Below are 111,987 nucleotides of genomic sequence, written 5' to 3'. Positions count from 1 at the left end.
GACGACGTGGTGAAGGGCCTTGAGCTCATCCGCGCCGGCAAGAAGATCAAGTTCGTCGGTGCCGGCGCCACCTGCGATTTCGACGCCCGGGGCGACCAGATCAACCGTTCCTTCCTCGTTCAGGAGATCAAGGGCGGAAAGAACGTCTCCCTCGGCATCATTACCTGACGCCCAGGCTCCCATCCCCCGGCCCGGCCGGGGGATGACCATCCAGTCAGAACACCAAGGTCTCATCATCAGCATGCGCAGGGCATCCGGCGCGTGAACCGGAAAGCCTTGCCCAGGATCGGGACAGGGAGGATCTACCATGTCGAAACACATGCATCTGTGCGGCTTCCTCATCGCCGGCCCGGTGGTGCACAGCCACGCCATCTGGCGCAATCCGGCGCACGAGACGCCGTTCCTCAGCCTCGACCACTACGTGCGCATCGCCCGCCTGCTGGAACAGGGCTGCTTCGACTTCCTGTTCTTCGCCGACCGCCTCGCCATCGCGGATCGCTACGGCGACAGCCATGCCGCCGGCCTCGCCCGTGGCGACCAGGACGCGACCCGCATGGACCCCATGCCGATCCTCGGCGCCATGGCGGCGGTGACGCGCCACATCGGCCTCGGCGCCACACGCTCCACCACCTATGACGCGCCCTACAACATCGCCCGCGAGTTCGCGACGCTGGACCACATCTCCGGCGGACGGGCGGCGTGGAACGTTGTCACCTCCATGAACGACGGCGAGGCGCTGAACTTCGGCACCGTGCCGCATCTCGGCCATGACGAGCGCTACGACCGCGCCGACGAGTTCATGGAACTCGCCTTCCGCCTCTGGGACAGCTGGGACGAAGATGCCCTCGTCCTCGATCGGGCGGCGGGCATCTATGCCGATCCCGCCAAGGTGCATTACGTGAACCATCGCGGGCCGTGGTTCCAGTCGCGCGGGCCGCTCAACATCCCGCGCAGCCCGCAGGGCCGGCCGGTGATCGTGCAGGCGGGCTCCTCCGGGCGCGGCAAGGCGTTCGCGGCGCGCTGGTCCGACGTGATTTTCGCGCTCCAGCCCAATATGGAGCGGATGCGCGCCTTCAAGGCCGATGTGGCGGGCGCGCTCGAAGCGGCGGGCCGTCCGCCGGGGGCGAGCAAGGTGCTGATGGCCATCATGCCCTTCATCGGCGCCACCCGCGCCGAGGCGGAGGCGAAGGAGGCCCTGCACGATTCCCTGGCTGATCCGGTCGCCGGCCTCTCCACACTGGCGGCACACGCCAACACCGACTTCTCCAGCCTGCCGATGGAGGCCACGGTGAAGGAGATCGCCGCCTCGGGCAGTCAGGGCAACCTCGCCGCGCTCCGCAGCATCACGCCCGATGGCGGCATGACCATCGCCGAGGCGGGCGGCGTCTATGCGCGCGGCGTCATGTGCCCGCGCGCGGTGGGCACGGCAGCGGAGGTGGCGGACCAGCTCATCGCCATCATCGACAGCGGGGCGGCGGACGGCTTCGTGGTGTCGCCCGCCTTCCTGCCCGACACGTTCGAGGACTTCGTGCGCGGGGTCGTGCCGCTCCTGCAGGCCCGCGGCTACCTGCGGCGCGGATATGCCGGGGGCCAGTTGCGCGACCTCCTCGCAGAGGGGGCGGCCTGATGAGCCGCGCCGCTCCCCTCGCGACGCAGCCCGTGGATGCGGCCGACTTCAAGGCCGCCATGCGCGTGCTGGCGGCGAGCGTCACGGTCATCACCTCGCGCCGCGGCGACCAGCTCAATGGCATGACGGCGACGGCGGTGTGCAGCGTCAGCACTGCCCCGCCGCAGATCCTCGCCGTGGTGAACCGCGAGACCACCTCCCACGGCCTGATCGCCGACAGCGGCGCCTTCGCGGTGAACATTCTCGCCGCACACCAGCAGGAATTGGCGGGCCGCTTCGCCCGCCGGCTCGACCGGCCATTCGAGGATGTGGCGCATGGACTGGGCGAGACCGGCTGTCCCCTCCTCGCCGAGGCGGTGGCCGTGATCGAGTGCCGGCTGCGCGAGCGCCACCACGCCGGCACGCACACCATCTTCGTCGGCGAGGTGGTCGGCGTCAGCTGCCGCGGTGCCGAGCCGCTGCTCTATTTCGACGGCAGCTATCGGCGGCTCGCGGCGGCGGATGGCGCCCCTCCGTCTTGGCGGTGAACGCACGCCGCGGGTTCAGGCGTGCGCCAACAATCTCAGGTCCCTTTGGCGCTCAGGGCTCGCGCCTGGCCAGGACGGCCGTGCGAGCCCTGAGACACGCCCGCCAAAGCTAGCGGTTCACGACGCGGCCGCTGAAGGTCAGGACCATCAACGCACCGATCACCAGAATTGCCGCCAGGGTGTGCAGGGCAACCATGCCACCATCAACGACGTGATCGCGCAGCCACCCGATCGCGAAAGGCGCGGCGAACCCGCCCAGCGCGAGGGCGGAATTGATGAGCGCGAGGCCGCCCGCCAATGCTGGGGCGCCGAGGACAAGGCCCGGCAGCGTCCAGAACGTGGCGATGGCCGAGCTTATTCCCGCCACACCCATCGTCAGCCCGATCAGCACCGTGGTGAGATCGCCGCTGGACTTGACGGCGATCACGATGCCCAGGGCTCCGACGAGGATGGGCACGACGAGGTGCAGGCGCCGCTCGCGAAAGCGATCCGAAGACCACCCCGCACCGATGATGACAACGATGGAGAACAGGTGCGGAATGGCAGACAGAAGGCCGATCATCGTATTCGACCCGGCTCCCGCCTCCTTGAGCAGGGTGGGCATCCAGAATGCAATTCCGAGGAAGCCGGCGCCCAGCGAAAAGTAGATGAAGGTCAGCTTCCACAGCGCCAGGGACGTCAGCGCGTCGCGGAATGAATGGCCCGGGGTCGCATGGGCTTCCTCCACCTTGATCTGCTTCAGCCGCCCCCGGTCGTCCGGCGAAAGCCATTCGGCATCATCAGGCCCGTCGCGCAGGATGAAAAGGCAGGCAATTCCCAGGAGAATGGACGGAAAGCCCTCGACCAGGAAGAGCCACTGCCACCCCTTCAGCCCACCGACCTGATGCAGCGCATCGAGGAGCCAACCGGAGACCGGGCCGCCGATCAGGCCGGAGATGGGAATGGCGCAGATCAGGGCCGCCATGATGCGCCCGCGCAGCCTGCTCGGGTACCATGTGGTCAGGAAGTAGATGATACCCGGAAAGAACCCGGCTTCCGCAACCCCGAGCAGGAAACGCAGGATGTAGAATGAGACCTCGCCCTGCACGAAAAGTGTCGCACAGCTGATGGCGCCCCAGCTGATCATGATGCGCGCCAGCCAGAGCCGGGCGCCGACGCGATCGAGGATGAGGTTGCTCGGCACCTCGAGGAAGAAGTATCCGATAAAGAAAATACTTGCGCCGAACCCGTACACGGAGTCGCTGAATTGCAGGTCCTTCGCCATGGATATCTTCGCGAACGACACGTTCACCCGGTCGATATAGGCGAACAGGTAGCACAGCATGATGAACGGGATGAATTTCCAGCTTATTCTTGCGAACAGGCTCCCGTCCTCGTCACTGGCGCCCGCGCTGGCGATTGCTGTTGTATCGGAGCTCATGTGGCTTCCCCCGAATTCATATTATCGTTGTTTGCACGTCACGCCGCGTATCTCGACTGCCGGCGCTCCAGCAGGCGCAGCAGAGCTTTCCAGTCGCGCTCGTCGATGAAGGGGTCGATATCCTCGAACTGCTTCGCCGTCCGCCGGGCGACGGCCTCGGACGGGAAGATGAGGGACGAGCCGGCAGACTGGGCGGCCACCTGGATCTTGCAGGCCGTCTCCAGGTAATACATGAGCTCGAACGCGTCCCGGACCGTCTTTCCGCACGTCAGAAGCCCGTGATTTTCAAGAATGAGTGCGTTGTGCGAGCCGATATCGCGCACGAGACGCGTCTGCTCGTCGAGATCGAGGGCGATGCCTTCGAACGGATGATAGCCGATCCGCTCGAAGAAGCGCAGGGCGTGCTGAGAGATGGGCAGCAGCCCCTCCTTCCGCGCGGAGACGGCGACGCCGGCGGCCGTGTGCGTGTGGAAGATGCATCGTGCGTCCGGTCGCGCGCGGTGTATGGCCGAGTGGATGACGAAGCCGGCGGGGCTGACATCCAGCGGGTCGTCATCCAGTTGGTTGCCGTCGATATCCACCTTCACCAGGTTCGATGCATTCACCTCCTCATAGAGCAGGCCGAAGGCATTGATGAGGAAATGCTCGTTCTCGCCGGGGATGCGCAGGGAGATATGATTGTAGATCATATCGGTCATCCCGTAGTGGGCGCACAGATGGTAGCATGCGGCAAGCTCGACGCGCGCCGCCCATTCCCCATCGCTGACCCGGTGGCGCAAGGTGGCGCGACGCAGCAGTGACTGCTGCATTTTATCGTTGTTCATCACCCAGGATGCTCCCTATCATCTCTTTCAGCCATGTTTGGGCGGGGGTGAAGCTGCAGCAGCCGTCCTGCGAAATCCAATGCCGTGTGAGCTAAGGACATAACCAAAAATCATGCCCCTGGATTCGAGATTGGTCACGGCGTTCCTCGCGGTCGCCGAGCAGGGCTCTCTCAGCCGCGCGGCTCAGGTGCTCAACCTGACCCAGCCCGCCCTGACCCGCACGATCAAGCGCCTGGAGGCCCAGGTGGGCGCGCCACTGTTCGAGCGCCAGCCGACCGGTATGACGCTGACCGCCTACGGCGAAGTGCTGCTGCGCCGCGCGCGCATCCTTGAAAGCGAGACCCAGACCACGCTCTCGGAGATCCGTGCGCTGCGGGGTATCGGGCAGGGCAGCGTCCGGCTCGGGGTTGTGTCCAGCGCAGCCGAAGTCCTTCTTCCGCCGTCGATCATGCGCATGGGGACCGCATTTCCGGAGACGGTGTTCTCCATCGTCGTCGGGCTCGAAGACGAATTGGCCGTGCGCCTCGTGCACGGCGAGCTGGATCTGGCGGTGGCCTTCCATTTGCCGGAGGGACAGGACATTCAGTGTCTTGTCCGCGGCCCCTCGCACGAGGGCTGCTGCTTCGTCTCCGGCAGGGGGCACGCGCTCGCATCGCGCGCCAACCTGTCGCTGGAGGATATCCGGGAGGCAAATTGGGTGCTTCCGCCCGAAGGCACTTCGGTGCGCTCCCAAGTCAGCGAGGTGTTCGCCCGCAACGGCGTTCCCGCCCCCGAGGTTCGCGTCGAGACGCAATCCCTGCTGGTCATGAAGGCCCTGGTGGAGCGGGCCGGCTTTTTGACCTGGCTACCACCGATGCTGTTTGAGGGGGTCGCTTCGCCTCTCGTCGCGCTGGATGTGAGACAGGCGCAGATGCAATCGAGCCGGAGCTTCTCGATCTATTGCCGGACCAACAGCTTGCTGACGGTCGCCGCATCCCGCGCGCTGCAGCAACTGCGGAAAGAGCTGGGATTGGGCCACCAGGCGGGGGGCGCCCGCGCTACGGCCTGACAGCGGCCGGCGTCGCCCGCTCCGTCGCCGCGCGCCTATCGCAGCGCGCGCATGGCGCGGACGATCCAGTCGATCTGCGGCGCATAGTGCGTGCGCACGTCCTGGCTGCGGCAGGCGAGGTGATAGGAGAAGATGCCGGGCACCGAGAGGTCGAACAGGCGCACGAGTTCGCCGGTCCTGAGATAGTCCCGCACCACGAGGGAGCGCGCCATGGCGATGCCCTGCCCGGCCAGCGCGCCGCGGATGGTGAGGGCGATGTCGTCCAGAAGCGTGGACTGGGTGGGGTAGACGATGGGCAGGTCCGCCTTTTCCAGCCACAGGTTCCACGTCACCTGGGAATGCAGCAGCAGCGGCACCTCGGGCATGCGCTCCAGCGACAGGTCCGGATAGCGCGCGAGGAAGGCGGGGCTGCAGACCGGAAACACCTCCTCGTCCGCGATCTTCTCCACGATCATGCCGGGCACGTCGCCGGTGCCGTAGACCAGCGCGATGTCGGTGTCATCCGGGCACTTTTCCTCAAGGTCCGCGAGGCTCGTCATGCGCAGCACGACGGGGCCGAGCACCTGCTTGAACTCATTGAGGCGCGGCAGCAGGAAATGCTCCGCCAGCGCCACCTGGAGCGACAGGTTCAGCATCTGCGGCCGCGGCACCGCCTGGGCGTGGGCCACCGCATAGGCCTGGCTGAGATAGTCGAGCGCACGCCTCGTCTCTGCCGCGAGGCTCCGGCCGACCACGGTGAGCGCCATGCGGTTGCCCTGCCGTGTGAACAGCGGCTGGCCAACGGCCTCCTCCATGGCGCGGATCTGGTGGCTCACGGCGCTGTGGGTGATGCACATCTCCTCGGCCGCCGACGTGAAGCTGCCAAGGCGCGCCGCCGCCTCGAAGCAGCGCAGCGTCTGGAGCGACGGCAGGGAGCGATAGAGTTGAGACATTCCAATTTCACACGCGGCCACGGACAAATGCCCTTGAGGCATGGGGCCCCGCCGCCCGCATGTCAATTCCGCTCACATCCCGCTTGAAAATTGACCAATTGCGGCGCGCACCCGCCATTCCTATCAAGGTCCAAAGCCCTGTTCGCCAAGGCATTTCGTGGCCGAGGCGGAAAGGCCCGCGCAAAAGGCGCGGCAAGCAATAATCGTGGAGGAATACCGATGAGCCTCGATGTCTCTGGCAGCCGCCCTGCGGCCGCCGGCGCGCGCTGGTATGTGGGCGCCACCAAGGCCCAATGGCAGTCGTTCTGGTCCGCCTATCTCGGCTGGGCCCTCGACATCATGGACCTGCTGCTGTTCGCGATGCTGATCAGCCACATCAGCGCGGACCTCGGCATGGAGCGGTCCACCGCCGGCATGATCGCCTCCGCGAGCCTCGTGGCCACCGCCTTCGGCGGCCTCGTCTTCGGCTTCCTGGCCGACCGCATCGGCCGCACCCGGTCCATGGTGCTCTCCATCCTGTGCTACTCGGTGGGCACCCTGCTGTGCGGCTTCTCCCAGAGCATCGCGCAGTTGCTGCTGTTCCGCGTTGTCGTCGGCCTCGGTGTCGGCGGCGAGTGGTCGGCCGGCGCGGCCCTCATCACCGAGACCTGGCCCGCCCAGCACCGCGGCAAGGTGATGGCCTGGGTGCAGAGCGCGTTTGCCTCGGGCTATGCGCTGGCGGCCATCGTCGCGGCGGTGCTGCTGCCGGTGATCGGCTGGCGCGGCGTGTTCTTCTTCGGCATCGCCCCGGCGATGCTCGCCTTCTGGATCCGCCGCCACACGCCGGAGCCGGAGATCTGGAAGCAGCAGACCCGCCGCCTGACCTTCATGGAAACCGTGCGGATGCTGAGCGGCGAGCATGGACGCAGCACGCTGGTGTGCTTCGCCTTCACCGCGGCGGCCATGTGCGGCTACTGGGGTCTGTTCACCTGGATTCCCACCTGGCTCGCGACCCCCGTGGCCAATGGCGGTCCCGGCCTCGATCTCGTGAAGTCCACCACCTGGATCGTGGTGATGCAGGTGGGCGCGGCGCTCGGCTTCATCTCCTTCGGCTACGTGGCGGATTCGCTGGGCCGCAAGGTGGCGTTCATCGTCTACTTCGTGCTGTCGGCTATCGCGGTGCCGGTCTACACGATGATCTCCACGCCCACGGCGCTGCTGGCCTTCGGCCCTATCGTCGCCTTCTTCGGCACCGGCTTCTATTCCGGCTTCGCCCCCACCTTCGCCGAGATGTTCCCCACCAACGTGCGGGCCACGGCGCAGGGCTTCATCTACAACGCGGGCCGCGCGGTGAGCGCCCTCGCCCCCATGATGGTGGGCTTCCTTGCGACAAGCTACGGCCTCTCCGGTGCCCTCGCCTTCACGGCCGGCTTCTTCCTGCTCGCCGGCCTCATCGTCCTCATCTTCCTGCCCGAGACGAAGGGAGCCAAGCTCCAATGAATGCCGTCACTTCCGCGCCGTCCCGCAGCTTCGATTTCGAGGACTGGCTGAAGGCCGCCGAGGCTGCCCGCAGCATCGACCTCAGCCACCCCATGCAGAAGGGAATGCCCATCCACCCGGCGCATCCCCCCTTCCACATCACCCTCAACAACCGGCACGGCGACGTGCTGCGCTCCTGCGGCCACTCCTCGTCCAACGAGCTGATGGTGACGAGCACCCACTCGTCCACCCACATCGATGCCCTGTGCCACGTCTCCGAGCATGGCGCGCTCTATGGCAAGTATGATGCGGGCAAGGAGCAGCAGGGCACCGGCCTGTTCAAGGTGCACGGGGCGGAGACCATCGCCCCCATCTTCCGGCGCGGCGTGCTGCTCGACGTGGCGCGCGCGCTTGGTGTCGAGGCGCTCGATCCCGCCCACGAGATCACCGTGGCGGAGCTGGAGGCGGCCGAGGCCGCATCCGGCTCCCGTGTGGGCGCGGGCGACGTGGTGCTGGTGCGCACCGGCTGGGCGGCCTACTGGCAAGATTCGCCGAAATATCTCGGCCTCGATTCCGCCGGCGCGCCGGGACCGGGCGTCGAGGGCGGGCGCTGGCTTGCGGCGCGCAAACCGTTCTCCGTGGGCTCCGACACGTCGGCGTTCGAGGTGATGAACCACCACAACATCACGTTGGAGGTGCACATGATCCTCATCGCCCAGAACGGCATCCACATCATCGAGAACCTCACCCTCGACGAGCTGGGCGCGGCGGGTCAGGGCTCCTTCGCCTTCGTCGCCCAGCCGCTGCGGATCACCGGCGCCACGGGCTCGCCGGTCCGCCCCCTCGCCCTCCTGTGACCCCGCGCCGGAACACGCACCCATGATGACCGAAGAGGAGCGCCGCCTCGGCGCAGAATCCATTCTCAAGGCCGAGCGCGAGGGCAAGCCCGTCGTCCAGCTCAGCCGCACCTTCCCACACATGGAGATCGAGGACGCCTACCGCGTGCAGGATCTGTGGGCGCAGGCGCGCATCGCCAACGGCGCCCGCGTGGCCGGGCACAAGATCGGCCTCACCTCCCGCGCCATGCAGATGGCCTCGAAGATGACCGAGCCGGACTATGGCCGCATCCTCGACGACGCGCTGTTCAATGACGGCGCCCAGATTCCCGCCGCGCGCTTCATCAAGCCGCGCCTGGAGGTAGAGCTGGCCTTCGTGATGGGTGAGGACCTCGAAGGGCCGGGCGTGCGCATCTATGACGTGATGCGCGCCACCGAGTTCGTCGTGCCGGCGCTGGAGATCATCGACTATCGCACCGAGGTGCCCCGCGCCATCGTGGACACCATCGCCGACAACGCCGCCTTCGCGGCCATCGTGGTGGGCGGCCGCGTCATCCGCCCCATGGACATCGACATCCGCTGGGTGGGCGCAACGCTCTCCAAGAACGGCATCATCGAGGAGAGCGGCGTCTCGGCCGCCATCATGGGCCATCCGGCGGCCGGTATCGCCTGGCTGGTGAACAAGCTTTCCGCCGTGGGCGCGAAGCTGGAGAAGGGGCAGATCGTACTGGCGGGCTCCTTCACCCGGCCCGTGGACATCGCCGCTGGCGACGTGATAACCGCCGATTATGGACCGGTGGGCGCCATCAGCGTCTCCTTCACCTGAGGCTTTCACCTGAGGCTTTCCCATGGACCTGCCCCGCAACGCCTTCAAGGCGGCCCTGATCGAGGGCCGCCAGCAGCTCGGCCTCTGGTGCACCCTCTCCAGCGCCTATGCCACCGAGGTGGTGGCCGGCGCCGGTTACGACTGGCTGCTCCTCGATACGGAACATTCCCCGGCCGAGCTGACGACGGTCCTCGCCCAGTTGCAGGCGGTCTCGGCCTATCCGGTGTCCCCGGTGGTGCGGCCGGCGGCCAATGACACCGTGCTCATCAAGCGCCTGCTCGACATCGGCGCGCAGAGCGTGCTGATCCCCTACGTCCAGAATGCCGAGGAGGCCCGCGCCGCGGTGGCCGCCACCCGGTATCCGCCCGATGGTATCCGGGGCGTATCCGCCCTCACCCGCGCCACCCGCTTCGGCCGGGTGAAGAACTATGCCCACGCTGCCGCGCAGGAATTGTGCCTGCTGGTTCAGGTGGAAACGCAGGAGGCGCTCGACCAGATCGACGCCATCGCCGCTGTCGAGGGTGTCGACGGCATCTTCATCGGCCCCGGCGACCTTGCCGCGAGCCTCGGCCATGTGGGCGACCTGAAGCATGCCCGCGTGGTGGATGCCGTGGAAAATGCCATCGTCCGCATCCGCGCCACCGGCAAGCCGGCGGGCATCCTCACGGGCGACCCCGCCTTCGCCAAGCGCTGCATCGATCTCGGCACCACCTTCACGGCCATCGGCGTCGACGCGGGCATCCTCGCGCGCCAGTCGGAGCAGGCGCTCGCGGCCTTCCGCTAGACCAGCGCTGGATTTAGGCCGGCGAGCCAATCACATCAGGCGCACCGGAAACGGCCGCCGCACGTCGGCCTTGGGTACGGGCCGTTTCGGGACCGGGCCGTCTCAGGCCCCAGCCGGCGGGCGGTTGTAGCCGGGCGGCTGGGCGCGCTCGAACGCCGCCGCCGCGCGCACCACATCGTCCTCGCAATAGGAACGGCCGACGATCTGAAGGCCGATGGGCATGCCCTGCGGCGAGAGGCCGGCGCAGACCGCCCCGGCGGGCTGGCCGGTGAGGTTGAAGGGGTAAGTGTAGAACACCCAGGACACAAGATTGCGGTCCTCCAGCCCCTCCGGCAGGTTCCGCCCGGCCTCAAGCGCGCTCACCGGGAGCACCGGGGAGATCAGCAGGTCGTAGCGCTCGAAGAACAGGCGCATTTTCTCGCGCAAGGCGTAGCGGGCGAAGACGCTGGCATAGTAGCTCTTCATCTCCTGGCGGAGGGCCGGCATCAGGATGTCCGCCACCGCCGGGTCCAGAAGCGCGCGGCGGTTTTCCAGCACATCGCGCAGGCGGGTGCCGACACCGGCATAGAATTCCGCGGTCCACAAATCGGCCGGGTCGGTGTCGAACACCGCATCCACCTGCTCCACATGGCAGCCCAGCGCCTCGAAGGTCTGGGCGGCACGGTCGGTCGCGGCAATCACCTCGGGCGCGGGGCGGGCGTAGCCGAAGGTGGGGCTGTAGGCGACGCGCATGCCGGCCACCGAGGCCTGCGCCGCGCCCATCACATCCGGCACCGGGCCGGCGACGGCGAAGGGATCGCGCCGGTCGTGCCCGGCCACGGCGGAAAACAGCAGCGCCGCATCGCTCATGGAGCGGGCGATGGGACCCACATGGGCCAGCGTCGGCGTCGCCGAGGTGGGCCAGACCGGCACCCGGCCGAACTGGCCCTTCAGCCCCGAAAGCCCGCTGAAGGCACAGGGAATGCGGATGGACCCGCCGCCGTCGGTGCCCAGCGCGAACGGGGTGATGCCGGCCGCCACCGAGGCCGCGGCCCCCGCGCTCGACCCGCCCGGCGTCATGGCGAGGTTCCACGGGTTGCGGGTGATGCCGGTGAGCGGGCTGTCGCCGATGGGCTTGCAGCCGAATTCGCTGGTGGTGGTCTTGCCGATGAGGATGCCGCCCTGCGCCTTCGCCCGCTCCACGGCGGGGGCGTCCACCTCAGCGATGTTGTCGGCCATGGCGCGGGAGCCGGAGGCATAGCGCACCCCCTTCACCGCCATCAGGTCCTTGGCGGAAAACGGCAGTCCGTGGATGAGGCCGAGCGGCGCGCCCTTCATCACCGCATCCTCGGCGACGCGGGCGGCGGCCATGGCCTCCTCCTCCAGGATGACGAAGAAGGCGTTGAGGGTCGGCTGGGTGGCGATGGCGCGATCAAGGGCGCGGCGCGTCAGCTCCACCGGTGAGACGTCGCGCCGGGCCACCAGCGTGCGCAGGACCGTCGCGCTCAGGGTGTCGAACTCCGCGGACATGGGGCTGCTCCGGCGCGGGATTGATCTTGGGTGAAGACCGCAAAATGAGCGCTGCTGGATGGTCGGCAGTGACCATCCAGCAGACCCATACGTCTAGTCAGGGCAGAAGAGACGTATTCGCAATGATCAGTTGAGGATGGCGAAGGCGCGCACTGGCGATCCGGAGCCGCCCTTGAACTTCAGCGGCACGCCGAAGAACTGGAATTCGCCCTTGCCCACCAGCTCTTCCAGATTCACCAACCATTCCCAGTGGCTCATGCCGAGGTCGCGGCACAGGCGGTGCTGGGCGAAGATGTTGTCGGAGGGCTTGTCGGTGGAGGGGCCTTCCACGCCCTGCATCTTCGAGCCGCGGTCATACAGCCACTTGGTGGCTTCCGCCGTGAGCAGCGGATTCTTCCACACGGAATCCAGGCTCGGATAGTTGCGGTTGTGGAAGCCCGTGCACAACAGCACGATGTGCCCGTCCACCTTCACGCCGGCGGCCGCCTCGGCCTTCTCCATATCCTCGACGGTGATCTCGCCGAGGTCCGGGATGTGGCGCAGGTCGAAGCACACGGCCTTGCCCATGAACATCTCCAGCGGCATCTCGTCGATGGGCGCGCCGTCCGGCTTCACATGGCGGAAGGCATCCACATGGGTGCCCACGTGGTCGAGCATGGCGATGAAATTCGTCTGGAAGGTCATGGCGTCGCCGGGCACGCCGAGGCCCAGCGCCTTCGAGCTTTCGTGGCTCATGTGGGTGGTGATGACCGGCCGCTGAAACAGCTTGTGGGCCGGCATGTTGTCTTCGATGAGCAGGCTGAGATCGACGATTCTGGACATGGGGGCTCCTTGGACTGGACGGACTTGCAAAATGATGAGGCTCAGGCCGCCGGTTTCTTGCGGCCGAGGAAGGCTTCCATCACCTCGGGATCGCGGGCGAGCACCTGGCTCGGCCCCTCCCGCGCGACGCGGCCGTTGGCGATGACATAGGCATGGTCGGCGATGGCCAGCGCATAGGAGGCGAGCTGTTCCACCAGAAGGATGGTGAGGCCGGCCTTGTTGAGGGTGGAGAGCACGCCCATGAGCTGGTCGACGATCTTGGGCGCGAGGCCGAGCGACAGCTCGTCGATGATGAGCAGCTCAGGCTCGGCCATCAGCCCGCGGGCGATGGCCAGCATCTGCTGTTCGCCGCCGGACATGGAGCCGGCCTGCTGGGTAAGGCGCTCCTTGAGGCGCGGGAACAGCTCCAGCACCTTGTCGCGGGTCTGTTTCGCCCGCGCGCCCTTCAGCCCGCCATGGACATAGGCGCCGAGGATGAGATTGTCCTCCACGCTCTGGTCGGGGAAGATCAGCCGGCCTTCCGGCACCATGACGATGCCTTGGCCCACCTTGGCGTTGGCGCTCATGCGGGTGGTATCGGCGCCGCGAAACAGCACCTTGCCGCCGGAGGGGGCGACGAGGCCGGTCGCGCCCTTCACCATGGACGACTTTCCGGCCCCGTTGTTGCCGATCACCGCCACCAATTGGCCGCGCTTCACCTTGAGGGAGATGTCGCGGACCGCCACCGCCGCGCCGTATCGCAATTCCATGGACTGGATGTCGAGCAGCACGTCCGCCGTGTGGGTATCGGGAGGGGTCATGCCGTCACCTCGGCCGGGTTCGCGTGGTCGAGGGAGGTGCCGAAATAGGCCTCGATGACGCGCGGGTTCTCCTGCACCACGGCGGGCGTGTCGCTGGCGATCACCTGGCCGTAGTCCAGCACAGTCACCGTGTCGGCCACCGCCATGATGAGCTCCACATGGTGCTCGATGAGCAGCACCGAGACCCCCAGCGCCGCGATGCGCCGGATCATGGCTTCCAGCTCGTCGATCTCCTGCGTGGTGAGCCCGGCGGCGGGCTCGTCCAGCAGCAGCAGGCGCGGCCGGGGGGCCAATGCGCGGGCGATCTCAAGGCGGCGCTGGAGGCCGAAGGGCAGGAAGCGCGCCTCCTCGTTGGCATAGTCCTCAAGCCCCACGAACACGAGCAGGCCGATGGCGGCGCGCCGGCATTCCTCGTCCTGCCGCCGCATGGCCCCGGTGCGGAGCACCGCGGCGAGGAGCCCGTAGCCGAGGCGCTGCTGGTAGCCCACCATCACGTTTTCCAGCACGGTCATCTCGCCGAACAATTCGGTGTTCTGGAAGGTGCGGGAGAGGCCGGCGCGGGCGATCTCGTGGGAGGCCTTGCCGGCAAGCTGGATGCCGTCCAGCTCGAAGGCGCCCTCGCTCGGCTGGTAGAAGCCGGAGATGGTGTTGACGAAGGTGGACTTGCCGGCGCCGTTCGGCCCGATGAGGGCATGCACCTCGCCCGGCTTCACCCGCAGCGAGGCTTTCGCCAGCGCCGTGAGCCCGCCGAACCGCACGGTGAGGTCGCGCGCCACCAGCTCGGATTTCTGCGCGCGGGGATCGAGCCGCAGCGTGTCCTCGGCGGGCAGGCCTTCGGACGCGGCGACCGCGCGCGGCACAGGCACCAGCCGCTTCAGGCCGGCGGCGAGCGAGCCCATGATGCCGCGCGGCATCACGAACATCACGATGAGCAGCAGCGCGCCATAGGCGAACTTCTGCCACACCGCGAACTCCTGCAGATATTCCGGCAGATAGGTGAGGATATAGGCGCCCAGCACCGGCCCGAAGGTGGAGGCGGCGCCGCCCAGGATCACCATGAGCAGGAAGCGCACGCTGTCCGAGAAGGTGAAGATGTCGGGCGAGATGTAGGAATTGAGGAAGGCGTAGAAGGTGCCGGCGAGGCCAGCCGTCACAGCCGCCGCAACGAAGGCCAGCGTGCGCATGGCGGTGGCGTCCACGCCCAGCGCCCGCGCCGCGATCTCGCTCTGGGACACCGCCAGCATGGCGCGGCCGTAGCGCGAGACCTTGAGATTGTGCGCGGCGGCGGTGGCGAGGAACAGCACCACGGCCAGCACGCCGTAGAAGGCATAGCCGGACAGCCGCACCCCGAACGCATTGGCCGAGGGAATGGAGGTGATGCCGGTGGTGCCGCCCGTGAGCGACTGCCATTCGATGGCGACATTCTCCACGATGAGGCCGAAGGCGATGGTGACCACGGCGAGATAGACCCCGCGCACCCGCACCGTGGGATAGGCGAGGAGCACGCCGAACCCGGCCGCCACGATCGCGGCGATGAGGCTCGACGAGATCATGTCGAAGCCCAGCCGCGTTGCCACGATGGCGCCGGTGTAGGAGCCGAGCGCGAACAGGCCCGCCTGTCCGAGGGAGACGAGGCCGGTCAGCCCCACCAGCACGTTCAGGCCCACGGCGATGATGCCGTAGATCAGGAACAGCATGAACAGGCGCAGCTCATACTCGTTGCCGGAGGTGAGCGGCACGATCACCAGGATGGCGGCGAGGGCCGCGAAACCCAGCAGGGTGAGATGGCGGGTGAGGTGTCTCATACCTTCATCACCTCCCGCTTGCCGAACAGGCCCTGGGGGAACACCAGCAAAGTGAGGATCATGAGGGAGAAGCCGATGATCTCGCGCGCGGCGGTGGAGATGTAGCCCTCGACGAACTTCTCCATCACCCCGTAGACGAGGCCGGTGATGACCACCCCCGGCGCCGAGGTGATGCCGCCGATGATGGCCACGGCGAAGCCCTTCAGGCCCGGCAGCACGCCCATGGCGGCGGAGGCCTGCACAACCGGAGCGACCAGCACACCGGCCGCCGCGCCCAGAAGCCCGGCAAGGGCGAAGGAGAAGGCGACCACCGCATTCACGTTGATGCCCATGAGGGCCGCGGCATTCTTGTTATGGGCCACCGCCCGCATGGCGCGGCCGACCAGGGTGTGGCGTTGGAGGGCCCGCAGGCCAAGCATGGCCACCACCGCCACCAGCGGGATCACCAATTCCTGCGGATAGATGCCGGCGCCGAGGATATGCACCGAGGAAGCCACGCCCGGCGAGGGCAGCGGCCGGGCGTAGCCCTGGGTCTGGATGGTGGCGAAGCTCTCCACCATGATGCCCACGGCGATGGTGGTGAGCATCCACCCCACCGAGCCCTGCTGGGACAGGAAGGGGCGCACCGCGATGCGCTCCAGCACCAGCCCGAACAGGCCGCCGGCCAGCACCGCCACGAGGCAGGCGAGGCCCAGCGGCAGGCCGGCCGCGAGCAGATAGACGGCCAGCAGGCCACCGATCATCAGCGTGTCGCCATGGGCGAAGTTCACGGCCTTGGCGGACGACCACATGATGTGGAAGCCGAGGGCCACCAGGGCGTAGATGCCGCCGATGGCAAGGCCGGACAGGATGTATTGCACCACTGTGGTCATTGCGGGCGACCTGTCGATGGGAGGGGGCCCGGCCGTGGCCGGTCGAGGCGCGGGGCGGCTGCGCGGGAGAGGCAGAAGCGGGAGGCGGCGAGGGAAACCGCCTCCCGCGCGGGCTCACTTGTCGTAGGGCGAGCCCTTGAGGGGGATCAGCTTGCCGTCGTGCCAGACGGTCAGCAGGTAGTATTGCGGCAGGATGGCGTCCTGGCGCTCGGGATCGGCCTTGTCGAAGGCGGGCTTGTAGGGGGCGACGAGGCCGTCGCGGCTCACCTGGTAGAGGGCCTGCTGCACCTTCTTCCAGTCGAAGGAGCCGGCGATCTTGATGGCGTCGGCCAGCACGTAGACCGCGTCATAGGAATTCGCGATGCCGGACGGCGCCTTGATGTCCTTCGGGTCCTTGATGCCGGTCTTGGCCTCGACGGCGGCAAGCAGCTTCTTGCCGGCCTCGCTCTGCGGGGTGAGGAAGGAGTAGGTCTGCATCACCCGCACGCCGTTGGCGAGAGGCCCGGCCAGCTCGCCGAGATTGCCGGAGATGCCCCAGGCGCCGATGATGGCCGGCTTCCAGCTCGCCTTGTCCATGGACCGCAGGATCTGGTTGGCCTCGCGGTCGAGGGACCACACGATGACCACGTCCGCCCCGGCGTCGCGGGCGCGGATCACCTGGGGCGACATGTCCTGGTCGTTCCAGTTGAAGGTCTCGGCGGCGACCAGCTCCTTGCCCTTGGCGGCAAGCGCGGCCTTCACGTCCGGCAAGGCGCCGTTGCCCCAGCCGGTGTTCTCGTAGAAGAACGCCACCTTGCCGGTCTTCGACGCCTTCAGGGCCTCGTCCACCAGGAAGCGGGCGACCCACTTGTCCTTGGCGGAGACGCGGAACATGAAGTTGGGATCGCGCCCGTTCTCGATGGCCTTGGTGTTGGCCGCCCACACGCCCATGTAGGGAATGCCGATCTCGTGGATCGGGTCCACCTGCGCCAGAGCGACGGTGGAATGGAAGCCGCCGAGCACGGCGATGCACTTGTCCGCCAGCGCGATGCGGCGGGTGTTGTCGACGCCGCGCGGCGGGGCACCGGCATCGTCATACTGCACCAGCCGCAGCTTCTTGCCGAGCACGCCGCCGGCCGCGTTGATCTCGTCGATGGCGATCTCGGCGCCCATCTTGATGGCGAGGCCCGAGAAGGCGGCCGGGCCGGTGACGGCGGCGGAATTGCCGATACAGGGTTCCTGATCGGCCAGCGCCGTGGCCGAGAGGCCGGTGCAAAGGCCGAGCGCCACCGTCGCGGCCAGGAGCTGGCCGCGCAAAATGCTCTGTGGAGGCATGTCTGTTTCTCCTGCCGTGTACAGGACGCGCCGGGCATGACCGCCCGAAAATCATCTGCGAGATGAGGCTGATATAGGCGCTGCCTCAGGACAAAGATTATTTTCCGATCACATATATAGGCCCAGCCTATAGGATGCTTTAATAGGCTGCACCGAACCCAAATCGACCGTATCAAACCATTGATTATTATCGATTTATGCCACTTTATAGCCCATAGTTTGTGCATATGGCTATATATCATGCAATTTGACAATCGCCTTTAGGCAATGCCATTTCAGATAATGCAAAGGTGAGCCATGGACCTTCGTCAGCTCAAATACTTCGTCCAGATTGCAGAGAGCGGGAATTTCTCGCGTGCGGCAGAGGTTTTGCGCATTGCTCAGCCCTCGCTGAGCCAGCAGATGAAGAATCTGGAGGAAGAGCTGGGCGTCGAACTGCTCATGCGCCATGCGCGCGGCGTCACGCCCTCCGAGCTGGGACAGCAATTCTACGACCATGCCCGCCGCATCCTTGAGGAGGTGGACCGGGTGAAGGACCAGGTTCGCTCCACGTCGCTCAATCCATCGGGACGGGTGTCGGTGGGGCTGCCCACCTCTGCCTGCCGGGGCCTCGGACTGCCGCTGATCTCCGCGATGGCCGAACAGCAGCCCAAGATCGCCCTCCACGTGGTGGAGGCCATGACCGGCTATCTCGACGATCTCCTCCAGGCCGGCCGGCTGGACGTGGCCCTGCTGTACGACCACAAGGCGTTCGAGCACGTGGCCTGGACCGAGATGATGGTCGAGGACCTCATGCTGTTCACAGCGCCCGATCACCCTCTGGCAGCCAAGGGCGCCATCGCGTTCCGCGACATGTTCGCGTGGCCCATCGTGTTGCCCGGCGCGCCCAACGTGATGCGCACGGTGATCGAGCAGTTCGCTGCCCGCAACGACGTGGAGCCCATCGCCACGGCCTGCGACAGCCTGCCCACCATCGCCCGTCTGGTGCGCTCCGGCCGGGCGTTGGGGGTGATGCCACATTTCGCTTTCATGGACGAGATGGCGCGCGGCGAGATGGTTGCCGTCCCCATTCTCGACCCGACGCCGTCCTGGCGGCTGTCCGTCGTCGTCTCCCAGCGCAGCATGAACCCGCGCGGCTCCGAGGCGGTGGCCAAGGTGATGGCCAATGTCATCGCCGAGATGGTCGAAGCCGGAACCTGGCGCGCCAAGCTCAAGGGCGAGAAGGCCCGCGCCAGCGTGAAGTGAAATCGCGGAAATCAACCCCTGCCAGCCGTCGAGGCCCCCCATGGACCTGATTGTCAAGAACGCCCGCCTGCCGGACGCGCCGGACCATATCGTCGATATCGCCATCACCGCCGGCCGGATCGAAGCCATCGCGCCCGAGATCACGGCTGACGCCGAGGTGGTGGATGCCGGGGGATGCCTCGTCGCCCCCGGTTTCGTGGAAACCCACATCCACCTCGACAAGTCCTGCATCCTCGATCGCTGCTCTTCCCGGCGGGGCGATCTGGAGGAGGCCATCGCCGAGGTGGCCCGCGCCAAGAAGGACTTCACCCCGGAGGATGTGTACGCCCGAGGCCGGCGCACCATCGAGAAAGCCATCGCCCAGGGCACCACCCACATGCGCACCCACCTGGAGGTGGACCCCGGCATCGGCCTGCGCGGCTTCGAGGGGGTGATGCAACTGGTGGCGGATTATCGCTGGGCCATCGACATCGAGGTCTGCGTGTTCCCGCAGGAGGGCCTCACCAACAATCCGGGCACCGCAGAGCTGATGGTGGAGGCGCTGCAACGCGGGGCGAAAGCGGTGGGCGCGGCGCCCTATACGGACACCGACCCGCACGGACAGATCGACCGGGTGTTCCAGATGGCCCGCGACTTCGACGTGGACATCGACATGCATCTGGATTTCGGCGCCGATCCCACGGCGCTCGATCTCGAATATGTCTGCGCGCTCACCGAACGCTTCGGCTGGGGCGGACGGGTGGCCATCGGCCATGTCACCAAGCTCGCCTATGTGGAACCGGAGCGGCTGGTGGAGATCGCCACGCGCATGCGCGATGCCGGCGTCGCGCTCACCGTGCTGCCCTCCACCGACCTGTTCCTGATGGGCCGGGATCGCACCTTCGCCAAGACGCGCGGCGTCACCCCGGCGCACCTGCTGCTGCAGCAGGGGGTGAACTGCTCGCTCTCCACCAACAATGTGCTGAACCCCTTCACCCCGTTCGGCGACTGCTCGCAATTGCGGATGGCGAACCTCAACGCCAACATCTGCCACGTGGGCTCGGCCCACGACATGACCGAGTGCTTCCACATGGTGACGAGCCGCCCCGCCCGCCTCATGAACCTTCCCGACTACGGGCTGGCGGTCGGCAAGGCGGCGGATTTCGTCATCATCGACAGCCCCTCCCCGCGCGATGCGGTGGCCGAGTTGTCCCCTGTCCTCGCGGCCTTCAAGGGCGGCCGGCGCACCTTGACGCGGGAGCGGGCGAAACTGCACTTTCCCGGCTGCGGGTGCGGACAATGAGCGGTGCCGATGCGTTCGGCGCCTTCATCTCCGGCCCCGCCTCGCCCGGCCCAGCGCCGCATTCGGCCCCCGCGCCGGCCCTGGTCTAACTTGCCTCATGCCTGATCGTGACGACTGTCGTCACGACGCCTTGCAGGCGACCAAGAAGGTATCCCAAGCCTGTCGTCAGGAGGAGGATCACCGCCGCCGAAAAGTCGGGAGAGACTCCCGTTCGACCGCCATGCTCCCCTGCCCCTGAAAGGAAATAGGCGGAAGCGACGAGCGCGGCCGCGAAGATACCGAGCCCGGCGAGGCGCATTCCGGCGGACGTGGCATGGGGCCGAGGCGCTGCGGGAGAAGGTGCGCCAAGCGAATGCACGACAGGAGCGGCAGGGCTGAGTGGCGGAGGAGGCATGGCAGCCGATGCCGGCCCATCCCCTTGTCCGAGAGGCCGGCGCGCGATGATCTCCTGCGCGAAACGCTTGAAGAAGGCGCCCGACATCTGCTTCGCGGTCGCGTCGATGAGGCGGGCGCCGAGCTGAGCCAGCTTCCCCCCCACCTGCGCATTGACCTCGTATCGCAGGATGGTGTCCGCCCCGGCCGCCTCAAGCGTGACCCTCGCCTCGCCCTTGGCGAAGCCGGCCATGCCGCCCTGGCCTTCGCCGCTGATGCGATAGCCGTTGGGCGGATCGAGGTCCGAAAGGGTCACGGCCCCCTCGAAACGGGCGCTGACCGGCCCCACCTTGAGCACCACCTTGGCGCTCATCTGCGTGTCGGAGCTTTTCACCAGCTCCTGGCAGCCCGGAATGCAGAGCTTGAGGATCTCCGGATCGTTGAGCGCCTGCCAGACCACCTCGCGCGGGGCCGGGATCAACTGTTCGCCGCTCATGTCCATGTGCGTGTCTCCCTTCCCCTTCAGGCCGGGGCGTCAATGCCGCCGAGGCCGCCCGCGAGACCGAGCAGGGTGGCGGAATGCTTGTCGGTCATATCGCGTCCTCTCAGCCCTGGAAGTCCACCACCAGCCGCACGACGGAGCCGTCGTGCAGCCGGTCGAAGCCTTCGTTGATGTCCTCAAGCGGGATGCGCCCGCTCATCAGGCGGTCCACGGGCAGGCGGCCGGCCTTGTAGAGCTCGACGTAGCGCGGCACGTCGCGCACCGGGACGCAGGTGCCGATATAACTGCCCTTCACCGTGCGCTCTTCCGCGACGAGGCTGACGATGTTCACCGGCAGCACCGCATCCGGCGGCGGCAAGCCGGCGGTGACAGTGGTGCCGCCGCGCTTGGTCATCTTGTAGGCATTCTCCAGCGCCCGCGCGGAGCCGGCGAACTCAAACACGAAGTCGGCCCCGCCGCCGGTGAGCGCGCGCACCTGCTCGATGGCATCGGGCGCGCGGGCATCCACGACGCCGGTGGCGCCGAAGTCCTTGGCCAGTTGCAGCTTTTCCGGCGACAGGTCCACCGCGACCACCCGCGCGGCGCCCGCCGCCAGAGCCCCGAGGACGGCGGCGAGGCCCACGCCCCCAAGACCGACCACAGCCACCGTCTCGCCCGCCTGCACACGGGCCGTGTTCACCACGGCACCGACCCCCGTCAGCACCGCGCAGCCGAACAGCGCAGCGACATCGAGGGGGATATCCTTGTCTATCCGGACCAATGAGCGACGCGAAACCACCGCATGGTCAGCGAAGGCCGAGCATCCCAGGTGATGATGGATGGTCTCCTCGCCCTCGTGCAGGCGGATCGCGCCGGTCAGCAGTTCGCCCTTGCCGTTGGCCACCGCGCCGGGCTCGCACAGGGCGGGGCGGCCCTGCGAGCAGGGCTGGCAATGGCCGCAACTGGGCATGAACACCATGACCACGTGGTCGCCCGGCTTCAGGTCGTCCACCCCGTCGCCGGCCTCGACCACGACACCCGCCGCCTCGTGGCCGATGGCCATGGGCATAGGCCGGGGGCGGCTGCCGTTGATGACGGAAAGGTCCGAGTGGCACAGGCCCGCCGCCGCGATCTTCACCAGCACCTCGTCGCGGCCGGGCCGGTCCAGCTCCACCTCCTCGATGTGGAGCGGCTGGCTCTGCGCGTAGGGCATCGGCGCGCCCATGCTGCGCAGGACGGCGGCTTTGATCTTCATGGCTTTGAGGCTCCCTGACGGTCGTCGAACGCGCCTGCCGCCAACTCCGGGCAGCTTGACACGATCTATCATAGTCTAATAATGCAAGTCACTAGGGAACGGAACCAGACATGCCGGAAATGCGCCGATGAAGCCCGCCCGGTTCGACTATGTGCGCGCCGAGAGCATCGCCCACGCGGTGGAGGCGCTTGCGGGCGCGGGCGGCGACGGGAAGGTGCTCGCGGGCGGGCAGAGCCTCATGCCCATGATGAATTTTCGCCTCGTGAAGCCGTCGGTCCTCGTGGACATCAACCGCATCCCGGACCTCGACCGCATCACGCAAGAGGCCGGCGTGTTGCGCCTCGGCGCGCTGGTGCGCCACCGCATGACGGCGGAGGACGGGCTGGTGGCGCGGCACATCCCGGTGCTCCACGCCGCCATGAAGCACGTGGCGCATCTCACGGTGCGCAACCGCGGCACCTTCTGCGGCAGCGTGTGCCACGCGGACCCCGCCGCCGAGATGCCCATGATGACGCTGCTGCTCGACGGCACGATCCATATCGCTTCCCCGCGCGGCGACCGGACCATGGCGGCACGGGACTTTCTGGTCGGCTCCCTCTCCACCGCATTGGAGCCGGACGAGATGGTCGTGGCCGTCGATCTGGCCATTCCCGAGGACGGCACGGGCTGGGCATTCGAGGAGTTTTCGCGCCGCCATGGCGACTATGCGCTGGCAGCCATCGCCGTGCTCATGGCGCGGGCGGATGGACGGATGCGGAACGTACGCATCGCCATGATGGGCATCGCGGACACGGCATTGCGGTTCGCAGACGTGGAAGCGGCTCTGGAGGGGCGCGAGGGCACTCCTGCGGCCTTCGATGAGGCCGCAGCCCTGCTCCAGGCGGCCATCCAGCCGAACTCCGATCTCAATGCCTCCGCCGACTATCGCCGCCACCTCGCAGGCGCGCTCGCACGGCGCGCGCTCGCCGAGGCGTGGCAACGGACGGGCGAAACCACCGGCGGGGCGGCGTGATGCAGGACCAGGCCACCATCACGCTCACCATCAACGGGCTCACCTATACCCGCGCGGTGGACGCGCGGCTGTTGCTGAGCGATTTCCTGCGCCACGAGCTTGGCCTGACAGGCACGCACGTGGGCTGCGAACACGGCGTGTGCGGCGCCTGCACCATTCTTATGGACGGGCGCAGCGCCCGCTCCTGCCTGACCCTAGCCATTCAGGCAGACGGCGCGACCATCGAGACGGTGGAAGGGCTCGGCCGGATGAGCGATCTCGGCCGCGTCCAGCAGGCCTTTCGCGAGCACCACGGCCTCCAGTGCGGCTTCTGCACGCCGGGCTTCCTGATGACCATCACCGACATGCTGCGCCACCACCCGCTGGAGACCGACGACGCGATCCGCGAGGCGCTCTCCGGCAACATCTGCCGCTGCACGGGCTATCAGCACATCGTGGATGCGGTGCGTGAGCTGGCGCGCGAACGGGGGCCGCTGACATGACCGCCTTCGACGCTTCCGTGGAGATGCGCCCCCGGCTGGTCGGCCAGCGCATCAAGCGCACCGAGGACCCGCGCCTGCTGACCGGCTCGGGCCGCTATGTGGACGACATGGCCCCGCAGGGCCTTCTGCATGTGGCGGTCCTGCGCAGCGACCAGCCCCATGCGCGCATCCGGTCCATCGATGTCGGGGAGGCCTTCGCGGTGCCCGGCGTGGTCGCGATCTTCGATGCGGGAGACATCGCCGGAGACTTCAAGCCGGCCATCCCCACCTCCCGCATGAAGGGCTATTACGCGACGCCCTTCCGCCCCCTCGCCGAGGGCAAGGTGCGCTATGTCGGCGAGCCCGTGGTCGCGGTGGTCGCCGAAAGCCGATACGCCGCCGAGGACGCGTTGGAGCTGATCTCCATCGATTACGAGCCGCTGCCCGTCGCCGTCTCAAAAGACGACGCAGCTATGGATGACGCCCCGCTCCTGCATGACGAGGCCGGTACCAACGTCATCATCTCCCGCACCTTCGCCCGCGGCGACGTGGACGCGGCCATCGCCGCGGCGGCAGTGGTGGTGAAGGGGCGCTTCCGCATGACGCGCAAGACGCCCATGCCCATGGAAACCCGCTCCTACCTGGCCGAGTGGGACCGGCGGCGACAGGCCCTCACCCTGCATTCCTCCACCAACATCCCCGGCATCATCTGCGACGTGCTCGGCTCCTGCCTCGACCTTCCGGGCAACCGGGTACGGGTGGTGGCGCCCGACGTGGGTGGCAGCTTCGGCGGCAAGGGCTCGTTGAACCATGAGGAGATGCTGGTCTGCGTGCTCGCGCGCAAGCTGGAGCGGCCGGTGAAGTTCGTCGCCGACCGCATGGAAGACCTCACCGCCATGAGCCAGGCCTTCGATGAAACCATCGAGGCGGAGCTGGCGGTGGATGCGGACGGGCGCCTGCTCGGCCTCCGGGCGGACGTGATCGGCGATATCGGCGCCTATTCCATCTACCCATGGACCGGCGCGCTGGAACCCGTGCAGGTGGTGAGCTTCCTACCCGGCCCCTACCGCATGGAGCATTATCGCGGCCGGGTGCGCGGCGTGCTCACCCCCAAGCCGCCCACCGGCCCCTATCGCGGCGTCGGCCGCCCCTCCTCCACCTTCGCCATGGAACGGCTGATGGACATGGCGGCCCGCAAGCTCGGCATGGACCCCTCCGAAATCCGGCGCCGCAACCTGGTGACGGCCGAGGAATTTCCCTACCGCACCGGCTCCGGCATCATCTGGGACCGCTCAGCATTCCAGGAATGCCTTCAGGGCGTTTGCGAGCTGGTGGACTACCCTGCCCTCCTGCGCCAGCGCGACGCGGCCCGGGCCGAGGGGCGATGGGTGGGCATCGGGCTCGCAAGCTATGCGGAGCTGACGGGCATCGGCTCGCGCATCGCCGTCGCGCCGGGCATGCCCATCAACACAGGCACGGAGACCGCCTCCATCCGCATCGATGCCACCGGTGCCGTGACGGCCGCGTTCGGCATCTCCTCCCACGGCCAGGGGCTGGAGACGACACTCGCCCAGGTGGTCGCCGACGAGCTCGGCTGCCGCATGGAGGACATCGAGATCCAGCACGGCGACAGCGCCCTCGTGCCCATGGGCACAGGCACCTATGCCAGCCGGTCGGCGGTGCTCGGCGGCGGCGCCGCCACCAAGACCGCGCGCGTGGTGAAGGCGAAGGTGCTGAAGGCCGCCGCCTTCCTCATGGACGTTCCGGTGGACGACCTTGAGGCCGAAGGCGGCATCATCCGCGCCCGCTCCTCCAATGCGACAATGACCTTCCGGGAAGTCGCCCACGCGGTCTATGCGCAGATGGGGCGCATCCCCCACGAGCAGCGGGAGGATCTCGTCGGCTCCGAGAGCTACGACCCCTATCTCGGCACGGCCTGCGCCTCCACCCATCTTGCCATGGTGGAGGTCGATCCCGCGACCTTTGCGGTGACGGTGAAGCGCTTCGCCGTGGCGGAGGATTGCGGGCGCATCATCAATCCACTCATCGTCGACGGGCAGGTACACGGCGCCGTCGCCCAGGGCATCGGCGCCGCCCTGCTGGAGGAAGTGGTTCACGATGAGGGAGGCCAATTGCTGACCGCGAGCCTCGCCGACTATCTCGTACCCATCGCCAGCACCATGCCTGAGATCGAGATCCTCCATGTGGAGGCGGACCTGCCGAACAATATCGGCGGGTTCCGTGGCATGGGAGAGGGCGGCACCATTGGCGCGCCGGCGGCCATCGCCAATGCGGTGTCGGACGCCCTCGCGCCGCTCGGCATCGAGGTGGACACCCTGCCGGTAACGCCGGATCGCCTGTTCCGGCTGGTGCAGGCCGCGCGAGGCTCGGCGCGCCTTTGAAACAGGCTCCGGCTGTGATCCGCAGAAGCGGATCGGGCGCCGAACCCTGAGGATCCGGCGCCCGTCGCTCCACGGGAAGGTCGATGCAGCCGTGTCAGGGCTAAGACTGCACCATCTCCTTCAGCCGGAAGCGGATGATCTTGCCGGAGCCGGTGCGCGGGATCTCGTCCACCTGATGCACCACATGGGGCACCTTGTAGGATGAGAGGTGATGGCGGCAGTGGTCGAGCAGCAGGTCGGCATCGAAACTGCCATCGCGCGGAACCACGTACAGCGCGGGCACCTCGCCGAGTTGCGGATGGGGCACGCCCGCGACCGCGCAATCGAGCACGGTGGAGAACAGCAGCACCACCTCCTCGATCTCTGCTGGCGCGATGTTCTGCCCGCCGCGGATGATCAGCTCCTTCAGCCGTCCGGTGATGGTGACGAAGCCGTTGCGGTCGGCGCGGGCGAGGTCGCCGGTATGGTACCAGCCGTTGCGCAGGGCCTTGGCCGTCTCCTCCGGCTTGTTGTGATAGCCGAGCATGACATTCGGCCCGCGCACGATCAGCTCACCCTCCTGTCCCGCATCAAGATCGCGCAGGCTGGCCGGATCGACGATGCGCAGCGCCACGCCCGGCAGGGGGAGGCCGCACGATCCCATGACGCGCGAGGATGAGGCGGCGTTCATCGTCACCATCGTGGAGGTCTCGGTGATGCCGTAGCCATCCAGCAGCGGCACGCCGAAGGCCCCCTCGAACGCGGTGTTGAGCGTCGCCGGCATGATGGCTCCGGCGGAGACACAGACGCGCAGGCCCGGCAGCGTGTCGCGCCCTTCCGCCTGCGCCGCCTCCATCAGATAATGGAACATGGTGGGCACGCCGGGGAAGACGGTGAAGTCGCCAGTCTCGAGCAGGCGCATGGCCTCGCGCGTCGAATATTTCTCCAGAATGTATTCGCTCGCACCGGTGGCGAGGATGGACAGCACCGAGAAGTTGAGGGCGTAGGAGTGGAACAGGGGCAGCGGCGAGAGCACATTGTCCTCGCTGCCGAGGCCCACCACGGAGCTCCAGCACGCCGCCGTCACCCACAGCATGCTGCGGCAGGTGAGCAGCACGCCCTTCGCGCGCCCCGTCGTCCCGGACGTGTAGATGATGAAGGACGCCGCATCGATATCTGCGAGATCGCGAGCAGGCGTGGCGGGCGGCAGCTCCGCCAGCGCCTCGAAACTGCGCAGGTCGCCGGCGGGGGCGTCCACCAATAGCAGGCCGGCGACGCTGGGCGCCTCGCCGCGCAATGTCTCCACCATCTCCGCGCGGGCGGCGGTGGTGATGACGATCCGGCATGCGGCATCGGACAGGCGGTAGGAGACTTCGCCCGGCGCCGCATCGGCGCTGATGGGCACCGCGACGGCCCCGGCCCGGACGATGGCAAGGCAGGCCTCCACCCAAGCGACGCAGTTCGGCAGCAGGATCGCCACCCGGTCCCCGGCCCCGACGCCGAGCCCGGCGAGATGGCCGGCGAGGTTCGCCGTGCGCCGCTCCAGCTCGGCATAGGTGACGGCGCGCCGCGTATCGCGGAACGCGACTTTCGCGCCGCGTTCCGTCGCATGCCGCCGCAACAGCTCCGGTACCGGAGCGATCAGATCGGCCTTGAGCATCCGTTCCTCCCCATTGATCACCGCGTTCTTGTGCGCGGCTGTCCTCACACCATGCAGAAACCACCGGAGATGGAGATCACCTGCCCGGTGATCCACGAGCCCTTGGGCGAGGCGAGCAAGGCAACTGTGGGTGCGATGTCCTCCGGCTGGCCGAGACGGCGCAGCGGATAGAATTTGGTAAGCTTGTCGCGGTTGGCTTCCACCCACGAGCGGTCATGGGCGGTCTCGACGAGGCCGAGGGACACGGTGTTGGCCGTCACGCCGCTGCGGCCCAGCTCCCGTGCCAGCGACTTCATGAGGGCGATGGTGCCTGCCCGTGCCGCCGCAACGATGGCGAGGCCGGATTCGCCCACGCGCGAGGAGTCGCCGACGATGGCGATGAGGCGCCCGTCGCCCGCCTTCTCCAGATGCGGGACGGCCGCGTGGGCGAGATGGATGGCGCCATAGAGGCAGGTATCGATCTGCGCCTTCCACTCCTTCTCGGTGGAGTCGGTGAATTTCTGCCGGATGGCGAGGCCGGCATTGTTGACCACGATATTCAGGCCGCCGAAATCGGTGACGATGGCCTCGACCATCGCCTTGACGGCGGCAAAATCCGCCACGTCCGCCTTGTAGGCCTTCGCCTCGCCGCCGCGCGCGCGGATTTCATCCACGACCGCCTGCGCCTCTTCCGCCGAATTGCGATAGTTGAGCGCGACCGTCGCCCCCTCGGCGGCGAGGGCGAGCGAGATCTCGCGCCCCACATCGCGCGCGCCGCCGGTGACCAGCGCAACCTTGCCCTTCAGATTGAGATCCATGGAAAATCCGCCTTGCGTGAGATGATGGATGGAAACGGGCCCGCGCCTCACTCGTAGGCGTCCGCCCCTTTCCGCAGGGTCTGCCACTGGGCATCGTCATGGCCGCACAGGACGGTGGCGCCGCCCGCCTCGATCCTGCGGATTTCTGCGATGGAGCGGTTGTGCAGATCGACGTTCCAGGTGTTCTTCGGCACCACGCCGGGGTCGAGGCTGGTGCGCACGCTCACCGCGTCCGAGGCCAGCAGGAAGGGGCCGTCGCGGTCCAGCGCGACGAGCGCGCCGGTGAGGCCCGGCGTGTGGCCGGGAAACGGGATGAGGGTGATGCGGCCGTCGCCGAAAAGATCCTTCTCCCCCTCGATCAGCTCAAGCGGATTGCCCTGATCCCACTCCACCGGGAGATAGCCCGCGGAAGCTGCATTCTCCGCCTTCGCCGCGGCGAGTTCCGCCGCGTGCACGACAACCGTCGCCTTGCGGAAAAAGCCGTTGCAGCCGCAATGGTCGGGATGGAAGTGCGAGCACACCACCACGTCGATGTCGTCGGCCCCGAGGCCGACGCAGGAGAGCTGGGAGACCACATTGTCCTCGCGCCCCATGATCGGCGTCATGGCCCGCGCCATCCCGCCCCAGCGGGCCTCGGCGTCGTCCACCACGGACGGGTGGCAGCCCGTGTCGAACAGGACGTTGCCCTGGGCGTGGCGCAGCAGGATGGAGGCAACCGGCAGCTCGATGCTCTCGCTGCGGTCGGCGTCAGGCTGGTAGATATGCCGCTTCATCCGGAGGCGGCCGCCCGAAAGCACGTGCATCTTCATGGCTGTTCCTCCCGTGCGGGACCGCTCACCGCCCCTCGAAGCGCGGCGGGCGCTTCTCGGCGAAGGCGTTGCGCCCCTCCTGATAGTCGAAGCTGCGGGATGCGCCGTCGATGCGCGCCTGGGCGGCATCGAGATCGAGCGCGCCGGGCCCCATGGCGAGGCCATCGAGGATGAACTTCGCCCCGCTCACCGAGAGCGGTGCATTGGCCGCGATGCGTCCAGCAAGGCTCCGGGCCGCAGCCATCGGGTCGTCGGCCATCTCGTCCGCGAAGCCGATGCGCAGGGCCTCCCCGGCGGGGATGCGATCGGCAGTGTAGAGAATGCGCTTCGCCTGCGTGAGCCCGACGAGGGACAGCAGGCGCTGGGTGCTGCGCACGCCGTAGACGATGGACAGCTTCGCCGCCGGAATGCCGAAAATGGCGGTTGGCGCGGCGATACGGAAATCGCAGGACATGGAGAGGTGGCAGCCCCCGCCGAGGCAATAGCCGGAGACCACGGCGATGGTCGGCTTGCCCGCCCCGGCGATGGCGTCGGACGACGCATCCACCGCGACCTCGTAGTCCACGCTCTGCTCAAGCGTATGGCGCACCACCGGAAATTCGGAAATGTCGGCGCCGACGCTGAAATCCGCGCCAGCCCCCGCGAGCAGGATCGCCCGCACGTCACGGTCCGCGCCGAGTTCGGAAAATATCCGCGCCACGTCCCGCCACATGGCAAGCGTCATGGCATTGCGCTGCGCCGGACGATTGAGCGTGACAGTCGCGATGTGGTCCTCGACGGCGACTTCGATATCCGCCATTCAGCCCTCCTTGGCCCCGGTGCCCGCCTCGTCGACGACGAGGGGCGCAAGAACTTGGCGCAGCTTGTCCGGGAGTGGAACAGGCCGGTTGGTGGCGCGGTCCACATAGACGTGGATGAAATGCCCCTGCGCGGCCGCGACTTGGTCCGCATCGCGGAAGATGCCGATCTCGTATCGCACGCTGGTGGTGCCGAGACGCCCGACGCGCAGCCCCGCATGCACCATCGAGGGAAACGACAGGGATGAGAAATACTGGCAGCGCGTCTCCACCACGAGCCCGATGACAGGACTTGCCTGGACATCCAGCGCGCCCGTCTCGATCAGGTAATGGCCGACAGCCGTATCGAAGAACGAGTAGTAAACCACGTTGTTCACGTGCTGGTAGACGTCATTGTCCATCCACCGCGTCGCGATTTCCCGGAAGTGTGGGTAGTCCTGCCTCCGGTCCGGCGTTGTGCGTGCGCTCACCTGACGCCTCCCTCCAAGGACTGCCCGCGGGCAGGCACCTGCGGCTTTTGCCCGCCGCTCCAGGCCGCTCGATGGCGACCGCGGTGATCGGTTCCGCTGATCAATTCGTAACTTGCATTAATAGACTGAAAGTGCTGTTGTCAATGCCGCACCGACCGACACGGGACCAACTGCCCGGCCTTCGACAGCATTTCCTGCAGCAAGCACCAGTCCATACTGCATTGCAGGATAGGGCGACCGAGACGCGGCAATTCAAACGTCCATTTATGAAAGACATCGGTCGGCGCAGGGACAGACCAGCCGGACGCTAAGCCGGAAAGGCGCGCCGGATCATGCAGGAGGAAGACGGATGTCCAGGATCGCACACGTGGCGACGATTTGCGCCGCGCTTGCCATGTCGCTGCCGGCCTATGCCCAGAGCCCCGCGGCTCCGCCAGCCGCCGGCAAGATTTCCAACGACGTGGTGAAGATCGGTGTTCTCACCGACATGTCGGGGCAGTTCTCCCACGAAGCGGGCGAGGGATCCGTCACGGCGGTGAAGATGGCCGTCGAGGACTTCGGCGGGAAGGTCCTCGGCAAGCCCATCGAGGTCATCGTCGCCGACCACCAGAATAAGACCGAAGTCGCCATCGCCAAGGCGAAGGAATGGTTCGACGTCGACAAGGTCGACATGATCGCCAACCTCATCAATTCGGCCGTGGCCATCGGCGTCGCCGGGGTGGCGAAGGAGAAGAACGGCATCGCCATCATCAACGGCTCGGGCTCCTCGCGCCTCACCGGCGACATGTGCACGCCGAACTCGATCCATTATGCCTACGACACCTACGCGCTGGCCGTCGGCACCGGCAATGCGCTCATCAAGCAGGGCAAGAAGAACTGGTTCTTCCTGACCGCGGACTACGCCTTCGGCCACGCCCTGGAGGCCGACACCGCGTCGGTGGTGAAGGCCGGCGGCGGCAACGTGGTGGGCTCGGTCCGCTACCCCATCAACACGCTCGATCACGGCTCCTTCATGCTTCAGGCGCAGGGATCGGGCGCGGACGTGATCGCGGTTGCCGGCTCCGGTACCGTCTTCATCAATGCGGTCAAGGCTGCGCATGATTTCGGGCTGACGCAGTCCGGCAAGCAGTCCCTTGCCGGGCTTCTAGTGTGGATCACCGACATCCATTCCATGGGTCTCGAAAATGCCCAGGGCCTCGTGCTCACCAATGCCTTCTACTGGGATCGGGACGACGAGACCCGCGCCTTCTCCAAGCGCTTCGAGGCGCGCATGGGCCGCAAGCCGCACATGGGCGACGCGGGCGACTATTCCTCCACCATGCACTATCTGAAGGCCGTCGAGGCGGCGGGGACCGACGACGCGCAGGCCGTCATGGCCAAGATGCGCGAGATGAAGGTCAACGACTTCTTCGCCAAGAACGGCTACATTCGCGCGGATGGCCGGTTCATCCACGACATGTACGTCTATCAGGTGAAGAGCCCGTCGGAATCGAAGGGCCCGTGGGACTATTACAAGCTGGTGCAGGTCATCCCGGGCGAGCAGGCGTTCCGCCCGCTGTCCCAGAGCCAGTGCCCGCTGGTCAAGAAGTAGCGCGCGCCGGGCGGCCCCGGCGCGGGGCCGCCTGCTTCTCCGGCCGGGTCACATCCTGCGCCGGCGCATCCTCGCCCGGCACCAGAACCGCAACCATCCGGTCGCCGGCCTGCGGGGCGCCATACCGCGCAGGATCGTAATTGAGGCGGTAGCGCATGTCCGGCGCCTCGATCGGCTTGCGACACTTGTCGCAGACGACAACGGCGGAAAAATCGTGGCCGCAGTCGAGATGGGTCAGGATGAGAGGCGGATCGCCGGAGGACAGCCAGCGGTCGCCCCAGGCGCCCATGGTGATGAACGCGCCGTAGAGGTCCTTGCCCATCTCGGTCAGCCGATATTCGTAGCGTTCGGGCAGATCCTGATACTTGACCCGATCGAATACCCCGCGCGCCACGAGCCGGCCGAGCCGCTCGGTGAGGATGTTGGGCGCGATTCGCAGCTCGGTCTGCATCCGGTCGAAGCGCCGCACGCCGAAGAATGCCTCGCGCAGGATGAGAAAGCTCCAGCGGTCGCCGATGATCTCCAGGGAGCGCGACACCGAGCTCGGGCGCCCACGCGAGAAGCTCGCGGATTCCGCGGTGCGCCGCGCCCGTTTCGCAGGTTCCACGGGAGTGCGGCCGGCGCCCGGCCCGTCGCGGTAGCGCACGCGGTTCGCCTTCACCTCGCCGAGGCAGTGGGAACACGCCACATAGGGTTCGCATTCCTGCCCGCAGGTGGCGTGGATGAGCTTGAGCGGCGGCCCCTCTGGACCCGACAGCCAGCGGTCACCGAACCGGATGAGCGCGACGAAGCTCGGATAAAGCTCCATCCCGCAGCGGGTGAGGTGATACTCCGCCCGGCTGGAACTGGCCGAATAGCTGACCTGCCGAAAAATTCCCCGCACCGTGAGGCGCTTGAGCCGTTCCGCCAGGGTGCCGCGGGGCAGCCCGAGCGCGGTGCGGAACTCCTCGAAGCGACGCGCGCCGAAGAACGCCTCGCGGATAACCAGGAAGCTCCACGCATCCGACATGATCGAGATCGTGCGGCCCACCGAGCAGTTGCGCTCAAACAGCTGAAGCACGGCACGGTTCCGCGATGCGGCCTTCGCATTCGATGCAGGGCCCGCACGCTTTTCGTTCGGCATCTGGACGCAGACTCCATGCATCGGATTATCGTCTACTTATAGTATCAACCAATCGTCTCGTCGCGCGAATCGCGCCGTCGTGCAGCGCGGATTGAGCACTGAAAATTCCAACGAATGCCGACACCCATCAAAAACGACAATCTGAACTATCTAAACAGAAAGTATAAAGCGATCACCCTGATTAGTAAGGCAATCGGCCTTGCGCCGGAGGGTTTCCGGCGTGGACTGAAGCGCGGCTCCCTCTAAGGACCAGCTTGTTCACGCAAAACGCCGGCTCCCGGGCCTGATGGGCGATCGACGAAGCTGTTCGGTTTTTCGGTGAGGCGATCGTGACGCTGCCGGCTCTGTTCACGCTGCTCGGAACGGTGGCTGTCTGTCCGCGAGGTGGTCACGTTTGCAACGGAACCTACCCCTTGCGGTAATGCGCCTCGATCACGTCAAACGCCTTTCGTGCCGACGCCAGCTTCTCGAATACCGATACCGCAGTCCCATGGCTGACCGGCGGGCAGCCGTGACTCACATACGACGCCAGATTGCGCCGCAGCTCGCCATAGGTGGCGTAGAAGCCGACGAAGAGCGACAGGTTGGGTGCGCCTACGGCGACGAAATGCGGAACGGCCGCATCGAACATGGGCGTGTCGCGCGCCATGGAGGCGTTGATGTCCAGCACCTGCGAGGGGCAGGAGCCATTGGCACTGTCGATCCTGGCCTGCAGCCCCTCGGCCCGCTTCAGGACCTCGTTGAGCGTGCTGGCTTCCACAAGCAGGGCCTCGCCGACACGCCGCAGTTCGTCGGCCTTGCGCGCCTGTTCGGTTTCCGCAGAAATGGCGGTGGAGATGGCCAGGATGCCCGCGCCGGTCACGAAGCCAAGCATGGTGCCGATCAGCGTCTGCCACTGACGCAGCAGACCCAGTTGCGGGTTCTCGCCGCCGGTTCGGATGTCCACCACGATCAGCGCGCTCAGCGCGACGATGACGAGCGCGACGATCAGGATTGCGGTCGGGATCATGACCGCGCGCACGCCCCGCGCCGCCGCCCAGCGGTCGCACCCAGATGGCCACTGGCCGCTTGCGATGTGCCGATGGCATCAGTCGCGGGCAAGCGCACGCTGGGCCTCCTGGGCAAGATCGGTGTAGGCGGCCTTCTCCACGGTCACGGCCACGCCCTGAATGGTGCCACCCCTGAACGTGCCGGGCGACGTATAGTCCTGGCTCACCGCGTCGCCGCTGTCATAGCCGATACAGAGGCCGTCGCCGGAGAGCGTGAACTTGGCCGGCTGGGTCCGCATGGGTCCTTCGGCCACGACCTTGTCGTCGATGTAAAGCTTGGTGGTGCCGAGCGATTCACTGTGCGGGCCGGCACCTGTGCGGGTAAACTCCATTCCCAGCGTGTATTTGCCGGGCTTCAGATCGACATTGGAAATGAAGGTCTGCTCCGGCTTGATGCCGAGGAAGTTGTAGACGTAGTAGAGCTTGTGATCCTTGATGAACAAGGCATGTCCGCCGAAACGCGAGCCGTGGGCGAAGATCACGCCGGACGCATCGGGGGTGTCGATCTCCACATTGGCGAGGATCTTGTAGGACCGGTTGCGCACGTTGACCGCCACGCCCTCCGGCACCGGCGCCGTGCCGGGGTAATAGATGTAGCGGTCGCGCGCCGGCTCGGCACTGGGTCGCTCCACGCCGAGCATCTCCGGCGCGGTGCGGTCATCGAGCGGCAGCGCCAGATTGGTGCGCGCTTCCTCGTTCCAGGCCTTGATCAGCGCCGCGAGCTTTTCGGGGTGCGCGTCGGCCAGATCCTTTGATTCCGAGCGGTCCGCCTCGACGTTGTAAAGCTGCCAGCGGTCCTGATCGAACTTGCCCTTGCCCGTGAACGGCGCGTGCACGGCGGACGCCAGCCAGCCGTTCTCCCAGATGCCGCGCGTGCCCAGCATCGCATAGAACTGCCGCTTCTTCTGCGTGGGGGCGTCGGGCGCGGCATCGAACGTATACCGCATGGAGACGCCGGACAGGGGGAACTGCTCCACGCCCCGATAGACCTTGGGCATCTCGATGCCGATGATATCAAGCAAGGTCGGCACGATGTCCACCGAGTGGTGGTATTGATTGCGGATCTCGCCGCGCGCCTTGATGCCCTTCGGCCAGGAAATGACCAGGGGGTCCGCCGTGCCGCCCGAATATTGCGAATAGCGCTTGAACATCTGGAACGGGGTCGAGAACGCCGCAGCCCAGCCGGTGGGGAAATGCTCGTAGGTGTCGGGGCCGCCGAGCTTGTCGATCAGCTTCATGTTCTCGGCGATATCGTCGGGATAACCGTTGAAGAACTTGTTCTCGTTGACCGAGCCGTTCGGCGAGCCCTCGCCCGAGGCGCCATTGTCCGCCGCGTAGATGACGATGGTGTTGTCAAGCTGGCCGGACTTTTCCAGATAGTCGATGATGCGACCGATCTGGACATCGGTATATTCCGAGAAGGCAGCATAGACCTCGGCGAGGCGCGAGAACAGCTTCTTCTCGTCGGGCGAGAGGCTGTCCCAGGGCCGCACCATGTCCGGGGCATAGGCCGCGTCCGCCGGCAGCGGGTTGAGCGGCGTCAGCTGCGTGTCCTTGGGCAGGACGGCCCGTTCGATCATGCGCGCCAGCACCCAGCTGCGATAGGCCTCGTAGCCGTCGTCGAACTTGCCCTTGTACTTGTCGATAAAGTCTTGCGGCGCCTGATGCGGCGCGTGATTGGCGCCGGGGTTGTACCACATGAACCACGGCTTCGAAGGGTTGGTGGCCTTCTGGTCGCGGATCATGCGGATGGCCTGATCGGCCAGATCCTTCGAGAAATGGTAGCCGTCCTGCGGGGCAGAAGGCGGCTCGATGAAGCGATTGTCTTCGACGAGATCGGGATACCATTGATTGGTCTCGCCGCCGATGAAGCCGTAGAAGCGGTCGAAGCCCATGCCCAGGGGCCAGGTGCTGCGATTTCCGCCCGAAGCCACGTCCTGCTCCGGCACATTGTGGTTCTTGCCCAGCCAGAAGGTGCTGTAGCCGTTGTCCTTGAGGATTTCGGCGATGGTCGCAGCCTGCGGCGGAATACGCCCGCTCGCCCCGGGGAATCCGTTGGCCCCCTCGGTGATCGCGGCCATGCCGTTGAGCGTGTGGTTGCGGCCGGTCAGCAGCGTCGAACGCGTGGGCGAGCACAGCGCGGCCGTATGCCATTGCGTATAGGTCAGCCCTTCCGCAGCCAGCTTGTCCAACGTCGGCATATTGATCCGCCCGCCATAGGGCGACCACGCGGCCAGGCCGGTGTCGTCATAGAGCACGAACAGGATGTTGGGCGCACCTTCCGGCGCCTTCCTGGGCGTGAATGGACCCCAATCCGCCACAGAGTCGCGCACATCAAGCTCGATCTTGCCCTTGAAGTCCTTGTAAGGCCCCACAGGCTGGGTCTGCTGGGCCTCGGCGGGGCCGGCGATGGCCACGCCGAGGCCGATGCAGGCCATCGAAAGGAGAGTGGCTGGCTTCATGGCGGACCTCCCTGGTTGGCGATTGTGATCGCGTTCTTCTTCTCGTGCATGGCATTGGCCGGCGCCGGACCAGATATCCGCTCACGTCAGCGGACCCGCTTTTATCCCGCGTGTCGAATTTACCATCACTACATGCTCAGCCTGGCGTCGTTACTCTGGAACCGCTGAACATAATTACATGTCGATCAGGATGTCACAGGTCCGATTATAGCCTTGACGTCAGTCAATTCACTTAAAATTTGAGCGCTTTGGTCGTGCCACGCGAGGGGACTGCGCTGGCTGGGCGAGGAGAAGGTCGCGTCGGCCGCCCTCGCCTCCGATCACGGCCATCCAATTATCTCTAAAGGCGAAATCAGCTACCATCGCCTGTCGGTACACGATCTTGGCTGATGCGTGGGGGCGATGAGTGCGGTAGAGATGCGGTCGGCCCCGGCGGGGCGGCGAGACCGCTCCGGGACATAGTCTTCGTTGCTGGACCTGTACCGTGGAAGGTAGAAGAGGATGCGGCTCAGGAGCATCCTGTCAGTCTTGTTGGCTGGCGTCCTCGCAGCCTTGATGATCTCGTTCATCGCGGCGGCGCGGAGCGACCGAGACCGCCAAGCGGGTGCCCTGGCCGCACCTGCCGAACTTTCATCCGGCGGCATCGGGGCGTTAACGCCGCAGGCGCCGGAGGGATATGTCGGCTCGGCGGCATGCGCGGGCTGTCATGCGGCGGAGGCCAAGGCCTGGCTGGCCTCGCAGCACTCCGGCGCCATGAGCCTTCCAACGGAAGCAACCGTCAAGGGTCGCTTCGACGGGGGGGAGGTCGGTCAAGGTCCGGCGAGCGCTCGCTTCTTCCGGGAGGGGACGGGCTATCGCGTGGAGATCGCCGGCTCGGACGGGAAGCGGACGGTCTACCCCATCGCCTATACGTTCGGGCTCTACCCGCTCCAGCAATATCTGGTCGCCATGCCGGACGGGCGGGTGCAGGCGCTGCCCTTCGCCTATGATACGCGTCCCGCGTCCGAGGGCGGCCAGCGCTGGTTCCATCTTTATGAGGATGATCCGCCCATGCCCGGCGACCCTCTGTTCTGGACCGGGCCGCAGCAGAACTGGAACCACATGTGCGCGGAATGCCATTCCACGGCGCTACGCAAGGCCTACGATGCGGCGGCCGACCGCTTCGACACGCGCCTCTCCGAGATCAGCGTCGGCTGCGAGAGCTGCCACGGCGCCGGGGCCGGACACCTCGCCTGGGCGAAGGGGCCGCGCGATCGCGCGATATCTCATGCGGGATTTGCCAGTGCGGCCGCACCCCGGCCCGTCGTGGACTGGACTCCCGATCCGAAGACCGGAAGCCCGGCCCATGGTGTGGACCGGCCGGCTGGGGACGTTGTCGAGACCTGCGCGCGCTGCCACGCCCGCCGCGGCGTCTCGTCCGAGAGCTGGCAGCCCGGCCAGCAGCTGACGCAAACCCACATGCCCGTGCTGCTGGAGCAGGGCCTGTTCGAGCCCGACGGGCAGAATCAGGACGAGGTGTTCAACGATCACGCCTTCAAGCAGAGCCTGATGTACAAGCGCGGCGTCGCCTGCACCGATTGCCACGACCCGCACACTGCGGCCCTGAAAGCGCCCGGCGCGGCTGTGTGCAGCCAGTGTCACCTGCCGGAGCGCTTCGCGGTCCAGAGCCACACTGGCCACGTCCCGGGACCCGGCGCGCCGGACTGCATCGGCTGCCATATGCCGAAGCGCACCTACATGGTGGTCGACGCGCGCCACGACCATTCCTTCCGCATTCCGCGCCCGGATCTCTCCGTTGCGCTCGGCACGCCCAATGCCTGCACCGATTGCCACACGAAAAAGCCTGCGATCTGGGCCGCCGAGGCGGTCGAGCGCTGGCATGGGCCGGAGCGCAAGGGCTTCCAAAGCTGGGGGCCGGCGTTTCATGCCGCGCGCCTTGGGGCAGCAGAGGCCCGTGCGGCCCTTGTCGCGCTGGCTGGAAATCGGGACGTGCCGGGCCTCGTTCGGGCCACCGCCGTCGGGGCGCTGGCGCAGTTCCCGGCGCGCACAAGCGACGACGCGGTTCGGGCAGCCCTCGCCGATCCCGATCCCATGGTTCGGGTGGCGGGGCTGCGGGCGGCGGCCGGCCTGCCGCGCGCGGAGCGCTGGCGGAGAGCATCGCCGCTTCTGTCAGATCCGTCCGCCGCGGTGCGGCTGGAGGCGGCGGACCAGCTCGCCGATGTCCCGCTGGATGAGGTGGGCGAGCCTGAGCGCAGCCGCCTCCTCGCTGCGTTCAGCGAATACGAGGCAGCCCAGAGGCTGAATGCGGACCGGGCGGATGCGCGGTCCAATCTCGGCACCTTCCTTCTGCGCCGGGGCGATGGAGCCGGGGCGGAGATGGAGTTCCGCGCCGGTCTCAAGCTCGATCCGACCTTCGCGCCCCTGCGCGTCAACATGGCGGACCTCTATCGGCGGCAGAAGCGCGAGGCGGAGGCCGAAACGGTGCTGCGCGAGGGGCTCGCCATGCGCAATGACGCCGCCCTCCACCATGCGCTCGGGCTCACCCTCGTGCGGCAGAAGCGTTATGACGACGCGCTCGTGGCGCTGGCCGCCGCCCGCGCGCTGGCGCCCGCCGAAGCGCGCTACGCCTATGTGGAGGCGATCGCCCTGCAATCGCTCGGCCGCCAATCCGAAGCACAGGACGTGGCCCGGCAGGGGCTTGAGCAGAGCCCGAACGATCCGGCGCTGATCGGACTTGTCCTCAATGCGGCGCTGGGCGCCGGAGACGTAAGCCGCGCCCGCACGCTTGCGGAACGCCTGGCGGGCCTTCAGCCGGACAATCCCGAAGTGGCACGCATTGCCGCACGGCTCCGAGCGCGCTGACAGGCCTGCGCGACGAAGTCTTCGAACGATACCGCATGCGCCATAACCGTTACTGCCTGCGCTGCCGGTACCAGGGGCGGCATTCGTCGCCGGAGAGATCCTGTCAATGCCCCCCTGCGCCTGGTCGATCACCTCCAGCGCCTTGTCGGCGGTGGAGCCACCTGCGGGGATGGATGCCGCAGCGGTGCCTTGGATGACCCCGAACTGGGAAAGCGGCTGCGCCTCCACCGGCATCCAGCACAACGGTGCCAATCGAGGCGCAGGTTCTCGAACCTGAAAGCCAGGGTAAGAGTTCAAGCGCGGTCCTAAATGGTCCGAGCCGCTCGCCGCAGCGACTGCGGGGCTTGTCCGAAGGCGCGGACGAAGGCGCGGCGCATGCGCTCCGGATCGCGAAAGCCGGTCACTTCAGCGACGCGTTCGATGGGGTCCGAAGATGACTGCACGTACTCTCGCGCGACTTCCAGGCGCAAGCGCTCTATGGCCTTGGAGGGCGTCGTCCCGGTCTCGGCGGTGAAAATGCGCGCGAAATGGCGGGGGCTCAGCCCCGCCCGGTCGGCCAGCATGTCGACGGTGAGCGGCTTGTCCAGATGCTCCCGAACCCAGGTGAGCAGGGTGCCGAACCGTCCGTTCGGGGTCTTCAGTTCCAGCAGCGAGGAGAATTGCGACTGCCCGCCGCTGCGGCGATGGTAGAGCACCAGCTGGCAGGCGATGTCCTTTGCAACCGCATCGCCGTGCTCCTCCGCGGCGATGGCCAGCGCGAGGTCGATCCCGGCGGTGATGCCGGCAGAGGTCCAGACGTTGCCGTCGCGCAGGAAGATGCGATCGGGATCAAGCCGCACCTTTGGATAGCGGGAGACGAAATCCTGGGTGCGGCACCAGTGGGTCGTTGCCTTGCGGCCGTCCAGCAGTCCCGCCGCCGCCAGGACATAGGCGCCGGAGCACACGCTCGCCACCCGCCCGCCACGCGTGGCATGGCGGCGGACGAAGGCGAGGGTCGTCCGGCAGTCGATGGCGGCCTCGACCCCCAGCCCGCCGGCGACGACGAGCGTCGTGATGGACTTGGCCGACTTGAGGCTGGAGGCCACCACCTCCACGCCACAGGAGCTGCGGACCGGCCCGGGCTGTGCGGCGATCATCTGCACGTTCGGCGCGGTGGGAACCAGGCGGCGCGCGATCTCGAACACCGATGCCGGGCCCGATGCGTCCAGAAGCTGGAAATCCGGGAAGATCAGGATGCCGATCATCGCCATGGCCGAAAACGAGGGAACCGTGACATTCTACATATGATCGCACCATGCCATGCTCGGCGGGTCAAGATCGGACCCCGAAGGTCGTAGAATGTCTTCATCCCTGAAATTCGGCTTGCTCGTCTTTCCCCGCATCACGCAGCTCGACATGACCGGGCCCCTGCAGGTGTTCTCCAGCCTGCCCGGCGCTGAGGTCCATCTGGTCTGGAAGCGCATCGAGGCGGTGCAGAGCGACACGGTGCTGTCCATCCTGCCCACCACCGCCTTCGCCGACTGCCCCCAGTTCGACGTCATCTGTGTTCCGGGCGGCTACGGCACCGACGACCTGATGGGCGATGACGAGGTGCTGAATTTCCTGCGCGCGCAGGCCGCCGGCGCCAAGTTCGTCACCTCGGTCTGCACGGGCTCGCTGGTGCTTGCCGCGGCCGGGCTGCTGGAGGGTCGCAAGGCCGCCACCCACTGGAGCGCCATCGATGTCCTGCCCGTCTTCGGCGTGACCGCGAGCCGCGAGCGGGTATGTATCGACGGAAACCGCATCACGGGCGGCGGCATCACCGCCGGCATCGATCTCGGCCTGACTGTGATTTCCGAGCTGGTCGACCGCAGGACCGCCGAAGCCATCCAGCTGCGCCTGGAGTACAACCCCGCGCCCCCGTTCAATGCCGGATCGCCCGAGACGGCCCCGGCCGACGTTCTGGCGCTGCTTCAGGCGAGGATGAAGGTGGCGAAGGCGCGCCGGCTCGACATTGCCAGAGCGGCAGCGGCCCGCGCGCGGTGAGCCGGCCATCGGCGGCTATGTGACCCCGCGGTCGAGACCGTCGACCGCGGCCGCATCGCCGTCAATGGCCCGTGCCAGACGCTCGGCCGTGACAGGCCCAAGGGTAAACCCCTGGTGGCCGTGGCCGAAATGGAACCACAGGCCGGTGTGGCGCGTCGCGCGGCAGGCGAGCGGCAGCAGGCCCGGCAGACAGGGGCGCGTGCCGGACCAGGGCCTTGCTTCCACGGGCGATCCCAGATCCACGAGGGACCGGGCTGCGGCCTCCCCCCGCGCGAGTTGGCGCGGGCTGGTGGCGGGTGCAGCGGCGGACAGCTCTGCGGCGGTGGCAATGCGCAGGCCGTCGCGCATGGGCGACAGCACCACGGAGTGGTCGGCGAGCAACATGGGCCGGGTGAGGCCGTGGGTGCCGCCATAGTGGCGATGATAGCCGCGCTTGCGCACCATCGGCACGCGATAGCCGAGGGGCCGGAGCAACTCCGGCGCCCAGGGCCCGAGCGCCACGACGACGATTTTCGCGTTCATTCCCGCGACCTGCCAGCCGGCGCCGGAGCGCTGGAGGGTCCGTGCATCGCCGGCGACGATCCGACCGCCGCGATCCTCAAACAGCCGCGCGTAGGCGTCGACCAGCCCTCCCGGTGCAAGGCAGGTCCAGGGCGCTGTCCAGTGAACGGCCCCTGCCGGCGCCCGCCGCAAGGCAGGCTCGGCTGCGGCAAGCCCCGCCCTGTCGGCGACGGAGAAGGTGACACCATGCTCGCGCCCCTTGCGCTCCGCCTCCCGCACGGCGGCTGCAAGGCCCTGCTCCGTATCATGGACCTCCCAATAGCCGTCCCGGCGGATCAGCTCGTCGGCGCCCGCCGCCTCAATGAGGGCGGCGTGACGGGGCACGGCCTCCGATACCAGTTGGCGCCAGAGCGGAATGACCCTGCCCAGCGGACCGGGCAGGGATGACCGCCAATAGCCGAACAGCGCGGGCGCCTGCCCGGGCAAAGATGGCCAGTGCAGGTTGACGGCGTTCCTGGCGCCTCCCGCAATCGCGAGGAGCGCCAGCGGACTTGTCGGCAGCGCATACGGCTCGACAGCTTCCGCCTGGATGATGCCCGCATTGCCGTAGCTCGTTTCCGAGCCGGGTGGCGCGCGATCGATGACGACACAGTCGTGTCCCCGCTCCTGCAGAGCCAGCGCCGTGGCGACGCCGACCATGCCGGCACCCAGAACTGCAATTTCAGCCATGCTGCTTCCCCGAGAGCCGCCCGCGTGAGGGCCGCAGACTGTACTGTTATTCCTGAGCCATCGCTTCGAGCTCGGCCGTTGCCGCCGCTGCGTCGAAGATGCCCGTGCGTCCGATGAGCACCAGCCGCGCGCCCTCCACGGGCAGATCCGAGGGCAGCAGGCTTGCGCGGCGGCCGACGAGCTGGAACAGGAAGGTCTCGCCCGGCCGCTCGGCGACGCGGATCAGGCCCTTGGCCCGCACGAGACGCGGCGCGAGGTTTTCGATGACGGCCCTGAACCGCGCGAGGACCACGGCACGCGGCGACGTCCATTCGACATGGACGAAGCGATCGTCGCGGATCACAGGGGCCTCGGCGGGAGCGGCCGGTTCGCGCGGAAAGGGCTGGCCGAGAAGAAGCTCCAGCGGAACGCCGCCGTCCTCGTCCGCGACGAAAACCAGCGACTTGCCCATGCCCTCCAGCCTCGCCCGCAAGCTTGCATGATCGGCGGCGGCCGTCTCGCCGACCTTGGCGAGGACAATGATGTCGGCAGCCCGGACCTGGGCCTGCCAGAGGTCGTCGGCAACATCATGCGCCTCGGCATCCACCACCGTCACCACGACGTCGAGCCGCACGGCCTTCTGCAAGACGGGATCATGCAGCGCCTCGATGATCCCGCGCGGGTCGGACACGCCGCTTGCCTCGATCACGACGGCATCGATTGGCCGGCCGGCCGACAGCACCCCTGCAAGGGTGCGCAGCAGATCGCCCTGCAACGAGCAGCAGATGCATCCGTTCTTCAATGCAAAGACCGGAAGGCCGGTGGCGGAGAGGATCGCCTCGTCGATGGCGATGGCGCCGAAATCATTGACGATGACAGCCAGGGACAACTTCACGTCACCGTCCAGCATGGCATTGATCAGGCTCGTCTTTCCGGCTCCGAGCGCGCCCGCGACGACGACAACGGGAACAGGACGCGCGGCACGGTCCTCATGCATGCGCCGGCCCTCGGCCACGCAGCGCACGCCCCGGCCGGGCGCGCGCGTCGAGCCGGCCGTCCAGAATGACCGGTCGCCCGCCCACCAGCAGCGCCTCGACCCCTGCGGCCGGCGCCGTCATGTGGGAAAAGCTGGCCTGGGCGGCGATGGTTGCCGGATCGAACACGAGGATATCCGCGTCGCAGCCTTCCTGGAGGCGCCCCTTCCGCTTCATTTTGGACAAGCAACTTTCGATCAGGCGGGCCGGCAACACCGTGCACTTGGCCAGCGCCTCCACGAGGCCGATCTTGCCGCGGTCGCGGCAATACTCGCCGATGAACTTGGTGAAGGTTCCGGCTGAGCGCGGGTGGGACGACAGGCGCCGGGGCAGCGGCCATTCCTCGCCGCGATAGATGGTGCCGTCGGGCTCCACCCATGGCATTGCATCCGAGGCGATGATGCCGCCGGGGTAGAGCACCGACAGGTCGAGAAGGTTCTGGAACGCCGGTTCGCTCTCGATATCGAGGAAATGCCACGCCACCAGCGCGGCGGGGTCCGCGTCCCGCGCCGAAAGGAGGTCGGCCCTGTCCCTCAGGTGCTGACGATTGTGGATCAGCTCGATGCTGTCATATCCCGACCCGGTCCGCTCCGGAAAATCCGTGGCCGCGAAGAAGCTCGCCGAAATCACCGTCGAGCCTGTCCCATAGGGATAGGCCTCCACCGTGACCGGCAGACCGCGCGCCTGCGCGTGCTGGATCAGCGCCCGGCAACGCGCGATGTCGTGCAGCGAGGTCGAATTGAGGTGGCAGATGTGCATGTGCGCACCGGTGGCGGCGGCGAGGCCGATGATGCGGACATAGGAGTCTTCGGAACTCAGCGGATCCGCATTGGCCATATGGGCGATGTGCGTGAAGGTTGGCGCCGCATGGCGGGCCGCGAGGTCGCAGACCCGCGTCATCTCCTTGATGCCGGCGCCCGGCGCGTAGCCGTGGGCGATGCCGATGCCGATCCCCCCTTCACGCAGTCCGGCCTCGATGACGGAGCAGATGTCCTCGACCGCGCGCGCCCCCGCAACCTCGCTCGACCACCCGCCGCGATTGTCGGCCCCCTCCCCCATCATTTCCATCGGGTGCCGGCCCGGATCGGGCACGATGCCGGCCATCACCTGCTTGCGGGCGAAGATCCAGCTGGCGGAAGCCCCGTAGTTGAGCACCCGCCCGGCATTCTCCTGCCGCTCGTACCAGGCGCCGACCGGAAGGACGCCAACCTCCAGCTCGAGCGTCGTCGTCACCCCGTCGAACGCCTGCATCCAGTCCGCGGCGACACACTGGCCGTGGGCGTGGAGATCGATGAAGCCGGGGCACACGACGCGTCCGCCCGCATCGATCCGGCGCGTCCCGTCCGCTTCCGGAATGCGTCCGATCCGCACGATGCCGCCGTCCCTCACCCCGACATCGGCGACCTCGTCGCGGCCGGTCTCGGGATCGATCAGCCGGCCCCCGGAAATGATGCAATCGAAAGCTTCGCTCGGCACGACGTTCCGCCTTCCGTCTTCAAATGCCCGCCCACCCCCGCCACTTTTGCAGGCGCCGGGGGCAGGAGTGGCGCGCTCGGTCTATTTCGGCTTGCCGGCAACCAGCGGGCAGTCGCTCTCGCTTAAGGGGCGATAGGCGACATCGGCGGTGATCGTCTCCAGGACCTTGTAGTAGGCCCAGGGCTTTTCCAGTTCCTTCGGCTCCTTCACCTGCACCAGATAGAAATCGTGGATCAGCTTGTTGTCGGCCCTGAGCCTGGCGCCCGGGGCGTAGAAGTCGTCGACCGGCATCGCGCGCATCTTCTCGATCACGCGATCCGTGTCGTCGGAATTGATGGCCGCCACCGCCTTCAGATAGTGGAACACGGCGGAATAGACCGCGGCCTGCGGCGCCGTCGGCATGGCGCCGTGCAGCGCATAGAAGCGCTTGGCGAAGGCGCGGGTGTTGTCGTTCAAGTCCCAATACCAGGCGGTGACACCCGTCAGGCCCTTCGCCATCTCCAGGCCCATGCCGTGGATGTCGGTGAGGAACATCAGCAGCGCGACCGGGGTCTGCGGACCGGCATTCATGTTGAACTCGTTCCACTGCTTGATGGAAGAAACGAGCTGCTCACCTGCGTTGGCGAAGGCGACGACCTTGGCGCCCGAGCTCTGCGCCTGGAGGAGGAAGGAGGAATAGTCCGCATTGCCAAGCGGGTGGAACACCGAGCCGACGGACGTGCCGCCCACGGTGCCCAGCATGCGTTCGGACTCAGCCACCATGTTGCGCCCGAAGGCGTAATCGGCCGCGATGAAGAACCATTTGTCCTGCCCCTGGCCGACCAGCTTGCGGATGGGGCCTGCGACCAGGTTGTAATTGTCGTGGAGCCACGCCAGCCCGGTCGGCGCGCACTGCTTGCCGGTGATCTCCACCGTGCCCACGGCGGAGTACATGACCAGCTTGTTCTTTTCTCGCCCGAGAGACTGGATGGCGAGGGCAACTGCCGAATTTCCGATGTCGGCCACCATGTCGACACCTTCGGAGAACCAGCGCCGCACGATCTGGGCGCCCACGTCCGCCTTGTTCTGGTGATCGGCGACGAGGAGTTCCACCTTGATGTCGGGCGAGCGTTTCCTGAAATCCTCTATGGCAAGCTTGGCGGCGACCACAGACCCCTTGCCGGAAAGATCCGATAGCGGGCCGGACTGGTCATTGATGATGCCAATCTTCACGACTCCGTCCGAGATTTCCGCAGCCGACGGCGTCGCCGCGAGGGCCAGGGCCATGAGGGCGCCGACACCTGATATCCAGAACGCGCGCAGGAGACCCCTGCGGCTCCGCATGCCTTGATCGTGGTTCATTTTCCGGTGTTCCCCTGCGAGCCGTATCGGCTTCCTGGATTGGTTGCAGGCGGCGGGTGGAACCGGGCAAAATGGTCCGCCGTCGCCTGGTCCTTTGCAAATCCTGCGCTGTGAGGCGAAAGGCTACAACGGCCGTTTTCCCTCATTTTCTGCCATCGCCCCAGAGGCCCGTGTGATCAATTCCCGGGCCATGACGTCCGCGACCAGCGCAGGCGACGTCCGGCTTGCCTCAGCGCGGTCGAGCACCTGCGCGAGGCGGCCGGGAATGCGGTGCACGGCGTCATGGACCATGCCGCGGTCGTGCCCGAGATATTCTGCCGCGACATTGATGATGCCCCCGGCATTTGCGACGAAGTCGGGCACGTAGAGAATGCCCCGCTCGTGCAGGAGGGCGGCATCCGCCTCCGTCGCGAGCTGGTTGTTCGCCGCGCCGGCGACGAGCCGCGCGCGCATCTGCGGAATGGTGACCTGGTTCAGCCCGGCACCGAGCGCGCAGGGCGCGAAAAGGTCGACGTCGGACGCATGGATCGCCTCCGGCGACACCACCTCCACGGGGATCGTCGTACGCAGGCGCTCCGCCGCCTCCGGGTGCACGTCGGCGACCACCAGCGCGGCGCCGGCCCCGTGCAGGCGCCGGCAGAGGTCCGCGCCGACGCTGCCGAGGCCCTGCACCGCGATCCGGCTCTGCGAAAGCGGACGGCCCCGCCGTGCGCACACATGGGCAATGCTGAGGAACACGCCGAGGGCGGTCCACGGCGAGGGATCGCCGCCGGCCTGATCTGCATCGGCCGGAAGCCCGAAGACGAAAGGCGTCTGCGAGCGCACGACTTCCATGTCGCGCGGCGTCGTGCCCACGTCCTCGGCCGCCAGATAGTCGCCGCCGATCTCCTCCAGGACCCGACCGAACGCGCGGAACAGGGCGGCGCGGTCGAAGGCGCCATTGGGCCGCCGGATGACGGACTTGCCGCCGCCGAGCGGCAGACCCGCCATCGCGTTCTTGTAGCTCATGCCGCGCGCGAGACGGCGGGCGTCCGAGAGCATGGCGGCCGCATCGTCATAGTGCCAGAAGCGGCAGCCTCCCGTCGCCGGCCCCAGCGCCAGCGAGTCCACCACGATGACCCCCGACAGGTCGCAGTCGGGATCCTCGAACCGGAAGATGAGCTGGCCGTCTTCCTCCATGCGGGTCAGTTGCAAGGTCATCACGATGCCCCGGTGCTGGACGGGAACGCGGCGGGATCAGCCTCCTGCGGGCCCCTGCCCTGCTGCATCCGCGCGACGGCCCGCTGGCTGGAGCGAAGCCGCTCCTCGAGCAGCGGGCGGGCGGCGGACCGGACCTCGGCCAAAAGCGCTGCCGGAGCGTTGTCCTCGGTGATGTCGAAGGGCGGCTTTGGGTCATACTCCAGCATCAGCTGGAGGCGCTTGGCGACATCATCGCCGCACAGCTCGGCCGCCACCTGGAATGCAAAGTCGATTCCCGCCGTGACGCCGCCGCCGGAGATGCGGTTGCGATCCACCACGATGCGCTCCTTGACCGGAATGGCACCGAGGATTGCGAGCTGATCGCGCGACAGCCAATGGCACGCGGACTTGTAGCCATCGAGCAGCCCGGCACCCGCGAGGATGAAACACCCGGCGCACACGGACGTCACATAGCGCGCACCCGCGCCCGCCCGGGCGACGAAGGCCATGACCTCCTCGTCATCCATCAGCGCCATCTGCCCCGGACCGCCACCGACGCAGAGCACATCCAGTTGCGGGCAGTCCGCAAAAGTGGTCGTCGGCATGAGGGTAAGCCCCACGTCGCTCGTGATCGGCTCGATAGATTTCCAGAGCAGATGCATCCGGGCGCCGGGCAGGCGGGCCAGGACTTCAAATGGTCCCGTGACGTCCAGCTGGGTCATGCCGGGGAAAAAGAGAAGTCCGATGTCCAATGTTGTTTTAGTCACGTCGTTCCCTCTCGATGCTGCGGCATGAGATTGGGCATGACAGGGCGCGGCGGAAACGACATTCTACCCACCTTTCCTGCCAACGACCGGCAACGCGATGGAGGGCGGCTTGCAGCAGCGACACGTCGTCTTCGTGGTGTTCCCCGACGCCCTGGTCCTCGACCTCTCCGGTCCGCTGGCAGCGTTCGAGCTGTCCTGCGAGACCTCCGAAGGCGCCGCGCCGCCCTACCGCCTGACGGTGGCGTCGGTGGCGGGCGGGCTGGTGCGAACGTCGTCGGGACTGGAGCTGATGAGCCAGCCGCTCTCCGGTGTGGGTGAGGTGGATACGCTGGTGGTCGTCGGTGGGCCGGGGGTGCACCTGGCCGCATGCGAGCCCCGCCTGCTGGCATGGATCTCCGATCGCGCCGGGGGCATCCGCCGGGTCTGCTCCGTCTGCACGGGCGCCTTCGTGCTGGCGGCAGCCGGGCTTTTGGGCGGGCGGCGGGTGGTGACGCACTGGGGCTCCTGCCGGCTGCTTCAGGATCGCTATCCAGACCTGACGGTGTCACCGGATGCGATCTATGAGCACGATGGTCCCGTCTGGACCTCCGCAGGCGTGACCGCGGGCATCGATCTGGCGCTCGCCCTGATCGAGGACGACCGCGGCCACGCCGAGGCCATCCGCGTCGCCAAGCGGCTGGTGGTCTTCCTGAAGCGTGGCGGAGGGCAGACCCAGTTCAGCGTTCCGCTGGCCTTGCAGGCGGCGGACGACGGCGGCTTCGAGGCCCTGCACAGCTGGATCAGCGACCACCTCGACCAGGACCTGCGGGTGGAGACGCTCGCCGAGCGCGTATCCATGAGCCCGCGCACCTTCGCCCGGCTCTATGCGGCGCGGACCGGCCGCACACCGGCGAAGGTGGTGGAGGAATTGCGGCTCGATGCCGCCCGCCGGGCACTCGAGGAGACACGGCAGAGCATCAAGGAAATCGCGGTTCGCTGCGGCTTCGCCGACGAAGAGAGGATGCGGCGCGCCTTTCGCCGGCGGTTGGGCGTGAACCCGCAGGACTATCGCGGCAAGTTCGGATCGATCGAAGCCGGCGGCGTGGCGCGCTGACTTCGATCCATGCGCCGCACCCATCACGGCGCGGGCGAGAAGCGCGTCTCTATGGCGTTCCGCCTGGGCGCCTCTCCAATTTTTGGAGGAACCTTCGCATCTCGGGGCAGGCCGCCATCACGCTTCCACGGATAACGTAATTGTATCAGTCAGTTAGCAACTGGCACCACGCTTGCGTTGGGAAGGGACGCAGTTCGTGAGGCCAAATGCAACTTCACTTCGCTCTCGATTTTGACGGCACCATAAGCCTCGTCGACACCACGGATCTTCTGCTCGCGACATTCGCGGATGGGGGCTGGCAGGAAATCGAAGAAGAGTGGTGCGCCGGCCGCATCGGCTCGCGGGAATGCATGTCGCGGCAGGTCGCTTTGCTGGAAGCGCCACGCGCCGCCATGTTGGCAGCCCTCGCCGATGTGAAGCTCGATCCGCACTTCGCCGCCTTCGTCACCCGGGCCTGGCTCTGCGGCGCGACCGTCTCCGTGGTGTCCGACGGGTTCGATCTCGCCATCATTCACCTGTTGCACGCCAACGGGATCGACCTGCCGGTCACCAGCAATAGGCTGGTGGAAACGGCCAATGGCCGCTGGCAGGCGGCTTTTTCCAATCGCGGGGAACAGTGCCCAAGCGGCACCTGCAAATGCGCCGCCGTGCCCGCAAATCGCCGTGTGGTGCTGGTGGGCGACGGGCGATCCGACTTCTGCCTTGCCCGCCGCGCCGACTTTGTCCTGGCGAAGGGTTCGCTTGCTGCCTTCTGCGCCGCCGAGGGCATCCCCCACCGCGCAATTTCAGGCTTCGCCGACGCCCTGGCTTTCCTGGACCCGCTCCGTGCGCGCCGCCATGCGGCCCCCTCCCGTCTTATGTTCGAGGACATCCATGCTTGATCGCCAGACCGAAGTCGCAACGTCCGCCGCCGAGCGCACCCGCCTGCGTGAACTGGAGGAGACCTATTGCTCTCATGGGGATACGGTCCATTACACCCAGGAGCCGAAGATATTCGAGCGGTGCGAGGGGTCGTTTATCTATGATGACGAGGATCGCGCCTTCCTTGATCTTCAGATGTGGTACTCGGCTGTCAATTTCGGCTATGCCAATCCGCGTCTGAACGAGGCCATGCGCCGCCAGCTCGATCGCCTGCCCCAGGTGGCGAGCCAGTATCTGCATCGCGAGAAGATCGAGCTGGCCGCCGAGATCGCCGAAGGCACGATGGCCCGCTTCGGGCACAAGGGGCGGGTGCATTTCAACGTGGGCGGCGCCCAGGCCATCGAGGATTCCCTCAAGCTGGTGCGCAACGCCTGCGACGGCAAAAGCCTGATGTTCGCCTTCGAGGGGGGATACCACGGCCGGACGCTGGGCGCCTCGGCCATCACCTCGTCCTACCGCTATCGCCGCCGCTTCGGCCATTTCGGCGAGCGCGCCCACTTCATCCCCTTCCCCTATCATTTCCGCGGCCCGCGCGGCATGACGAAGGAGGAATACGGCCACCACTGCGTGCAGCAGTTCGCCCGTCTGTTCGAGAGCGAATACAACGGCGTGTGGGACCCCAAGGCCGGCAAGTGCGAATACGCCGCCTTCTATGTGGAGCCGATCCAGGGCACCGGCGGCTATGTCATCCCGCCCGCGAACTTCTTCCCGGAGCTGAAGGAGGTGCTCGACCGCCACGGCATCCTCTTGGTGGTGGACGAGATCCAGATGGGCTTCTACCGCACCGGCAAATTGTGGTCGATCGAGCATTTCGGCGTGGCGCCGGACATCATCGTGTTCGGCAAGGCTCTCACCAACGGGCTCAATCCCCTGTCCGGCCTGTGGGCGCGCGAGGCGCTCATCAATCCGCAGGCGTTTCCGCCCGGCTCCACCCATTCCACCTTCAATGCCAATCCGCTCGGCACCGCGGTGGCGCTGGAGGCCATGCGCATGATGCAGGAGGAGGATTTCGCCACCTCCGTGGCCGAGAAGGGCGCCCGTTTCCTCGACGGCCTGAACGAGCTGAAGGCGAAGCACGCCATCGTCGGCGACGTGGACGGCCTCGGCCTCGCGCTGCGGGTGGAGATCTGCGAGCCGCACGACAGCTTCACCCCCTCCAAGGCCATCGTCGACCGCATGGTGGACGAGGCGCTGAAGGGCGATCTCGTCCAGGGCGGCGAGCGTTTCGGGCTGGTGCTGGACATCGGCGGCTACCACAAGAACGTCATCACGCTGGCGCCGTCGCTGACCATCAGCCACGCCGAGATCGACCTTGCCTTGGCGCTGATGGACCAGCTGTTCACCCGCGTGACGCCCCGGTGAGCGCCATGCGCATCAAGGTCATCGATCTGGACGGTGCACTCACCGTGCAGGACGAGGTCATGGCCGGCCTGCCCGGCTGTGACGCCGACCTGTTCCTTGCCCGCGACCTTGCGCCCCGGCTGCGCCTTCTGGCGGGCCGGAGCGCGCTCAGGACGCTGGCCGACCGGCTCGGCCCGCCGACGCGCGGCGAGATCTGCTTCTATGGCTCGGGCGACTTCCATCACCTGAGTCACCTTCTGGTGTCGCGCTTCGATCAGCCGGTCAGCGTGGTGCATTTCGACAACCATCCGGACTGGACCCGCTTTCCCCGCACGCTCAATTGCGGCTCGTGGGTGAGCCGCCTTCTGGAGCAGCGGAACGTGGCGCGGGTGGTGACGCTGGGCCCGTGCAGCTCCGATCTCAGCGCGCCGCAGCTGAAGGGCGCGGATCTGCCGCTCCTGCGCTCCGGGCGCCTTCAGATGCATCCGCTGGCGGCCGGCGCCACCTTCTATGCCGGACCCGGCTTCGAGGTCGCGAGCGTGCGCGGCGCGGCGGGGATCGGGGCCGACGGCCTGCGCTGGGACGGCCTCGAGGACGGCGATTTCGCGGAACGGGTGGAGGCCATCGCCGCCGAGCTGCCGCACACGCCGCTCTGGATCACCCTCGACAAGGATGTGCTGGGCCCGGACGAGGCGGTGACCAACTGGGATCAGGGCCGGCTTCCCCTCCACAAGGTGCTTCAGGCCATCACCCTCTTCGCCGAGCACCGGCCGGTTCTGGGCATGGATGTGTGCGGCGACTATTCGCCGGAGGGCGACAATGGCGCGCTGCGCGCCCTCTGCGCCTATCTGGACCGCGACCAGCGGCACGATCCCCACGGCAACGCCAACGCCGTCAACGGCGTCACCAACGGCCGCATCCTCCGGCACATGGGGGACATCCTGCAATGAGCGTGTCCCTCGTCGCCCTGTTCGCCGCCTCCGTCGCCTGCGACGTGGCCGGGCAGCTGGCCTTCAAGCGCGGCGCCGACCGCCTTCCGGCCGTCAGCACCGGCGTGGGGCGCTTCGCCCTGAGGCTGATGGCCGAGCCATGGCTGATCGCGGGGCTGATGATCTACGCCATCGAGTTCCTGGTGTGGACGCGCATCCTTGCGCTGGTGCCGCTCGCCATCGCCTTTCCCGTCGCCAGCCTCAACATCCTCGGCGTCACGGTGGCGAGCCACCTGTGGCTCGGCGAGCGGATCGCGCCGCGGCAATACGCCGGAGCCGCCCTCGTCACCGCCGGTGTCGCCCTCGTCGCATCCAGCCTGTGAGAAACCCATGCCTCTCGACCGCAGCATCATGATCGAGGGCGGCCCCGTCGGGGTGCTGCTCATCCACGGACTTGGCGGCACCCCGGTGGAACTGCGCGAGGTCGCGCGGCGGCTCGCCGCCACCGGTGCCACCGTGCTGTGCTGCCAGCTCGCCGGCCATTGCGGCACCGAGGCGGAGCTGGCGACGACGACGATCGAGGATTGGTACGCCAGCGCCGCGGCTGCCCTCGCGACACTGGAGGCGCGCTGCACCAAGGTGATCGTGGGTGGCCTCTCCATGGGCGCGCTGCTCGCCGCCTTGCTCGCCGCGCGCAATCCCGAGAGCGTGGACGGCGTGGTGATGCTGGCGCCGACCCTGCGCTATGACGGCTGGTCCATCCCCCGCTACGGCTTCCTGCTGCGCCTCCTCATCAACACCCCGCTGGGCCGGCGCTATCGCTTCGTGGAGCGCGAGCCCTACGGCCTGAAGGATGAGCGCATCCGCAGCGTGATCGTGCGCGCCATGCGGCTGGGCGATACCGATGCCGGCAGCCTCGGCACGCCCTCCGCGGCGTTGCGGCAGCTGTGGCGGCTGGTGGCGGAGCTGAAGCCGCAGCTCGGCAACATTCGCCAGCCCGTGTTCATCGCCCATGCCCGCCACGACGATGTGGCGAGCTTCAACAACGCCGTGCTGCTGCAACGCCGCCTTGGCGGCACCGTGGATTGCCTGGTGCTCGACGACAGTTACCACCTCGTGACCCTCGACCGGCAGCGCCATCTCGTCACCGACCGGATCTCGGCCTTCATCCGGGGCGTGGTGGAGGCGCCGCTGCGCCAACCCGCAAGCGAGCCGCGCCGGGCGACAGCCGGCCGTGCCGAACGGCAGGCCCCCCACACACAGCCGCCCCACATACAGCCTCCCCAGGGACAGGTGGCGCATGTCGCATGATGCCCTGGTCGGCGACTGGCCCGGGGAACCGGCCCGCGCGCCGGTTGCCCCGCTTATCCGCACGGTGTCCGGCATGGCCGGCATCGATGCCACGGCCTGGAAGGCCGCCCGCCCGCCCGAAAGCGAGGGGTGGGCCTATCTCGCGGCCTGTGAGACCTCCCCGCCGGCCGCCATGGAGCTGGCGGCGGTCAGCGTGAGCGACCGCTCGGGCCTTGCCGCAGCGGCCCCGCTGTTCACCCTGAAATACCGGCTGGACACCCCGTTGCAGGACGGACCTCTGGCCGCCTTCTGCGATCGCCTCGCGCGCCGCGCGCCCGGTCTCCTGGAATGGCGGATGCTCGGCGTCGGCTCGACCTTTACCGACGCCTGCCCGGTGGCGCTGAACCCGCACCTGTGCGAGGCCGGCCGGGCGGAGGCCGTCGCAGGCCTCATCGCCGCTGTCGAGGCGGAGGCGGCGCGACGCGGCACCGGGCTCGTGGTGTTCAAGGATCTTGCCCCGCGCGAGCTGGCGCTGCTGGCGCCGCATCTGGCCGCCGCCCGCTACTTCGCGGTGGAGAGCCTGCCGGTCGCGGTGCTGGACCTCGACGGCACCGGCGATCTCGATGGCTATCTCGCCCGCCTCTCGCCGGCCACCCGCAAGGATCTAAGGCGCAAGATGAAGCGGGCCGAACGGGTGGAGGTGGAGTGGCGCACCTCCCTCGCCGGTATGGAAGGGGAGGTGCGCGCCCTCTATGAGGCCACCCGCACCCGCAGCCAGGTGCGCTACGGCGATTTCGAGGACTTGCCGGACGGCTATTTCGAAACCGTGTCGCGGGCGCTCGGCACCGATGCCGTCTTCGCCTGCTATCGGGTGGGCGGGCAGCTTGCCGCCTTCAACCTTCTGTTCGTCGAGCCCGACCGGGTGATCGACAAGTTCCTCGGCATGGCCTATCCGCTCGGCCCCGCGCACGATCTCTACGCCTTGAGCTGGCTGGAAAACGTGCGCTTCTGCCAGCGCATCGGCCGGCGCTACCTGCAGACCGGGCAGACCGCCTATGCGTCCAAGCTGCGCTTCGGCAGCGCGCTGGAGCCGCGCACGCATCTGGTGAAGGCTCGCAACCGGGCGCTCCACGCCGTCTTACGCCTCGCCGCCCCACTATTGGCCTTCCCCCGCTGGGACCCCGACCTGCGACGGCTGGGCAGGGAGAGCGCGCGATGACGCTGCGTCCCGCCACCGTCGCGACCCTGATCCTCGTCGCCGTCTTCCTCGCCGTGGACACCGCGACCCAGCTTGCCTTCAAGGGCGCCGCCGAGGCCATCGGCGACATTCCGCTGGGGCTGGACTTCCTCGCCGCCGCAGCCGGAACCGCGTTCGCGTGGCTGGCCGTCGGCCTCTACCTTGCGACCTACGTGCTGTGGATGCTGGTGCTGCGCACGACCGCCCTCAGCCGCGCCTTCCCCCTGACGGCGCTGAGCTATGTGAGCGTGCCGCTGTTCGCCTGGCTCGCGTTCGGCGAGACGGTGGACGCGCGCACCGCCGCCGGCATCGGCCTCATCCTGCTGGGCGTTGTGCTCGTCGGCTATGGGGACGATGCCGAAGTCGATGCCGTTGCGAAGCCGGAGCTGGCCCCTTGCGAAACCTGATCGCCGGCCTCCTGACGCTGGGTCTGGTGACCGCGGCCTGCGCCGCGCCGGACGTCACCGGCGTCTGGATGACCGAGGATGGCGAGGGCGCCGTTGAGATCGCGCCGTGCGGCGACAGGCTCTGCGGACGCATCGTGTGGCTGAAGTCCCCGCTGGACGCGCATGCGCAGCCCGTGCGCGACGAGAACAATGCCGACCTGACCCTGCGCGATCGCCCCCTCTGCGGCATGGAGGTGATGTCCGGCGTCGCGCCGGGCGGTGACGGTTGGGAAGGCGGCTGGATCTACGATCCGGAGGCCGGCGCACGCTATTCCGTGGCCATCACGCCGGACGGCGCCGACGCCATCGTCGTGACAGGTTTCATTGGGATCAAGGCGTTCGGCCGCGCCCTCCACTGGCACCGCGCGGCCGCCACGCTGCAACGCTGCGACGCCGCGCCCACCCTGAAGGCCAGCGCCGGGAACAAGAGGTCCTAGGACGTATGACGCGACGGCGCGGTTCGCGTTGGCTGAACTGGTGGTCGCTGCTGCCCCTGCGGCTGCGGCTCACCCTCTATTTCGTCATGGTCAGCGTGCCGCCCGTGCTGGTGGCGAGCTTCATCGCCGCCGAGGTCATCTCGGTGACGTTCGAGCGCAACGTGGAGCAGTGGATCGGCGAGATCGCGACCTTCATGGCCAACGAGGCTGCGGAGGGCCGCGAGGAGGCCCAGCGCGCCACCGCCGTCGTCGCCGCCGCCGTGTCGCGGGGCGGCACCGAGCCCATCGCACCGTTCGCCGACCTGCTCACCACCGTGGGCTATGATTTCGTGCGCCTCTACACGGCGGACGGCACGGTCCTGTTCTCGACCGGCGACCTGGAACTGATGCAGCCTTTGCCGCTCAAGGCGGTCGCGTCCATCTTCTTCGTCCGGCAGGGCGGGCACCGCGCCATGATGGTCGGAGCGGTGCAGCCGGTGCGCATCGGCGACCAGGCAGGCTTCCTCTTCATCGCCAATCTGCTGGATGAGCAGTTCTTCACCGCCCCGCAGACCATCCGCTCGCTCGACCTGCACCTGATCGAGGTGACCGAGGGCGGTCAATTGCGCGATCTCGAAGACCTCAGGCGGACCCCGCTGCCGGTGCCGCCGGAGTCGCTGGCGGCCCTCAGCGCCGGCGCGCCCCTCGCCATCCAGAGGCGCAGCTTCGGCCTGGGGCCGGCGGCGGCGTTCAGTGCCCTTCGTGACGACAGCGGACGTCTCGTGGGCATCATCGCCTGCCGGCTCAACGGCACGTCGGCGACGTTCGAACGGCTCGGCACCGTCTCGCTCTTCGGCGCCCTGGCGGCGGTTGCGGGCGTGCTGTCGCTGCTGGTGGGCTTCAGTATCTCAAGGCGCATGAGCCGCCCCCTGCATGACCTCACCCGCGGCGTGCGCGCGGTGGCCGAGGGCAACTATGCCATCCGCGTGCGCGAGACCGGCGGGCGCGAGATCGAGGCGCTGGCCAGCGGCTTCAATGCGATGACCGAGCAGCTCCAGACCCTGCGCGACCGGGAGACCGCCACGCGCCACCGGGCCCAGCTCGCGACGCTCGGGCAGGCGGCGGCGGTGATCGCCCACGAGATCCGCAACCCGCTCGGCATCATCAAGACGTCGGCGGAGCTGGTGCGCCGCAAGACCCCCATGGCGCCCGGCGAGGACCGGCTGATGATGTTCGTCCTCGACGAGGTGCAGCGCATCGACCGGCTGGTGAAGGACCTGCTGGACTATGCCCGGCCCCCGCAATGCACCGCGGTCCCGCTCGATCTCGTCACCTTCATCGTCCGGCCGGCCCTCGACTTCGTGGCGCCGGAGCTGCGCCGCCGCAACATCAGCCTCATCGCCCGCCTGCCGGACCACCCGCTGCCGATCCAGGGCGACAAGGATCTGCTGCACCAGGCGCTGCTGAACCTCATCATCAACGCCATGGACGCCGCCGGCGATGGCGGCCACATCATCGTGCGTGCGGAGCTCGAGGCGGACGCGGCCGTGCTCCATGTCGAGGACAACGGCCCGGGCATCCCGGAAGACGTGCGGGCCACCCTTTTCGAGCCTTTCGTGACGACCAAGGTGAACGGCACCGGCCTCGGGCTCGCGACCGTGCGGTCCACCGTGGAGGTGCATGGCGGCGAGGTGACGTGTGCCGACGCACCGGAGCGTGGCGCCATCTTCACCATCCGCCTTCCGCTCGGCAAACAGGGGTGATGCCGCGTATGGCCGCGAAGATACTCATCGTCGACGACGAGGTCCGCCACGGGGAGGTGCTGGAGGCAGCCCTCGCCGAGCGCGGCTTCGAGGCAGTCTCAACCAACACCGTCGCCAGGGCGCTCGCCTATTGCGCCAGCCAGCCGGTGGACCTGGTGCTGAGCGACCTGCGCATGCCCGGGCGGGGCGGCAGCGACCTCTTGAAGGCGCTGAAGCAGGAGCGGCCCGACCTGCCGGTCATCATCATGACAGCCTATGCTTCGGTGCGGGGCGCGGTGGATCTCGTCAAGGACGGCGCCTTCGACTATGTGGCCAAGCCCCTCGACCTCGACGACGTGGTCGCCACCATGGCGCGGGCGCTGCGGCTCAAGGCCGTGGAAAGCGAGAATGCGCGGCTGCGCTCCGAGCTGGAGGGACGTTACCGCTTCGACAATCTGGTGGGCGACAGCCCGGCCTTCCGCGACGTGCTGCGCCAAGTCACGGAGGTGGCGCCGAGCCGCGCCAGCGTGCTGCTGCTGGGGGAGAGCGGCACCGGCAAGGAGCTTGTGGCCCGGGCCATCCACTACAAGAGCCCACGGCGCGACCTGCCCTTCGTCGCGGTCAACTGCGCCGCCATTCCGGAGACCCTGATCGAGAGCGAATTGTTCGGCCACGTGAAGGGCGCCTTCACCGGAGCCACCGGCGCCCGCGAGGGCCGCTTCGCTGCCGCTGACCATGGCACGCTCTTCCTCGACGAGATCGCCGACATGCCCCTGCCGGTTCAGGCCAAGGTGCTGCGCGCCTTGCAGGAGCAGAGCTTCGAACCTGTGGGCAGCAGCAAGAGCGTATCGGTGGACGTGCGGATCATCGCCGCCACCCACAAGGATCTGCAGAAGGAGATCGCGGCCGGCACCTTCCGCATGGACCTTTACTACCGCCTCGCGGTCTTCCCCATCCCCCTGCCGCCGCTGCGCGAGCGCAGCGACGACATCGTGCTCCTCGCCGACCATTTCCTTGCCGCCGCGGCGCGCGACATGGGCAAGCGCATCAAGGGCCTGTCCCCCGAGGCGCAGGCCCTGCTGACGCGCTACCGCTGGCCGGGGAACGTGCGAGAGTTGCAGAACTGCATGGAGCGGGCCGCCATCGTGGCGCGGAGCGATCTGGTGGGTCCCAGCGACCTGCTGCTGTTCGAGGCGACCGGCGAAGCCGATGCACAGCCTCACACGCTCAACGGTGATCTCGACGGCGAGCTGACCCGCATCGAGCGCGAATTCGTGCTGAAGGCCCTCAAGGACAGCGGCGGCGTGCAGGCCCGCGCCGCCGAGAAACTCGGCATCACCGAGCGCAGCCTCTGGCATCGCATCAAGAAGCTTGCGATCAAGATCGACAAGGTGGCTGGAGCCGGCGATGGCTAGGCCGCTTCCCGCACTCCTCCTGATGCTGGCCGTTTCGGCCCCGTGCGGGGCGCAGGCGCAGGACGCCGGCACGGCTTCGGCTTCGACCACGTCCGCCGCCGCCGACGCGTGGATCGTCACGCTTGGCGGCAGCTTCAGTCTGGGGCCGTCCTTTGACGGTGCGCGGACCTTCGGGCCGTTCTTCTCACCCTCGTTCGACATCCGGCGCGCAGACGAGCCGGCGACTTTCGGCGCGCCCGACGACAATTTCGGCTTCAGCCTGTTCAATCTCGGCGCTTTCAGCCTCGGCCCGCTCGCGGGCATCCGCGAGGGGCGGCCGAGCGGCATCCTGCCTGGACTGCCAGGCTATTCCTGGGCGCTGGAGGGCGGCGGATTCGCCGAATACTGGCCAATAGCCGGCATATTGCGGACCCGCGTGGAGCTGCTCCAGGGCCTCGGCAGCTCCGGTGGCCTTGCCGCCAACCTCTCGGCCGATGTCGTGCAGAAGCAGGGCTTGTTCACCTGGTCCATCGGGCCGCGCCTGTCGCTGGCCGACAGCGCGCTGATGCAGACGGAATTCGGTGTCTCGCCCCTCGCCGCGGCGCTGAACGGCCACATCGCCCCCTACGCGCCCGGTGGCGGCATCAAGTCCGTCGGCCTCACCTCGTCCCTGTCCTATGAGGTGTCACCGGACTGGACGACGACCCTCTACGGCAGCTACCAGCGCTTGGCGGGCGCCGCAGCGGCGAGCCCCGTGACGACACTGTCCGGAAGCCCCAACCAGATCACCATCGGGGTGGGGTTCGAGCATTCGTTCGTGTTGGGGCCTTAAGACGCAGCTTCGCGTGCGGTCTCCTGACCGGCGGGACACCGCACTAATCCTGGATGGTGTCCGCGAAGGCCCGGGCGAAGCGGACGGCAAGGGCGCGGGCATCGGCCTGGAGTTGCTCGGTGCTCTTGGGAGCGGCCGCGCTGTTGCGGACAGGAATCTCGAGCGTGAGGCTGCCGCCGCCGCTGTCCTGCTCGCGCCAGATGACCCGGGCGAGGACGTGCTCCGCGTCGAGCGACTGGAAAACGATGTGGAGGCCCTTGTTCATGCGATCGAACGCCTTTCTTGCCGGAGGCACGGCGTGCGACGCGCCGCTCGCGTGCGATCGCGCGAAGGGGGCCGGGGCGCCGGCCGATGGTGGGCCCTAGAAGTCGGACGTGGACAGGCGGTGGAAGCTCTGCCGCCGCCGCGCATACACGCCGCTCGCGGCGCGCTCGATCCGCTGCCGGTTGGTGTCGAAGGTGCGCAGGGAGGCCGCCTCGTCCTGGCCGCTCTGGGGACTGAACCGGGTCAGGACATCGGCGTCGAGATGGAACGCGATCTCGAACGCGGAATCGTGTCCCCAGAAGGTCACGCAGCGTCTGACGGGATCAAAGACGCGGCTCGCGTTGGGAAACTGAAGGGTCATGGAAGCCTCCTGTTTGCGGGCCGTCCGTCAAAGGAGGAGCGCGTCCGTCGAAGGAGCTTCACGCGCCCTCGCGGATGTCTGCTGGTCCTTCAACACGGCGGCATCGAGTTCGGCGGCATTCACCGAAAGACACTTGCTTCGCCCCGCAGGCGCCGCGAGGGCGGGCGTGTGCAGCATCGTCGCCATGCGCCGGTAGGCCAGGAATGAGACGCCGAGAAGCTGCTCCTCGTCGATGACGAGACGGTAGGTTCCCGCCGGGAGGTCGCCGTCCGCGTCGCTGAGGTGGAAGGCGTGGTCGAACGTGACCGTGGTTTCACGGGTGCGGACGTTCATGACAGCACCTCACCCCTTCTTCTTGGGCGGACCCAAGGAAACGGGAGACCCCTTCACGAACGACGCCGGCGGCTCGGGCACCTTGACCTTCTTCGGCTTCTTGGTTTCGCGATTGCCGCGCATCTGTCCTTTGGCCATGGCCGTCTCCTCTCGGGCACGTGGGTCGATCCTGCCGGCGAAACGAAAAACGCCCTGCGACCATCAAGGGCCACAGGGCGTCGGCCGCTCTGCTCGGCAAAGGGATGGCACATCACCACCGGAGCTGCCGGTACATCCGCGGTCAGCCTTCGGCAACAATGATCAGTCCGGCAGTCCTGAAAGTCTCAGGCTGCCGGCCATCAGGTCAGCTCAGATCCTTGAGCATGTCCGCGGACATCTTCCCGCTCTTGCGATCGGCGACGAGCTCAAAGCCCACCTTCTGGCCTTCGCGCAGTTCGCCAAGGCCGGAGCGCTCGACAGCGCTGATATGGACGAACGCGTCATTGCCGCCCGCATCGGGAGCGATGAATCCAAAGCCCTTCTGGGCGTTGAACCACTTCACGGTTCCCTCAGTCATGGGAAACCCTCTCAATTTCGATAATTAGCTCACCGGCCCATGGCCAGTCGTCGACATCGCATTTTCTGGCGAGAATTTCTGGATGGGCGCAAAATACAAATCTGCGCAAAACCAATTGATCAGGCTTTGTATCGACCAGATCACTATGCTCCGATATTCGCGAGTGTGCAACATTATTTATACGTCAATCAATTCAACAAGGCGGTAGCCCGCCCATGTGCTAAGCTGATGACCCAGCCCCCTTTGAGCAGACCTGACCCCAGGCTCGCCAGGTGCGCTTTTGTTTGCGCAGCCTGGCCAGACGCTCAAGCGCGGCAGAGCCCCACGGAGCGCCCTTGATCCCTCTCCAGATCCGCCACACCACCACCTATCGCTTCCATCGGCCGGTGACCTTCGGACCGCATCGACTGATGCTCCGCCCCCGGGAAAGCCGCGACCTTCGGGTGACGTCGAACCAGCTGCTGCTGACCCCCGCGGCAACGGTGGACTGGGCTCAGGATGTCTTCGGCAACGCGGTCGCCACCGCGACCTTCTCGACGTCCGGCGATCAACTGGTCATCGAGAGCACGACAGAACTCCAGCTCGATGCCGTGCCATGGCCGGTGTTCGCCATCGCGGGCACTGCCACGTCCTTTCCGTTCAGCTATTCCGCCGACGAATGGACTGATCTCGGCGCGCTGGCGGTCCCCCAGTTTCCTGATGCCAGCGGACGGTTGCGGAGCTGGGCGATGGGTTTCGTCCGGGGGAATTCCACCGACACCCTCTCGCTGCTGAAGGATCTGAGCGCCGGCGTTTCCCGGCAGATCTCCTATCAGAGCCGCGACGAGGAGGGCACGCAATCGCCGACGGAAACCCTCGATCGCGGCTGGGGCTCATGCCGCGATTTCGCGGTGCTGTTCGTGGAGACGGTCCGCAGCCTCGGCTTCGGCGCGCGCATCGTGTCGGGCTATCTTTACAACCCGGCCGGAACTTTCGTGGGGTCTCAGGGCATGGGCTCCACCCACGCATGGGCGGAAGTGTTCGTGCCCGGAGCAGGCTGGATCCCGTTCGATCCCACCAATCGCAGCATGGGCGGGTTCAATCTCATCCCGGTCGCGGTGGTGCGCGACATCCGCCAGGCCATCCCAGTCCAGGGCAGCTTCATCGGCGGCAGCAATGCCTTCGGCGGCATGACGGTGGACGTCCACGTCACATCATGACGGGACAGGGCGCCGCGGCCCGGAGGAGGTCAGCAGGATCAGGGCCAGGAGCCCGCCGTCGGCCGAGGTCCCGGATGCGGCGAGGAACCGGACGCGCTCATCCCAGTGCTCGCCGCGCACATTAGCTCGTAGAACATCGTCAGCCTCGATGAGGGCGAGCTGCTACTCCATGGCATCGGCGTGCCGCAAGCTGCTCTCGTTCAGCAGCGTGGAGACGGTTGCGCGGAAGCCATGGGCCGTGACTTCGTCCTTCGCGTAGCCCAGGCGCCGAAGAGCGGCATTGAGGGAGTTCTCGCTGATCGGGCGAAGGACGGTCCGCACGGAATGAAATGGGAGCTTACCGCGACCAGTGATCGCGTGCAGCTCGCGCAGGATTTCAATAGCCTGTCGAGGAAGTTGGCTGCGATGGGGCCGCCGCATCTTCATGCGAGATGCAAGGATCGTCCACTCTCCCTTCTCCAGATCGAATTCGCTCCACTCCGCCATGCGCAGTTCACCTGGCCGTGGAAAGAGGATCGGCATCAGCCGAAGAGCCGCGCGCGTGGTCGGCTGGCCATCGAAGCTTTCAATCGCCCGGAGCAACGCGCCAAGCCCCTTCGGATCCGTGATGGCAGCGCGATGCGTCACGATCGGCGCGGTCAAGGCGCCCTTGAGAGCGTAGGTCGGATCATTCTCCGCGCGCGTTGTGGCAATGGCATATCGGAAGACGCCGCCGATCGTCGCGCGCAGGCGCTTTGCCGTCTCGTGATTTCCTCGTTCGTCGACCGATTTCAGGACTTTGAGCACTTCGGCAGCTGTGATTTCCGAGATCGGACGCGTCCCAAGCTCGGCGCGCGCGATGCTGAGCAGTCAAGTCACCTTAGCGATCGTCCGAACCGCCTTGTGCTCCCGCTCCGACAGTTTCACAGGGTTTGGCTGGGGCTTCGCAGCGCGGACAGCAACGTCCGACAGGGGCATCGTGTGGGCATTGATGCCAACAGACGACCATCGACGCCCCGCAACGCTCGGGGCCGGGCACCGATTGATTTTGTTCTATTTTTCGACGCCGATCGACGTCAGTAGATGGTCGAATGGTGCCGCGGAAGGGATTCGAACCCCCGACCCACGCATTACGAATGCCTTCAGCTACTCTTTGCCCGAGATTGATGGAGATTGCAAATCAGCGATTTCCACTGATTTTTGATGACGATAATCGAATATCGAGATTGCTGCTCATTGCTCGACATTGCTTGAAATTGCTGCCTCGTGCTTACATGGCGCTTACGGAGAAGGCCATGTCAGCACGTTTGACGAAGAGAATGGTGGACGCTGCGGAGCCAGCCGCAGCCCAGTTCTTCATATGGGATTCGGAGGTGAAGGGCTTCGGCCTGCGCATCACCCCCAACGGTGCCAAATCGTATGTGCTGCAATATCGCACGCCGCAGGGCGGCAGGTCACGCCGGCTCACCATTGGGCGCCATGGGTCGCCCTGGACGGTGGATGATGCCCGCGAGAAGGCGCGCGAGGCTTTACGCGGGTTGGCACTTCACGACATCGATCCCCTGGCAGTGAAGGAGGCGGCACGCACGGCGGCGACCGTGGGCGAACTTGCCGACCTTTACCTGAAGGAGGGGCCGTCCGAGCGGCCAAACAAGAAGCAGCGGAGTTGGGACACCGACGCGGCCATCCTGCGCGCCCACGTCAAGCCGCTCCTCGGCGCGCGGGCCGTGAAGGATCTGGCGAAGGCAGACATCGCCCGCTTCCAGACCGATGTTGCCGAAGGGAAATCTGCGCGCACGACGAAGACGAAGGCGCGCGGCGCGGCACGTGTCACCGGCGGCAAAGGCATCGCTGCCCGAGCCACAGCGACGCTGCGAGCGATGCTGTCGTTCGCCGTTGGCCGGGGAATCATCGCGAGCAACCCTGCCGCGGGCGTGCGCTTGTTCAAGCAGGAGAAGATGGAACGCTTCCTCTCGGAAGAGGAGGTCGCGAAGCTGGCGGGGGCCATTGCTGACCTCGAGGCGCGCATGAAGATCCACCCCGCATTTGCAGCGTGCATTCGGCTCCTGATGCTCACGGGCTGCCGACGCGGCGAAATCGAGAGCCTGCAATGGGACTGGGTGGACTTTAAGCGGGGGTTGATCCGCTTTCCGGACAGCAAGACAGGGGCCAAGGTCACGCCCCTGCCAGAGCCGGCAATTGAGATCCTAAAGGGCGTGACGCGCCAGAAGGGCAAGCCATACGTCTTCCCCGCCACGCGGGGCGATGAAGGGCACATCGCGGGCCTATCGAAGGCGTGGGGCGATGTGCGGGATGCCGCCGGGATGCCGGAGCTTCGGCTGCATGATCTGCGGCACTCGTTCGCCTCTTTCGCCGTGGCGGGCGGGGCGGCGCTCTACCTGGTCGGCAAGGTGCTCGGGCACAAGCAGGCGAGCACGACCGAGATATATGCGCACTTGAGGGATGACCCGCTCAAGAAGGTCGCCGACACCACCGCAAGGAAGATCGCCCTGGCCATGCGGAAGGGCGAGACGAGACGCGCCTGATGGAGCCGTTTTTCAACGGAGAGCGTCCTAGTGGACCTGCTCCAAAGGCAGTCAAGGTATGGCCATGATGGCCATACCTAGGGCGATGGCTTGGCCGGGTATTCGTGTCACACGAATGCCCCGCATTGAGGATGTCGGGTAAACCGACACCCTTCTATTTGGCGGCTTGTTCGGTGTAAGCAGAGTTCCAGCGGCGCTCCTGCACCGTTGGACCAAGGAACTTGCGACTACGGCTGCAGAGAGCGCAAGAGCATACGGCGAGGTGATCGGCCCACTTGGGAGCCTGCGGCACATCAGGATAGACCCGGCGGGCCTTAGCCTTCATGCGCTCCAAGTCACGGCGCCTGCGAGCGCGTTGAAGCTCACGGATCATTTTTCGGTCCTTGGCGGGCGACAAGCTTCACGCGCTCGTCCAAACTCTCTTTGATTTCTTTATAGAAATCGGCCCCCATGACAGATTTTGGCTGTGCCGGCCGCGGCCCACCGGGGTCAACAATATCTAAATAGTCCTCAAGAGTTTTAATGTACGCATTTACCTGCAATAAATCGACCGACATAACCTTATATGCTTCACCAATACTTCTCAGATGGTCCGCTATCGGCTTCGCCGAAACCGCCTTAAATGAATAATCAAGGCGAGAGACAATCTCAGCATTCAAAGAGCGATTATTTTCCTTCGCAGAGAATTCGATCTTCTCTTTCAGATCCGCCGGGAGGCGGAGGCGGAAATGTGGGTCGTTGCGTGCCATGACGCACATATGCCTCACTTTTCGCTTGACCGAAATGACGCACAGTGCGTTATTCACGAATAGCGCACTGTGCGTCATGAGATGCAAAATGGCGAGAACAGATCCTCAGCTTCGTATTCGGCTGCCGGCAAACCTGAAGGCGTGGATTGCCGCCGAAGCCATGAGGAACGGAGCGTCGCTTAATTCTGAAGTCATTCGGTCCGTCCGTGAACGAATGGAGCGTGTCGCGCCCGTCCCTAACCCCGCCACAGTATCCGTTGCTGGCGAACTTGAGGGAGTCGATCATGGTTGAAGCAAATGCAGCTGCGGCCCCCGACATCCTCCCGGCATTCTTCGCCAATGCGCGGCTAACTGCGCCTGAGGCCAGCGCCTACCTCGGCTACCATCTGGGCTGCTCTGTCGCTGTTGCGACGCTGGCGAGATGGCGCTGCGTTACGAGCTTCGGCCCTCCGTTCCACCGTATCGGCCGGCGCGTGGTCTACGCCCGGTCCGATCTGGATGCCTGGATCAACAAGCGTCTCGGCAACGCCCGCCGCTCCACCAGCCAAACCGTTGCGGCCGCATAGTCTTTGAAGCACTCGCGAAAGGGCTTATCGATGACACTCGATGTTTCTGAATCACCCGTCTGCAATCAGCCGACGAACCCCTGTGCTTTCGAGGAAATTTCCCCCTCCGACCGCGACTTATATGAAGTCCCCGACGGTCTTTATGTCGGCATCGGGGGCGCATTGTCTGTCATTGGTGAGGGCGAAGGTGACGAACATGTGGTGACGTTCCAGAACGTCCCCAGCGGCACCTTTCTTCGCATTCGCGTGCGACGCGTGACCCCGGCGAGCACCTGCTCGAACATCATCGCCCTCTACTCTTAAGGGGGGCGTCGGACCATGGACCAAGACCCCACAAGCGAACCCCGGCGGCGCCTGGGCAGAGCCAGTACGGGGCGCTCGAAAGCGCAGGTTCGAACAAAGCCGTCGCGCGGGCGTCCGCCCAAGCTCGCAAATCCGTTGGTTCAACAGGTGCGCCTAGACCAGCCGCAGGAGCAGCCTAGCCTGTTCGCGTTAGGCGAACTCCCACGGTCACCTGTGCTGCCGGGACACAAAGATTTTCGCCACGCGGTGTCGTTGGTCCGTGAGGCTCGCTTGCTCGGGGGGAAGGAACACGCGTGGGCGGTATGGCAATTGCTGGGGCTACCTGGTGGCGAGACGTCAGCCAGCCCGCGGCTTCAGAACGGCCGCCCCGATCCGGTTCATGCGTTTGCGAAGGATGGCGTCGAAGCGCGCCCAGGCGCGATGACGCCGGCGGCGAACCTGTGGCCGGCATTCCAGCGCTACTGCGCCGCGCGGGGGCTGGCGGAGGTTAGCATGGGCCAGTTCCGCACCCGGTTTGGACGGCTTGGCTTCGATAAGTGCTTCATCGGCGGCCGCATCGTGTATATTGATCTCGCGGTGTCCGTATGATCCGCGTCGCCCCGCAGCCCCCTATTCGCAATCGGGGCAGAAATACAGACCCTCGCCATGGGCTGTGGCATATTTGCAACCGAGTGTTGCGAGGGTCTTGCGATGGTTATCTTGAAACTATCGCGCGTCTTTTTACTTTTTACATCATGCGCTTAGGCTTGACCCGCGAGGGTTGCGAGGGTTATTCGCACGCGTACATAAGATAATAGTGGGCGCGGTGAGCTATATTTTTCATGCGTCTCTATAGACCCTCGCAACCCTCGCAACCCTCGCAATACAATAGCCAATGCATTGAAATATAAGTTCATTATCTTTATGCGAGGGTTTTGACTGGAGTCTTTCCACCCTCGCAACGCTCGGTTGCCGATTTGCAACACCGATTGGCCCGGCTCGGTCGAGGTGGCCCGGCTCGGTCGAGGTGGCCCGGCTCCGACTGTGGAGCCGCGGCGGGGTGGGTAGGGGGTTTAGATCCTCGGCAGGCCAAGGGGGCCTTACCGCACAGGGTGTCATGCGCGAAAAAAATAATCAGGCGCAGGGGTTTTGATTTCGGCCCTTTGATTAAGCGAAATCAAACGTTTGCGATGCAGGCGGCGCCGCGAGGGCACCTACGATGAACCGAGGGCTACAGACGATCTGCGAGCAGCTTGGCAAGACCCGCGCTGACCTCCTCACCGTCGGGGTTGCGCTCGATGAATGTGTCTCCGGCGCCCTTGCCACGCCGGCGGATCTCGAGCACCTCGTGGCCGGCATGCGCGACCGCTGGGAAAAAGCCCTGCGCGATCGTTTCCCGCGCCACCTTGTCCAGGCAATGCTCGACGCCGCGGCCGAAGCCTTCAAGGCCCGCATGGTCGCGAAAACATGCCTGGTCGCGCAGGACATGCGCGGCCTGGCCCCCCTCAAGATCGTCATGTGATCGGCGGCGCCCACCATGACGGCCACGCCCCCTCCTCTCGCAGCCAATGACGAAGGCGAAGAGCAGGATGCCGGCGCCACGGCCGTTGTGAACGCGCGCCGGCTGCGGGAGGTGGCGCGCCGCGCCCTGGCGGGGGAACCGCTCGGCCCGCATGGGCCATGGCTCGCCTACGGCTTCCTCACCTATCTCGATGCCGCCGCGTCCGGCATCACCCTCGATGATGCCTTCGGCGTGGCGACGCAGATCGGTGCGGCGCCCTGGTGGACCATCGAGGATCAGGCTCGCCGCGACCGCGCGCTATGCGCCCTCTTCGCCATGCTTCCGGAAGATCGGTCTTTTGCCGCTCGCATTGATGCCCTGAGCGCGCAGTTGCGCCGCTACGCCGTCCGCTGGCGCCGGACAGATCATCACCTGCCCGCCTGTCCCGAATCCTATTCCGGCCGCGCCGACGCTCTCCTCTTCGAGGCCTTCCACGCCTGCGGCGGCGGTGTGCCCTTCAGCCCCCGACGGCTCCGGGACATCCTCACAAGCATCTGAAATCACGAACGAATGTTGTGCAGCGAAAGGGGCAGGTTTCACTGCACGCCTTTCGTGGTGTCGTGCGCAATGAGCCAAACCCGGAGAGACTCCATGAGCTTTTTCTCGTCCCGCCAGCCGGCGCCCGTGCCTGTGCTGCCGGAGGTGATGCAGGCCCTCGCCGAAAGCGACATGGCGCGCGATGCCATGGCGGCGCGCGCCGCCACCATCACTGCGCACCGCGTGGAGGTTGCCGCCGCTCTCGCTGCCGAGGAAAAGGCGTCGCGCGAGACGTTCCTAAACAATCAGAAGGCGCGCGAGGAAAGCGCTACCGCCATCCGCGCCGCTGAGAAGGCGTTGCAGGATGCGCGCAATCACATGGTCGTAGACTTCAGACGCGGCCTCATCGCGTCGCAGGCGCACACCATGGCCATGGCAAACCTGCAAGCCGAACTGCGCGCGACCGCTTCCCCCGCCGTCGCCGAGTTCATCGGGTGGCTGCTCGACGAAGAGGAAAAGCTCCGCCGTTTCCAACCCTTCACCGAGATCGAGAGCAAGCGCCACCCCCTCACTGGCCAAGTTAGCACCCGAGTCGTCGCCAGCGATGCCGACGCCGCCGATGCGCGCCGGATGGCCCTCCGCGCTGCGCGCCCTCAGGCGGAAGCGCTCTTCCTGGTGGCCGACCAGAGCGGCATTCCCGCAGCTATCGCTCGCATCAAGTCCGCCTTGCCCGAAATCAAGGTGGCAGTGCCTCCGGCCCAGCCCGATGCGGCGCAGCGCGCGGAAACCAACATCACCAATCTCAAGGATCTGAAGAATGGCCATTAATTCGCTCCGCCCTGCCGTTCAGAGCATGGGGCTCGATCTGGGTGCGCCGCGCCGCGAGTCCCTGTCTGTCTTGCGCCTGTTGGATACCGGTTCGAAGGACAAGCCGGACAGCCGCGTGGTCTCTTTCGTCTTTTCCGACAATTCGGTGGACCGCTATGGCGACACCATCGATCAGCGCGGCTGGGTATTGGACTCCTACCGCGCCAATCCCGTGGTGCTGTTCGGCCACAACGACAAGCAGGCCACCAACGTCGTAGGCAAGGTGCTGAACCTCCGCGTCGAGGGCAACCGCCTCATCGGCGATGTGGAGTTCGCCGCGGCTGATGTGAATCCCGAGGCGGACGTGGTGTTCCGCTTGGTGAAGGGCGGGTTCCTCAACTGCGTGTCGGTCGGCTTCCAGCCTCTGGAATGGTCTTTCTCCAACGACAAGAGCCGCCCAGGCGGCATCGACTTCAAGAAGCAGGAGCTTTTGGAACTTTCTATTGTGCCGGTTCCTGCCAATGCGAACGCCGTTGCTCAATCGCGCTCGGCAGGCGCGGGGCAGGAGTACGCGGGATTGATGGCGGCTTTCGCGAGCCGGGAGTCCAATTCCCGGCCTGGCGTGGTCCTTCGTTCGGCGCCCAGAGTGGAGAACCGTTCCACTGCCGTTGACCGTCGATTGACCGGAGGGTTCGACGGCTTCGGTAGCTATCTGCGCGCGCTCGCGTCTGCGAGTTCGCCAAACATCGCGCGGTCCGAAGTAGATCACCGCCTTGTGCGGGCGCCGATGGGCGCCAACTTGGGAGACCCAACAAGCGGCGGCTTCCTCGTGCCCCCGCAATTCGTTGAGGAACTGGTGGGCTCGCTCTACGGCGACTCGGCGCTGCTGCCTTACATCCAACCACTCGCCACTGCCCGCAATCTCAGTGACGTGCGCCTGCCTGCGGTGGATGAAAAAAGCCGAGCCGATGGCTCCCGCTTCGGCGGCGCCCGGGCATGGTGGGGTGCGGAGGCGGACACCATTCCGGATAGCCTGCCTCACATGCGAGGCCTCGCCTTGTCGGCCAAGAAGCTGTTCGCGGCTGTGGTCGTCACCAACGAGCTGATGGCGGATGCGAAGTTGCTCGAGACGTTGGTGCGAAGCGTCTTCGCCGCCGAAATGGCCTTCAAGCTCGATCAGGCCATCTTTGCGGGCACTGGCGCGGGCGTACCGCTCGGCGTGCTGAATTCCCCCGCCGCCATCACTGTCGCGCGCGCCGGGCAGGCGTCCGGCTCGGTGACCGAAGACAACATCGTCCAGATGTTCGCGCGGCTCCCGGCGCCGTCCCGCCGCCGCGCGGTGTGGCTCGTGCATGAGGATCTGGAGGCGGGGCTGGGCTCCGGCATCTCGCCCACCATCTATCGCCCGGCGGGCGCCGATGGCTCCGAATATGCCTGCCTCTATGGCCGCCCCGTGATCCCGGTGGAGCAGGCGACAGCGCCCGGCGGGCGGGGCGACCTCGTGCTGTGCGACCTGTCGCAATACCTCCTGATGCTCGGTGGCGGGCCGGAGGGGGTGCTCTCGGCCCACGTCCGGTTCCTTAACGATGAAGCCGTCTTCCGCTTCGTCTGGCGCCTGGATGGCATGCCCAAATGGGCGACGCCCATCACGCCCTATTCCGGCGGCATCACGAAGAGCCCCTTCGTCGTGCTCGGCGGCAGCTGACGGCCCCGCCGCCAGCCACTCCCTTCCCTGCGGCGGGCCAGGTGCGCCGCAGGTGATGTGCCCCCGCCGCCGGTGACGGCGAGGGCAGTCACTCCCGCCCCCGATGCGTCTTGTCCATGCGCGCGGGGGCGGGAGTAGTTTTCGAAATTGGTGCGGAGGTGGAAGACGAAGAATGGCAACGAACAGCAAATGGGTTGCGTTCACCCAAGAATTTTTCGATGGCGACAGCCGCGAAACCGTCGCTCGTCTGGCGCCCCTTGCCTTCAGCGACGATTTCATCGGGCGCGGCAAGCTCACGGTGCCCGGCATGACCCGCGATGAAGCGGCGCAGGCTCAGGTGGCTTGGCCGAACATGGGGTGGATGAAAAAGATCGTTGGCGTAGCACCGCCCACTGTGGCTGGCGTGGCATCAGCCATCGGTGGGCAGATGGCCTGCGCTCTCACGGCGGCGTCCGAGAAGCAGGATGCGGTGCTGTACTGGGGCAACCAGAAGGGTCTCGACATCACGAAGGGACTCGTCTTCGAGACGCGCATTCGCCTTTCGGTGCTTCCGAGCGGGGCCGGCGTGCAGGCCGTGGCCGGCGTCTGCTCCGACTGGATCGATGGCCCCGACAACAATGCCTGCTATGCGCGTTTTCAGGCCAACGGCTCCGGCCTGCTCTATTTCCGAAGCTTCGACGGCGTCACCACCACGTCGGTCTCGACCGGCGTCACCCTGGCGGCTTCGGACTGGGCAATCCTGCGCATCGATGCCAGCGATATCGCGAACGTCCGGTTCTTCGTCAACGGCGCGCAGGTCTCGCCCGAAAACGCCGTCAGCTTCGCCGCCACCGGCGCCCTCGCTGTGCTTCAGCCCTACCTCGGCGTCTACAAGCCCTCCGGCACCGGCGTCGCCACTCTCATCACTGATTGCGTTCGCGCCTGGCAGAACCGCTAAGAAAAGATCAAGTCGACATCAGGAGTTTTGGATGTATATCGAGAAACGCATTCCTGCGAATCAGTATGGGGATTATCTTGGGATTGCGTTTGGAGCAAAATGCGCCCACGAATATGGATGCGATCCGATCCAGAGGGACGACTCTGGACACTATTTAGTGCCCGATTATCTCGCGATGGCCTTTGCTCAACGCCGGAAGGAAATCCAAGAGAGGGCTCTATCCCGCGGCTATTGCATGGATGAGGCGAATTCAATTGCGAGCCGCGCAGAGCAACATGCCCTGAAGCGCATTGACGACATTGCCTGCGAACGCCTTCCTAATACATATTTATGTGGGCGATTTCCAGTAGGAGAGCGGCCGTGAAAGAAATTCGCCTCGCTCGTCTCGAAGACATTTCATCTCTCATTGAGATGGGGCGGCATTTTCATGCAGCTTATATCGAACATGAGCGGTCGATCTGTTTCGACGCCGAACACGCGCGTGCGCTGCTTGTCCGCTTGATCACAGAGCCCGCCGGCCTTGTGATGGTGGCAGTGGTAGATCAATTGCCGATCGGCATGTTCGTCGCGATGTGCCATGGCGGCATCACTTCGCCGTCGCTTCAGGCCACCGAACTTGCATGGTGGGTTGAGCCCGAGCACCGCGGGTCCCGTCTCTCCATGGAAATGCTTCAACGCTATGAGGCTTGGGCTATCGAGAAAGGGTGCGCCCTGGCGACGCTCGCGTGCATCCAGCCATTCAAGGGCGACATGGTGCGCAGGCTTTATGAGCGGATGGGATTCCGCGGCATTGAGCAGTCGTTCGCAAAACGGCTGGCATGAACATCTCGCCGGAGCAGCTGATGCAGACGCTTCAGCAGTGGTGGAAGAGTCAGTGCGCGGACGTCGTGAACGTCCTGCGCGACGTGCGCAGCTGGCGCGTCCCCGGCGTGTGAGGCTCGGCGGGGCGGGCGATTTAAGGGCGCCGGCGCTGGCGTCTTGGTGCCATGGAGGGCATGACGATGGGCGAGCTTGCGAACATGTCCGTCACCGCAGGCGGCTCTGCGCCATTGACCATGACAAGCATGGAAATCGCCGAGCTGACGGGCAAGGAGCACCGCAATGTGATGCGGGACATTCGGGCCATGCTGGCGGAGCTGCACGGCGAAGGGGGTGTGCTCAGATTTGAGCATACCCACCACAACGCGCAGAACGGGCAGGCCTATCCCATCTTCCGCCTGCCGAAGCGCGAAACCATGGTGCTTGTGTCCGGCTACAGCGTCGAGCTGCGCGCGCGGATCGTTGATCGGTGGATGGCGCTGGAAGCTCAGGCCGCCCTCCCCGTCGATCTGCTCAAGGTGCTAAACGACCCCTCGGCGCTGCGCGGCATCCTTCTCGGCTATGCCGAGAAGGTCCTGTCGCTTGAGGAGAGCAGCCGCGCCCTCGAGGAAAAGGCGGGCGCATTGGACCGCATCGCCGATGCGGCCGGGAGCTTCTGCATCACCGATGCCGCCAAGATGCTCCAGATCATGCCCAAGGAACTTTTTGCCTACCTGCGGTCCCGTGGCTGGATCTACCGCCGGCCGGGCGCCGAGCATGATGTCGGCTACCACGAGCACCTGGCCAATGGCGATCTGGAAATGAAGCTCACGACGCTGGTGCGCACGAATGGCCGCCACAAGGTAACGGAACAGGTGCGCATCACGCCCAAGGGCCTCGCGAAGCTCGCTAAGGTACTAAATGCCCAGGAACGACTATTTTGAATTACAGGACCGATATCCATCAAATGTCGTTAAACAAACGCGGCTGTTCTGGCGCAGACAGAATGGTAAGAGCATCCTCGGAAAGAAAACCATCAGACATTCCGCGCATTATTACATACGGCTGCATCTTCGGCTCCCTAAATCTATATTTGAATGCCCGAGTCAACCCCTTTTTTTCCAATATTCCACCCCTAACCGCCTCAACAAACGCGTTTAAGTGGTTTTGAAAATTTGCTATAGTTACCCTCTTCCCAAGTATCTTAGAAAGAGGCTCAATCACATCCGAAGGCGTAAAGCGACCTTCATCATCTGTATTGCAAATCGCACAAGCAAGCAAAACCTCCTTATACAAATTATTTTTCTTATTACTATGAACAGCTTCAGCGTAAGCACTTCTAGTACTTTGATCTGACAATTCGATAAGAGCACTTATAGCAATATTTACATCAATCTCTTGAATTTTCAGACTTCTTCTGGAAACGGCTGCCTTAACTGCCTCCCTTCCGAGATAATGAACATATGTTGGCAGACCTCTCGACAACGTTACAATCTTCCACCTGGAATCTCCATCAATTTTCATTCCAAGTTTCGGAATTATCTTATCTAAAATCTGATTCATCTCGACCGGCGACATTCTCGGCATCTTGATTTCCGTTAAATTTCGTTCAACAGAAGAATGCTCTGATATCAATACATTTATGTCCTCTGCAACTCCCACAATTAATATCGTACAATTAACCCCCCTATCGGATAACGCCTTCAATGTATGAGACATAAGACTTTTTAGCTCTTGATCAGTTATCTTATCAAACTCATCAAATACAACGATCGGATCGTGATTTAGTGAAAAATTAGACAGCTCGTTAACAACGTCATCAGGGAATATGCTGTCCTCATATGATTCACTGACTCTAGACCTAACAATTTTCCCATCGATGTGTGTATCAACGGTCATGCTATCGAAAACACGACGCCACAGAGACGAGAATGTGTCTGTTGGATAGCACTGTTTCCAGATTGGAATTATTGCTTTGCTTGATATAGCACCAACAAGAATGTGAAAAATATTTGCCAGCGACGTCTTACCGACGCCGCGCTCGCCGAACAGAACGGCGTGACGCCCACGCTCCGACACCGCGTCTAACAGGCGCCGCACCTGAGGCTGCCGACCGGCAAACAATTCGGCTTCGTTGATCGGAGCTGCCGGGCTGAAAAGCTGATTGGCCTCAAATTCGATCGCCAGCCAATCTTCGGGCGTTTTGGGAATCTTCCGGACATCAAGAGCCACGCCTGCCCCCACTAGCGAATCGTTGCAACTTGGCGAAGTATGCCATCAAGTTGGAGGTGGGGCTAGTTAAGTTGGGGATGGCGCTGGAAGCTCAGGCCTCCCTCCCCGTCGATCTGCTCAAGGTGCTGAACGACCCCTCGGCGCTGCGCGGTATTCTCCTGGGCTATGCCGAGAAGGTGCTGGCGCTCGAGGAGAACAGCCGCGCCCTTGAGGAAAAGGCGGGCGCACTGGACCGCATCGCCGACGCGGCGGGGAGCTTCTGCATCACCGATGCAGCCAAGATGCTCCAGATCATGCCCAAGGAGCTTTTCGCCTATCTGCGGTCCCGTGGCTGGATCTACCGCCGGCCGGGAGCCGAGCATGATGTGGGCTACCACGAACACCTTGCCAACGGCGATCTGGAGATGAAGCTCACGACGCTGGTGCGCACCAATGGCCGCCACAAGGTGACGGAACAGGTGCGCATCACCCCCAAGGGCCTCGCGAAGCTCGCGAAGGTGCTGAACGCCCAGGCCAGGCTAATTTAACCCCGATACCATAGTGTAAACAGTTACATTTTTGATTAAGTATTATATACTAAATTTTTGTCTCTGAATGCTTATTCATTGCAGCAATTACATCATCTGCATCGATATATACTCTTTTCAATTGACTACGAAGCGCTATTATATCACTGTATCTTTTTGAATTGCACAAATCTGACTTGGCTATATTTATGCTATTTTGCAAATCTCTAGTCCGTAATATTACAATTGCTGGAGCCATTTTGCAGGCCTCATCAACATCATTCACAAGACATATAGATTTAGAAAATCTATCCGCAATCGAGCTTATAATTTTATGTTCGCGCATAACATCAATAACGTCTAATTTAGACTCATTTGAAATCAATTCAGATAATGATGAAATTGCAACAGATGCAGCGTCTCTAGCGCTATACGTAAATGTAAGAATGACTTGAATTGATCTATACTCTGGAGCGTCGATCTGTCTTTGGATCGAAATCCACGCCAATACACCCGCTGCGATTGTCGCCGCGGCACCGATAAGTGTTCCAGCAAACTGCAACCAGTCACTCCAATCGAGCGATTCATTTTTGACGCTGATTGTCATAATCAATACAGCGCCAATGAAACCAAGAGTTACCCCGCCGGTCGTGGTAACTCCTGCGTTCCAGTGCCCATCCTTCATTGATACGGCCTCCCAAATCCCGACTCGCATTTGGCCTAAAACAACGTCGTTTGACCAATTGTGCGGCGTGCTGGGTTACGACGCCGACTTCAGCCCCGCCGCCTTGCGCAGGGCGGCATTCATCCGTCCTTGCCATCCTGGCCCGGTGTTGCGGAAGGCTTCCACCACGTCGGCGTCGATCCGGAGCGAAAGCAGCTCCTTCGGGTTCTTGGCCTTCGGCCGTCCGCGCTTGATCGTGGCGGCAAGGTCGGGGAACGCCTCGGCGAAGGGCTTCGCCGTGCGGATTTCCTCCTCGGTCCATTCCGGGTTGTCGGACACCGCGTCCCAGTCCGCCTTGCTGAAGCCGTGCCCCGGCTCGAATTCCTTCATGGGCTTTTTCGTCATGGCAGGAACCTCCGTTCCGCGGTTGAAGCCGGCCGCATGCTGATGACCGAAATGGCCTCGGCGCCGCGCGTGGCGAAGATCACGGCGAGGCTGCCGTCGGCCCGGCGACCGATGGCCTTGAAGCGACCGAGCTTGGCGGGACGAACCACGGCGCCGGCGAAGAAGGCCTCGTCCAGATCGGCGAAATCCAGCCCATGCTTGGCGAGGTTCGCGAGGCGCTTCGGCTCGTCCCAAAGGATCTTCATGGCGGATTATTTGTAGCTACGGAAATCCGCCTGTCAACGTAGCTACAGAAAATTAGGCATGCGAGCGCGACCCCTTGCGGGGTCCGCTTGCGGAATACGGCGAATATGTGCAACCTGCCCGGTGGGTGTGAGAACCCGGACTTGGACTAGACCGCATCTCCTTTGGCGAGGATTTCGCACGTCCCTTGGCGGGGATGGCGACGGTCGAACTGCGACTGCCGGTAACGGCAGAGCGACGGACGCGCTTGGCGGCGCGGCTCCGAACCGGACCATATTGTCCGGGGGCGGGCGTGCTGTCCAGCGCTTAGGCGTAAAAGCGCCCGACCTGTCGTCCAGGCAGGTTCTCACCCCCCGGATGCTGGCCCGCTGCCGGCGACCGCTGTGAGAGGCGGAAACCTGGACCAACGATCATGAATAACCGCGAGAATATCCCGGGCCCTGCACCCACGGGCACGCACGTCACCCCTTTGCCCTCCCTCCCCGTCCCCTTCGAGCACCAGCCCGAGCTGCGCGCCTTCCTGGTGCTCAATGAGGTGCCGCCCGGCCACATGACGTTCGAGGTGCCAGACGACACCTTTGCACCGCACCTGCAGAAGGGCGAATTCGCAGTGGTCGACCTGTCGGACCATGAGCCGTGGGACCGCGAGCTTTACGTCATCTCCTTCACCTCGCCGCGGACCCGCGTAGGCCTCGCCTGGCGCATCGTCCAGATGCGGGCGCGCTCGATGTTTCTTCAGCGCGGAAGGGGGTGGACCACGCGGCCGGAGCCAGGTTCCGTGCCTGCGACGTGCTGGACCGCGTGTTTCTGGATGCCGCCGGATGATCCTGCCGAACGCGAGCGACTGCGGCGCGCCGGCATGGTGGGCACCTCAGATGGTCCATACACGACCGAGCACGCCGCCGAGTGCCTTGTCGGCCGCATCGTCGGCGTCTTCGTCCCCGCCGTGCGCGAGGCCCGTGCCGGAGGGCTTCGCCATGCATGACACCTCACCATCCCGCCGCGCCCTTCTGAAGGCCGGCGGCGCCCTCGGCACCGTCGCCGCGCTGGCGGTGCCTGTGGCTGTGCTCCCGAAAGCGCAGGCAGCTCCTGCAGATCCGGTGTTCGCGGCCATCGCCAATGTGAGGCGAGACTATCTGGCCTTCGACGACGTGATGAACAGGGAGGAGGATTGCTTCCCAAGTGGGAAGCCGGTCTGCGCATCTCTGCTCGCAGAGAGCAGGGCCGTCGTTGGCCACCTGCAGGCATCAACCGCCGCCGCTCTGCGCACGGTGCCCACCACACGCGAAGGCATGCTCGCCTATCTCGATTTCGTCCAGTCGCGCCTGGGCTGGGCCGGGCTCGATATGCCGGAGGCAGAGGTGGGCGATCTCTGCGCGACCATCCGCACCTTCGTGACAAAGGAGGCGCATCGTGGGTAGCCCTCTCGTGACAGCGGCTGATCGCATGTACGACCTCCGCAACATCAGCATCGCCACCCATCTTGTCCTTAGCCAAGGGGACCCGGAGGCTGTGGTTGAAACCGCATGTACCTTGTGCCGCACCATCGAGGAGATGGCCGACCAGGTCATCCGCCTTCTTGAAGCGGAGCTTGATCGGCAGAATCCCAGCCGGCGCGGACGCATGGGAGCCGCCGACGGCTGATGCGGCCACGAAGGGCGGCGCCGCCCTTAGCCACCGCAGATCGATGCTCCCAGCATCGCTTCGGCTCGACCGCTCAAAGCGGCCGGGCCTGCTTCCAGAACGACACTGAAGATGCGAAGCGGCGCGAATCCGAGGCTCCCCAGCTCAAAATGGCGGGGGCGTTGCCATGACGGCAATGGCCGAAGATTGTGGGTCTAGCGCTTACAAGCTGCTTACATGGTCATGTAAGCGAAGTGGAAATTGTCCGTAAGTCTTTGATTTTATGGTGCCGCGGAAGGGATTCGAACCCCCGACCCACGCATTACGAATGCGTTGCTCTACCAGCTGAGCTACCGCGGCACGCGCGCCCTCTATTACGGGGAGGACGGGCGGTTTTCAAGGGTCCGCCGCAACGCATCCCCACGCGCGCCGCACCGGCGGTCGGTCCGGTGCGGCCGGTGTGGGATGGGACAGGCTCAGTAGGTGAGCACGGGCGGCAGCTCCTTGGCCTGCGCCACCCACTTCTCCACCATGCTCTCGGTGGGCAATGCGCGCACCAGCTTGCGCTTGGCGTTCGCCTCGGCCATGGCCTTGGTGAGGTTGGCCGGCACGCGGGTCTTCAGTTCCTTCACCGTGTCGACGCCTGCCGCCTCGAGCAGCTCGGAATATTCCTCGCCCACGCCCTTGATGCGCATCAGGTCGGCCATGTTGGCCCATTTGAGGACGCGGCTCTCGTCGATCCCCGTGGCCGCCGCGAGTTCCTTGCGCAGCTTGGGCGACTTGGCCCTCTCCAGCAGCCCCTCGGTGGTTGTGATCCCGGCCGTCTTCAGCTTCTCGGCATAGACCGCGCCGACGCCTTCGATCTCGATGATGGGATAGGACATGCGACCCCCCTTCGAACCCGGCTTGTGCATGCCGGCATCAAGATCAGGCCACAATCGTGGGCCGAGTCAACTACCCCGCACCCCTAGCCGTCACACCACATGGGTCAGGCCGGGCACCGAGCGCACGAGCAGGTTCACAGGTTCCGCACCGACGGTCTCGCAGGCATAGGCCACGGTCTCGCGGACGGCCAATTGCACCTGCGGCATGGTGAGCCCATGGGCCATCATGCGGTCGGCGACCTGCATCAGACGCGCCATGCCGCCGAAATGCCGCTCGGACTGGGCGGTGGCGTCCTCGCGCGGCGCGGCGTCGGCGAGCGCCTTAGCCCAGGGGTGGGTTTCGTAGAGGGGCGCCATGGCGCTGGCCGGCGCCTCGCGCGCGAGAAACTGGATGACGATGGCAACCAGGGCCTCGGCCGTCGGGCCATTCACTTCGACACGCTCGGTCAGACGCTCAATCAACTCGTCCATGCCATCTCCTTGCGCCGCATCGCAGGCGAGACTGGCGTGAGATTGCCGGGCATGGCGCACTTTCGCAAGCGTGGCCGGCCGCGACCGCCGAACGGCGCCCTCAAGCGTGAGCGGTGCTGCAACGGACTTGCCCGCATCCCGAAGGCGGGCGAAAACTCCCCGATGCCGCGGCCGGACCCGAACGCGCGATTCGGCTGGACCACGTGCCGCGAGTGAGGACACCGCCATGGTCAAGAGCCCAGGGACGAATTCCGGGACGAGCCCTGAACAGAGCGCCCCGGCCGGTGCCGCGCCGCCGGCCGGCCCCTGGAGCCGCACGTCAGTTCCGAGAACCTCGTCCGCAGCGCCGTCCGGCGGGCGGGCGCCGGCGCCCGAATCCGACGGCCGCATCCTCGTGGGACGTAGCTTCCTCGGCCAGTCAGAGGCGGCGGCGACCCACGCCAAGTCCAAGGACGAATATCTCACCCTGCGCCTCGCCAACCGCCACGGCCTCGTTACCGGCGCCACCGGCACCGGCAAGACGGTGACGCTGCAGGTGCTGGCGGAGGGCTTCTCGCGGGCCGGCGTGCCGGTGTTCGCCGCCGACATCAAGGGCGACCTCTCCGGCGTTGCCGCCCAAGGCGAGGCCAAGGACTTCCTGCTGAAGCGCGCCGAAGAGGTGGGCATCACCTACACGCCCGACAGCTTCCCGGTGATCTTCTGGGACATGTTCGGCGAGCAGGGCCACCCGGTGCGCGCCACCATCTCCGAGATGGGGCCTTTGTTGCTCGCCCGCCTGATGGGCCTGAATGACACGCAGGAAGGCGTGCTCAACATCGTCTTCCGTATCGCCGACGAGCAGGGCCTACTGCTGCTCGATCTGAAGGACCTTCGGGCGATGCTGGCCCACGTCTCCGCCAATGCGGCGACCCTGACGGCCACCTACGGCAACGTCTCGGCGCAGAGCGTCGGTGCCATCCAGCGCCAGCTCCTCGTGCTGGAGAACCAGGGTGCGGACAAGTTCTTCGGCGAGCCGGCGCTCGACATCGCCGACATCATGCGGGTGGACCGCTCCGGCTACGGCACCATCAACATCCTCGCCGCCGACAAGCTGATGGGCTCGCCGCGCCTCTATGCCTGCTTCCTGCTCTGGCTGCTCTCGGAGCTGTTCGAGCGCTTGCCCGAGGTAGGCGACCCGGACAAGCCCAAGCTCGTCTTCTTCTTCGACGAGGCCCACCTCCTCTTCAACGAGGCGCCCAAGGCGCTGCTGGAGAAGGTGGAGCAGGTGGTGCGGCTCATCCGCTCCAAGGGCGTCGGGGTCTATTTCGTTACCCAGAACCCGCTCGACGTGCCGGAGACGGTTCTCGCCCAGCTCGGCAACCGGGTGCAGCACGCGCTGCGCGCCTTTACGCCTCGTGACCAGAAGGCCGTAAAGGCCGCCGCCGAGACCTTCCGGCCCAATCCGGACCTGGACACGGCCAAGGCCATCATGGAGCTGGGCAAGGGCGAGGCGCTGGTGTCCATGCTGGAAGGCAACGGCATTCCCTCCATGGTCGAGCGCACGCTCATCCGGCCGCCCTCCGGCCGCATCGGGCCGCTCACACCCGCCGAGCGCGCGGCCATTCTGGCGAAAAGCCCGGTCGGGCACCTCTACGACACGCCGGTGGATCGCGAATCGGCCTTCGAGATGCTGCAGGCGCGGACCGAGGAAAAGACCCAGCCGGAGCCGGAGGACGCCGCGCCGTCCTCGGGCGGCGGCAGCATTCTCGACAGCATCCTGGGCGGCGTCCTGGGAACCGCCACGGGTGCGCCGACGCCGCGCGTCCCCTCCCCCACCGGGCGAACCGCCGGTACCGGCTCCACCGGCACCCGGCCCAGCACGCGCATGTCCACCACCGAAGTGGTAGTGCGGCAAGTGGCGCGTTCGGTGGCGACTCAGGTCGGCTCCCAGCTGGGAAAAGCCATCCTGAGAGGCATTCTGGGCAGCATCAGCAAACGGTGACGGGCGGGTGATGGCCTCTGCGCCGGGCCGATCCGGCCGCAGCACGGCTCAAGGTGCTGTCGCACCGTCCGTCGGTACCTAACGGCAGCGTGGCCGCGATCGCGGCGGTCCGGCAGGGCAGCTCAACGGTCGCGGTGTCGAAAGTGTTGCGTCAGAAGACTCCTAGCGGTAGTGTCATAGAGTGTCGGCGGGATTGCGGGGTCGCGTCGGCAGGGATGCTCACCACGCGTGCCCGAGCCTTCTTCCCGTGCGGATGGGGACCGAGGCGCGCCATGACCTGGAGCGCCTCATGAAGGTGTTACCCACTGCCCGCATCGTCCTCCTTGATGCCAATATGGAACGTCGCCAGGCGACGCGCCTCGCTCTGTCCGCCCTTGGGGTCGGATCCGTGCGCGAGGTCGCGTCCATCGACGAAGTGACCGATCCTTCCGCCCAGGGCACCGCCGATGTGCTCGTGGTGCAGGTGGACGATCCCGAGGATGCCCCCACCAATCCCTTCCGCTTCGGTGCCGGCATTCCTGCCGTGCTCGTTGCCGAAGTTCCGGCGCAGCAGCTCGTGCGCATCGCCGGCCGGACCGGCTATGACGCCGCGCTCGGCACGCCCGTCGCCCCGCGGCTGCTCTATCGCCGCATCGGCTCGGTCCTCCAGCGCGCGCGCCGTCTAGGGCGCCCGGCTTCTGCAGTGATCGCCACGCCCGCCGATCTCGTCACCGCCAGCTGATCCGGCGCCTGACCGTCTGGCACCTTGCCAGACGGTCCCGCTACCGCCAGCATCCCAGCGATTCCGGGTCCATCGCGGCCCGTGACAGAGGTTGCGCTGGCGGAGGGCGAGATGGCGGCAACGGAACTTGATCCGGTTCTGAAGGCGGTGGATGCGGGACTCGACGGGGCGCTGGAGCGTCTGTTCGACTTCCTCAGGATCCCGTCCATCTCCACCGACCCCGCCCACGCGGCTGCCTGCCGGAGCGCCGCGGACTGGGTGGCGGGAGAGCTTGAGGCCCTCGGCTTCACCGCCGTCGTCCATCCCACCGCCGGCCATCCGGTGGTGGTCGCCCGCACAGACACCGGTGCATCGCGGCGCGTGCTGTTCTACGGCCATTACGACGTGCAGCCGGTGGACCCGCTGAACCTGTGGGAAACACCTCCGTTCGAGCCGCGCCTCGGCACCACGCCGGACGGGCGGCGCACCATCGTCGGCCGCGGCGCCTGCGACGACAAAGGGCAGGTGCTGACCTTCCTCGAGGCGCTCCGGGCGTTCCGATCGACCCGCGGCGCGTTGCCGGTGGATGTCACCGTTCTGCTGGAAGGCGAGGAGGAATGCGGCTCGCCCAACCTCCCCGGCTTCCTCGCCGCCCATGCGGGCGAGCTTTCGGCCGATCTCGCGCTCGTTTGCGACACCGGCATGTGGGACCAGCGCACCCCCTCCATCACCAGCTCGCTCCGCGGCATCCTGCACACCGAGCTGACCATCGAGGGTGCCGACCGCGACCTGCATTCCGGCCTGTTCGGCGGCGCCGCGCGCAACCCCATCCATGTGCTGGCCGCCATCCTCGCCGACGCCCATGACGCCGACGGCCGGGTGACGCTGCCCGGCTTCTACGACGATGTGCGCGAACCGCCCGCCGAGGTGCGCGCCCGCTGGCAGGAACTGGGGCTCACCGCCGAAGCCTTCCTGAAGCCCGTGGGCCTTTCCGTCTCCGCCGGCGAGAGCGACCGGCTGGTGATCGAGCAGATCCAGTCGCGGCCGACCTTCGAGGTCAACGGTATGTTCGGCGGCTATACCGGAGCCGGCACCAAGACCATCATCCCGGCGCGGGCGACCGCCAAGATCTCCTTCCGCCTCGTGGCGGACCAGGACCCGGCCAAGCTGCGGGCCGGCTTCGAAACCTTCGTGGCGGCGCGCGTGCCGGCCGATTGCCGGGCCGTCTTCCACTGGGGCGAGGGCGCCCGCGCCTTCCTCGTGCCGCCGGAGAGCCCGGACCTCGGCCACGCCGCCGGGGCACTTGAGGCGGAGTGGGGTGTCGCTCCGGTCACCATCGGCTCGGGCGGCTCCATCCCCGTGGTGGGCCAGTTCAAGGACCGGCTGGGGGTGGACACGCTGCTGATCGGCTTCGCCCTGGACGATGATCGCGTCCACTCGCCCAACGAGAAGTACGACCTCACGTCGTTCCACAAGGGCACGCGAAGCTGGGTGCGGATTCTCGACGCGCTCGCGCAGCGGTGAGCTGACGTAACGCCAAGACTTTTTCGCGTCGTGCAATCGTGCGAGGAAGGGCACGATACGTCAGCGACGGAACCTGCCATGGCCTCTCCCCCCTCCACCATCGACACGCAGGGCCTCGTCTCGGCGTGGTGGTTCGACGGCAAAGGGGGCGCCGGGCGCATCAAGCCGGAGGAGGCCGTGTCGGCCACCGCCCCCGACGGCGGCTTCATCTGGCTGCATTTTCGCCATCTGCCCCGGATGTCGCAAACCTGGCTGCGGCAGGATGTCGGTCTCGACGCACCGGCGCTGGAGAGCATGGCGGAGGACCAGTGCCGCCCGCGCTGCGTGATGTTCGCCGATGGTGCCCTGCTCTCCCTGCGCGGCATCAACCTGCAGCGAAACGCGCTGCCGGAGGAGCTCATCACCGTCCACCTGTGGGTGGACGCCCGCCGCATCGTCTCGGTGCAGCACGATTTCCTCTCGGCCATCGCCGACTTCGAGGATGCGCTCGGCCGCGGCCGTTGCCCGCGCTCCCAGGGTGAGTTCGTGGCGGATCTCTCCATGCGCCTCGTGGAACGGGTGGATGCGGTGGTGACGACGTTGATCGAGGAGGCCGACGAACTTGAGGACGCCGTCCTCATCACGGAGACGTCCGAGCTTCTGCCCAAGCTCGCCGTGCTGCGCCGGGTGGCCATCAAGCTGCGCCGCCACATCGCGCCCCAGCGCGAGGCGCTCAATCACTTCGCGCTGGAAGACGACCCCTGGATGGGACCCAAGGACAGAAACCGCCTGCGCGATGCCGCCGACCGCGTCGCCCGCTTCTCCGAGGAGCTGGACAGCGTGCGCGAGCGCGCCGCCGTCATCCGTGACCAGATGGTGGATGCGCGCGCCGAGCAGATGAACAAGTCCATGCTGGTGCTCGCCGTGGTCACGGTGGTGTTCGCACCCATGACGCTCATCTCGGGCATGTTCGGCATGAATGTGGGCGGCATTCCCGGCAGCAGCGATCCCGCCGCCTTCTGGGCGCTCAGCGTGTTCCTGCTGCTGCTCGGCTTCATCCTCCTGTGGAGCTTCCGCCGGCTGAGATGGATCTGATCTTCCTCTAGGTCATGCAAAGTTCGCGGGGCTGTCGCCGCTGCGTCAAGGATGATGCCGCAGATGCGGTGCGCACGGACCTTTGGAGGTTTCCCATGCGCACCCTGAAATGCTTTGCCCTCGCGCTGCTCGCCGGAGCCGCGTTTGTTTCGCCGGCTCTTTCCCAGGATAAGTCCAGCCAGGACAAGGCCGCGGAAGGCTCCGCCTTCCCGGCCGTCCTCGCCGGCCACGTGGTCCTGCCGGCCGCGACCTTCGTCCCCGCCCCCGCCGACGCGCCGGATGCGCTCAAGACGTCGGGCAAGTTCACCGGCGCCAATCGCGTGCGCATTGATGCCATCGGCAGCGTGAAGGGCGTGAGCGTCCTGTCCAACGCGTCCGCCCCGCGCGAGACCGGCCTTTCCCTGCCGTTCGAGGGGCAGCCGGTGCAGGGCTTCTCCGGCATCGTCTCCGAGGGCGACGGGAATTTCCTCGTCCTCACCGACAACGGCTTCGGCTCCAAGGCCAACTCGCCGGACGCCATGCTGACCGCCCACCGGCTGAAGATGGACTTCAAGGCCGGCACCATCGAGCGCCTGAAGACCATCTTCATCAGCGACCCGGACCGCAAGGTGCCCTACCCGATCACGATGGAAGGCACCGCCACGCGCTACCTAACCGGCTCGGACTTCGATCTCGAATCGATCCAGCGCGTGGGTGACAGCCTGTGGTTCGGCGACGAGTTCGGCCCCTTCCTCATCGAGACCGACCTCGACGGGAAGGTGAAGGCGGTGTTCGAGACCAAGGTGGACGGCAAGGTGGTGCGCTCACCCGATCACCCGGCCGTCACCACGCCCGGCGCGCCGGACGGCAAGGTGGCGTTCAACGTCTATCGCTCCAAGGGCTTCGAGGGCATGGCGCTCTCCCCGGACAAGACGAAGCTCTACGCCCTGCTCGAAGGCCCGCTGTTCGATGCGGCCGCCGGCGGCAAGGAGAAGGTGGGCGAGGCCGAGGTGCTGCGCATCGTCGAGTTCGATCTCGGCAAGCGCGAATGGACCGGCCGCTCGTGGAAGTATCCGCTGGCGGTGGCGGGCAATGCCATCGGCGACTTCAACATGATCGACGACACCCACGGCCTCGTCATCGAGCGCGACAGCCTGGAAGGCTCCCGCTTCAAGGCCTGCCCCGCCGGCAAGGCCGAGCCGAGCTGCTTCGACAAGCCGGCCCAGTTCAAGCGCGTCTACAAGATCGCCTTCTCGCCCGAGACCGTCGGCCAGACGGTGCGCAAGGTCGGCTATATCGACCTCCTCGCCATCAAGGATCCGAACGGCAAGGCGAAGCAGGGTGGCACCGAAGGCGTTCTCGACCTGCCCTTCTTCACCATCGAGGACGTGGTGATGGTGAGCCCCACCGAGATCGTGGTGGGCAACGACAACAACCTGCCCTACTCGGCCGGCCGCAGCCCGCAGAAGAACGACGACAATGAGTTCGTCCTCCTCAGCGTGCCGGATCTGCTCGGCGCCAAGTGAGCCTGGAGGGCCGCGCACGAAAGCAAAAGGCCGGGCGAGAGCCCGGCCTTTTCGATTCGCGGATGGCGGATCGCGTGGGGTGGATCGGCCTATTGGCCGGCCGCGAAGACGCTCGGGAAGGGCCGGCCGCGCACGTCGTAGACGGTGGCGTAGGTGACGCCCTCGCGCTCGACCTTGACCAGCAGCGGCGCCTTCACGTCGGCGCAGTAGAACTCGCCGAGACGCATATAGAAGTCCGCGTTCTTGCTGTCGTACGTCGTCTCATAGCGCGGACCGAGTTCCGCGGCGGCGGCGAAGTGCGGGCCACAGACGGCCACGCGCAGCTTGCGCCCCTGCGGCAGCGTGCGCCGGTGCTGTTCCACATATTCGTCCAGCTCCTCCGTGGCCTGCTTGAAGGCAAGGCCCCAGTAATCGAGCATGAAGAGGTCGTCCGCGCCCTTGATGCCGCCGACGAAATGGTTGTAGTAGGTATATTCGTAAGGGTGCAGGTTGTGGAAATCAACCGCCGGCACCGCGAGACCCACCGCGAACGTTGCCGCCACGGCGCCCCGGGCGAGGCGCGGAAGCCCCTGCGCCTTCTGCCACAGCCAGGATGCGGCGTAGCCGCCGAGCAGCGCCAGGGCAGGAGTGACGAACACGAAGTGGCGGATGCCGTTGTACATCACCGGGCGGGTGATGACGGTCAGAAGCACCGGGAAGGCCGCCGCAGTCACGATGAGCACCAGCCGGGCGCGCTTCGCCGGCGTATCCTTGCCCACGAACGCCGAGACAATCGCCCCCGCCGCGCCGCCCACCGCAAGGCCGAGGAACAGCTCGGGCATCTGCACGGAGAAGAGCGTCGGCACATAGGTGCGCGGCATGTCCGGCACCAGGATGGGCCGGCCCTCGAACATCTCGCGCCAGGGCACTTCCCAGAAGTGGGAATAGTACTTCAGGGCCACGAGCGGATTGAGCGGTTCCGCGACGCCCCAGGGCCACACGATGCCCAGCACGAAATAAGCGAGCGGCAGCCCCAGCATCAGCAGGCCGGTGAAGCGCAGGGTGCGCAGCAGCGCCGGCTTGATCCCGAGGCGCACGCATTCCACAGCCAGCACAAAGGCGATGGCCGCCGCCAGATACACGCCGCAGAGCAGCCCGAGGACGCGCGTACCGATGGCCAGGCCCAGGAACAGGCCGAAGAGCGTCACCGTGCGCGGCGAAGGCTGCGGGAATTCATCGAACGCGCGGATACAGGCATAGAGCACGCCGGCCACCGCGACGGCGAAGGGCGCGTCCTTCGCATTCATGAACATGTGCCCGTAATAGAGCGGGCAGATCATCAGCAGCGCGACGGCGGCAACGCCGCCCCAGGGCCCGGCGAGCCGCCGGCCGGCCCGCCACACCAGCACGAAGCCGATGACGCCGACGAGGCCCCCCAGAAGCCGGCGGATGTCGAAGACATCGACGAAGGGCAGCGCCTTGGCGATGGCCGCTGCGGCGAGGTCGAACCCGCCGCCGTAGTAATAGAGGTTGACGAAGGAAAAGACCTTCCGGTGCGTCAGCCCTGACGAGAAATAGGAATAGAGCAGATCGCCATACTGGGAGTGGGTGAAGTCATCCCAGCCGAGGCCGTAATCGGAGAAGGTGAGCGCGGCGATGACCGCCACACCGGCGATCAGCACAAGGGCGCAGGCGTCCGCAATCGCGCCCGGCCGACGTTCGATATCGAGGAACGACATTGATGGAGGATCCCGAACCCAACTCCTGTCGCGCCGATTCCAGGATCGCTCCCGGGCCCCCAGCGCGATACGCCACCATAATACCGCAGATGGCTACGCGGATCACAGCTAAGATGGAGTAGAGGAGGATCGCAACAAAATTATGCTGTAGGTTGCAAAAAATTAAGGCAGCTTCGGGAGCAATTGCGGCAGCGTCGCTGACCAATGGTAAGGTTAAGCGGCTAAATGTTCTTGGGGGGCAGAGTCGATCACTGGCGGGAAAAGAAAAACGCAGCCGCCGCGTCTTAGATGGGCATTTGCGCGCCGGAGTTGCATCCAGGCATTCGCCCCCGCCCCGCATACCCCATGCGGGCCCGCGCGCTCCAAGGAGGCGCAGGCCCGGGAGGGAAACCGTCAGACGGCCTTGCCGTAAAGCTCGGCCACGTAGTCCCAGTTGATCAGGTGGTCGACGAACGCCTTCAGGTAGTCGGGGCGACGGTTGCGGTAGTCGATGTAGTAGGAGTGCTCCCACACGTCGACGCCGAGAATCGGGGTCGCGCCCTGCACCAGCGGGTTCTCGCCATTGGCGCTCTTCAGCACGACGAGCTTGCCGTCCTTGAGCGCGAGCCAGGCCCAGCCCGAGCCGAACTGGCCGACACCGGCGGCGATGAAGTCCTCCTTGAACTTCTCGACCGAGCCGATGTCCTCGATGATCTTCTTCTCGATCTCACCGGGGATGGGGCCGCCGCCGTTGGGCTTCATCCAATTCCAGAAATGGAGGTGGTTGTAGTGCTGGCCGGCATTGTTGAAGAGCGGGGCGTTCTTGCCGAACGAGCCCACGACGATCTCCTCAAGGGTTTTCCCTTCAAATTCAGTTCCCTTTAGGAGATTGTTGCCATTGTTGACATAAGCGAGATGGTGCTTGTCGTGATGGTATTCCAGCGTTTCGCGCGACATGTACGGCGCAAGCGCGTCATAGGCATAGGGCAGGTCGGGCAGCGTGAAGGACATGAAACATCTCCGCAATCTATCCGGCATTTCGCCCGGGGCGAAATCGCTGCCCCGGTGCCATACCGGGTATACGACATGTCCGAGCGTGGACCTAGATAGGGTCGTGCTCGCCATCAAACAACCTTGAAGCGGCCGATTTTCGCGCCGAGGTACCACCTTTGATTAGACCGGCTGAGGCCGGCATGCGGAAGCGGGGTGCGAGATGTGGTGGTTCCTGGTCCTTCTCGGCGTTCTTATCGCTCTGGCCGGGCTTGCGGTCATCGGCCTCGGGGTGACGATCTACGTCTCGGCCTTCGGCAATACCCTCATCACCACCGGCGCCGTCGCCGCCTCGGGTGGCTTTGTCATTACCGCCATGGGGCTGGTGCTGCGCCAGCTGGACCGGCTGACCCGGCAGATCGAGCGCTCCTATCCGGCCGGTGAGGCCGAGGCCGAGGAAGCCGCAGCGCAGCCGGCGGCCCGTTCCGCCCGCGCCGGCCGCAGCGCAACGCCGCGCCTCTCCGTGGATGATCTGCTCTCCCCCGAGGAGGCGGACGCCGAGGCCGCAGCGCCTCCGGCCCGAGACCGCGCAACCGAACGGCCGCAGGAGCGTCCGCAAGAGCGCGCTCCCGAGCGCCAGCAAGAGCGCCAACCCGAACGCCAAACTGACCGCCCGCCCGCGCCGCGCCGACCCGCCGGCCCCTCCCCGCTGCTGCCTCCCCCCGAGGCCGGCCAGCCGGCCGACCCGATGGTCGAGGCCCGCCGCCAGCGGCTTCAGCGCGGTCCCGAGCCCGCCCCCGAGGCGCCGGCCGCCCCGCCTGCGCCGCCCCGTCCGCGCACCGGCTATGAGCCGCCCCCCCGCCCGGCCCGCGCCGCCCCCGAGACGCCGCCCCCGGTGCCCGCGCCGGCTCCCGCCCGCGAGCCCGACGAACCGCGCATCCTGAAGTCCGGCATCGTCGGCGGCATGGCCTACACCCTCTATTCCGACGGCTCGATCCAGGCCGAGCTGCCCACCGGCGTGGTCCGCTTCGCCTCGCTTCAAGAACTGCGCGACCACGTGGCCCAGGCCCAGCAGGGCGGCTGAGCGGCACCCGTCGCCCCGCCGGGCGGCGGAGCGGATTTGCCGGATCGGGACGCCCGCTCTATTGAGCGGCAGCGTTCCCCGCCCGGCGAAGCCGGCGCCCAGAGGTCATTCCGTCCGATGTTCCCGCAAGATACCGGCTCGCCCTTCGACGACATCCGCCAGCTCGTCGCCACCCTGCCCGGCCCCAACGAGGGCGCCCGCGAAGCGGCGATCGCCCGGCAGGAACAGCTGGTGAAGCCGCCGGGCGCTTTGGGGCGGCTCGAAGCCATCGCCGCCCATCTCTCCGCCTGGCAGGGCAATTCCATGCCCACGGTCAATCGCCCCATGGTCGCGGTGTTCGCCGCGACCCACGGCGTGGCCGACCGCGGCGTCTCGCCCTATCCCGGCGCCGTGACCAAGCAGATGATGGCCACCTTCACCGCCGGCAAGGCGGCGGTGAACCAGATCTGCGCCACCTTCGACGCCGGATTGCGGGTGTTCGACCTCGCGCTCGACTATCCGACCCCCGACATCACCACGAACGCCGCCCTCGACGAGAAGGCCTGCGCCGCCACCATGGCCTTCGGCATGGAGGCCATTGCCGGCGGCTCGGATCTGCTCTGCCTCGGCGAGATGGGCATCGGCAACACCACGGTCGCCGCCGCGATCTGCCACGGCCTTTATGGCGGCACGGCGGAGGAATGGGTGGGTGCCGGCACCGGCGCCTCCGGCGAGGTGCTGGAGCGCAAAATCGCCGCCGTACGCGACGCTGTCGCCTTCCACAAGGATCATCTCTCCGATCCGCTGGAAGTGTTGCGCCGCCTCGGCGGGCGGGAGATCGCCGCCATCGCCGGCGCCATCATCGCCGCGCGGCACGAGAAGGTGCCTGTGGTGCTGGACGGCTTTGTGGTGACGGCAGCTGCTGCCGTGCTCCACGCCCTGAACCCATCCGCCCTCGACCATTGCCTCGCCGGCCATGTCTCGGCGGAGAAGGCCCATCGCCAGTTGCTGGACCGGCTCGGCCTCGTGCCCCTCCTCGATCTCGGCATGCGGCTGGGCGAAGGCTCGGGCGCCGCGCTCTCCATCGGCGTGGTGAAGGCCGCCGTGGCGTGCCATCGCGGCATGGCGACCTTCGCCGAGGCCGGCGTCTCAGAGGGTTGAACTCAGGCCCCGCGCAAGGTCCGGGCGGGCGGGAACGTCACGCGCGCCCGCGTTCCGCCTCCGGCGCGGCGAGAAAGCTCAAGCTCCCCGCCATGCAGGGCGGCGAGCCCCCGGGCGATGGCGAGGCCAAGGCCCGCGCCACGGCCGGTCGCGAGATCGAGCCGGCTCTCGCGGGCATGGGCGCCGCCCAGCGGCAGCTCACTGTCGGCTATGCCCGGTCCGCTGTCCTCGACGAGGAGGACGGCGCCGCCCTTTGCGTCGACGGCCGCGACGAGCCGCACCTGCCCCTCCAGGGGCGTGAATTTCACCGCATTTGCCAAGAGGTTGAGGGCGATCTGCCGGATCGCCCGCTCATCGCCCCACAGCCGGGGCGTGCCAAGCCGTTCCAGGGAAAGACTGAGGCGCCGCTCGGCCGCGAGGGGGCGCATCATCGCCAGGCAGTCTTCGGCCAGCACATCGAGCCGCACCGGGGTCTCCACCAGCGTGCGGTGCCCGCTCTCGATGCGCGCGAGGTCGAGTAGGTCGTCGGCGAGCGCCAGCAGGTGCCGGCCGGCGCCGTGGATGTCGCGGGCATAGCCGGCATAGGCGGGCACCCGGTGTGGGCCGAGCACCTCCTCGGCCATCATCTCGGAAAAGCCCATCACGGTGTTGAGCGGGGTGCGCAGCTCGTGGCTCATCTCGGCGAGAAAGCGAGATTTCGCAAGGCTTTCCGCCACCACCCGCCGGCTTTCCGCTTCGGCGGCCTCAGCCCGTGCCTCGGCGGCTGCCCGCTCCGCATCGAGGCGCCGGACATGCTTGGCCACGCGCATGAAGGCGAAGGCCGCGCCTGCGGCGCCCAGGATCGCACCCGCAAGCCCCGCGGCAAGGCCACCCGCCAGAGCGAGACCACCAGAGGCGAGGATCGCCAGCAGGATCAAGGCCTTGGACGTGACCGTCGGCGCGGCGAATCCCTCCCCCGCTTGCGCCGGCTCCGGTTGGGAGGCCGCGGCGTTGCCGAGCGGGAGGCAGAGGGGGCCGGACATGCGGCGGGAGCCCTTCGCGGTCGGAGTGTCGGTGGAATCGACGACCCTGCGTGACGTCACCTTGGTCCCGACTCCTGCGGCAGGTAGGTTAACGATTGGTTAACGCCCCCGCCCCATCCTCCCGGCCAACCGTGCGACGCCCATCGCGCAACCGAGGTCGGATCACCCAACCCCATGCGTTTGTTTGATATTCTGCGCGCCATCGCCATCCTCGTCGTGCTCGCCGCCGCCGTGGAAATGCTCTCGCGCGCCGAGCATCTGGAGGGGCGTGCCGAGGCCGTGGACGGGGACACGCTGGACATTGCCGGCACCCACGTCCGCCTCGCCGGCATCGACGCGCCGGAGCTGCGCCAGACCTGCGAGAGGGACGGCCGCCCGTGGCGCTGCGGGGAGGTGGCGCGGGCTGCGCTCGACGAGGCGCTCGCCGGCGGCCCGGTGTCCTGCCGGGCCGAGAAGCGCGACAAATACAGGCGGCCATTGGGTTTCTGCACTATCGGCGGCACCGACATCGCCGCGCTGATGGTCCAGAAAGGACTGGCCGTCGCCTATCTGGGCAAGGCCTACCAAGGCGAGGAGGCGGAGGCCCAGGCGGCGCGGCGGGGCCTGTGGGCGGGCAGCTTCCAGCCTCCCGCGGACTACCGGGCCGCGCATCCGCGTACGCCCTGATCGCGGAACGGGCGGAGGGAACGGGCGGACCTTGCGCGGTCGCCGCAGGCATGGTTTTTCGCTGGCCATAAATGTCACGACAGGGGAAACGCGCCGCCATGAAGCTCTATGACACCAACCGGGCGCCGAACCCGCGCCGGGTTCGCATCTTCTTGGCGGAAAAGGGAATTTCCGTCCCGCTGGTGCCCGTCGACCTGGGCAAGGGCGAGCACAAGAGCACCGAATTCACCGGCCTCAATCCCCGCCAGCGCGTGCCCCTGCTGGTGCTGGACGATGGCACCGCCATCGCCGAAACCATGGCGATCTGCCGTTATTTCGAGGCCTTGCAGCCCGAGCCCAACCTGTTCGGCCACACGCCGCAGGAGCAGGGGCTGGTGGAAATGTGGCAGCGGCGGGTGGAGCTGGACCTGTTCTATCCCATCATGATGGTGCTCCGGCATCTCAACCCGGCCATGGCCGCGATGGAGGTGCCGCAGGTGCCGGAATGGGGCGAGGCAAACAAGCCCAAGGTCTTGGCTGCGCTTGGCTTTTTCAACGATCAGCTGGCCGACCGGGCGTTCGTGGCGGGGTCCCGTTTCTCGGTGGCGGACATCACCATGCTGGTGGCGGTGGATTTCCTGCGGGTGATCCGCACCGAGGTGCCGGAGCACCACACCCACCTCAAGCGCTGGTACGACGTCGTCTCCCAGCGGCCGAGTGCAAAGGCTTGAAATCATGAAGCTTAAGGTGGTGGGTTGCGGCGATGCGTTCGGCTCGGGCGGGCGGGGAAACTCCTGCTACCGCATCGAGACGGACGGGCATGTCGCAACCCTCGACTTCGGTGCCAGTTCACTCGTTCAAATGCACCGGTTCGGCATGGATTCCAGTGCGGTTCGGCAGGTGTTCATCAGCCATCTGCATGGCGATCACTTCGGTGGCCTGCCCTTCCTCCTGCTCGACGGCCAGTTCGTCCACCGCCGGAGCGAGTCGCTGACCATCATCGGCCCCCCCGGTACCAAGGTACGGATGGACGCGGCCATGGAGGTGCTGTTCCCGAAGATGGCCAGCAATGCCTGGCGGTTCGACTTCGAGGTCAAGGAGGTGGAGCCCGGCTCGACCTCCCAGCACGGCCCCTTCACCCTCACCACCGCCGAGGTGATCCACGGCTCGGGCGCGCCCTCCACCGCGCTCAGGGTCTCGGACGGGACGCGCACCCTCGCCTTCTCCGGCGACACGGAGTGGACGGACGCGCTCCTGCCCATCGCCCATGGCGCCGACCTCTTCATCTGCGAGTGCTTCGCCTTCGCCGGCAGTCCGCACGGCCACCTGGCCTACGAGACCATCGCCGCCAAGCGGGAGGCGCTGGGCGCGAAACACATCCTCCTCACACACATGGGCGACGAGATGTGGGCGCGGAGGGGCGAGGTGGACACCGCCCATTTCACCGTGGCCGAGGACGGGCTTGAGCGCGACATCTGAGGACGACCTCGACGACCTCGTCGCGCGCATCCGCGCCTGCCGGGTGTGCCGGGAGACGCCGCGCGGGGCGCCCCTGCCGCACACGCCGCGGCCGGTGCTGCGGGTATCCGCCACCGCCTCCATCCTGGTGGCGAGCCAGGCGCCGGGCACGAAGGTGCACCTTTCGGGCCTACCCTTCACCGATGCATCGGGCGATCGGCTGCGGGCCTGGATGGGGGTGGACAAGGACACCTTCTACGATGCCGCCCACATCGCCATCGCCCCCATGGGCTTCTGCTTTCCGGGACAGGATGCATCAGGGGGCGATCTGCCGCCCCGGCGGGAATGCGTCGCCACCTGGCACGACACGCTGTTCGCCACTTTGCCGCCGTTCCGGCTGATCCTCGCCGTGGGGCGGCCGGCGCAGGCCTATCACCTCGCCCGCCTCGGCCTCGCGGCGCATTTGAAGCCGAGCCTCACCGAGACGGTGGCCAACTGGCGGGCGGTGCGCGCGGCGGGGGAAACCCTCGCCCAGCCGGTGGCGGTCTATACCCTGCCCCACCCCTCATGGCGCAACACCGGCTGGCTGAAGAAGAACCCCTATTTCGAGGCCGAGCTGCTGCCGCAGCTTCAGGCGGACATCGCGAGGGCGCTGGGGCGGGGCTGAGTGGGCGGGCGCTCCAGGAGAACGACGGCCACGCCTTTGCGCAGGCCGCACGCCCTCTCCCCTTGCGGGAGAGGGCTGGGGTGAGGGGTATTGCCCCATTTGCCCCAGCACCGGGACTGCGCGGCCAGCCCCCTCACCCCCGTCCCCTCTCCCGCGAGGGGAGAGGGGGGCCGCCCCATAACCGCCCTCGCGCCCCGGACGCATGCAGCGCCAGCGGAATGCGCGCCGGGGCCCAGCGCAAGGGGCCGCCGAAGACACTTCCGAACCCCACCGCTCTCAGGCTTCGTCCCGCTGCGCGGGACTTTTTGCGCTGGTCCCCGGATCGGCGCTCCACCTGCGGTGTCGCTTGTCCGGGGAACGAAGGCGACGGCTGCACCGTCGACGGTCCGGGGAACCGCCCCTCAAATCCGCAGGCGCGCCCACAGGATGAATCCGGCGGCGGCCACGGCGGCGGCGCCCACCAGCGCCACGAACAGGGCGGACTGGTCGAGCCACGCCACCGCCGGCACGCACAGGGCCATGAACACGCCGTTCAGCCCCATGCGCCACGATTGGGTGTGCACACCCGCCACGAAGCTGCCCAGCGCCAGCAGCAGCAGCACGATGAGGCTGGTGGAATCCGCATCCGCCACCGCCTGCACGCTCGGCAGGAACACGAGGTTCATGGCGGCGAGGAAGGCGCCCCAGTGGAGGAGCTGCGTCACCACCAGCCGCACACGCTGCTCTTTCAGCGCCGCGCGCCGCCAGCCGGCGAAGATACCCACCGCGCAGCTCGCCACCGCCACGAATTCCCAGAACGTGACCAGCGGCCGGCGGGTCATCGCCACATAGGCGACGCCGCCAACCGTAAGGGCGAGAATGGCGAGATACGGCCCCTCGCGCAGCCAGAAGTCACGGCCTGCGCTCGCGTCCGTGGCTGCGCCTGTCCCTGCCTTGCCCGCGTCGATCATGCCAGCCTCCACCGCGCCTGCCGCTCCGTCATAGCCATAGGGCGGAAACGGTTTGGTTTGAAGCGGTGCGCGCGGGCGGGCTCTATGGTCTCGCCTCAGGCGGCCGCGGCGCGGTCCACCGGATGCAGCATGCGCGAGGAGACCGCGATGCGGTTCCACACATTGATGGTGCCGATGGCGATGGTGAGCTTGGCGATCTCCTCGGGCGAGAATTCCGCCGTCACGGCCGCATAGGCGCTGTCGGGAATGCCGGTCTGCGCGATGAGCGTCACGCTCTCGATCCAGTCCAGCGCCGCCCGGTCGCGGGCGCTGTAGAGGGGCGATTCGCGCCACGCCGTGAGCATGTGGAGATGCTGGGCGGGAATGCCGGCGGCGAGCGACTCCTTCACATGCATGTCGATGCAATAGGCGCAGCCGTTGATCTGCGACGCCCGGAGCTTGACCAGATGCAGGAGGCGCTTCTCCAGCCCCGACTTCATCACCGCCCCGTCGAGCGCGCGTACGGCGGCATAAAGGGCGGGGGCGGCCTCGGCCACGTTCATCCTGGGTTCCATGCCTCTCTCCTGTCTGCTCTCGGATTTGCGATCCCGCCAGCCTCTGGCCGAGAATCATGGACATATTATATCGATGATTATCGAGGTAGGAAAGAGGCTGGCCGGTGGTGGGCCCGAGGCAGCATCCGGAGCGCGCATGAGGCGGTTGGGAGACGGGGTGGAGGCGGCGCTGCACTGCGCGCTGGTGCTGTGCTGGCTGGAGCCGGGCAAGGTGCTGCCGGGCAAGAGCCTCGCCGAGATGCACGGCCTGTCCGAGAGCTACCTGCTCAAGCACATGCGCGCCCTCACCGAGGCCGGCCTCATGGAAGCCCTGCCCGGCCCGCGCGGCGGCTACCGGCTGGCGCGGCGCCCCGGCGAGATCACGCTCCTCGACATCGTGGAGGCCATAGACGGCAAAGAGCCCGCCTTCACCTGCAAGGAAATCCGCCGGCGCGGACCGGGCAAGTCCAAGGACCCCTGCGCCTACAAGACCGACTGCTTCATCAAGCGCCGGATGCTGGCGGCGGAAGAGCTGTGGCGCCAGTCGCTGCGCGCGCAGACCCTCGCCGATCTCGCGCAGGATGGCGCGGCGCTGATCGACGCCGAGAGCCAGAAGACCATCGCCGCCTTCGTGCGCGAGGCCCAGCGCTAGGCGCCGCGACGCTGCGGAACTTCGCCGCCGCTTGTCCGTTGTGCTCGCAGCCCGGTGCGTATTTGCGCGGGTGATCGCCCAAGGACAGACCACCGTACCACCCGTAGCCCCACGGATGGAGGCGCGCTGGCGCATGCGGCGGCGCGGCGGCGTGCTTTGGGCCCGCGACACCAGAACAACCGGCGACAACGCCAACCGAAAGGAAACGTCCCATGGCACAGTCCAAGACTTTGCAGGATCTGTTCTCCGAGACGCTGAAGGACATCTATTACGCGGAAAAGCAGATCCTGAAGGCGTTGCCCAAGATGGCGAAATCGGCCCAGTCCGAGGAGCTCAAGGCCGCCTTCCTCACCCATCAGGAGCAGACGGAAGGCCAGATCGAGCGCCTGGAGCAGGTGTTCGAGATGATGGGGAAGGCGGCGCGCGGCAAGCATTGCCCGGCCATCGTCGGCATCGTGGACGAGGGCAAGGAGATCATGGAGGACTTCGCCGGCACCGACGCGCTGGATGCCGGCCTCCTCTCCGCCGCCCAGGCGGTGGAGCATTACGAGATCGCCCGCTACGGCACGCTGAAGACCTGGGCCGCCCAGCTCGGCCTCGCCGATGCGGTGCCCCTGCTGGAGGCGACCCTGAAGGAGGAGAAGGAGACCGACCAGCTCCTCACCCGCCTCGCCTCCGCCGACGTGAACAAGAAGGCAGCCTGACGCGGCCCACCCGGCGCCCGCACCGGCGGGCGCCGGGTGTTATGAAAGAGCGGCCCGCTCCGGCGGGTGCGGGCTTCATGAGAGGGGGCGTCCTTGCGCTGGCATTCGCCGCCCCGCACCCTATGCTCCGGATCGAGATTCACCGGAGAGTCCTGCCCGCGCCCCCGCGCGGACCCGGGACGACAGGGACGCGATGCGAGACTTCCGCTGCCTCTACCGCCACGACTTCCTGCGCATTGCGGCCTGCGTGCCGCGCGGAGCCGTCGCGGACCCGAGCTTCGCCGTTGCCGAGACGCTGGAGATGGCCACCCAAGGCCATGAGGACGGCGTCGCCGTGATGCTCTTCCCCGAGCTGGGCCTGTCCTCCTACGCCATCGATGACCTCCTGTTCCAGGCCCCGCTGCTGGATGCGGTGGAGGGCGCGCTCGCGACCCTCGTCGCCGCCTCGCAGGATCTCTCCCCCGTGCTGGCGGTGGGCGCGCCGCTGCGCCATCAGGGGCGGCTCTACAACACGGCGGTGGTGATCCATGGCGGGGTGATCCTCGGCGTGGTGCCGAAGAGCTACCCGCCCAATTATCGCGAGTTCTACGAGCGCCGCCACTTCACCCCCGGCCTCGACGAGCACGGCGGCTTCATCCGCCTGTTGGGCGAAGACGTGCCGTTCGGCGTGGACCTCCTGTTCCGGTCCGAGGGGGACGTGCCGTTCACCTTCCATGTGGAGATCTGCGAGGACGTGTGGGTGCCCCTGCCGCCCTCCACGCGGGCCGCGCTCGCCGGCGCGGAAGTGCTGCTGAACCTCTCGGCCAGCAACATCACCATCGGCAAGGCGGAATCCCGCCGCCTGCTGTGCGGCTCGCAATCCGCCCGCTGCGTCGCCGCCTATGCCTATTCGGCGGCTGGGCCAGGGGAATCCACCACCGATCTCGCCTGGGACGGCCACGCCGCCATCTTCGAATATGGCGACACCCTCGCCGAGGCCGAGCGCTTCGCCCCTAACGCGACCATGGCGGTGGCGGACATCGATCTCGGCCGCCTGCGGCAGGAGCGCATGCGGGTGAACACGTTCGGGGAGTGCGCGCGATTGGAGCGCGACAGCGCCCCGCCCTTCCGCACCGCCCAATTCGCCTACGAGCCGCCCGCCGAGCCCGTGCGCCTCGCGCGCGACGTGGCGCGCTTCCCCTTCGTGCCCAACGATCCGGCGCGGCTCACGGAAGACTGCTACGAGGCCTACAACATCCAGGTGCAGGGCCTCGCCCAGCGCCTCGCCTCCACGGGTATGTCGCGGGTGGTCATCGGCGTCTCGGGCGGGCTTGATTCCACGCAGGCCCTCATCGTCGCCGTGCGCGCCATGGACCGCGTCGGCCATCCCCGCTCCAACGTGCTGGCCTATACCCTGCCGGGCTTCGCCACTTCCGACGAGACCAAGGGCAACGCCTGGGCGCTGATGCGCGCGCTGGGAGTGAGCGCGGAAGAAATCGACATCCGCCCCGCCGCGCGGCAGATGCTGGCAGATCTCGGCCACCCCTTCGCCGAGGGGCAGGCGGCCTATGACGTGACCTTCGAGAATGTGCAGGCGGGCCTGCGCACGGACTATCTGTTCCGCCTCGCCAACCACCATCGCGGCCTCGTGGTGGGCACCGGCGACCTCTCCGAGCTGGGGCTCGGCTGGTGCACCTATGGCGTCGGGGACCAGATGTCCCACTACAACGTCAACGCCTCGGTGCCGAAGACGCTGATCCAGCACCTCATCCGCTTCGTCGCCGCCTCGGGCGACGTGAGCGAGGAGACGGCCAGCATCCTCCACGCCATCCTCTCAACCGAGATTTCCCCGGAGCTGGTGCCGGCCACCGAGGGGGGCACCATCCAGTCCACCCAGAGCATCATCGGCCCCTACCCGCTCCAGGACTTCACGCTCTTCTACCTGACCCGCTACGGCTTTCCGCCGTCCAAGATCGCCTTCCTCGCCGAGCACGCCTGGGCGGACAAGGACGCGGGGCGCTGGCCGCGGGGCATCCCCGAGGGCGAGAAGCGGGCCTATGACCTCGCCGAGATCCGTCGCTGGATGAAGGTGTTCCTCTCGCGCTTCTTCACCAGCCAGTTCAAGCGCTCGGCGCTGCCCAACGGGCCGAAGATCTCCTCCGGCGGCTCCCTCTCCCCCCGCGGCGACTGGCGCCAGCCGTCCGACAGCGGGCCGGGCGTGTGGCTCGCCGAGCTGGAGCGCAACGTCCCGGAGGCGTAGCGGGAACCCGCCCGGCTCCCGTCCTTGCGCCGTGACACCGCGCGCCGCGCGAACCTTCGGAGGCCGCGCCCCACGCCGGAATGGCCAAAGGCGCAATTGCAGACCCGGAAAGCCCGAAGGCGCTCCCCGGGGCGGCCGGCTGGTCGTCCGCCTGCGTGTGTCATCTACGGCTCAGGTCATGCTTCAGCCTGAAATAGCGGGACTGCAACAGACAACCGGCCGCACTTTCACGCGCCCATTGTTTTCGCATTTTGCGACGAATTTCCTGATATTTATCAAGATGTTATTCGTCGTTTGACGGCACTTTGCACTGTCGCTGGCGCGCGGCCGGGCTATGCTCAGCCTCTGCCGCCGTCACGGCGGAAGACCTGTGGAGGGCTGCATGGCAACCGTCGCGATCAACTGGTCTTGGGGCGCCCACGACACCATCGATTTCGATCCGGCAACCGACACGCTCGACTTCGGCTGGATCGGCGCTGACAGCTTCACCATCACCGAGGTCAACGGGTCGGTCGTCATCGATCTGCCCGGCAACAACCACAGCTACACGCTGAAGGGGGTCTCCCTTTCGGACCTCTCCCTGGCCAACGTCACCGGCCATGATGCCTCGATGTTCGCCGAGTGGAGCGACGCCCTTGCCGCGAGCCACGCCATCACCGGCGGCGTCAATGACGTCATCGCCGTGGCGCACGGCACCGACACCGTGCTGACCTTCGATCCCAAGCACGACACGCTGGATTTTTCTGGCCTCACGGCGGGCGACGTCGCCATTGCCGAGGCCAACGGCTCGGTGGTGATCTTCCTGCCCAAGTCGCAGCAGACCTACATCCTCGAAGGCGTCAGCCTCGCAGACCTCTCCATCGGCAACATCAAGGGCGCCGACGGCGCGCTCCTCGCCGAGTGGAGCGGCGCCCTCACCGCCGCCGATACCACGGGCAGCGTGAGCGCCAAGGCCAGCCTTGCCACGTCAGCCGGCACGACGGACGGCACCACCTACGGGGTGGGCTGGCAGTGGAACACGCAGCAGGTGATCTCCTTCGATCCCGCCCACGACAAGCTCGATTTCGGCTGGCTCCAGCCGCAGGATTTCTCGCTGGCCGAGGTAAACGGCTCCCTCGTCATCATTTTCGCCGCCAACCAGCAGACCATCACCCTGGAGGGCGTGACCCTCGCCGACCTCACGCCGGACGACATCATCGGCAAGACCAGCTTCGTCACCGATGCCTGGGCCGAGGCCATCGCCGAGGCCAAGGGGGAGACGACCGGCAGCGGCACGACGGGCGCGACGCCGCCCCAGGTGATCGAGGCGCCGGACTGGTCTTCCGACACAGTCTATACGGCGGGCGATCAGGTCACGGTGGGCCATGTGGTCTACGAGGCCAAGTGGTGGACCCTCGGCAGCGATCCCGAGCACGATTACGGCCCCACCGGCTCCGGCCATGTCTGGACCAGGGTCGGCTACTCCGATCTCACCCCCGTGGCCCCCGAGACGCCGCAGGATGTCCACGCCGCCACCACCACCGAGACCTCCGTGACCCTGACCTGGGATGCGGCGGAGGTGTTCGGCGTCGGCACCGTTTCACAATACGCCATCTACCAGGACGGCGAGCTGATCGGCACCACCGACCAGCGCAGCTTCAAGGTGGCGGGGCTGGACGCGGACACGCCCTACAAGTTCAGCATCGTCGCCGTGGACGAGGCCGGCGCCTCGCACCCCTCTTCGGCGATTTCCGTCACCACCGATCCCGTCGGCACGGATGCGACGGACCATCAGGTGTTCTCGCCCTACGTGGACCTCTCCGTGGTCTCGAGCGCGGCGGACCTGATGCAGGACGTGAGCGAGGCCGGCATCCATGCCGTCACCCTCGCCTTCGTGGTGGGCACCGGGAGCAACGAGATCGGCTGGGCCGGCCTCGGCTCCGGGAACACGCTCGCCGACGGCAGCTCGGTCGCCTCGGTGGTCCAGGATCTGAAGGCCCATGGCGTGGACGTGACCATCTCCTTCGGCGGCGGTCATGGGGAAGAGCCGGCGCTCTACTACACGGATGCCACCGCGCTCACCGCCGCCTACCAGTCGGTGATCGACACCTACGGCGTGAAGTCCCTTGACTTCGACGTGGAGGGCGACGCCCTCACCAACGACGCCGCCAACGCCCTGCGCAATGAGGCGCTCGCGGCGCTGGAGAAGGCCAATCCCGATCTCTCGGTCTCCTTCACCCTTCCGGCGCTCCCCACTGGCCTGACGCAGGACGACATCAAGCTGCTGGCCGACGCCCATGCCGCCGGGGTGGAGATCGACACCGTCAACCTCATGGTGATGAACTACGGCGTGGGGAACGATTCCGGCGACATGGGGCAGGATGCCATCGACGCCGCCGAAGCCACCATCGCCCAGCTGCATGACCTCGGCATCGACGCCAAGGTGGGCATTACCCCCATGGTCGGCATCAACGACGTGCAGAGCGAGGTCTTCACCCTGCAGGATGCCCAGCAGCTGGTGGATTTTGCGGATGGCAACGACCACATCGCCTCGCTCGCCATGTGGTCCCTCGGCCGCGACCACGGGGATGTGGTCGGCCACATGACCTACGACAACAGCGGCGTGGCCCAGCACGACTGGGACTTCGCCAAAATCTTCGCGACCGTCTGATAGGTGCGGAAGACAGCCGCCTACGGCGTCTCGAACACCCGCCCCTCGCCGTCGCCCTCGCTCCGCTCGGAGCGCGGCGACAGTGTCCGGCGGAAGGCGGCGGGGGTGGCGCCGAAGCGGGCCTTGAAGGCGCGGCCGAAATGGGAGCCGTCGGCAAAGCCGAGGGCGGCGGCGATGCGGGCGGCGGAAAAGCGCGTGTTGGCCAGCATCCAGCGCGCGTGGCGCAGCCTGAGCGCCAGATAGCTCTCCTGCGGGCTTTCCCGCAGGCGGTCCGCGAACAGCCGCTCCAGCTGCCGCACGCCGACGCCGAGGGCATCCGCAATGTCGGCGATGGCCAAAGGCTCGGCGAGGTTCTGCTCCATCAGCAGCAGGGCGCGGGAGACGCGGGCGTCGTCCACCGTCCCCTCCGCCCGGCGCGGGGCGGGCTGTGCGCTCTCGGCCGCGCGGGGGCGGTCAATGAGGAGGATGTTGAGCGCCTTCTGGGCCGTGGCGGCGCCCAGATGCTCGGTGACGAGGCGGGCGGCGAGGTCCGCCACGCCCGCTCCGCCGGAGCAGGTGATGCGATCGCCATCCACCACGAACAGCTGGTCCGCCACCGGCACGAGGGTGGGGAACTCGTCTAGGAAATCGCGGTAGTGATACCAGCTCACGCAGCATTTGCGCTGCGCCATGAGCCCCAGCCGGCACAGGAGGAACGAGCCGGTGCACACGCCGATGAGCGGCACGCCCGCCGCCGCCGCGCGCCTGAGATAGGCAGCCAGAGGGTCGGCCTGCGCCGGCACCCCGCGCAGCAGCCCGCCCACCGCCACGATGTAGTCGAACGCCTTCGGGTCCAAGAGGTCCGCGGTGGGCTGGATGTCGATGCCGCAGGACGAGCGGACGGGACGCAGACGCGGGCTCATCACCTGCCAGGAGCAGTCGATGGGGCGGGAGCGGTCGCCCTTGTCGGCGGCGAGGCGCAGCATGTCCACGAAGCTGGAAAAAGCCGTCAGCGTGAAGTTGGGCAGCAGCACGAACCCCACCCTGAGCTTGGCGGACGGGCCGGGACGGGCGGAGAGAACGTGTCGCATCTGTTCCAGACGAAAGTCGCAAGGGGACGAGCAGGCGCCCCCGCCGGCAAGCATGATGAAGCTTCGCCCCGCCCTGGATGCGGGTCAAGTGACGCGCGACAAGTATTTGAAAAAGCGGTAGAATAATTGCACCGTTCCCGGAGGGAGACGGATGACCAGCGTGTTCGACCTGTTCAAGATCGGCATCGGGCCGTCCTCGTCCCACACCGTGGGGCCGATGGTGGCGGCGCGCCGCTTCCGGGAGGCGCTCCCCGCTGGCACCGCCTGCATCACCGCCGAGCTGTTCGGCTCGCTGGCCTGGACCGGCAAGGGCCACGGTTCCAACCGGGCCATCGCGCTCGGCCTCATGGGCGCGCGGCCGGAGACATTGGACCCGGACGACGTGCCGGCGCTGGTGGCGCGGCTCTTCATCCGCAAGTCCATCGAGGTGGATGGCGCCCGCATCGCCTTCGATCCCGAGGCCGATCTCATCTTCGATTTCGACACGCTGATGCCGCTGCACTCCAACGCCATGCGCTTTCGCGCCTATGACGCGGACGGCGCACGGCTCGACGAACGGGTCTTCTATTCCATCGGCGGCGGCTTCGTGGTGGCGGAGGGCGAGCCGCGCGAGCCGGAGGCGGTGGAGGTGCCCCACCCCTTCGCCACCGCATCCGAGCTGCTCTCCGCCTGCGCCCGCACCGGCCTCACCATCGCCGGCCTGCAGATGGCCAATGAATACGCGCTGCGCCCGGCGGAAGAGGTGGAGGAGAAGCTGGACGCGATCCTCGCCGCCATGTTCGCCTCCATCGATCGCGGCCTCGCGCAGGAGGGCACCCTGCCCGGCAGCCTGCGCGTGCGGCGGCGGGCCAAGGCCATCCGCGACCAGCTGGAGGCGGACCGCCACGCCAACCGCCGGCCGCCCCACGAGATCATGGATTGGGTCTCCGTCTTCGCCATGGCGGTGAACGAGGAGAATGCCGCCGGCGGGCGCATCGTCACCGCCCCCACCAATGGCGCGGCGGGCATCGTGCCGGCGGTGCTGCGCTATGTGCGCGACATCTGCCCGGACACCACCCACGCGCAGCTGCGCGCGTTCCTGTTGACCGCCGCGGCGGTGGGCGCGCTCATCAAGCGCAACGCCTCCATCTCCGGCGCGGAGGTGGGCTGCCAGGGGGAGGTCGGCTCCGCCGCCGCCATGGCCGCGGCCGGACTCGCCTCCGTTCTGGGGGCAAGCCCGGCGCAGATCGAGAATGCGGCCGAGATCGCCATGGAGCACCATCTCGGCATGACGTGCGACCCCATCGGCGGGCTGGTGCAGATCCCCTGCATCGAGCGCAACGCCTTCGGCGCCAACAAGGCCATCGCCGCCGCCTCCCTCGCGCTCCGGGGCGATGGGGTGCATTTCGTCTCGCTGGATCAGGTCATCGAGACCATGCGCCAGACCGGGGCGGACATGCAGTCCAAATACAAGGAGACCTCCCAAGGCGGTCTCGCGGTGAACGTCCCGGAGTGCTGAGCCGCCCCCCTCTCCCCATGCGGAAGAGGGGCAGGGCGAGGGGTGTCCGCGCCCTTTGCCATGACGCCGGGAAGACCGGGAAAGCCCCCATCCCCGCCCCCGTCTCCCGCGACGGGAGAGGGACATCTGTGTCCGAACGACCCCAAACGAGGAAGCCGCCCATGACTCTCCATCTCTCCCCTTCCCCGGTCTCCCCCGCCCCGGCCGGCGACGCCGCCGTGTTCGATGCCATCCGCGCGGAGCTTCGGCGCCAGCAGGATCAGATCGAGCTGATCGCTTCCGAGAACATCGTGTCCGAGGCGGTGCTGAAGGCGCAGGGCTCGGTGCTCACCAACAAGTATGCCGAGGGCCTGCCGGGCAAGCGCTACTACGGCGGCTGCGAGCATGTGGACGTGGTGGAGGAGATCGCCATCGACCGCGCCAAGGCGCTGTTCGGGGCGGGCTTTGCCAATGTGCAGCCCCATTCGGGCGCGCAGGCCAATGCCGCCGTGCTGATGGCGGTGCTGAAGCCCGGCGATACCCTGCTCGGCATGTCGCTGGCGGCCGGCGGCCACCTCACCCACGGGGCGCCGCCCACCCTCTCCGGCAAATGGTTCAACGCCATCGGCTACGGCGTGGCGCCGGACACCGCCCTGATCGACTACGACGCGGTGGAGCGCCTGGCGCTGGAGCACCGGCCCAAGCTCATCATCGCCGGCGGTTCGTCCTATCCGCGCATCATCGATTTCGCCCGCTTCCGCGCCATCGCCGATCAGGTGGGCGCGCTGCTGATGGTGGATGCCGCCCACTATGCCGGGCTCATCGCCGCCGGGGCCTACCCGTCCCCCTTCCCCCACGCCCATGTGGTGACGACCACCACCCACAAGACCCTGCGCGGCCCGCGCGGCGGACTGATCCTCACCAATGACGAGGCGCTGGCGAAGAAGCTCAATTCGGCGGTTTTCCCCGGCCTGCAGGGCGGCCCGCTGATGCATGTGATCGCCGCCAAGGCGGTGGCGTTCGGCGAGGCGCTGACGCCCGAGTTCCGCGCCTATGCCGCGCAGGTGATCGCGAATGCGCGGGCGCTGGCGGCCCGGCTGTCGCAGCGCGGCGCGGCCATCGTCTCCGGCGGCACAGACAGCCATATGGTGCTGGTGGACCTCAGGCCCTTCGGCGTCACCGGCAAGGCGGCGGAAGCGGCGCTGGAGCGGGCCGGCCTGACCTGCAACAAGAACGGCATTCCGTTCGATCCGGAAAAGCCGGCCGTGACATCCGGCATCCGCCTCGGCACCCCCGCCGGCACCACGCGCGGGTTCGGCGTCGCCGAGTTCGAGACGGTGGCCGACCTGATCGCCGACGTGCTCACCGGCCTCGCGGCCAACGGCGCCGAAGCCAACGGCAAGGCCGAAGTCGCGGCGCGCGCGACCGTGCGCGACATCTGCGCCCGCTTCCCCCTGTATGCGGGGATGTGAGGGGCGATGCACCGCCCTCCTCCCCCTCTCCCCGCCCGGGAGAGGGGCCGGGGGTGAGGGGGCGGCCTTTCCCGAAAGCGCCGGCTCGTCCCCTCTCGGTGGAATCCCCCTCCGCACGGGGAGCGAGGGTAGCCGTGGAGCGCCCTCGCCCCGCCATTGCGTCGGCGGCGGGGGTTGCGCATGGTGGCGGCCCATGGATGCCGCAGAGTGAGCGCATGAGCCTGCTTTCCGCCCGAGATCTTGCCGCCGATATCCGTTCCGGCCGCACCACGCCTGAAGCCGTGCTTGAGCAGGTCGCCGCCGCCATCGCCGCGCACGAAAGCGAGGTCGGGGCCTTCGTGACGCTCGATCTCGATTCGGCCCGCGCCGCCGCCCGCGCGCCCGGGCTTGCCGCGACGCGGCTCTCCGGCCTGCCGGTGGGGGTGAAGGACATCCTCGACACCCGCGACATGCCCACCACCTACGGCAGCCCCATCTATGCCGGCTACCGCCCCCGCACCGACGCGCCGGTCGTGGCCATGACCCGCCGCGCCGGCGGCCTTGTCGTGGGCAAGACCGAGACCACCGAATTCGCCTTCCTCCAGCCCACGCGCACGCGCAATCCGCGCCGCCTCACCTTCTCCCCCGGCGGCTCGTCGGCGGGGTCCGCCGCGGCGGTGGCGGCGGGGATGCTGCCGCTGGCGCTCGGCACCCAGACCGGCGGCTCGGTAATCCGCCCGGCTGCCTTCTGCGGCGTCACCGGCTACAAGCCCACCTTCCGCCTGCTGCCGACGCTGGGCATGAAGACCTTCTCCTGGCATCTCGACACCGTTGGCCTGTTCGGCGCGCGGGTGCGCGACGTGGCCTTCGCCGCCAATGCCATCGCCGGCCGCGGCCTCGATATCGGCGACGAGACCGCCGAAGCACCGCGCATCGCCATCGTGCGCACCGCCCGCGCCAGCGCCGCCTCGCCCGACGCCCACGCCGCGCTGGCCGCCGCCGCCCGCGCCGCCGAGGCGCGGGGCGCCCGCATCTTCGATCTGGAATTGCCCGAGGCGCTGGAGGCGGCCGACGCCATCCATGGCACCGTGCAGGATTTCGAGGCCGCGCTCTCCCTCGGCGATGAGCTGGACTATGACGGCGACCGGCTCTCGCCCCTGCTGCGCGGCCATCTCGAAGCCGCCCGCGCCATTCCGCCCGACCTTTATGACGGCGCGCGCCGCACGGCGAAGCGGGCGCGGCATGCGCTGGGGGATGTATTCGCGGAGGTGGATGCCATCCTCACCTTCTCCGCCCCCGGCCCCGCGCCGGAGGGATTCGCCACCACCGGCTCGGCCATCTTCAACCGGCTGTGGACGCTGATGGGGTGCCCGGCGATCAATGTGGCGGGGCTCTCCGCCGCCAACGGCATGCCCATGGGTGTGCAGGTGGTGGGGCGTTTCGGTCGGGATCGGCAGGCGCTGGCCGTCGCGAGCCTCGTGGAAGCCGCCATTACCGCCTGACATGCAGTATTCCACCGCGGCCGACCGTGCGCCGCAGCGGAAGGGAAAGCGTAGAAGGGGGCGCGACTTGGCGCCCGCCGCACTGCGGAAAGTCATGCGCTGCAATACTTTGCAGCGGCGATGCAGCACAACTTACCTCTTTCCGCATTTTGAGAGTTTGTTAAAGTTCTCTCAAGATCGACCCTGCGAGGCATAAGGTGACACTTGGCCATCTCCTCACCGTGATCGAGACGTGCGCGGCCTTCGGCTTCGTTGGCGCTGTGCTGCTCGGTCTGGTCTGAGGTCAGGACCCGCCACCGCCCTCATGGGACCCGAGAACAGCAATAACGGGGGTCCGGTCGATCGAAGGCGCCGGGGAGCCAACCTCCCCGGCGCCACTCGTTCCAGGTCCGGAAACACGGGCAGTCGCGCCACCGGATACCGCCGCCCCTTCTGCCTGCCCTTCATGACACGTCGTTGACATCGCCGCCGGCACGACCGCGCGCGCCGTCACAAACCGCCTGTCACAGTCGCGGAGACGCGACCGTTGACGGCGCCTTGGCCGAACGGCGCAGCGCGCGGCGCGGCATCGTCACATGGGTGTTGCGGAGCCGCGCTATCCAACCTCCCGACGCGCTGGTGTGGATCGCCTCGGCTCAGGCTGATCGATTCTCCACCGGCCAGTGATCGAGACCGCGCTGTCCGGCCGGCTTGCCCCGCAAGCGGGCCGGTGCGTGCTCTGGGAGCCTCCGGATGCTGGTGATCGAGGGCCTCACCCGACGCTTCGGCGACAAGGAGGCCGTATCCAACGTGAACCTCGCCATCGGCCAGGGCGCCTTCGTGGGCGTCATCGGCCGATCCGGGGCCGGCAAGTCCACCCTGCTGCGCATGGTCAACCGCCTGCAGGACCCCTCTTCCGGCCGCATCTCCTTCGAGGGTCGCGACGTCACCGCCCTCAAGGGCCACGCGCTGCGCCAATGGCGCGCCGAGGCGGCGATGATCTTCCAGCAGTTCAATCTGGTCGGCCGCCTGGATGTGCTGACCAACGTGCTCATGGGCCGCCTCGCCACCGTTCCCGCCTGGCGCGCCCTCACCAAGAGCTGGAGCGCGGATGACCGGGCCATCGCCCTCTCCGCCCTCGACCAGTTCGACATCGCCCCCCTCGCCGCCCAGCGCGCCGACAGCCTTTCCGGCGGCCAGCAGCAGCGCGTCGCCATCGCCCGCGCGCTGGCGCAGGAGCCGGCACTGATCCTCGCCGACGAGCCCATCGCCTCGCTCGATCCGCGCAACACCAAGATCGTGATGGATGCGCTTCTGCGCATCAACAAGCACTTCGGCATCACCGTGCTGTGCAACCTGCACTCCCTCGACCTCGCCCGCACCTATTGCGACCGCCTCGTGGGCATGGCGCAGGGTCGCGTGGTGTTCGACGGCGCGCCCGCGGCGCTGACCGAGCAGGTGGCGCACGATCTCTACGGCCTGGAGGCCGGCGAGGTGATGGATACGCCCGCGCGGCGTCCCGTCACCGCCGACGACGGCATCCCCGAAGCGGCCGCGCTCGCCTGAGCGCGTGCCTTCCGCGCCGACCCGCGACCGCGGGCCGGCCGACCCTGCTTGCCCAGTTTCGATTCGTCCGACAGGAGCACGAGACATGCTGAACCGTCGTAGCCTGATCGCGGCCGCCGCCGCGCTCGTCATGTCCGCCGGCGGCGCCGCCGCGCAGGACTGGAAGGCCAAGTATCCCGAGCTGGTGTTCGCGGTGATCCCCGCCGAGAACGGCAGCGGCGTGACCGATCGCTACCAGCCGCTCATGGACTATCTCACCAAGCAGCTTGGCACCAAGGTGACGCTGCGCGTCGCCAACGACTATGCCGCGGTGATCGAGGGCCAGCGCGCCGGCAACATCCACATGGCCTATTACGGCCCCTCCTCCTTCGCCCGCGCGCTGATGACCGGTGCCAAGATCGACGCTTTCGCCATCGAGGTGAATGCGGACGGCACCAAGGGCTATCACTCGGTGCTCTATGTGAAGGCCGACAGCCCCTACAAGTCCATCGAGGACCTGAAGGGCAAGAACCTCTGCCTCGTCGATCCCAACTCCACCTCCGGCAACAACGTGCCGCGCTTCGCCCTGAACAAGATGGGCCTCAAGCCCGACGACTTCTTCGGCAAGGTGGTCTATGCGGGCTCCCACGAGAACGCGGTGATCGGCGTGCAGCAGGGCACGTGCGATGCCGCCTTCAACTGGTGGAACGACGAGAACGAGTCCAACCTCCGGCGCATGGAGCGCAAGGGGATGGCGAAGTACGGCGACTTCCGCATCATCTTCAAGTCCGACCAGATCGTGAACTCGCCCTACGCCTATCTCTCGGACCTGCCGGCCGACCTGAAGGCCAAGATCCGCGACGCCTTCTTCTCCATCGAGAAGAACGACAAGGCCGCCTTCGACAAGATCTATGAAGGCAAGAGCCAGCTCTGGCAGCCCATCGACAACGAATCCTACGTGGGCATCATCGAGCTGAACAAGTTCGTGGACGAGCTGCGCAAGAAGAAGAGCTGAGGCTGTTCCGGCCGCCCCTCTTCGGCCGCGTGCCGCAGGCCCCTTTCTCCGTCGTCCTCCGGCTTGACCGGAGGACCCATGGGGGGGCTGGCAAGCTGCACCGGGGGGAAAGATGGATGCTCCGGTCAAGCCGGAGCATGACGGCGGAGAGAAACCCGTTCCCCGGACAAGCGACGGCGCAGCCGGAGCGCTGATCCGGGGTCCAGGATAAGGTCCGGCGCAGCCGTCCGTGGCCCGTCGGCCTCATCGCTTGAGCCGCCTTCAGCGCAGTGTTGCGCTGGGCCCCTGTGTGTTGGGGATGTGTCAGGATGGGAGCGGGCGGGAGATCGTTGGGCCCCAGGTCTTGAAGACCGTGAGCCGGCACGGATCCCCGCCCGCTTGAACACACCCAGCCTGAACA

General features: G+C 66.8%; 111 protein-coding genes and 1 tRNA gene (1 of these 112 only partly in view). 66 read left to right on the top strand and 46 right to left on the bottom strand.

The features are described 5' to 3' along the window. The 3 genes from EJ105_RS10260 to EJ105_RS10250 form a co-directional block, all read left to right on the top strand. Positions 1-168, top strand: the end of a protein-coding gene (locus EJ105_RS10260) for an ABC transporter substrate-binding protein (RefSeq protein WP_250166252.1). The gene continues 1,059 nt to the left of window position 1, outside the view; the window shows 168 of its 1,227 coding nt (coding positions 1,060-1,227); its start codon lies beyond the left edge, outside the window; its stop codon occupies positions 166-168. 139 nt (positions 169-307) lie between these two features. Further along, positions 308-1,627, top strand: coding sequence for an LLM class flavin-dependent oxidoreductase (locus EJ105_RS10255; protein ID WP_250166251.1), 1,320 nt, complete (start codon positions 308-310; stop codon positions 1,625-1,627). Next, complete coding sequence (locus EJ105_RS10250; protein WP_250166250.1) at positions 1,627-2,154, top strand: flavin reductase family protein; 528 nt, start codon at positions 1,627-1,629, stop codon at positions 2,152-2,154. The genes EJ105_RS10255 and EJ105_RS10250 overlap by 1 nt, the downstream gene beginning before the upstream one ends. Before the next feature lie 109 nt (positions 2,155-2,263). On the opposite strand, the gene EJ105_RS10245 is transcribed toward EJ105_RS10250, so the two are convergent. After that, positions 2,264-3,574, bottom strand: a complete 1,311-nt coding sequence (locus EJ105_RS10245; RefSeq protein WP_250166249.1) for an MFS transporter — start codon at positions 3,572-3,574, stop codon at positions 2,264-2,266. A 38-nt stretch (positions 3,575-3,612) separates the two neighbouring features. Next, on the bottom strand, positions 3,613-4,398 hold the full coding sequence (locus tag EJ105_RS10240; protein ID WP_081762565.1) for a class II aldolase/adducin family protein: 786 nt from the start codon (positions 4,396-4,398) through the stop codon (positions 3,613-3,615). A gap of 112 nt (positions 4,399-4,510) precedes the next feature. Between EJ105_RS10240 and EJ105_RS10235 the strand changes: the two genes are divergently transcribed. Then, positions 4,511-5,446, top strand: coding sequence for a LysR family transcriptional regulator (locus tag EJ105_RS10235; RefSeq protein ID WP_250166248.1), 936 nt, complete (start codon positions 4,511-4,513; stop codon positions 5,444-5,446). A 35-nt stretch (positions 5,447-5,481) separates the two neighbouring features. On the opposite strand, the gene EJ105_RS10230 is transcribed toward EJ105_RS10235, so the two are convergent. Further along, a complete protein-coding gene (locus EJ105_RS10230; RefSeq protein WP_250166247.1) occupies positions 5,482-6,378 on the bottom strand; it encodes a LysR substrate-binding domain-containing protein in 897 nt (298 codons plus the stop codon). 219 nt (positions 6,379-6,597) lie between these two features. Between EJ105_RS10230 and EJ105_RS10225 the strand changes: the two genes are divergently transcribed. Genes EJ105_RS10225 through hpaI form a run of 4 tightly spaced genes read left to right on the top strand, consistent with a single transcriptional unit; the run spans position 6,598 to position 10,282 of the window. Further along, positions 6,598-7,857: an MFS transporter gene (locus EJ105_RS10225; protein WP_250166246.1), complete on the top strand. Its 1,260-nt coding sequence runs from the start codon at positions 6,598-6,600 to the stop codon at positions 7,855-7,857. Continuing rightward, entirely contained in the window at positions 7,854-8,693 is an 840-nt protein-coding gene (locus EJ105_RS10220) for a cyclase family protein (protein WP_250166245.1), read from the top strand. Before EJ105_RS10225 ends, EJ105_RS10220 begins: the two co-directional genes overlap by 4 nt. Before the next feature lie 22 nt (positions 8,694-8,715). Further along, entirely contained in the window at positions 8,716-9,498 is a 783-nt protein-coding gene (gene hpaH / locus EJ105_RS10215; RefSeq protein ID WP_029554978.1) for a 2-oxo-hept-4-ene-1,7-dioate hydratase, read from the top strand. A 22-nt stretch (positions 9,499-9,520) separates the two neighbouring features. Continuing rightward, a complete protein-coding gene (gene hpaI, locus EJ105_RS10210) occupies positions 9,521-10,282 on the top strand; it encodes a 4-hydroxy-2-oxoheptanedioate aldolase (protein ID WP_250166244.1) in 762 nt (253 codons plus the stop codon). Positions 10,283-10,384: 102 nt separating this feature from the next. Here the strand turns inward: hpaI and EJ105_RS10205 are convergent, their stop codons facing one another. From EJ105_RS10205 to EJ105_RS10180, 6 genes are all read right to left on the bottom strand, one after another. Beyond that, positions 10,385-11,791, bottom strand: coding sequence for an amidase family protein (locus tag EJ105_RS10205; protein ID WP_250166243.1), 1,407 nt, complete (start codon positions 11,789-11,791; stop codon positions 10,385-10,387). A gap of 126 nt (positions 11,792-11,917) precedes the next feature. After that, positions 11,918-12,613, bottom strand: a complete 696-nt coding sequence (locus EJ105_RS10200) for a cyclase family protein (RefSeq protein WP_029554981.1) — start codon at positions 12,611-12,613, stop codon at positions 11,918-11,920. Positions 12,614-12,654: 41 nt separating this feature from the next. After that, the gene (locus tag EJ105_RS10195) at positions 12,655-13,413 is read right to left on the bottom strand and encodes an ABC transporter ATP-binding protein (protein WP_250166242.1); all 759 of its coding nucleotides are present in this window, start codon (positions 13,411-13,413) and stop codon (positions 12,655-12,657) included. Then, a complete protein-coding gene (locus EJ105_RS10190) occupies positions 13,410-15,218 on the bottom strand; it encodes a branched-chain amino acid ABC transporter ATP-binding protein/permease (protein ID WP_250166241.1) in 1,809 nt (602 codons plus the stop codon). The genes EJ105_RS10195 and EJ105_RS10190 overlap by 4 nt, the downstream gene beginning before the upstream one ends. Beyond that, positions 15,215-16,090, bottom strand: a complete 876-nt coding sequence (locus EJ105_RS10185; protein WP_024278090.1) for a branched-chain amino acid ABC transporter permease — start codon at positions 16,088-16,090, stop codon at positions 15,215-15,217. Before EJ105_RS10185 ends, EJ105_RS10190 begins: the two co-directional genes overlap by 4 nt. 114 nt (positions 16,091-16,204) lie before the next feature. Beyond that, the gene (locus EJ105_RS10180) at positions 16,205-17,404 is read right to left on the bottom strand and encodes an ABC transporter substrate-binding protein (RefSeq protein WP_197022911.1); all 1,200 of its coding nucleotides are present in this window, start codon (positions 17,402-17,404) and stop codon (positions 16,205-16,207) included. A 297-nt stretch (positions 17,405-17,701) separates the two neighbouring features. On the opposite strand from EJ105_RS10180, the gene EJ105_RS10175 reads away from it, so the two are divergent. Both EJ105_RS10175 and EJ105_RS10170 read left to right on the top strand, forming a co-directional pair. Continuing rightward, positions 17,702-18,649 (top strand): LysR family transcriptional regulator, encoded by a 948-nt coding sequence (locus tag EJ105_RS10175; protein WP_168459086.1) that lies wholly within the window; start codon positions 17,702-17,704, stop codon positions 18,647-18,649. 40 nt (positions 18,650-18,689) lie between these two features. Continuing rightward, positions 18,690-19,931 (top strand): amidohydrolase family protein, encoded by a 1,242-nt coding sequence (locus EJ105_RS10170; protein ID WP_250166240.1) that lies wholly within the window; start codon positions 18,690-18,692, stop codon positions 19,929-19,931. Positions 19,932-20,016: 85 nt separating this feature from the next. Here EJ105_RS10170 and EJ105_RS10165 read toward each other — a convergent pair whose 3' ends face one another. Continuing rightward, complete coding sequence (locus EJ105_RS10165; RefSeq protein ID WP_250166239.1) at positions 20,017-20,805, bottom strand: SRPBCC family protein; 789 nt, start codon at positions 20,803-20,805, stop codon at positions 20,017-20,019. Between the two features lie 103 nt (positions 20,806-20,908). Continuing rightward, positions 20,909-22,039 carry a zinc-dependent alcohol dehydrogenase family protein gene (locus EJ105_RS10160; RefSeq protein ID WP_250166238.1) on the bottom strand — a complete coding sequence of 377 codons (1,131 nt, stop codon included), beginning with the start codon at positions 22,037-22,039 and terminating at the stop codon, positions 20,909-20,911. Between the two features lie 127 nt (positions 22,040-22,166). Here EJ105_RS10160 and EJ105_RS10155 point away from each other — a divergent pair, with 127 nt between their 5' ends. Genes EJ105_RS10155 through EJ105_RS10145 form a run of 3 tightly spaced genes read left to right on the top strand, consistent with a single transcriptional unit; the run spans position 22,167 to position 25,914 of the window. Then, a complete protein-coding gene (locus EJ105_RS10155; RefSeq protein ID WP_250166237.1) occupies positions 22,167-23,051 on the top strand; it encodes an FAD binding domain-containing protein in 885 nt (294 codons plus the stop codon). After that, complete coding sequence (locus EJ105_RS10150) at positions 23,051-23,533, top strand: (2Fe-2S)-binding protein (protein WP_250166236.1); 483 nt, start codon at positions 23,051-23,053, stop codon at positions 23,531-23,533. Before EJ105_RS10155 ends, EJ105_RS10150 begins: the two co-directional genes overlap by 1 nt. After that, positions 23,530-25,914, top strand: coding sequence for a xanthine dehydrogenase family protein molybdopterin-binding subunit (locus tag EJ105_RS10145; protein WP_250166235.1), 2,385 nt, complete (start codon positions 23,530-23,532; stop codon positions 25,912-25,914). The genes EJ105_RS10150 and EJ105_RS10145 overlap by 4 nt, the downstream gene beginning before the upstream one ends. A gap of 100 nt (positions 25,915-26,014) precedes the next feature. On the opposite strand, the gene EJ105_RS10140 is transcribed toward EJ105_RS10145, so the two are convergent. The 5 genes from EJ105_RS10140 to EJ105_RS10120 are packed head-to-tail and all read right to left on the bottom strand — an operon-like array spanning position 26,015 to position 30,426. After that, positions 26,015-27,553, bottom strand: a complete 1,539-nt coding sequence (locus EJ105_RS10140) for a class I adenylate-forming enzyme family protein (RefSeq protein ID WP_250166234.1) — start codon at positions 27,551-27,553, stop codon at positions 26,015-26,017. Between the two features lie 44 nt (positions 27,554-27,597). After that, a complete protein-coding gene (locus EJ105_RS10135; protein ID WP_029554993.1) occupies positions 27,598-28,350 on the bottom strand; it encodes an SDR family NAD(P)-dependent oxidoreductase in 753 nt (250 codons plus the stop codon). Positions 28,351-28,397: 47 nt separating this feature from the next. After that, positions 28,398-29,159: an N-acyl homoserine lactonase family protein gene (locus EJ105_RS10130; RefSeq protein ID WP_250166233.1), complete on the bottom strand. Its 762-nt coding sequence runs from the start codon at positions 29,157-29,159 to the stop codon at positions 28,398-28,400. Between the two features lie 25 nt (positions 29,160-29,184). After that, the gene (locus EJ105_RS10125) at positions 29,185-29,958 is read right to left on the bottom strand and encodes an enoyl-CoA hydratase-related protein (protein ID WP_029554995.1); all 774 of its coding nucleotides are present in this window, start codon (positions 29,956-29,958) and stop codon (positions 29,185-29,187) included. Then, positions 29,959-30,426, bottom strand: a complete 468-nt coding sequence (locus EJ105_RS10120; protein WP_250166232.1) for an acyl-CoA thioesterase — start codon at positions 30,424-30,426, stop codon at positions 29,959-29,961. 349 nt (positions 30,427-30,775) lie between these two features. On the opposite strand from EJ105_RS10120, the gene EJ105_RS10115 reads away from it, so the two are divergent. Continuing rightward, complete coding sequence (locus EJ105_RS10115; RefSeq protein WP_250166231.1) at positions 30,776-32,017, top strand: ABC transporter substrate-binding protein; 1,242 nt, start codon at positions 30,776-30,778, stop codon at positions 32,015-32,017. Here the strand turns inward: EJ105_RS10115 and EJ105_RS10110 are convergent. The 3 genes from EJ105_RS10110 to EJ105_RS10100 form a co-directional block, all read right to left on the bottom strand. Continuing rightward, a complete protein-coding gene (locus EJ105_RS10110; protein ID WP_250166230.1) occupies positions 32,007-33,077 on the bottom strand; it encodes a winged helix-turn-helix transcriptional regulator in 1,071 nt (356 codons plus the stop codon). The genes EJ105_RS10115 and EJ105_RS10110 overlap by 11 nt on opposite strands. A gap of 469 nt (positions 33,078-33,546) precedes the next feature. Further along, entirely contained in the window at positions 33,547-34,161 is a 615-nt protein-coding gene (locus EJ105_RS10105; protein ID WP_250166229.1) for a hypothetical protein, read from the bottom strand. A gap of 66 nt (positions 34,162-34,227) precedes the next feature. Next, the gene (locus EJ105_RS10100) at positions 34,228-36,651 is read right to left on the bottom strand and encodes an arylsulfatase (RefSeq protein ID WP_250166228.1); all 2,424 of its coding nucleotides are present in this window, start codon (positions 36,649-36,651) and stop codon (positions 34,228-34,230) included. Between the two features lie 753 nt (positions 36,652-37,404). Between EJ105_RS10100 and EJ105_RS10095 the strand changes: the two genes are divergently transcribed. After that, complete coding sequence (locus tag EJ105_RS10095; RefSeq protein WP_250166227.1) at positions 37,405-39,513, top strand: tetratricopeptide repeat protein; 2,109 nt, start codon at positions 37,405-37,407, stop codon at positions 39,511-39,513. 305 nt (positions 39,514-39,818) lie between these two features. Here EJ105_RS10095 and EJ105_RS10090 read toward each other — a convergent pair whose 3' ends face one another. Then, entirely contained in the window at positions 39,819-40,757 is a 939-nt protein-coding gene (locus EJ105_RS10090) for a GlxA family transcriptional regulator (RefSeq protein WP_250166389.1), read from the bottom strand. A gap of 94 nt (positions 40,758-40,851) precedes the next feature. Here EJ105_RS10090 and EJ105_RS10085 point away from each other — a divergent pair, with 94 nt between their 5' ends. Continuing rightward, the gene (locus EJ105_RS10085) at positions 40,852-41,538 is read left to right on the top strand and encodes a DJ-1/PfpI family protein (RefSeq protein ID WP_250166226.1); all 687 of its coding nucleotides are present in this window, start codon (positions 40,852-40,854) and stop codon (positions 41,536-41,538) included. Positions 41,539-41,553: 15 nt separating this feature from the next. Here the strand turns inward: EJ105_RS10085 and EJ105_RS10080 are convergent, their stop codons facing one another. The 6 genes from EJ105_RS10080 to EJ105_RS10055 form a co-directional block, all read right to left on the bottom strand. After that, complete coding sequence (locus EJ105_RS10080) at positions 41,554-42,768, bottom strand: NAD(P)/FAD-dependent oxidoreductase (protein WP_250166225.1); 1,215 nt, start codon at positions 42,766-42,768, stop codon at positions 41,554-41,556. Positions 42,769-42,814: 46 nt separating this feature from the next. Further along, a complete protein-coding gene (locus EJ105_RS10075) occupies positions 42,815-43,762 on the bottom strand; it encodes a CobW family GTP-binding protein (RefSeq protein ID WP_250166224.1) in 948 nt (315 codons plus the stop codon). Further along, complete coding sequence (locus tag EJ105_RS10070) at positions 43,737-45,257, bottom strand: amidohydrolase family protein (RefSeq protein ID WP_250166223.1); 1,521 nt, start codon at positions 45,255-45,257, stop codon at positions 43,737-43,739. The genes EJ105_RS10075 and EJ105_RS10070 overlap by 26 nt, the downstream gene beginning before the upstream one ends. 81 nt (positions 45,258-45,338) lie before the next feature. After that, positions 45,339-46,598 carry an ABC transporter substrate-binding protein gene (locus EJ105_RS10065; protein ID WP_250166222.1) on the bottom strand — a complete coding sequence of 420 codons (1,260 nt, stop codon included), beginning with the start codon at positions 46,596-46,598 and terminating at the stop codon, positions 45,339-45,341. Between the two features lie 123 nt (positions 46,599-46,721). Then, complete coding sequence (locus tag EJ105_RS10060) at positions 46,722-47,798, bottom strand: Glu/Leu/Phe/Val family dehydrogenase (protein ID WP_250166221.1); 1,077 nt, start codon at positions 47,796-47,798, stop codon at positions 46,722-46,724. Beyond that, on the bottom strand, positions 47,798-48,499 hold the full coding sequence (locus EJ105_RS10055; RefSeq protein WP_250166220.1) for a DJ-1/PfpI family protein: 702 nt from the start codon (positions 48,497-48,499) through the stop codon (positions 47,798-47,800). The genes EJ105_RS10060 and EJ105_RS10055 overlap by 1 nt, the downstream gene beginning before the upstream one ends. Before the next feature lie 142 nt (positions 48,500-48,641). Between EJ105_RS10055 and EJ105_RS10050 the strand changes: the two genes are divergently transcribed. The 12 genes from EJ105_RS10050 to EJ105_RS09995 all read left to right on the top strand — a co-directional run bounded on the left by EJ105_RS10050 (position 48,642) and on the right by EJ105_RS09995 (position 60,185). After that, positions 48,642-49,637, top strand: coding sequence for a GlxA family transcriptional regulator (locus tag EJ105_RS10050; RefSeq protein WP_431192962.1), 996 nt, complete (start codon positions 48,642-48,644; stop codon positions 49,635-49,637). Between the two features lie 206 nt (positions 49,638-49,843). Beyond that, entirely contained in the window at positions 49,844-50,518 is a 675-nt protein-coding gene (locus EJ105_RS10045) for an HAD-IB family phosphatase (RefSeq protein WP_250166218.1), read from the top strand. Next, on the top strand, positions 50,511-51,920 hold the full coding sequence (locus EJ105_RS10040; protein WP_250166217.1) for an aspartate aminotransferase family protein: 1,410 nt from the start codon (positions 50,511-50,513) through the stop codon (positions 51,918-51,920). Before EJ105_RS10045 ends, EJ105_RS10040 begins: the two co-directional genes overlap by 8 nt. A 5-nt stretch (positions 51,921-51,925) precedes the next feature. After that, on the top strand, positions 51,926-52,849 hold the full coding sequence (locus tag EJ105_RS10035) for an arginase family protein (protein ID WP_250166216.1): 924 nt from the start codon (positions 51,926-51,928) through the stop codon (positions 52,847-52,849). Then, on the top strand, positions 52,846-53,211 hold the full coding sequence (locus EJ105_RS10030; protein WP_250166215.1) for an EamA family transporter: 366 nt from the start codon (positions 52,846-52,848) through the stop codon (positions 53,209-53,211). Before EJ105_RS10035 ends, EJ105_RS10030 begins: the two co-directional genes overlap by 4 nt. A 7-nt stretch (positions 53,212-53,218) precedes the next feature. Then, complete coding sequence (locus tag EJ105_RS10025; RefSeq protein ID WP_250166214.1) at positions 53,219-54,139, top strand: alpha/beta hydrolase; 921 nt, start codon at positions 53,219-53,221, stop codon at positions 54,137-54,139. Then, positions 54,129-55,337 carry a GNAT family N-acetyltransferase gene (locus EJ105_RS10020; protein WP_250166213.1) on the top strand — a complete coding sequence of 403 codons (1,209 nt, stop codon included), beginning with the start codon at positions 54,129-54,131 and terminating at the stop codon, positions 55,335-55,337. The genes EJ105_RS10025 and EJ105_RS10020 overlap by 11 nt, the downstream gene beginning before the upstream one ends. Then, positions 55,334-55,762 carry an EamA family transporter gene (locus EJ105_RS10015; protein WP_250166212.1) on the top strand — a complete coding sequence of 143 codons (429 nt, stop codon included), beginning with the start codon at positions 55,334-55,336 and terminating at the stop codon, positions 55,760-55,762. The genes EJ105_RS10020 and EJ105_RS10015 overlap by 4 nt, the downstream gene beginning before the upstream one ends. Beyond that, a complete protein-coding gene (locus tag EJ105_RS10010; RefSeq protein WP_250166211.1) occupies positions 55,750-56,238 on the top strand; it encodes a DUF2147 domain-containing protein in 489 nt (162 codons plus the stop codon). The genes EJ105_RS10015 and EJ105_RS10010 overlap by 13 nt, the downstream gene beginning before the upstream one ends. Before the next feature lie 5 nt (positions 56,239-56,243). After that, positions 56,244-57,980: a sensor histidine kinase gene (locus EJ105_RS10005; protein ID WP_250166210.1), complete on the top strand. Its 1,737-nt coding sequence runs from the start codon at positions 56,244-56,246 to the stop codon at positions 57,978-57,980. 8 nt (positions 57,981-57,988) lie between these two features. Further along, complete coding sequence (locus EJ105_RS10000; RefSeq protein WP_250166209.1) at positions 57,989-59,374, top strand: sigma-54-dependent transcriptional regulator; 1,386 nt, start codon at positions 57,989-57,991, stop codon at positions 59,372-59,374. Beyond that, positions 59,367-60,185 carry a MipA/OmpV family protein gene (locus EJ105_RS09995; RefSeq protein ID WP_250166208.1) on the top strand — a complete coding sequence of 273 codons (819 nt, stop codon included), beginning with the start codon at positions 59,367-59,369 and terminating at the stop codon, positions 60,183-60,185. The genes EJ105_RS10000 and EJ105_RS09995 overlap by 8 nt, the downstream gene beginning before the upstream one ends. A gap of 43 nt (positions 60,186-60,228) precedes the next feature. Here EJ105_RS09995 and EJ105_RS09990 read toward each other — a convergent pair whose 3' ends face one another. The 5 genes from EJ105_RS09990 to EJ105_RS09975 form a co-directional block, all read right to left on the bottom strand. After that, a complete protein-coding gene (locus EJ105_RS09990) occupies positions 60,229-60,450 on the bottom strand; it encodes a hypothetical protein (protein WP_250166207.1) in 222 nt (73 codons plus the stop codon). A 96-nt stretch (positions 60,451-60,546) separates the two neighbouring features. Further along, entirely contained in the window at positions 60,547-60,810 is a 264-nt protein-coding gene (locus EJ105_RS09985; protein ID WP_024278067.1) for a DUF1488 family protein, read from the bottom strand. Between the two features lie 27 nt (positions 60,811-60,837). After that, positions 60,838-61,143, bottom strand: coding sequence for a hypothetical protein (locus tag EJ105_RS09980; protein WP_250166206.1), 306 nt, complete (start codon positions 61,141-61,143; stop codon positions 60,838-60,840). A gap of 9 nt (positions 61,144-61,152) precedes the next feature. Continuing rightward, positions 61,153-61,281, bottom strand: coding sequence for a hypothetical protein (locus EJ105_RS27795; RefSeq protein ID WP_280938289.1), 129 nt, complete (start codon positions 61,279-61,281; stop codon positions 61,153-61,155). A 205-nt stretch (positions 61,282-61,486) separates the two neighbouring features. Then, positions 61,487-61,699, bottom strand: a complete 213-nt coding sequence (locus EJ105_RS09975; protein ID WP_024278065.1) for a cold-shock protein — start codon at positions 61,697-61,699, stop codon at positions 61,487-61,489. A gap of 335 nt (positions 61,700-62,034) precedes the next feature. Here EJ105_RS09975 and EJ105_RS09970 point away from each other — a divergent pair, with 335 nt between their 5' ends. Next, complete coding sequence (locus tag EJ105_RS09970) at positions 62,035-62,898, top strand: transglutaminase family protein (protein WP_250166205.1); 864 nt, start codon at positions 62,035-62,037, stop codon at positions 62,896-62,898. A gap of 162 nt (positions 62,899-63,060) precedes the next feature. Here EJ105_RS09970 and EJ105_RS09965 read toward each other — a convergent pair whose 3' ends face one another. Continuing rightward, the gene (locus EJ105_RS09965; protein WP_394042030.1) at positions 63,061-63,738 is read right to left on the bottom strand and encodes a tyrosine-type recombinase/integrase; all 678 of its coding nucleotides are present in this window, start codon (positions 63,736-63,738) and stop codon (positions 63,061-63,063) included. 434 nt (positions 63,739-64,172) lie between these two features. Between EJ105_RS09965 and EJ105_RS09960 the strand changes: the two genes are divergently transcribed. Continuing rightward, positions 64,173-65,423, top strand: coding sequence for a site-specific integrase (locus EJ105_RS09960; protein ID WP_250166204.1), 1,251 nt, complete (start codon positions 64,173-64,175; stop codon positions 65,421-65,423). Positions 65,424-65,785: 362 nt separating this feature from the next. On the opposite strand, the gene EJ105_RS09955 is transcribed toward EJ105_RS09960, so the two are convergent. Continuing rightward, positions 65,786-66,172, bottom strand: a complete 387-nt coding sequence (locus EJ105_RS09955; RefSeq protein WP_250166203.1) for an Arc family DNA-binding protein — start codon at positions 66,170-66,172, stop codon at positions 65,786-65,788. On the opposite strand from EJ105_RS09955, the gene EJ105_RS28085 reads away from it, so the two are divergent. The 12 genes from EJ105_RS28085 to EJ105_RS09900 all read left to right on the top strand — a co-directional run bounded on the left by EJ105_RS28085 (position 66,171) and on the right by EJ105_RS09900 (position 74,249). Further along, on the top strand, positions 66,171-66,464 hold the full coding sequence (locus tag EJ105_RS28085) for an Arc family DNA-binding protein (RefSeq protein ID WP_394042028.1): 294 nt from the start codon (positions 66,171-66,173) through the stop codon (positions 66,462-66,464). The two genes, EJ105_RS09955 and EJ105_RS28085, sit on opposite strands and share 2 nt — an antisense overlap. Further along, on the top strand, positions 66,457-66,738 hold the full coding sequence (locus EJ105_RS09950) for a helix-turn-helix transcriptional regulator (RefSeq protein WP_250166202.1): 282 nt from the start codon (positions 66,457-66,459) through the stop codon (positions 66,736-66,738). Before EJ105_RS28085 ends, EJ105_RS09950 begins: the two co-directional genes overlap by 8 nt. 30 nt (positions 66,739-66,768) lie before the next feature. After that, positions 66,769-67,041 carry a spike base protein, RCAP_Rcc01079 family gene (locus EJ105_RS09945; RefSeq protein WP_250166201.1) on the top strand — a complete coding sequence of 91 codons (273 nt, stop codon included), beginning with the start codon at positions 66,769-66,771 and terminating at the stop codon, positions 67,039-67,041. Positions 67,042-67,311: 270 nt separating this feature from the next. Next, positions 67,312-67,629 carry a hypothetical protein gene (locus EJ105_RS09940; protein WP_250166200.1) on the top strand — a complete coding sequence of 106 codons (318 nt, stop codon included), beginning with the start codon at positions 67,312-67,314 and terminating at the stop codon, positions 67,627-67,629. A gap of 610 nt (positions 67,630-68,239) precedes the next feature. Then, positions 68,240-68,542 carry a hypothetical protein gene (locus EJ105_RS09935; protein ID WP_250166199.1) on the top strand — a complete coding sequence of 101 codons (303 nt, stop codon included), beginning with the start codon at positions 68,240-68,242 and terminating at the stop codon, positions 68,540-68,542. A gap of 15 nt (positions 68,543-68,557) precedes the next feature. Then, complete coding sequence (locus EJ105_RS09930) at positions 68,558-69,079, top strand: hypothetical protein (protein WP_250166198.1); 522 nt, start codon at positions 68,558-68,560, stop codon at positions 69,077-69,079. 93 nt (positions 69,080-69,172) lie between these two features. Further along, positions 69,173-69,886, top strand: coding sequence for a hypothetical protein (locus tag EJ105_RS09925; RefSeq protein ID WP_250166197.1), 714 nt, complete (start codon positions 69,173-69,175; stop codon positions 69,884-69,886). Next, on the top strand, positions 69,876-71,570 hold the full coding sequence (locus tag EJ105_RS09920; RefSeq protein ID WP_250166196.1) for a phage major capsid protein: 1,695 nt from the start codon (positions 69,876-69,878) through the stop codon (positions 71,568-71,570). Before EJ105_RS09925 ends, EJ105_RS09920 begins: the two co-directional genes overlap by 11 nt. Positions 71,571-71,742: 172 nt before the next feature. Then, positions 71,743-72,507 (top strand): hypothetical protein, encoded by a 765-nt coding sequence (locus EJ105_RS09915; protein ID WP_250166195.1) that lies wholly within the window; start codon positions 71,743-71,745, stop codon positions 72,505-72,507. 31 nt (positions 72,508-72,538) lie between these two features. Further along, entirely contained in the window at positions 72,539-72,871 is a 333-nt protein-coding gene (locus EJ105_RS09910; protein ID WP_250166194.1) for a hypothetical protein, read from the top strand. Next, complete coding sequence (locus tag EJ105_RS09905; protein ID WP_250166193.1) at positions 72,868-73,329, top strand: GNAT family N-acetyltransferase; 462 nt, start codon at positions 72,868-72,870, stop codon at positions 73,327-73,329. Before EJ105_RS09910 ends, EJ105_RS09905 begins: the two co-directional genes overlap by 4 nt. A gap of 179 nt (positions 73,330-73,508) precedes the next feature. Next, on the top strand, positions 73,509-74,249 hold the full coding sequence (locus EJ105_RS09900; protein ID WP_250166192.1) for a phage antirepressor KilAC domain-containing protein: 741 nt from the start codon (positions 73,509-73,511) through the stop codon (positions 74,247-74,249). A gap of 19 nt (positions 74,250-74,268) precedes the next feature. Here the strand turns inward: EJ105_RS09900 and EJ105_RS09895 are convergent, their stop codons facing one another. Beyond that, positions 74,269-75,537, bottom strand: a complete 1,269-nt coding sequence (locus EJ105_RS09895; RefSeq protein ID WP_250166191.1) for an AAA family ATPase — start codon at positions 75,535-75,537, stop codon at positions 74,269-74,271. A 77-nt stretch (positions 75,538-75,614) separates the two neighbouring features. Between EJ105_RS09895 and EJ105_RS09890 the strand changes: the two genes are divergently transcribed. Further along, on the top strand, positions 75,615-76,064 hold the full coding sequence (locus EJ105_RS09890) for a phage antirepressor KilAC domain-containing protein (RefSeq protein ID WP_250166190.1): 450 nt from the start codon (positions 75,615-75,617) through the stop codon (positions 76,062-76,064). 49 nt (positions 76,065-76,113) lie between these two features. On the opposite strand, the gene EJ105_RS09885 is transcribed toward EJ105_RS09890, so the two are convergent. The 3 genes from EJ105_RS09885 to EJ105_RS09875 form a co-directional block, all read right to left on the bottom strand. After that, a complete protein-coding gene (locus tag EJ105_RS09885) occupies positions 76,114-76,728 on the bottom strand; it encodes a hypothetical protein (protein WP_250166189.1) in 615 nt (204 codons plus the stop codon). Between the two features lie 75 nt (positions 76,729-76,803). Beyond that, entirely contained in the window at positions 76,804-77,112 is a 309-nt protein-coding gene (locus EJ105_RS09880; RefSeq protein ID WP_250166188.1) for a BrnA antitoxin family protein, read from the bottom strand. After that, positions 77,109-77,357: a BrnT family toxin gene (locus EJ105_RS09875; protein WP_024278037.1), complete on the bottom strand. Its 249-nt coding sequence runs from the start codon at positions 77,355-77,357 to the stop codon at positions 77,109-77,111. The genes EJ105_RS09880 and EJ105_RS09875 overlap by 4 nt, the downstream gene beginning before the upstream one ends. Positions 77,358-77,767: 410 nt before the next feature. Here EJ105_RS09875 and EJ105_RS09870 point away from each other — a divergent pair, with 410 nt between their 5' ends. Genes EJ105_RS09870 through EJ105_RS09860 form a run of 3 tightly spaced genes read left to right on the top strand, consistent with a single transcriptional unit; the run spans position 77,768 to position 78,999 of the window. Next, positions 77,768-78,340, top strand: coding sequence for a hypothetical protein (locus EJ105_RS09870; protein WP_250166187.1), 573 nt, complete (start codon positions 77,768-77,770; stop codon positions 78,338-78,340). Next, a complete protein-coding gene (locus EJ105_RS09865; RefSeq protein ID WP_250166186.1) occupies positions 78,333-78,776 on the top strand; it encodes a hypothetical protein in 444 nt (147 codons plus the stop codon). Before EJ105_RS09870 ends, EJ105_RS09865 begins: the two co-directional genes overlap by 8 nt. Before the next feature lie 25 nt (positions 78,777-78,801). Next, positions 78,802-78,999: a hypothetical protein gene (locus EJ105_RS09860; RefSeq protein ID WP_250166185.1), complete on the top strand. Its 198-nt coding sequence runs from the start codon at positions 78,802-78,804 to the stop codon at positions 78,997-78,999. 263 nt (positions 79,000-79,262) lie between these two features. Here EJ105_RS09860 and EJ105_RS09855 read toward each other — a convergent pair. The 3 genes from EJ105_RS09855 to EJ105_RS09845 form a co-directional block, all read right to left on the bottom strand. Beyond that, positions 79,263-79,338: transfer RNA gene (locus EJ105_RS09855), tRNA-Thr, on the bottom strand. Between the two features lie 116 nt (positions 79,339-79,454). Next, entirely contained in the window at positions 79,455-79,862 is a 408-nt protein-coding gene (locus EJ105_RS09850) for a DUF4332 domain-containing protein (protein WP_250166184.1), read from the bottom strand. A gap of 90 nt (positions 79,863-79,952) precedes the next feature. Further along, positions 79,953-80,333 carry a hypothetical protein gene (locus EJ105_RS09845; RefSeq protein ID WP_250166183.1) on the bottom strand — a complete coding sequence of 127 codons (381 nt, stop codon included), beginning with the start codon at positions 80,331-80,333 and terminating at the stop codon, positions 79,953-79,955. Positions 80,334-80,727: 394 nt separating this feature from the next. On the opposite strand from EJ105_RS09845, the gene EJ105_RS09840 reads away from it, so the two are divergent. From EJ105_RS09840 to EJ105_RS09820, 5 genes are all read left to right on the top strand, one after another. Then, positions 80,728-82,314, top strand: a complete 1,587-nt coding sequence (locus EJ105_RS09840) for a helicase HerA-like C-terminal domain-containing protein (protein ID WP_347881308.1) — start codon at positions 80,728-80,730, stop codon at positions 82,312-82,314. Positions 82,315-82,603: 289 nt separating this feature from the next. After that, positions 82,604-83,035, top strand: coding sequence for an ANTAR domain-containing protein (locus tag EJ105_RS09835; RefSeq protein ID WP_156026210.1), 432 nt, complete (start codon positions 82,604-82,606; stop codon positions 83,033-83,035). 111 nt (positions 83,036-83,146) lie between these two features. Further along, positions 83,147-84,538, top strand: a complete 1,392-nt coding sequence (locus EJ105_RS09830) for a M20/M25/M40 family metallo-hydrolase (protein ID WP_250166182.1) — start codon at positions 83,147-83,149, stop codon at positions 84,536-84,538. 78 nt (positions 84,539-84,616) lie between these two features. After that, positions 84,617-85,612, top strand: coding sequence for a zinc transporter ZntB (locus EJ105_RS09825; RefSeq protein WP_250166181.1), 996 nt, complete (start codon positions 84,617-84,619; stop codon positions 85,610-85,612). A gap of 95 nt (positions 85,613-85,707) precedes the next feature. Further along, positions 85,708-87,117, top strand: a complete 1,410-nt coding sequence (locus EJ105_RS09820) for an esterase-like activity of phytase family protein (protein ID WP_250166180.1) — start codon at positions 85,708-85,710, stop codon at positions 87,115-87,117. Between the two features lie 89 nt (positions 87,118-87,206). On the opposite strand, the gene EJ105_RS09815 is transcribed toward EJ105_RS09820, so the two are convergent. Beyond that, a complete protein-coding gene (locus tag EJ105_RS09815; RefSeq protein WP_250166179.1) occupies positions 87,207-88,835 on the bottom strand; it encodes a glycosyltransferase family 39 protein in 1,629 nt (542 codons plus the stop codon). Positions 88,836-89,228: 393 nt separating this feature from the next. Then, complete coding sequence (locus EJ105_RS09810) at positions 89,229-89,825, bottom strand: superoxide dismutase (RefSeq protein WP_024277967.1); 597 nt, start codon at positions 89,823-89,825, stop codon at positions 89,229-89,231. A 202-nt stretch (positions 89,826-90,027) separates the two neighbouring features. On the opposite strand from EJ105_RS09810, the gene EJ105_RS09805 reads away from it, so the two are divergent. Both EJ105_RS09805 and cobT read left to right on the top strand, forming a co-directional pair. Beyond that, positions 90,028-90,888, top strand: coding sequence for a hypothetical protein (locus EJ105_RS09805; RefSeq protein ID WP_250166178.1), 861 nt, complete (start codon positions 90,028-90,030; stop codon positions 90,886-90,888). A 117-nt stretch (positions 90,889-91,005) separates the two neighbouring features. Further along, the gene (gene cobT / locus EJ105_RS09800) at positions 91,006-92,028 is read left to right on the top strand and encodes a nicotinate-nucleotide--dimethylbenzimidazole phosphoribosyltransferase (RefSeq protein ID WP_250166177.1); all 1,023 of its coding nucleotides are present in this window, start codon (positions 91,006-91,008) and stop codon (positions 92,026-92,028) included. 2 nt (positions 92,029-92,030) lie between these two features. Here cobT and EJ105_RS09795 read toward each other — a convergent pair whose 3' ends face one another. Further along, positions 92,031-93,110: a sensor histidine kinase gene (locus EJ105_RS09795; RefSeq protein WP_250166176.1), complete on the bottom strand. Its 1,080-nt coding sequence runs from the start codon at positions 93,108-93,110 to the stop codon at positions 92,031-92,033. Between the two features lie 114 nt (positions 93,111-93,224). Between EJ105_RS09795 and EJ105_RS09790 the strand changes: the two genes are divergently transcribed. The 4 genes from EJ105_RS09790 to EJ105_RS09775 all read left to right on the top strand — a co-directional run bounded on the left by EJ105_RS09790 (position 93,225) and on the right by EJ105_RS09775 (position 95,820). After that, entirely contained in the window at positions 93,225-93,716 is a 492-nt protein-coding gene (locus EJ105_RS09790) for a thermonuclease family protein (protein WP_250166175.1), read from the top strand. Between the two features lie 98 nt (positions 93,717-93,814). Continuing rightward, positions 93,815-94,426 (top strand): glutathione S-transferase family protein, encoded by a 612-nt coding sequence (locus EJ105_RS09785; protein WP_250166174.1) that lies wholly within the window; start codon positions 93,815-93,817, stop codon positions 94,424-94,426. Between the two features lie 4 nt (positions 94,427-94,430). After that, on the top strand, positions 94,431-95,174 hold the full coding sequence (locus EJ105_RS09780) for an MBL fold metallo-hydrolase (protein ID WP_250166173.1): 744 nt from the start codon (positions 94,431-94,433) through the stop codon (positions 95,172-95,174). After that, a complete protein-coding gene (locus EJ105_RS09775; protein ID WP_250166172.1) occupies positions 95,158-95,820 on the top strand; it encodes a uracil-DNA glycosylase family protein in 663 nt (220 codons plus the stop codon). Before EJ105_RS09780 ends, EJ105_RS09775 begins: the two co-directional genes overlap by 17 nt. A gap of 401 nt (positions 95,821-96,221) precedes the next feature. Here the strand turns inward: EJ105_RS09775 and EJ105_RS09770 are convergent, their stop codons facing one another. Next, positions 96,222-96,770, bottom strand: a complete 549-nt coding sequence (locus EJ105_RS09770; RefSeq protein WP_250166171.1) for a hypothetical protein — start codon at positions 96,768-96,770, stop codon at positions 96,222-96,224. A 95-nt stretch (positions 96,771-96,865) separates the two neighbouring features. After that, entirely contained in the window at positions 96,866-97,324 is a 459-nt protein-coding gene (locus tag EJ105_RS09765) for a carboxymuconolactone decarboxylase family protein (protein ID WP_250166170.1), read from the bottom strand. Between the two features lie 136 nt (positions 97,325-97,460). Between EJ105_RS09765 and EJ105_RS09760 the strand changes: the two genes are divergently transcribed. The 4 genes from EJ105_RS09760 to EJ105_RS09745 all read left to right on the top strand — a co-directional run bounded on the left by EJ105_RS09760 (position 97,461) and on the right by EJ105_RS09745 (position 103,548). After that, positions 97,461-97,955, top strand: coding sequence for an Rrf2 family transcriptional regulator (locus EJ105_RS09760; RefSeq protein ID WP_250166169.1), 495 nt, complete (start codon positions 97,461-97,463; stop codon positions 97,953-97,955). A gap of 212 nt (positions 97,956-98,167) precedes the next feature. After that, positions 98,168-98,659 (top strand): YciE/YciF ferroxidase family protein, encoded by a 492-nt coding sequence (locus EJ105_RS09755; RefSeq protein WP_250166168.1) that lies wholly within the window; start codon positions 98,168-98,170, stop codon positions 98,657-98,659. Between the two features lie 193 nt (positions 98,660-98,852). Then, entirely contained in the window at positions 98,853-100,898 is a 2,046-nt protein-coding gene (locus tag EJ105_RS09750) for an NAD(+) synthase (RefSeq protein WP_250166167.1), read from the top strand. A gap of 382 nt (positions 100,899-101,280) precedes the next feature. Next, positions 101,281-103,548, top strand: coding sequence for a fibronectin type III domain-containing protein (locus EJ105_RS09745; protein ID WP_250166166.1), 2,268 nt, complete (start codon positions 101,281-101,283; stop codon positions 103,546-103,548). A 20-nt stretch (positions 103,549-103,568) separates the two neighbouring features. Here EJ105_RS09745 and EJ105_RS09740 read toward each other — a convergent pair whose 3' ends face one another. After that, on the bottom strand, positions 103,569-104,618 hold the full coding sequence (locus tag EJ105_RS09740) for a GlxA family transcriptional regulator (RefSeq protein WP_250166165.1): 1,050 nt from the start codon (positions 104,616-104,618) through the stop codon (positions 103,569-103,571). A 151-nt stretch (positions 104,619-104,769) separates the two neighbouring features. On the opposite strand from EJ105_RS09740, the gene EJ105_RS09735 reads away from it, so the two are divergent. From EJ105_RS09735 to phnD, 5 genes are all read left to right on the top strand, one after another. Then, entirely contained in the window at positions 104,770-106,116 is a 1,347-nt protein-coding gene (locus EJ105_RS09735) for an L-serine ammonia-lyase (RefSeq protein WP_250166164.1), read from the top strand. A 161-nt stretch (positions 106,117-106,277) separates the two neighbouring features. Further along, entirely contained in the window at positions 106,278-107,567 is a 1,290-nt protein-coding gene (gene glyA, locus EJ105_RS09730) for a serine hydroxymethyltransferase (RefSeq protein WP_250166163.1), read from the top strand. A gap of 221 nt (positions 107,568-107,788) precedes the next feature. After that, a complete protein-coding gene (locus tag EJ105_RS09725) occupies positions 107,789-109,048 on the top strand; it encodes an amidase (RefSeq protein WP_250166387.1) in 1,260 nt (419 codons plus the stop codon). 732 nt (positions 109,049-109,780) lie between these two features. Continuing rightward, entirely contained in the window at positions 109,781-110,593 is an 813-nt protein-coding gene (gene phnC / locus EJ105_RS09720) for a phosphonate ABC transporter ATP-binding protein (protein ID WP_250166162.1), read from the top strand. A gap of 85 nt (positions 110,594-110,678) precedes the next feature. Further along, complete coding sequence (phnD, locus tag EJ105_RS09715) at positions 110,679-111,587, top strand: phosphonate ABC transporter substrate-binding protein (RefSeq protein ID WP_250166161.1); 909 nt, start codon at positions 110,679-110,681, stop codon at positions 111,585-111,587. The last annotated feature ends 400 nt before the right edge of the window (positions 111,588-111,987 follow it).

The sequence above is a fragment of the Xanthobacter aminoxidans genome (genome assembly GCF_023571765.1).
GTDB lineage: Bacteria > Pseudomonadota > Alphaproteobacteria > Rhizobiales > Xanthobacteraceae > Xanthobacter > Xanthobacter aminoxidans.
Note: the sequence above shows the minus strand (reverse complement) of the source record. Positions and strands in the feature narration are given on the sequence as shown.

Bases quoted from the DNA above. Each gene is read 5' to 3' on its own strand.
- EJ105_RS09925 (WP_250166197.1), top strand. From the start codon at position 69,173: ATGAGCTTTTTCTCGTCCCGCCAGCCGGCGCCCGTGCCTGTGCTGCCG.
- EJ105_RS10015 (WP_250166212.1), top strand. From the start codon at position 55,334: ATGACGCTGCGTCCCGCCACCGTCGCGACCCTGATCCTCGTCGCCGTC.
- phnC (WP_250166162.1), top strand. From the start codon at position 109,781: ATGCTGGTGATCGAGGGCCTCACCCGACGCTTCGGCGACAAGGAGGCC.
- EJ105_RS09885 (WP_250166189.1), bottom strand. From the start codon at position 76,728: ATGAAGGATGGGCACTGGAACGCAGGAGTTACCACGACCGGCGGGGTA.
- EJ105_RS10100 (WP_250166228.1), bottom strand. From the start codon at position 36,651: ATGAAGCCAGCCACTCTCCTTTCGATGGCCTGCATCGGCCTCGGCGTG.
- glyA (WP_250166163.1), top strand. From the start codon at position 106,278: ATGACTCTCCATCTCTCCCCTTCCCCGGTCTCCCCCGCCCCGGCCGGC.
- EJ105_RS10125 (WP_029554995.1), bottom strand. From the start codon at position 29,958: ATGGCGGATATCGAAGTCGCCGTCGAGGACCACATCGCGACTGTCACG.
- EJ105_RS10130 (WP_250166233.1), bottom strand. From the start codon at position 29,159: ATGAAGATGCACGTGCTTTCGGGCGGCCGCCTCCGGATGAAGCGGCAT.
- EJ105_RS10080 (WP_250166225.1), bottom strand. From the start codon at position 42,768: ATGGCTGAAATTGCAGTTCTGGGTGCCGGCATGGTCGGCGTCGCCACG.
- EJ105_RS10200 (WP_029554981.1), bottom strand. From the start codon at position 12,613: ATGTCCAGAATCGTCGATCTCAGCCTGCTCATCGAAGACAACATGCCG.
- EJ105_RS10255 (WP_250166251.1), top strand. From the start codon at position 308: ATGTCGAAACACATGCATCTGTGCGGCTTCCTCATCGCCGGCCCGGTG.
- EJ105_RS10245 (WP_250166249.1), bottom strand. From the start codon at position 3,574: ATGAGCTCCGATACAACAGCAATCGCCAGCGCGGGCGCCAGTGACGAG.
- EJ105_RS09790 (WP_250166175.1), top strand. From the start codon at position 93,225: ATGCGTTTGTTTGATATTCTGCGCGCCATCGCCATCCTCGTCGTGCTC.
- EJ105_RS10195 (WP_250166242.1), bottom strand. From the start codon at position 13,413: ATGACCCCTCCCGATACCCACACGGCGGACGTGCTGCTCGACATCCAG.
- EJ105_RS09825 (WP_250166181.1), top strand. From the start codon at position 84,617: ATGGCCTCTCCCCCCTCCACCATCGACACGCAGGGCCTCGTCTCGGCG.
- EJ105_RS09935 (WP_250166199.1), top strand. From the start codon at position 68,240: ATGAACCGAGGGCTACAGACGATCTGCGAGCAGCTTGGCAAGACCCGC.
- EJ105_RS09820 (WP_250166180.1), top strand. From the start codon at position 85,708: ATGCGCACCCTGAAATGCTTTGCCCTCGCGCTGCTCGCCGGAGCCGCG.
- EJ105_RS10250 (WP_250166250.1), top strand. From the start codon at position 1,627: ATGAGCCGCGCCGCTCCCCTCGCGACGCAGCCCGTGGATGCGGCCGAC.
- EJ105_RS10025 (WP_250166214.1), top strand. From the start codon at position 53,219: ATGCCTCTCGACCGCAGCATCATGATCGAGGGCGGCCCCGTCGGGGTG.
- EJ105_RS10060 (WP_250166221.1), bottom strand. From the start codon at position 47,798: ATGACCTTGCAACTGACCCGCATGGAGGAAGACGGCCAGCTCATCTTC.
- EJ105_RS10085 (WP_250166226.1), top strand. From the start codon at position 40,852: ATGTCTTCATCCCTGAAATTCGGCTTGCTCGTCTTTCCCCGCATCACG.
- EJ105_RS10045 (WP_250166218.1), top strand. From the start codon at position 49,844: ATGCAACTTCACTTCGCTCTCGATTTTGACGGCACCATAAGCCTCGTC.
- EJ105_RS28085 (WP_394042028.1), top strand. From the start codon at position 66,171: ATGACGCACATATGCCTCACTTTTCGCTTGACCGAAATGACGCACAGT.
- EJ105_RS09750 (WP_250166167.1), top strand. From the start codon at position 98,853: ATGCGAGACTTCCGCTGCCTCTACCGCCACGACTTCCTGCGCATTGCG.
- EJ105_RS09755 (WP_250166168.1), top strand. From the start codon at position 98,168: ATGGCACAGTCCAAGACTTTGCAGGATCTGTTCTCCGAGACGCTGAAG.
- EJ105_RS10165 (WP_250166239.1), bottom strand. From the start codon at position 20,805: ATGGACATGAGCGGCGAACAGTTGATCCCGGCCCCGCGCGAGGTGGTC.
- EJ105_RS09735 (WP_250166164.1), top strand. From the start codon at position 104,770: ATGACCAGCGTGTTCGACCTGTTCAAGATCGGCATCGGGCCGTCCTCG.
- EJ105_RS09960 (WP_250166204.1), top strand. From the start codon at position 64,173: ATGTCAGCACGTTTGACGAAGAGAATGGTGGACGCTGCGGAGCCAGCC.
- EJ105_RS10235 (WP_250166248.1), top strand. From the start codon at position 4,511: ATGCCCCTGGATTCGAGATTGGTCACGGCGTTCCTCGCGGTCGCCGAG.
- EJ105_RS10205 (WP_250166243.1), bottom strand. From the start codon at position 11,791: ATGTCCGCGGAGTTCGACACCCTGAGCGCGACGGTCCTGCGCACGCTG.
- EJ105_RS09950 (WP_250166202.1), top strand. From the start codon at position 66,457: ATGGTTGAAGCAAATGCAGCTGCGGCCCCCGACATCCTCCCGGCATTC.
- EJ105_RS09890 (WP_250166190.1), top strand. From the start codon at position 75,615: ATGGCGCTGGAAGCTCAGGCCTCCCTCCCCGTCGATCTGCTCAAGGTG.
- EJ105_RS10240 (WP_081762565.1), bottom strand. From the start codon at position 4,398: ATGAACAACGATAAAATGCAGCAGTCACTGCTGCGTCGCGCCACCTTG.
- EJ105_RS10030 (WP_250166215.1), top strand. From the start codon at position 52,846: ATGAGCGTGTCCCTCGTCGCCCTGTTCGCCGCCTCCGTCGCCTGCGAC.
- EJ105_RS10190 (WP_250166241.1), bottom strand. From the start codon at position 15,218: ATGAGACACCTCACCCGCCATCTCACCCTGCTGGGTTTCGCGGCCCTC.
- EJ105_RS09875 (WP_024278037.1), bottom strand. From the start codon at position 77,357: ATGAAGATCCTTTGGGACGAGCCGAAGCGCCTCGCGAACCTCGCCAAG.
- EJ105_RS09915 (WP_250166195.1), top strand. From the start codon at position 71,743: ATGGCAACGAACAGCAAATGGGTTGCGTTCACCCAAGAATTTTTCGAT.
- EJ105_RS09980 (WP_250166206.1), bottom strand. From the start codon at position 61,143: ATGAACGTCCGCACCCGTGAAACCACGGTCACGTTCGACCACGCCTTC.
- EJ105_RS10005 (WP_250166210.1), top strand. From the start codon at position 56,244: ATGACGCGACGGCGCGGTTCGCGTTGGCTGAACTGGTGGTCGCTGCTG.
- EJ105_RS10150 (WP_250166236.1), top strand. From the start codon at position 23,051: ATGCAGGACCAGGCCACCATCACGCTCACCATCAACGGGCTCACCTAT.
- EJ105_RS10040 (WP_250166217.1), top strand. From the start codon at position 50,511: ATGCTTGATCGCCAGACCGAAGTCGCAACGTCCGCCGCCGAGCGCACC.
- EJ105_RS09930 (WP_250166198.1), top strand. From the start codon at position 68,558: ATGACGGCCACGCCCCCTCCTCTCGCAGCCAATGACGAAGGCGAAGAG.
- EJ105_RS09805 (WP_250166178.1), top strand. From the start codon at position 90,028: ATGTGGTGGTTCCTGGTCCTTCTCGGCGTTCTTATCGCTCTGGCCGGG.
- EJ105_RS10095 (WP_250166227.1), top strand. From the start codon at position 37,405: ATGAGCCTTCCAACGGAAGCAACCGTCAAGGGTCGCTTCGACGGGGGG.
- EJ105_RS10035 (WP_250166216.1), top strand. From the start codon at position 51,926: ATGCGCATCAAGGTCATCGATCTGGACGGTGCACTCACCGTGCAGGAC.
- EJ105_RS10055 (WP_250166220.1), bottom strand. From the start codon at position 48,499: ATGACCCAGCTGGACGTCACGGGACCATTTGAAGTCCTGGCCCGCCTG.
- EJ105_RS10180 (WP_197022911.1), bottom strand. From the start codon at position 17,404: ATGCCTCCACAGAGCATTTTGCGCGGCCAGCTCCTGGCCGCGACGGTG.
- hpaI (WP_250166244.1), top strand. From the start codon at position 9,521: ATGGACCTGCCCCGCAACGCCTTCAAGGCGGCCCTGATCGAGGGCCGC.
- EJ105_RS09770 (WP_250166171.1), bottom strand. From the start codon at position 96,770: ATGATCGACGCGGGCAAGGCAGGGACAGGCGCAGCCACGGACGCGAGC.
- EJ105_RS10065 (WP_250166222.1), bottom strand. From the start codon at position 46,598: ATGAACCACGATCAAGGCATGCGGAGCCGCAGGGGTCTCCTGCGCGCG.
- EJ105_RS10140 (WP_250166234.1), bottom strand. From the start codon at position 27,553: ATGCTCAAGGCCGATCTGATCGCTCCGGTACCGGAGCTGTTGCGGCGG.
- EJ105_RS09985 (WP_024278067.1), bottom strand. From the start codon at position 60,810: ATGACCCTTCAGTTTCCCAACGCGAGCCGCGTCTTTGATCCCGTCAGA.
- EJ105_RS09955 (WP_250166203.1), bottom strand. From the start codon at position 66,172: ATGGCACGCAACGACCCACATTTCCGCCTCCGCCTCCCGGCGGATCTG.
- phnD (WP_250166161.1), top strand. From the start codon at position 110,679: ATGCTGAACCGTCGTAGCCTGATCGCGGCCGCCGCCGCGCTCGTCATG.
- EJ105_RS09835 (WP_156026210.1), top strand. From the start codon at position 82,604: ATGAAGGTGTTACCCACTGCCCGCATCGTCCTCCTTGATGCCAATATG.
- cobT (WP_250166177.1), top strand. From the start codon at position 91,006: ATGTTCCCGCAAGATACCGGCTCGCCCTTCGACGACATCCGCCAGCTC.
- EJ105_RS10185 (WP_024278090.1), bottom strand. From the start codon at position 16,090: ATGACCACAGTGGTGCAATACATCCTGTCCGGCCTTGCCATCGGCGGC.
- EJ105_RS09995 (WP_250166208.1), top strand. From the start codon at position 59,367: ATGGCTAGGCCGCTTCCCGCACTCCTCCTGATGCTGGCCGTTTCGGCC.
- EJ105_RS09945 (WP_250166201.1), top strand. From the start codon at position 66,769: ATGACACTCGATGTTTCTGAATCACCCGTCTGCAATCAGCCGACGAAC.
- EJ105_RS10175 (WP_168459086.1), top strand. From the start codon at position 17,702: ATGGACCTTCGTCAGCTCAAATACTTCGTCCAGATTGCAGAGAGCGGG.
- EJ105_RS09900 (WP_250166192.1), top strand. From the start codon at position 73,509: ATGGGCGAGCTTGCGAACATGTCCGTCACCGCAGGCGGCTCTGCGCCA.
- EJ105_RS10145 (WP_250166235.1), top strand. From the start codon at position 23,530: ATGACCGCCTTCGACGCTTCCGTGGAGATGCGCCCCCGGCTGGTCGGC.
- EJ105_RS10230 (WP_250166247.1), bottom strand. From the start codon at position 6,378: ATGTCTCAACTCTATCGCTCCCTGCCGTCGCTCCAGACGCTGCGCTGC.
- EJ105_RS09845 (WP_250166183.1), bottom strand. From the start codon at position 80,333: ATGGACGAGTTGATTGAGCGTCTGACCGAGCGTGTCGAAGTGAATGGC.
- EJ105_RS09785 (WP_250166174.1), top strand. From the start codon at position 93,815: ATGAAGCTCTATGACACCAACCGGGCGCCGAACCCGCGCCGGGTTCGC.
- EJ105_RS09740 (WP_250166165.1), bottom strand. From the start codon at position 104,618: ATGCGACACGTTCTCTCCGCCCGTCCCGGCCCGTCCGCCAAGCTCAGG.
- EJ105_RS10115 (WP_250166231.1), top strand. From the start codon at position 30,776: ATGTCCAGGATCGCACACGTGGCGACGATTTGCGCCGCGCTTGCCATG.
- EJ105_RS09860 (WP_250166185.1), top strand. From the start codon at position 78,802: ATGTACGACCTCCGCAACATCAGCATCGCCACCCATCTTGTCCTTAGC.
- EJ105_RS09990 (WP_250166207.1), bottom strand. From the start codon at position 60,450: ATGAACAAGGGCCTCCACATCGTTTTCCAGTCGCTCGACGCGGAGCAC.
- EJ105_RS09780 (WP_250166173.1), top strand. From the start codon at position 94,431: ATGAAGCTTAAGGTGGTGGGTTGCGGCGATGCGTTCGGCTCGGGCGGG.
- EJ105_RS09910 (WP_250166194.1), top strand. From the start codon at position 72,539: ATGTATATCGAGAAACGCATTCCTGCGAATCAGTATGGGGATTATCTT.
- EJ105_RS09920 (WP_250166196.1), top strand. From the start codon at position 69,876: ATGGCCATTAATTCGCTCCGCCCTGCCGTTCAGAGCATGGGGCTCGAT.
- EJ105_RS09760 (WP_250166169.1), top strand. From the start codon at position 97,461: ATGAGGCGGTTGGGAGACGGGGTGGAGGCGGCGCTGCACTGCGCGCTG.
- EJ105_RS09810 (WP_024277967.1), bottom strand. From the start codon at position 89,825: ATGTCCTTCACGCTGCCCGACCTGCCCTATGCCTATGACGCGCTTGCG.
- EJ105_RS09880 (WP_250166188.1), bottom strand. From the start codon at position 77,112: ATGACGAAAAAGCCCATGAAGGAATTCGAGCCGGGGCACGGCTTCAGC.
- EJ105_RS10155 (WP_250166237.1), top strand. From the start codon at position 22,167: ATGAAGCCCGCCCGGTTCGACTATGTGCGCGCCGAGAGCATCGCCCAC.
- EJ105_RS27795 (WP_280938289.1), bottom strand. From the start codon at position 61,281: ATGGCCAAAGGACAGATGCGCGGCAATCGCGAAACCAAGAAGCCGAAG.
- EJ105_RS09850 (WP_250166184.1), bottom strand. From the start codon at position 79,862: ATGTCCTATCCCATCATCGAGATCGAAGGCGTCGGCGCGGTCTATGCC.
- EJ105_RS09765 (WP_250166170.1), bottom strand. From the start codon at position 97,324: ATGGAACCCAGGATGAACGTGGCCGAGGCCGCCCCCGCCCTTTATGCC.
- EJ105_RS09865 (WP_250166186.1), top strand. From the start codon at position 78,333: ATGCATGACACCTCACCATCCCGCCGCGCCCTTCTGAAGGCCGGCGGC.
- EJ105_RS10000 (WP_250166209.1), top strand. From the start codon at position 57,989: ATGGCCGCGAAGATACTCATCGTCGACGACGAGGTCCGCCACGGGGAG.
- EJ105_RS10020 (WP_250166213.1), top strand. From the start codon at position 54,129: ATGTCGCATGATGCCCTGGTCGGCGACTGGCCCGGGGAACCGGCCCGC.
- EJ105_RS10225 (WP_250166246.1), top strand. From the start codon at position 6,598: ATGAGCCTCGATGTCTCTGGCAGCCGCCCTGCGGCCGCCGGCGCGCGC.
- EJ105_RS10090 (WP_250166389.1), bottom strand. From the start codon at position 40,757: ATGATCGGCATCCTGATCTTCCCGGATTTCCAGCTTCTGGACGCATCG.
- EJ105_RS10050 (WP_431192962.1), top strand. From the start codon at position 48,642: ATGGAGGGCGGCTTGCAGCAGCGACACGTCGTCTTCGTGGTGTTCCCC.
- EJ105_RS09975 (WP_024278065.1), bottom strand. From the start codon at position 61,699: ATGACTGAGGGAACCGTGAAGTGGTTCAACGCCCAGAAGGGCTTTGGA.
- EJ105_RS10160 (WP_250166238.1), bottom strand. From the start codon at position 22,039: ATGAAGATCAAAGCCGCCGTCCTGCGCAGCATGGGCGCGCCGATGCCC.
- EJ105_RS09815 (WP_250166179.1), bottom strand. From the start codon at position 88,835: ATGTCGTTCCTCGATATCGAACGTCGGCCGGGCGCGATTGCGGACGCC.
- EJ105_RS10220 (WP_250166245.1), top strand. From the start codon at position 7,854: ATGAATGCCGTCACTTCCGCGCCGTCCCGCAGCTTCGATTTCGAGGAC.
- EJ105_RS10135 (WP_029554993.1), bottom strand. From the start codon at position 28,350: ATGGATCTCAATCTGAAGGGCAAGGTTGCGCTGGTCACCGGCGGCGCG.
- EJ105_RS09870 (WP_250166187.1), top strand. From the start codon at position 77,768: ATGAATAACCGCGAGAATATCCCGGGCCCTGCACCCACGGGCACGCAC.
- hpaH (WP_029554978.1), top strand. From the start codon at position 8,716: ATGATGACCGAAGAGGAGCGCCGCCTCGGCGCAGAATCCATTCTCAAG.
- EJ105_RS09830 (WP_250166182.1), top strand. From the start codon at position 83,147: ATGGCGGCAACGGAACTTGATCCGGTTCTGAAGGCGGTGGATGCGGGA.
- EJ105_RS09745 (WP_250166166.1), top strand. From the start codon at position 101,281: ATGGCAACCGTCGCGATCAACTGGTCTTGGGGCGCCCACGACACCATC.
- EJ105_RS10170 (WP_250166240.1), top strand. From the start codon at position 18,690: ATGGACCTGATTGTCAAGAACGCCCGCCTGCCGGACGCGCCGGACCAT.